Origin of the sequence: Sinorhizobium glycinis (assembly GCF_001651865.1) — a bacterium.
GTDB lineage: Bacteria > Pseudomonadota > Alphaproteobacteria > Rhizobiales > Rhizobiaceae > Sinorhizobium > Sinorhizobium glycinis.
This window is the reverse complement of the sequence record NZ_LPUX01000068.1, coordinates 1-112,091: the sequence shown is the minus strand read 5'-3', so window position 1 is coordinate 112,091 and position 112,091 is coordinate 1. Positions and strand designations below refer to the sequence as shown.

The following is a 112,091-nucleotide window of genomic DNA, read 5'->3' as shown; positions in this document are numbered from 1 at the left end:
TGCCGCACCGGATTCGTCGATGACGTCGATGGCCTTGTCCGGCAGCTTGCGGTCATTGATGTAGCGGGCCGAAAGCTCGACGGCCGCCCTGATCGCCTCGTTCGAATATTTGAGGTGGTGATACTCCTCGAAATAAGGCTTCAGACCCCGCATGATCTCGATTGCGTCGGCAACCGTCGGCTCGTTGACGTCGATCTTTTGAAAGCGGCGGACAAGTGCCCGGTCCTTCTCGAAGAACTGACGATATTCCTTGTAGGTGGTCGAACCGATGCAGCGGATCGAGCCTGAGGAGAGCGCCGGCTTCAGGAGGTTGGATGCATCCATCGCACCACCCGATGTCGCGCCCGCGCCGATCACCGTATGGATCTCGTCGATGAAGAGGACGGCACCGGAAAACTCCTCTAGCTCCTTGACGACCTGCTTCAGACGCTCTTCGAAGTCGCCGCGGTACCGCGTGCCGGCGAGCAGCGTTCCCATGTCGAGCGCAAAGATCGTAGCGTCCTGAAGCGCCTCCGGCACCTGCTTCTCGACGATGCGTTTGGCAAGGCCCTCGGCGATCGCCGTCTTGCCGACGCCGGGGTCACCGACATAGAGCGGGTTGTTCTTGGATCTGCGGCAAAGGACCTGGATGGTCCGGTTCACCTCGGCGTGCCGGCCGATCAGCGGATCGATCTTTCCGGATTTGGCCTTTTCGTTCAGGTTGACACAGTAAGCCGTCAGCGCATCCTGCTGCTTCTTCGGACCCGCCTCCTCGCTCTCGCGCGGTGACTTCTGTTCCGACTCCTGGTCCTCTGCGCCACGCACCGGCCGCGATTCCGAACTGCCAGGGCGCTTGCCGATGCCGTGCGAGATGAAGTTCACCGCATCGTAGCGCGTCATTTCCTGTTCCTGCAGGAAATAGGCCGCATGGCTCTCGCGCTCGGCGAAAATCGCGACGAGCACATTTGCTCCCGTCACCTCTTCGCGGCCGGAGGATTGCACATGGATGACCGCACGCTGGATCACGCGCTGGAAGCCTGCGGTGGGTTTGGAGTCTTCATCATAGCCGGTGATCAGATTGGACAATTCGTTGTCGACATAATCCGTCACCGTCTTGCGGAGTGTTTCTAGATTTACATTGCATGCGCCCATCACGGCCGCCGCATCGGCATCATCGATCAATGCCAGCAGCAGGTGCTCGAGCGTCGCATATTCATGATGGCGCTCGTTGGCAAAAGTCAGTGCCTGATGCAGCGCCTTTTCGAGGCTGGGCGAAAAAGTTGGCACGTTAGTTCCTCATTTCTTTTCCATGACGCATTGCAGCGGATGCTGATGCTGCCTGGCGAAATCCATTACCTGCGTCACTTTGGTTTCGGCGACTTCGTAGGTAAAGACGCCGCATTCTCCAACGCCGTGGTTGTGGACATGAAGCATGATGACCGTCGCCTGTTCCCGGTCCTTCTGAAAGAAACGTTCCAGGATGTGGACGACGAATTCCATCGGCGTGTAGTCGTCATTCAAAAGCAGAACGCGGTACAAACTCGGCTTCTTGGTCTTCGGCTTGGTGCGTGTGATAACGGACGTGCCACGACTGGGGCCGCCTCCGTCTCCTTCGCTTCCCTGCTGCATCCGGACCGGCATGGCGATCATTCTGTTTCATTCCCTTGACAGGCGCAATCCATGAAGGTGGCTGCAGCCCGCTTGCCTTTATCTAATGGTTCGTTCTTGGATTTTAAGACCGAACCAACGCACTGCAATCATATTCGCACGGCCAAACACAAGATTGATCAAATTTCTTCGGCTGCTACGCTCGACATTGGGGCTATCCCCAAACTGTCGAAGCGGCTCGAGAGGCCGGATCGCGCGGAGCCTCCAAGCGGCTCCAGGGAAAACGCCCCAAAGAACAAGAAGGCCGGTCGCGGCAACCCGCGACCGGCCTTCTTGCGATGGGCAATGGCCTCTATCTTCAGGCGGCGGCAGCGGACTTCACGGCTGCAGTTGCCTTGGCGACCGGCGCCTCATAGGGCTTGTAGGCGTCCTTGGCGAGATCGGCATACATTTCACCGATCTTCGATGCTTCGGCGACAAAAGCTTCATAGCTCGACTTCAGATAGTTCGTCTGGAGTTCGAAGGCTGCCTCGAGGCTCTTGGCGCTGGACAGCTTTTCAATATGGGCGATGCCGTCTTCGAAGGACTTCTTCGAGTAGTCTGCCGCTTCGGTTGCAATGGCCTGGAAGCCCTTGGTCACCGCGGAGTAGCTCTTCACAGCCACGTCCAGTGCTTCCTTGCTCTTCTTGTTTGCATCGTCGAAGTTAAACATCAAGTTTCTCCTTGTGGGCGGTGGGCGAGCGTGAGTCTAGGTGCGCTGCACAAAAAGTCAAGTTCAGTGTGCAATGCAGTAAACCACAATTCTTGCAACGACTTGATGAAGCTCCGAGGGCTCGCGAGACGTTTTCTAATAAATATGACTTAATAAGAAAAAGCCGGCCCAATTGCCCAGGCCGGCACTACAGTAGTGGATGACTGCGCGCTCAGCTGTCGACCTCCACGCGTCATTCCAACTCAGAGATCCACGTCGAGGATCGCCATCGAGAAATTATAGGAAAGCTCGCCGTCTTCATCGTCGCGAAAAATGACGCCAAGGAATTCATCGCCGAGATACACCTCGGCGGATTCGTCCTTCCGCGGACGGGCCTTGACGACCATAGCGGGGTTCAAGGTGCGCTTGAAATAGGCCTCAAGCTTGCGGATTTCTTCGGGCTTCAAATCTATTCTCCGTAGCCGGTTGATTTGCGGCGCTTCTCGCATGCGGCGTTGCCAGGTGTAAACCCACTACGACGCCAGCACTCGGGAGGATGTTCGCGCATAGCGGTAACGCATTGGATCATCGCTGAGATTTTTCCGGCTCAACAGCGAAGCGGCTCCTCCGCGTCAGATATCGAAGCTCGCCAGGATCTGGTCCATCTGCCGCGAGGGCTCGGAGCACCCGGCCTCGCCAACGACCTTGGCGGGAACGCCGGCTACGGTCGTCTTCGGCGGAACCGCCTTCAGCACGACCGATCCGGCCGCCACCCGCGAGCAATGGCCGATATGGATATTGCCGAGGATCTTCGCTCCGGCGCCGATCAGCACGCCGTCGCCGATCTTCGGGTGTCGGTCGCTGCCCTCCTTGCCCGTGCCGCCAAGCGTTACGCCGTGCAGGATCGATACATTGTCGCCGATAACCGCCGTTTCGCCAACGACAAGACCCGTCGCATGGTCGAGGAAAATCCCGCGCCCGACGCGCGCGGCCGGGTTGATGTCGGTCTGGAAGACGCTCGAGGAACGACTCTGGAGATAAAGCGCGAAATCCTTCCGCCCGCGGCTCCACAGCCAATGGGCAAGCCGGTGCGTCTGGATGGCGTGGAAGCCCTTGAAATAAAGCACGGGCTCGAGGAACCGCGTGCAGGCGGGGTCGCGGTCGTAGACGGCCTGGATGTCGACGCGCAGGATCGTGCTCCATTCCGGCCAATCCTCGAGCATCTCCAGGAAAGTCTGGTGGAGCAGATTCGCCTGAAGGTCGGGGTGGTCGAGCCGCTCGCAGATCCGGTAGATCACGCTCTCTTCCAGTGAATGCTGGTTGACCACAGTCGAATACAGGAAAGCAGCAAGCATCGGATCGCGCTCGGCGGCGAGGCGCGCCTCTTCACGCAGGCTGTCCCAGATGGGATCGATCGCCTTCAGCGGTTCCGTGGGGCGAAGTTCGGTCTTGGCGACCATGGTCGCGCTCCTTCCTGTCAACGTGGCCTGGTCAATCTGTAGCCTGCGCTGCCACATATATAGGGCATATCCAGATCGACATAAATGGGCTCGCAGAGTTTCGATCGGCTTCGCTTCGAGCCGGCTATGCTCGACCGACCTCGCCGAGAAACTCCAGGACCGCCTTCTTGAAAACGCGGTCACCGACCGCCAGCATATGGTCACGGCCCGGAATGTCCAGGGCCATCGCATGCGGCATCAGGGCGGCAAGCTCCTGTGCCGAACCCGCTACGTCATCCTTCGTGCCGACGCCGATCAGGACCGGCACATCGATGCGCGCGACATCCTCCGCCGAAAGCAGATCGCGCGAGGTCGATATGCAGGCCGCTAGCGCCTGGCGGTCGCTCTTCGTCTGGTCGGCAAAGGCGCGGAACATGCGGCCGCGTTCATGCGTCACATCTTCGAGCGATGGCGCAAGCAGCGCGTCGGCGATCGGGTCCCAGTCCCCCACCCCGGTCACCATGCCTATTCCCAGGCCACCGAACACCAGCGAGCGGACGCGATGCGGGTGATGCAATGCCAGAAATGCGGAGACGCGCGCTCCCATCGAATAGCCCATGACATGCGCCTCGCCGACCCCAAGATGGACGAGGAGCGCGGCCGCGTCGCCGGCCATCTGGTGCGGGTGGTACAACGACGGATCATAAGGCTTGCTGCTCGCCCCGTGACCGCGGTTGTCGAGCGCGACAACCCGATAGCCGGCGTCGCCGAGCGTCTTCAGCCAGCCGGGGTAGACCCAGTTGACGTTGGCGCTTGAAGCGAACCCGTGAATGAGCAGGACAGTATCTCCCGACGGGTCGCCCGCATCGAAGAATGCGATTTCCAGGCCGTCATGCGTGAAGCGCGAATATGGCGGAGGGTTCAAATCCATTACTTTTCCAGACTTCGATCTGCTTTCGCGGCAAACTAGGGGGTAACGGAATGGTCGAAAACCCCCGCCGGCTCAAAAACCACAAGCGCGTCGTGATTGCCGCTACACATTTGTGCCGAAGCTCACTATGGTGCCGGCAAAATCGACACCAGACTTGCATTCATCGGAGTACGACATGGCCGGCCACAGCATCCCCCATTTCCAGAATGACGGCGGGCACCGGGTCATCGAGATCGGGGTCAAGGAATTCATGTGCACCGGCGCATCCGTTCCCTTCGATCACCCCCATATCTTCATCGACATGGGCGACGACAACGAGAAGGTCTGCTCCTATTGCTCGACGCTCTATCGCTACAATTCGAGCCTGAAGGCGACTGAAACAATCCCGCCGGGCTGTCTCTTCGAGACCAAGGCTGCCTGACCTCCCTGCCTCCGCCGGCGCGACGTCGATGCAAGACTCTGTTCCGGTCGCGATCGTCGGCGCCGGCATCGCCGGCCTGACAACGGCCCTGTGCCTGGCACGGCAAGGCCTTGCTACGGATATCTTCGAGAACGCGGACGCGCTGAACGAAGTGGGCGCGGGTCTGCAGTTGTCGCCGAACGCCTCGCGCATCCTGATCGAACTCGGCCTGCTCCCTGCCCTTGAGGACGTGTGGAGCCAGCCGGACTCGATCGCGCTCGTCGACGGGCGCACGCTGCGACCGCTGGCGGAGGTGCCGGCCGGTGCGAATGCGCGCAGCCGCTGGGCGGCCCCCTATGGGGTCCTGCACCGCGCCAGTCTGCAGAAAATACTTCTGGACGCCGTCCAGTCGGAGCCATGCTGCCGCCTTCATTTGGGAAGGCGCGTCGAAGGTGACCCGGTGGCTTCGGTTGCCGCAGCGACGGGACGCCGCCCGACGGTGGTCGTCGGCGCCGACGGCATCTGGTCGCAGGTAAGAGCCGCCATTCCCGGCGCGGGCGCCGTCCGGTTTTCCGGCAATATCGCCTGGCGGCTGTTGCTGCCGCGTGCCGAAGCATCCGCCTGCCTGTCGCCAAATCGCGTCACGGCCTTCCTCGGGCCGGAAGCGCACCTCGTCGCCTACCCGCTTCGTGAAACCGACGGCTTCAATCTAGTCGCGATCATTGGCGGCAAGCCGACCGAGACAGCCTGGATAGGTCAGGATTCGGAGGAGCGACGACGGGAATTCGTCGCCGCTTTCGAAGACTGGCATCGCGACTTGCGTTCGATGATCGAAAACGCCGCGGCGGCCACCTATTGGCCCTTGTGCGTCGTCGATGACGGGGCCTGGCACAATTGGCGCGACATTGTCCTCATCGGGGATGCCGCCCATGCGATGACGCCCTTTGCTGCCCAAGGTGCCGCAATGGCGATCGAGGATGCCAGCGAGCTCGCGCGTTGCCTTGCGGCATTCCCCGACGCTCCGGCCGCGTTTGCGCGCTACGAGCACGCGCGAAGGGCACGAATCGCGCGGGTCCGCAAACGCGCCGCTTTCAATCGATTCGCCTATCACGCTCGCGGCCCTGTTCGCACCGCGCGAAACATTGTCCTCGCATTGAAGGGGCCCGAGGCGCTCGCGGCCGACCTCGACTGGCTTTATGGATACGGCGCTTTCGGACACAAGAGGGGCTGAGCGCAGGCAGAAAATCCTAGCCGCCTGCGCCCCAACCTCATCGCTCAGACCGCATTGGCCGCCGCCAGACCTGCTTCAACGTCGCGGCGCAGGTCGGCGACATCTTCAAGACCGATCTGCAATCGAATGACGGGACCTTCTGATGGAGCCTTGGCGACCCTGCGATCGGAAAGGTTCGCATGAAGCGCGAGGCTCTCGAAGCCGCCCCAGGAATAGCCGAGGCCGAAGAACGAGAGCGCATCGAGGAAGGCATGCGCCTTCGCCTTGCCTGTTTCGGGTTCAGCCTTCAGGACAAATGAGAAGATGCCGCTCGCCCCGCCAAAGTCGCGCTTCCAGAGCTCGTGTCCAGGGAAGCTCGGCAGCGCCGGATGCAGCACACGCGCGACCTCTTCGCGGCTTTCGAGCCAACGGGCAATCGCCATCGCGCTTTCCTGGTGGCGTTCGAGGCGAATACCCATGGTCCGAAGGCCGCGCAGTATCTGGTAGCTGTCGTCCGGCGAGACGCAGACACCGAGCGTCACCATCGCCTCGGTCAGAGCCGGCCAATGCGCCGCGTTGGCCGAAACGGTTCCGAGCAGCACGTCCGAATGCCCGGACGGGTATTTCGTCGCCGCGTGGATGGAGACGTCGACGCCGTGGTCGAGGGGGCGGAAGTAGAGTGGCGTTGCCCAGGTGTTGTCCATTGTGACGACGCAGCCGTGGCGGTGGGCAGTATCTGCAATCGCCCGGATATCCTGCATCTCGAATGTGTTCGAGCCGGGCGCCTCGGTGTGTACCAGCCGCGTGTTCGGCCTGATCAGGCTTTCAATGGCTGCACCGATCATCGGATCGTAATATTCGATCGTGACGCCAAGTCGGCTAAGCATCGTGTCGCAGAAATGCCGGGTCGGGTAATAGACCGAATCGACGATCAGGGCGTGATCGCCCGAGGAGAGATAGGCAAGGAAGGGCACCGTGACCGCAGCCAGCCCCGAAGGGACGAGGATCGTGCCGGCCGCTCCCTCGAGCTCGTTGATTGCGTCGCAGAGCGCATCGGTCGTCGGCGTGCCGCGCGTGCCGTAGGTGTATTTCTGCGCCCGCGTCTCCATGGTCCTCGCGTTCGGAAAAAGCACGGTGGAGGCGCGGACCACCGGCGGGTTGACGAATCCATGGAAGTCGGAAGGCTTGTTGCCGGTGTGCGCGAGGCGGGTGTTGATCCCGATCTCTCCTGGCGCGCTCTTTTTCTCTGCCATTGAATGAATCCGCGGTTGAAAAACTCGATGCGAACTCATCGGACGCGGCAGAGGTGGGGTCAAGGGGAAATTCGACACCGAGGTACTGATCCCTCCAAAACGCGCAAACTGGCAGTTTTTTGTTCAGGATCGGCCAATTTCCAGCAAAATCTGCATAAACTTCTGGCGAGTTTTCAGTTTTTCACATGGAAAATCAGAAAATCGGCAACATCTCTTGACCCTCATGGATTTTGAGCATGAGATAGATTGCACTCATGCCAGGAGGGTGGCTGAGGCTGCACGCGCCGACAGAACGCACGGTGCAGACGGGAACTTACAACAACCGAAAAGGTTCAAAAAAATGGCAAGAAGAATTCTGACAGCTCTTTTTGGCGCTGCTGTCATGGGGATTGGCGCACACGCGGCATCGGCCGCGACCCTTGACGACGTGAAGGCCAAGGGCTTTGTCCAGTGCGGCGTGAACACCGGCCTCGCCGGTTTCGCAGCCCCTGACGCTTCCGGCAACTGGAGCGGTTTCGACGTCGACTATTGCAAGGCGATCGCTGCAGCAGTTTTCGGCGATGCCACGAAAGTGAAGTACACGCCGACCTCCGCGAAGGAGCGCTTCCCGGCGCTGCAGTCCGGCGAGGTCGACGTCCTCGCCCGCAACACGACCTGGACCATCAACCGCGACACGGCCCTCGGCTTCAACTTCCGCCCAGTCAATTACTATGACGGCCAGGGCTTCATGGTCCGCAAGGGCCTCAACGTGAAGTCCGCGCTCGAACTCTCCGGCGCAGCCGTCTGCGTCCAGACCGGCACCACGACCGAGCTGAACCTCGCCGACTACTTCAAGACCAACAACCTGCAGTACAATCCGGTCGTCTTCGAGAAGCTCGAGGAAGTGAACGCCGCTTATGACGCAGGCCGTTGCGACGTCTACACCACCGACCAGTCCGGCCTCTATTCGCTGCGCCTCACCCTCTCGAAGCCGGATGACCACATGATCCTCCCGGAGATCATCTCCAAGGAGCCGCTCGGTCCCGCCGTCCGCCAGGGTGACGACCAGTGGTACGACATCGTCAGCTGGGTTCACTATGCCCTGATCCAGGCCGAGGAATTCGGCGTCACCCAGGCGAATGTCGAAGAGATGAAGAAGTCGCCGAACCCTGACGTTCAGCGCTTCCTCGGCGTCGAAGCCGACAGCAAGATCGGCACGGACCTCGGGCTGACCAACGAGTGGGCGGTCAACATCATCAAGGCCGTCGGCAACTATGGCGAAGTCTTCGACCGCAACATCGGTGCCGGCAGCCCGCTGAAGATCGAGCGCGGCCTGAACGCACTGTGGAACAAGGGCGGCATCCAGTACGCTCCGCCGGTTCGCTGATCCGTTTGACTCTGCCGGAGGAGCGGGATTCCGCTCCTCCGTTTCAACAATAAGAACGCCCATAAGGGCGGATTGGGGAAAGAGGCATTGTATGGCCATTGGCGTCACGAACGCGCCTGAGAGAAGCAAATCCTCGGGGTCGATCATCAACGATCCTCAGGTGCGCGGCATATTCTACCAGGCAATCACCATCATCATTCTCGCGGTTCTCATCTATTGGATCGTCGACAACACCACCGAGAACCTGAGGCGCGCGAACATCGCATCGGGATACGATTTCCTGAGAAGCCGCGCCGGTTTCGACGTCGGACAGTCGCTGATTTCGTTCACCAGCGATTCCACCTACGGCCGCGCTTTGGTGGTCGGCTTCCTCAACACATTGCTTGTTGCCATCACCGGCATCATCACGGCGACTGTCATCGGATTCATCGTCGGTATCGGACGTCTCTCGCACAACTGGATCATTGCCAAGCTGTCGCTCGCCTATGTCGAGGTATTCCGCAACATCCCGCCGTTGCTCGTTATCTTCTTCTGGTACAGCGGCGTTCTGGCGATCCTGCCGCAGGCACGTGATGCCCTTGCCCTGCCCCTCGATATTTACGTGAGCAATCGCGGCGTCGCCTTTCCCAGCCCCATTCCGGGAGAGGGTGCGCAGTACACGCTCCTCGCCTTCCTGATTGCCGTCGCTGCGAGTTTCTTCGTCGCCCGTTATGCGCGCCAGAAGCAGATGGCGACCGGCCAACGCTTTCCCGTCCTGTGGACCGTGCTCGGGCTGATCATCGGCCTGCCGCTCGTGACATTTTTGGTAACAGGCGCACCGCTCACCTTCGACGTGCCCGTCGCCGGCAAATTCAATCTGACCGGCGGCTCGGTGGTCGGACCGGAATTCATGTCGCTCTTCCTGGCCTTGTCCTTCTATACGGCTGCGTTCATCGCCGAGATCGTCCGGGCTGGTATTCGCGGCGTTTCGAAGGGACAAACCGAAGCGGCCCATGCACTTGGCATCCGCCCCCGGCTGACGACGCGGCTGGTGATCGTCCCGCAGGCGATGCGAATCATCATCCCGCCGCTGACCAGCCAATATCTCAACCTCACCAAGAACTCGTCGCTGGCCGTCGCCGTCGGCTATGCGGACCTGGTCGCCGTTGGCGGCACGATCCTCAACCAGACCGGTCAGTCGATCGAAGTGGTGAGCATCTGGCTCATCGTCTATCTCAGCCTGAGCCTCGCGACCTCGCTGTTCATGAACTGGTACAACGCTCGAATGGCGCTGGTGGAGAGGTGAGATCATGAGCACGAATCAAGCAGCTTTTGTCCGCTCCGCCATAATCGAAGCCTCGCCTGCCCCGGCACTGGAAAGCGGCGTTATCTCCTGGTTGCGGAAGAATCTTTTCGCCACGCCGAAGGATACTGCCCTGACGATTATCAGCCTGCTCATCCTGGCCTGGCTGGTGCCGCCGGCGATCCAGTGGCTCTTCATCGATGCCGCCTGGACGGGTGGCGGTCGCGGCGTCTGCGCCACGATCTCACAGGGCGGTTCCCAGCCGGAAGGCTGGAGCGGCGCCTGCTGGGCCTTCGTCAACGCGAAATTCGACCAGTTCGTCTATGGCCGCTATCCGCTCGAAGAACGGTGGCGTCCGGCGATTGTCGGCATCCTGTTCGTCTTGTTCCTGGTGCCGATGCTGATCCCCAAGGTTCCGTACAAGGGCCTGAACGCGATTCTCTTGTTTATCGCGCTGCCGATCATCGCCACCATCCTGCTTCCCGGCGGCTGGTTCGGCATCATCTATGTCGAGACGGCGCTCTGGGGCGGCCTCATGGTCACCTTGGCCCTGTCCTTCGTCGGCATTGCGGTTTCGTTGCCGCTGGGCATTCTGCTGGCGCTCGGCCGGCGGTCCGACATGCCGGTGATCAAGATGCTCTGCACGGTCTTCATCGAGATGGTGCGTGGAGTTCCGCTGATCACAGTGCTGTTCATGGCCAGCGTCATGCTGCCGCTGTTCCTGCCGCAGGGCGTGACTTTCGACAAATTCCTGCGTGCGCTCATCGGCGTGTCGCTGTTCGCTTCCGCCTATATGGCAGAAGTGGTGCGCGGCGGCCTGCAGGCTATTCCGAAGGGACAGTATGAGGGCGCCGATTCGCTGGGTCTCAGCTATTGGCAGAAGATGGGCCTCATCGTCCTGCCGCAGGCGCTGAAGCTGGTGATCCCGGGGATCGTCAACACCTTCATCGGCCTGTTCAAGGACACGTCGCTCGTTTCGATCATCGGCATGTTCGACCTGCTCGGCATCGTCCGCCTGAACTTCACCGACACGAACTGGGCGACCGCGGTAACGCCGCTGACCGGCCTGATCTTCGCGGGCTTCGTATTCTGGCTTTTCTGCTTCGGCATGTCGCGCTATTCAGGCTTCATGGAACGCCTGCTCGACAAGAGCCAACGATAAAAAGGGGAAACATATGGCAAACGCTGCCACTGCATCGAAAATGGCCGTCTCGACAACGGATGTCGCCATCGAAATCACCAACATGAACAAGTGGTATGGTGACTTCCACGTGTTGCGCGATATCAATCTCCGGGTCATGCGCGGCGAGCGCATCGTCATTGCCGGCCCGTCCGGCTCCGGCAAGTCGACAATGATCCGCTGCATCAACCGCCTCGAGGAGCACCAGAAGGGCAAGATCGTCGTCGATGGCATCGAGCTCACCAACGACCTGAAGAAGATCGACGAAGTGCGCCGCGAGGTCGGCATGGTGTTCCAGCACTTCAACCTCTTCCCGCATCTGACGATTCTCGAAAACTGCACGCTCGCGCCGATCTGGGTGCGCAAGATGCCGAAGAAGGAAGCGGAGGAAATCGCCATGCATTTCCTCAAGCGCGTCAAGATCCCCGAGCAGGCGCTGAAATATCCGGGCCAGCTCTCCGGCGGTCAGCAGCAGCGCGTCGCTATCGCCCGCTCGCTGTGCATGCGGCCGAAGATCCTGCTCTTCGACGAGCCGACCTCGGCCCTCGACCCGGAAATGGTCAAGGAAGTGCTCGACACCATGGTCTCCCTCGCCGAAGAAGGCATGACGATGCTCTGCGTCACTCACGAGATGGGTTTTGCGCGCCAGGTCGCCAACCGCGTCATCTTCATGGACCAGGGCCAGATCGTCGAACAGAACTCGCCGGCCGAGTTCTTCGACAATCCGCAGCACGAGCGCACCAAACTGTTCCTGAGCCAGATACTGCACTGATCTCGGAGCGTAGTTTCCAACGCAAACGGCCCGCCTGAACAGGCGGGCCGTTTTCAGTTCAGAGACCGTGATTTAATTGCCCCTCACCCCAACCCTCTCGACGCCGGGGGAGACGGGACCTGGGTCGCGCCACGAGTCCCTTCTCCCCATCAAAATGGGGAGAAGGTGGCGGCAGCCGGATGAGGCGCCGCCGCTGGTACAATATCCAGCTTAGAAAGCCGGCAGCGCCGGACGCTTGGCAAGTGCCGCTTCGATAATTCCTTCGACCCGCTGACGTTCGGCACCGGCGAGCGGCAGCCGCGGCGCACGGACCCGATCATTGGAATCGATCGCGAAGACCTCGGCGAGCTTGATGTTCTGGACGAGATTGGTGGAGACGTCGAGATCGAGCAGCGGACGGAACCAGCGGTATATCGCCCTCGCCTCTTCGAGGCGCCCCGCCTGGACCAGCTTCCAGATCGCAACCGTCTCCTTCGGGAAGGCAACGACGAGGCCGGCGACCCAGCCATGGGCGCCCATCAGCAGGCTTTCGAGCGCCAGATTGTCGACGCCGGTGAAGCAGTCGAAACGCTCGCCGAAGCGGGTCAGAACGTCGGTGACGCGACGGATATCGTCGGTCGATTCCTTCATCGCGACGACAAGCTCATTCTTGGCCAGTTCGTCGAACATCGAGAGCGTGACATCAACGCCGTAGGCGACCGGGTTGTTATAAACCATGATCGGCAGCCCGCCCGCGGCAGCGACCGCCTGAACGTGGGCGAGCGTCTCGGCGGGGGCCGATTTATAGGGCACGCCCGGCAGAACCATAAGGCCGTCGGCGCCGGCCTTGGCGGCCGCCCTTGCCGCCGCTTCGCCGCGGCGCGTGGCACTTTCGCATATGGTCATCAGCACCGGCTTGCCGCCGGCGACCGACTTGGCGATCTTGAGGATGTCGATCTTTTCTTCCGCCTCCAGCGTCATGTTCTCGCCGAGCGAGCCGCAGACGATCATCCCATCGACATCCGCCTCGAACTGCAGCGCGAAGCAGCGCTCCATCTCGGCCTTGTCGAGGTCGCCCTCAGTCGTGAATTTCGTCGTTACTGCCGGAAATACGCCGCGCCACATGGCAAGCCTCCTTTGTGTGATATATCAGCTTACTTGCCACGATTTCGGAACTGTGTCAATCTCTGATATATCACAAGCACAAGGACGTTCATGTCATCTCAATCCCAGGCCCACCTCGCCTATCTGGCGCTCGAACGCCTTATCGTCACCTTGAAGCTGAAGCCGGGAACGCTCGTCACCGAACGGCAGCTCTTGGAACTCGCCAACCATGGCCGCACGCCGGTCCGGGAGGCGATCCAGAAACTCGCCTGGCAGGGCCTGATCGAGGTTCGCCCGCGGGTCGGCCTTGAGATCAGCCGCATCCGACCGGACGACCGGATTCATGTGATGCAGACGCGCCAACAGCTTGAACCGTTGGCGGCAGCCCTTGTGGCGGAGCATGCGACCGCCGAGACCCGTCAGGTGATAAGCGACTGCAGGCAACAGATGGCCGACTGTGCCGGGCGTAGCGACCTTGAGGGCTTTCTGATAGCCGACAAGGTGTTCGACGAGGTGATGGAAGAGGCTTGTCCGAACCGGTTTCTGACGGCGGCGCTGGCACCGCTGCAGACCCATGCGCGTCGCATCTGGTTCGCGTCCGCCTCGCCGGAGAAGATGAAAGGATCGGTGGAGCGCCACGTGAAGGTGATGCGCGCGATCGAGACGGCCGACGCTGCCGGCGCTGCCGCCTCCATGTCTCAGCTGATGGATTATCTCGCCGACGGCTAATGCATGTCGGCCAAAAGTGCGTAGCGGTTTTGCATAAGAACAATGTCCTAAAGCGCGCCGCGTGAATACGTTTAATGCGACGCGCTTTGGGCCGCTTTGCCGCGGCGCGCCGACCAAACGAAAAGAGGCGCATCACCCGATGCACCTCCCGTTCCGATCAGATTGGCTTCGTCAGCCGACGAATGCGCGCTCGATGACGAATTCGGCCGGCTTGTTGTTGGCCCCCTCGGTCAGACCCGCTGCCTCGAGGATCTCCTTGGTGTCCTTGAGCATGGCCGTCGAGCCGCAGATCATGCCGCGGTCGATCGCCGGGTCGAGCGGCGGCAGGCCAAGGTCGGCGAAGAACTTGCCGTTCGTCATCAGATCGGTGATCCGGCCCTTGAAGGGATAGTCTTCGCGCGTCACCGTCGCATAGTGGCGCAGCTTGTCGCCGACGATTTCGTTCAGGAACTCGTGATTGCGGATTTCATCCACGAGATCGAAGCCGTATTTCAGTTCCGCCACGTCGCGGCAGGTATGGGTGAGGATGACCTCCTCGAACTTCTCGTAGGTCTCCGGATCGCGCATCAGGCTCGCAAAGGGAGCAATGCCCGTGCCGGTCGAGAACATGTAGAGCCTACGGCCGGGCACCAGCGCGTCGAGCACCAGCGTGCCCGTCGGCTTCTTGCGCATCAGCACCTGGTCACCCGGCTTGATCGTCTGCAGATGCGAGGTCAGCGGACCGTCCGGCACCTTGATCGAGAAGAATTCCAGTTCCTCGTCCCAGGCGGGGCTTGCGATCGAATAGGCACGATAGACCGGCTTGTCGCCGACCATCAGGCCGATCATCGCGAACTCGCCGGAGCGGAAGCGAAACTCCTGCGGGCGCGTCATGCGAAAGCGGAAGAGCCGGTCCGTATAGTGTTCGACGCTCGTGACCGTTTCGGCGAAGACACCCGCCGGTGCCTGTACCGCGAACTCTTCCTTTTTTGCCGGCGCATTCATCGTGGCTTCAGTCCTGTAATGGTGAGGCTTTTTATCAACTACGAGCGGATATTCCAAGCCTTGGCAGATTGAAAGGAATTCCCTTCCAAATATAGGCGCTTTCGAGCATTTCGGCTTGCTTCACACTGTCGCGGCCTCGTTTTTTTTACGAGACCCGTCGCCAGCTGTAGGATTTGGCGTCGGTCGACGGTTTTGCCGTCGGCTGATAATGGTTGGCGATGCCCGGCAGGCGCGCTTCCGAGAGCCTCTTGATTGCCGTCGCATTCGTCACCGCGAAACTGTCGATGCCACACCGCAGCATCAGCGGGATCTGGTCGATCAGCACGTCACCGACGGCGCGGACCTCGCCTTGAAAGCCCAGCCGGCTGCGCAGCAGCGAAGCGTGGCTGAAGGCGCGCCCGTCATTGAAGGCGGGGAAGGCCAGCGCCACCAGGGCGATCTGGCCGAGATGCGGCGCCAGGCGTGTCACATCGTCCGCAGGAGCGATCAGGACACCCAGGCCCAAGGCTCCAGTCGCCGCCTGTTCCAGGAAGGCGTCGAGGCCGAGGATCGCTTTCTCGTTCGAGCCGGCCTTGGTCTCTTCGGTTTCGACGACCCACGGGTCGTCGTTCACGAAGCCGCTCTCATTCCAGATTTTCGTCATCTTCTCAAATCCTTGTGCCGCTTCGTTCACGCGGCTTCCTGGGCGCCGCCACCGTAAAGCGCATCCTTGAAAGGCTGCGGCCCGACGCGGCGATAGGCTTCGAGGAAGGTCTCCGACTTGTCGCGGCGCAGGCCAAGATAAGTGTCGACGATCGTCTCCACCGCGTCCGTTACCTTCTCCGGCTCGAAGCCACGGCCGATGATCTCGCCGATCGAGGTGTTCTCGTCGCCGGAGCCGCCGAGCGTGATCTGATAGAGCTCGGCGCCCTTCTTCTCCACGCCCAGGAGGCCGATATGGCCGACATGGTGGTGACCGCAGGCATTGATGCAGCCCGAGATCTTGATCTTCAGCTCGCCGATTTCGGCCTGCCGCTCGAACGAGCCGAAGCGGTTGGAAATCTCCTGCGCCACGGGGATCGAGCGCGCGTTGGCAAGCGCGCAGTAGTCGAGCCCGGGACAGGCGATGATATCCGTGATGAGGCCCGCATTGGCGGTCGCGAGGCCCGCGGCAACCAGCGCACGGTAGACCGGTTCCAGGTCTGCCAGCGCCACATGCGGCAGGATCAGGTTCTGTTCGTGGCTGACGCGGATCTCGTCGAAGGCATATTCCTCGGCGATATCGGCCACGACGTCCATCTGGCTGTCGGTCGCGTCGCCCGGAATTCCGCCGATCGGCTTCAGCGAGATCGTCACCATGCCATAGTCCGGATGCTTGTGCGGCTGGACGTTCTGGTGGACCCACTGAGCGAATCCGTCATCGGCCTTCTTCCAGCGGGCCAGATTGCCCCAGCCTTCCGCACGGTTCGGCAGCGCCGGCGGCGCGAAATAGGAGGCGATCGCCTGGATGTCGGCGTCGGGCAGCTTCAGTTCGGTATCCTTGAGGCTGGCGAATTCGACCTCGACCTGACGGGCCAGTTCCTCCGCGCCGGTCTCGTGCACGAGGATCTTGATGCGCGCCTTGTACTTGTTGTCGCGTCGGCCATGGAGGTTGTAAACGCGCATGATCGCCGTCGTGTAGGAAAGCAGATCCTCTTCCGGCAGGAAGTCGCGGATCTTCTTGGCGATCATCGGCGTGCGGCCCTGTCCACCGCCGACATAGACCGCAAAGCCGAGCTTGCCGTTGTCGTCCTTCTTCAGATGCAGGCCGATGTCATGCACCTGGATGGCGGCGCGGTCGCGCTCGGCGCCGGTGACGGCGATCTTGAACTTGCGCGGCAGGAACGAGAACTCCGGATGGACGCTCGACCATTGCCGCAGGATCTCCGCATAGGGGCGCGGATCGGCGACCTCGTCCGCCGCCGCACCGGCGAAATGGTCCGCCGTGACGTTGCGTATGCAGTTGCCGGAGGTCTGCAGCGCGTGCATTTCGACGCTTGCCAGATCCTTCAGGATGTCCGGCGTGTCGGAAAGGCGCGGCCAGTTGTACTGGATGTTCTGCCGCGTGGTGAAATGACCATAGCCGCGGTCGTATTTACGGGCGATATGGGCGAGCATGCGCATCTGGCGGCTCGACAGTGTGCCGTAGGGAATGGCGACGCGGAGCATGTAGGCGTGAAGCTGCAGGTAGACGCCGTTCATCAGGCGCAGCGGCTTGAAGGCATCCTCGGCCAGTTCACCGGACAGTCGCCGCTGGACCTGGTCGCGGAACTGCTCGACGCGTGCGGATACGAAGGCGTGATCGAATTCGTCGTAACGGTACATGGAAGCTCAGGTCCTCAGGCAGCAAAGTTCTTGGGGCCGGCAAGCCCGTGATATCCGGGGGCATAGGCGATCGACGGGCCTTCCGCGCGGATCCGCTCACGCATGCGAAGCGGCCGGAGTATGCCGTCTACTTCTTCCACGTCAACGACATTGACATCGACGACCTTGTTGTCGGCGAAAGCGGCTTTGCCGGTTGCCTCGAGGGCGGCGACGGCCTCCGCATGACGGGCGATGAAGGCCTCCTGCAGCGACTCCACCCAGTTGCCGGAGGCGTCGAGCCAGACGGAAATGCCATCCGCCAAGCGATTTGCCGTCAAAACCTTGCTCACCATCACGTCATCCTCAGTTCAAAATCTGTTCGGCGCGTTTCGCGCCGGAAGTCTCGCCTGCATCGGCATTATGGCGCCGGGCGGCAGCGAGCGGCTCCGACCGATCAAAATTTGCGCCGGCGACCGCGTCGCCGATAATCACCATGACCGGGCCGTCGAGCTCCGTCCGGTTCTCGAGATCCGGCAGTTCACGAAGGATGCCGTGCAGCAAGCGCCGCTCGGCGCGGCTGGCATTCTCGATGACGGCCACGGTCGTCTCTGCCGGCAGTCCGGCCTGCATCAGCCGGCTCGCGACCGAAGCGGCCACCGTGCGCCCCATATAAACAGCGATCGTCGCGCCGGAAACGGCAAGCCGCGCCCAGTCGGGAAGTACGTCGCCGGCGAGATCGTGACCGGTCGTGAAGACCAGCGACGATGCGACGCCGCGCAGCGTCAGCGGCAGTTCGAAATCCGCCGCGGCGGCAAAGGCCGAGGTGATGCCGGGGACGATCTCGTAGGTCACGCCGGCCTCGCGCAGGGCGGCCATCTCCTCGCCGGCGCGGCCGAAGATCAGCGGATCGCCGGATTTCAACCGCACGACGCGCTTGCCTTCCTTGGCGAGCTTCACCAGCAGATGGTTGATCTCGTCCTGCGACTTGGTGTGGCATCCCTTGCGCTTGCCGACCGAAAGCCGCTCGGCATCGCGGCGGCCCATGTCGACGATCGCCTGCGGCACCAGCGCGTCATAGACGATGGCGTCCGCTTCCATCATCACCCGCTGCGCCCTCAGCGTCAGCAGATCCTCGGCACCCGGACCGGCACCGACCAGCCAGACATGCCCGGAAACGCGGTCGGCCGCATCCAGCAGCCGGGAGGCCACGCGACGGGCGGAAGCGAGATCGCCGAGCGCGACATGATCGGCCACCGGCCCCGAAAAGAAGCGCCGCCAGAAGATGCGGCGCGCCACGCCGCGTGGAATAAGCCGATCCACGGCCTCGCGGTAACTCGCGGCCAACGACGCGACTATGCCGAGCGAGGGCGACAGCAACTGGTCAATCTGCGCGCGGATCATTTGCGCCAGAACGGGCCCCGCTCCTTCCGTGCCGATCGCAACGGCGACCGGTGCGCGGTTGACGAGCGCCGGCGTCAGAAAATCGCAATAGTCCGGCTGGTCGACGGCGTTCGCAGGGATCTTGCGCTCGCGGGCTGCAGTGACGATCACCCGGTCGGCAGCCGCATCGCCGGTCGCCGCAAAGACCAGTACGGCGCCTTCGACCTGGTGATCGGCAAAGGGTTCGCGAACCGTCTCGATATTCTTTTCCTTCAGGAAAGCCTCGAACGCCGGCTCCGGCTGATCCGCATAGGCGAGGATGCGCGCTTCGGTGTTCAGCAGCAGCCGCACCTTGGCGAAGGCCTCGTCCCCATTGCCGAACACCGCCACGCTCTTCTGCGCGACGCGAAAGAAAGCCGGGAAAACGGACAGTTGCTGCGACATATCGAGGGGGCGGCTCCTTCTACAGGCTGCGGCGAATATCCCTCATAGCGCCCGACAATTGAAGAAACAGAAATTTCTATGGCTTTCAGGCCACGTATTGTTTTGCTCGACAGCCAAACTTTTTGAGCAAATATCTCCGGAGGAAGAGCGCAGACCCTGGGCGCCGGCCATTGCGCCAGCCGCCGAACCTCCGTTAAATGCCCGGCAGAAACGGGCGGGAGAGTGCGACATGAGGCAAGCCGAACTGGCAGAACGCCTGCTGACGGTCATCGAGAAGAACATATTGCCCCTAACGGAAAAGGGCGTGGCGGCCGGCAACAAGGTGTTCGGTGCGGCGATCCTGCGCAAGTCCGATCTCTCGCTGGTGTTGGCCGAGACGAACAACGAGACTAAGAACCCGCTGTGGCATGGTGAGGTGCACACGCTGAAGCGCTTCTACGAGATGGCGGAGAAGCCCGACACGCGCGACTTGGTCTTCCTGTCGACCCATGAGCCCTGCTCCATGTGCCTCTCCGCGATTACCTGGGCCGGCTTCGACAATTTCTACTACTTCTTCAGCCATGAGGATTCACGAGACAGTTTCTCGATCCCGCACGACCTGAAGATCCTCAAGGAGGTCTTCCGCCTTGAGCCCGGCGGCTATGCCCGGGAAAATGCGTTCTGGAAATCGGCGTCAATCGCAGCGCTCATGCAGGATGCGGATCCGGAAACGCGGACGCGGCTTGCGGCCCAGGACGCCCGCATCCGCGGATACTACGACCGCCTGTCGGAAGCCTATCAGGCGGGCAAGGACAACAACGCCATACCGCTGAATTGAACCGATGGAACCTTCTCGCGATATTCAACGCCTCATCGATATCATGGCCGCGCTTCGCGACCCGAAGACCGGCTGTCCCTGGGATATCGTCCAGACCTTCGAGACGATCAAGCCCTACACGATCGAAGAAGCCTACGAGGTCGCCGACGCGATCGAGCGCCATGACATGGACGATCTCTGCGACGAGCTCGGCGATCTGCTGCTTCAGGTGGTTTATCACGCGCAGATGGCGGAAGAGGCTGGCGAATTCTCCTTCGGTGATGTCGTCGAAGCCGTCACCCGCAAGATGATCCGCCGCCATCCGCATGTCTTTGCCCGCTCCGACGCCGACACGCCCGAGGCGGTCAAGCTGCAATGGGACGAGATCAAGCAGGCCGAGAAAGCCGACCGGCACGCGCGCCGCATCCGGCGCGGTCTGCCTCAGGAGGAGCACTCCGGCCATCTGGGTTCAGTGCAGCGCAGCTTTCCCGCCCTGGTCGAAGCTTTAAAGCTTCAGGAGCGCGCCGCGAAGGTTGGCTTCGACTGGTCGGAGCCCGCACCGATCCTCGACAAGGTCGAGGAGGAAATCGGCGAATTGCGGCAGGCGCTGAAAGAGGGCGACCGGCGGAAGGTCGCCGACGAACTCGGCGACCTGATCTTCGCGCTCGTCAATGTCGGCCGCCATATCGGCAGCGACCCCGAAATGGCGCTGCGCGGCACCAACACCAAATTCCGGCGCCGGTTCAGCCATATCGAACAGGAACTCAATGCGGGCGGCGAGACGCTGGATGCGGCATCGCTGGAGCGCATGGAAGAACTATGGCAGGCGGCAAAGGCGATCGAAAGGCAGTTGACGTAGCGGCATGCCGTTAGGCGATGCTCCCCACCAACTGTCATCCTCGGGCTTGACCCGAGGATCCATGCACAAGTCCTACCAAGCGTTCCTGCAGTCCGGAGTCATATTCTCGATGACCTCGATTTCGCCATTGCCGCGCACCATCGTCTGAGCGACTTCTCGTGTTGAATGTCAGTACCGAACTGCAGATGCTCTTGTGACTGGATCCTCGGGTCAAGCCCGAGGATGACGGAGTGTGGGAAGAGCCGTCACCCCAAGCAAACGGCGCTGTCGACTGTGGAGAGGATTGGCATCGTTGCTCTCACCAATCCTCTGCAACTGGTTTCGGCCCATTGCCGAGCCGCCTCTCGAGTTCGACGGTTTCGCTCTCCGTCAGACGCAGGTCGAGACTGACACGGCCGTCTTCGAGGTCTTCGCGCCCATCGACGATCGCATGTTCGTAGACCCAGGGCAGCAATTGCAACTGATCCAGGCCGAGCACGATGGTGCACTCGGTCATGACGCCAGACAGGCGCTGGCCGATCTCGGCGAGCAGCTCGTCCACGCCTTCGCCGGTGATCGCCGAAACGGCGACGGTGTTGTCGGCGCTCGCCGCCTTCTTCACCAGCGCCTCGCGCACCTCCGGATCGAGCCTGTCGATCTTGTTCCAGACCTCGGCGATGCGCTCGGAGCCTTCCTTCTCGTCGATTCCGAGGTCGGCAAGAATGCGCAGCACGTCGCTCGCCTGCGCCTGATTGTCCGGGTCGGAGAGATCGCGTACATGCAGAATGAGGTCAGCCTCGAGCACCTCCTCCAGCGTCGCGCGGAAGGCCGCGACGAGATGCGTCGGCAGGTCGGAGATGAAGCCGACGGTGTCGGACAGGATGACCATTCGGCCATGCGGCAATTTCAAGCGCCGGAGCGTCGGATCGAGCGTGGCGAAGAGCATGTCCTCGGCCAGGACGCCGGCGCCAGTCATACGGTTGAAGAGCGTCGATTTGCCGGCGTTGGTGTAGCCGACGAGCGCGACGATCGGATGCGGCACCTTCTTGCGCTTCGAACGATGCAGCTGGCGCGTCCGCCGCACCTGTTCCAGCTCACGCTCCAGCCGAACGATCCTTTCCTGCAGAAGGCGGCGGTCCGCTTCGATCTGCGTCTCGCCCGGGCCGCCCATGAAGCCCGCGCCGCCGCGCTGGCGCTCAAGGTGAGTCCAGCTTCGAACCAGCCGGCCCTTCTGATAGTTGAGGTGCGCGAGATCGACCTGAAGCGTGCCCTCCTTGGTGGAGGCGCGCCGGCCGAAAATCTCGAGAATGAGGCCGGTGCGGTCGATGACCTTGGCGTTCCACTCCTTCTCGAGATTGCGCTGCTGCACCGGCGTCAGCGGATGATCGACGATGACCAGGCCCGCATCCTTCTCGTTCAGGATGTGGCCGATCTCCTCGATCTTGCCGCTGCCGAGCAAGGTGCCGGGCTTTGGCTGCGCGACGGGGACGACCGTGCCATGTACGACGTCAAGATCGATCGCGAGCGCAAGGCCGGTCGCCTCTTCCAGCCGGCTTTCGTCGGTGCGCGCGCTCGCGGCCGTCAACTCAGCAGCCGGCTTGCCCGTTCTCTTCAAGACCGGCACGACAACGACCGCGCGCATGTCATCGCGGCGCTTCTCAAGCTCCGGAATGATCGACGACGGCGATTTCGAATTGCGTTTGGTAATGGTCCTCAGGTCCCGTCAGGATGCGGCTTCCTCATTCTCGAACATCTGCAGAGGCTGGCCCGGCATGATGGTCGAGATGGCGTGCTTGTAGACGAGCTGAGAATGGCCGTCACGGCGCAACAGGACACAGAAATTGTCAAAAGATGTCACAACACCCGTCAGTTTCACGCCATTGATAAGGAAAATGGTCAATGAAATCTTTTGCTTGCGAACCGTATTAAGAAAGAGATCCTGCAAGTTCTGAGAACGTTCCGCCATCGCGCCGCTTCTTTCTTATTTGCCGGCTTTGGCGCCGGTGCATTTTGTCAAATTTGCGATCCGAAGTGTCACAGAAGCTTCCCCCCGACACCTCTTCAAGTTTGGTATCAAATCGGCGTCTTTTCCGCAACGTCGAAAAAGGCTTCACGAATATTCTGTGCTATGCTTCCTGGATGGCCGTTGCCGATCGTCTTTCCATCGATCGAAACGACCGGAAAACAGATGCTGGTCGCAGCCGTGATGAACACTTCCCGCGCGGCCATCATTTCGTCGACGGAAAAGGCCCTCTCCTCGATCTTCAAGCCGAGTGGCTTCGCCACATCCATCAGTGTCGTGCGCGTGATGCCGCGCAGGATGCCGTGCTCGGCCGGGCGGGTGCGCAACGTTCCCTCACCATCGACGATCCAGACATTCGTCGCCGCCCCTTCTTTGACCATGCGGTCCGCATCGACGAAGATCGCCTCTTGCGCGCCGAGCTCCTTCGCCTTTTGACGGGCGAGAACGTTTGGAAGCAGGCCCACCGACTTGATATCGACCCGGTCCCAACGGTTCTCCAGCACCGTAATCGCCGAGATGCCTTCGGCATTCTTCCTGGCGATCCCTGCCGCATCCGTGCGCTTGGCTGTCACGACGACAGAGGGCGGCGTGCCCTCAGCCGGGAACACGTGATCGCGCCGTGCAACCCCGCGCGTCACCTGAAGATAGAAGAGCCCGTTGCGGACCCGGTTCCGCCGCAGCACCTCGCGAATGACGTGGATCAGCGCGGCCCGGCTCATCGGCCAGTCCATTCTGAGTTCCGTTAGCGATCGGTCGAGGCGATCGAGATGGCGCCGAAGATCGACGATGAAGCCATGCCGGACCTCGCAAACCTCGTAGACGCCATCGGCGAACTGGTAGCCGCGATCTTCCACATGGACCGCGGCTTCGGAATGGCGCACATAGGCACCGTTGACGTAGGCAATTCTCGGCATCGGATTGGCGGCCCTCTGGATGCTTTTGCTGCAGCGGAGAACCGCCTCTCATACGTCCGGATCAGACACCCAGCGACTTCAGCTTGCGATGGAGTGCGGAACGTTCCATGCCGACGAATTCCGCCGTACGCGAGATGTTTCCGCCGAAGCGGTTGATCTGTGCAATCAGATAGTCCCGCTCGAACATTTCGCGGGCCTCGCGCAGCGGCAGCGTCATGATGTGCTGGTCGCCCTTGGCGGAAATCTTCGGCAGCGTGTCGCCCACCTCGTTCGGCAGCATATCGGCACTGATCGGCGTATCCGGCCCGTCGCTGCGGGCGAGGATCATCAGGCGTTCGATGTTGTTGCGCAACTGCCGGATATTGCCCGGCCAATCATGCGCCTGGAGCACGGCGAGCGCATCCTCGCCGATCTTGCGCGGCCGGATGCCGGCATGTTCGCTTACCTGACGCATGAACATGTCGACGAGGAACGGAATGTCTTCCCGCCGCTCGGCCAGCGCCGGAACGCGCACCGGGATCACAGCAAGCCGGTGATACAGGTCCTCCCGGAAGAGGCCCTCCGCGATCATGTTTTCGAGGTTGTAGGCGGTCGAGGAAATGATGCGGACGTCCACCTTGACCCGCTTCGAACCGCCGACCCGCTCGAACTGCTGATCGACGAGCACCCGCAGGATCTTGTTCTGCGTCTCGCGCGGCATTTCGCCGACCTCGTCGAGATAGAGGATGCCGCCGTGGGCCTCCTCCAGCGCGCCCGTGCGACGCGGCTGGCCTGCCGTGCCCTCGGTGCCGAACAGCGCAATCTCCATGCGGTCCGGCGTGATGGCGGCCGCATTCAAGGCAACGAAAGGACCGGTGGAACGCGTCGACTTGCGATGGATCATGCGCGCCACCAGCTCCTTGCCGGAGCCGGACGGTCCCTGGATCATGATGCGGCTGTTGGTCGGGGCGACCTTCTCGATCGTCTGACGCAGCTGCGAGACCGCGACCGAAGTGCCGATGAGCTCGACCGGATCGCCCGACCTCTTCTTCAACTCCGTCACCTCGCGCTTGAGCTTGGAGTTCTCGAGCGCCCGCTCGGCAATCAGGATAAGCCGGTCGGCCTTGAACGGCTTCTCGATGAAATCGTAAGCACCCCGCTTGATCGCGGAAACGGCAGTCTCGATGTTGCCGTGGCCGGAGATCATCACCACCGGCAGATCGGGGTGACGGCTCTTGATCTCGTCGAGCAGCGCCAGGCCGTCCAGTCGGCTGCCCTGCATCCAGATGTCCAGGAAGACGAGCCGCGGCACCCGATCGTTGATCGCCGCAAGCGCGCTGTCGCTGTCGAACGCCGTCCGCGTCTCATGACCCTCGTCCGACAGGATGCCCGAGACGATCTCGCGGATATCTTCCTCATCGTCCACAACCAGAATATCAGCCGCCATTGGTATTACCCTTGTCCTTCACAGTCTCGTCGCCCCCGGTTTCGCCGGCGGGCGGCAGGATCACGCGGATCATCGCCCCGACACCGCCGTCGAAATCCGCCGGTGCGTCGTGCAATTCCAATTGTCCGCCATGGTCCTCAATGATCTTCTTGACGATAGCGAGACCCAGCCCCGTGCCCTTCTCGCGCATCGTCATGTATGGCTCCAGAATCCGGTGCCGGTTTTCGGTGGGCAGCCCCTTGCCGTTGTCGATCACATCGACCACGAAGCGGCCGGTCACATCGTCGCGACGGCACCGAACCAAGATCGTCGGCGCACCACGCGCCGCCTCGGCGGGTACCGCCTCGATCGCCTCCACCGCATTCTTGACGATATTGCCAAACGCCTGGCCGAGCATGCGGCCGTCGAACTGCCCCTCGAGCGCCTCGTCGCCGAAATCGCGAATGAAGGTGATGTGGCTGTTGCCCATTTCGCGCAGGAAGACGGCGTCCTTGAGGATCGTGCGCAGGTCGGATTTTTCTTTCGTCGGTTTCGGCATTCGCGCAAAGGCCGAGAACTCGTCGACCATCCGGCCGATGTCTTCCACCTGGCGCACGATCGTATCGGTGCACTGGTCGAACACGGCCTTGTCCTCCTGGTCGATCTGCCTGCCGTAGCGCCGTTTCAGGCGCTCGGCCGAAAGCTGGATCGGCGTCAGCGGGTTTTTGATCTCGTGCGCGATGCGCCGGGCGACGTCCGCCCAGGCGGTCGAACGCTGGGCAATGACCAGATCGGTGATGTCGTCGATGGTGATCACGTAGGAGCCGTGCGAACCCTCGCCCTCCTCCCGGGTCACCTGGACGTTCAGGGTGCGCTCGGTTCCGCCGCGCATGATGTTGATCTGCTTGCGGTAGTCGTTGCGATAGCGGCTTTCCGCCTCGACCAGCACTTCCTCGATCTCCGGCGCCACGTCGCGAAGACTCGCGCCGAGCAGTCCCGGAGTCGATTTCCGCAGGAATTCCTCCGATGAGGGATTTGCGATCGTGATGCGACGGTCCCGCCCGACGCCGATCACGGCCGCCGTGACGCCGGAAAGCACCGCTTCGATGAAGCGGCGTCGCTGATCGACCTCGTCCTTGGCCACGAGGATCTGGTCCTGCTGTGTCCGGATTTCGCTGACCATCTTGTTGAAGGTGCGCGACAGGTTGCCGACGTCGCCATCGACGGCGCGCACCGGCACGACGACGTCGAGATTGCCGGAGGCGACGCTGTCTGCCGCGCCGATCAGTTGCCGGATCGGGCGGACGATGCGGTCCGCAACAGCGATAGCGGTCCAGATCGCAGCCAGGAGCACGATCAGCGCGAAGCCGATGTAGAGGACGCCAAAGGCGATCTGCAACGACGTGCGCCCCGCCTCGAGCGCCTTGTACTCGGCGGTGTTCTCCTCCATCAGGCGCATGGAGCGCATGACTTCGGGATCAACATTTCTGAGCGTATAGAGGTAGATGCCCGGAAAGTTCTCAAGTGGAACGACAGCTCCCACGAGGTTGGTGACGCCCGGGGGGATCAGCGTCGGCTGGCCGGCGACCGTGCTTTTCAACGCGTCCTGCGGGATGGCTGGCAAGGGTCGCTCGGTCGAGATGTTGGCCTGGAGGATGGCACTGCCGTCGGCGCGAACGAGGAAGGCGCCGAGCATGCCGCGTCCCCTCGCCTGGCGCGTCATCAGTTCGGTGAAGCCGGTGCGGTCGAGGGCGTAGAGCTGCCGGTTGCGCTCCAGGTCGTTGGCCATCGAGACCGTCTGCCCCTGCAGATAGCTGGCATTCTCCAGCACATAGGCCTGGGCAACATTCAGCGAGGAGCGAACGATCGCCTGGGTACGCAGCGAGAACCAGCGATCAAGGCCGACATCGAGGGTGATGCTGGCAAAAATCGCGACGAGGATGGCCGGCGTGATCGCGACGATCGAGAACAGCGCGACGATGCGCACATGCAGCCGCGCCGCCGCCCTTCCCTTGCTGCGGGCGCGAAGCAGCCTGATAATCTCGCGGGCGATCAGATAGATCAGCCCGACGACGAAGACGCCGTTGATGCCGGCGCAGGCAATGACGATGTTCCGCTCCGGCCGGACCGGTGTGAGGCCGAGAAGGACGAGCAGCGACAGGGTGGCGCAGACCAGCGCGCCGGTGGCCAGCATCAGGCCCGGGAACGCGAAGGAGGCCCGCCGATCCTGGGCAGCCGCAACACCCTCCTCCGTGCCCAATGGCAAGGCCATCCCATCCACCATGAAAAAAGCTTCCCCCAAAACCGGCGCCCCCGAAGACACCGGCACCCGCCTGCAATTCCCGACCAAGGTGTTGAACGTGCCTCGGCCCCGGACGGGCGCCGGCATGCGCCGCTTCACACGAGCCGCCATTGCCCAGGTGCAGAGCGAATCGACACCCTTCAGCCCTTCAAGCAACGTATTGTGGCGAAAATGCAACGGTGTTGCAAAGCAGTCAAGCGGTGCGTGAGCTCCGATAGACCGAGACGCCCAGCTCCCGGATCTTCTTGCGCAGCGTATTGCGATTGAGCCCGAGGAGATCGGCGGCCTTGATCTGGTTGCCGCGCGTCGCAGTCAGGGCGGCGAGGATCAACGGATATTCCATTTCCGCAAGCACGCGGTCGTAAAGGCCCGTCGGCGGCAACGCCTCGCCGAAGCTTGCGAAATACTGCCGCATGTTCTCCTCGACCGCCTGGGAGATCGACATCGAGCCCGGACGCGCCGCGGCCTTGTCGATCGGGCTGTCCGGCACCTCGGACCGCAGCTCGTTTTCGATGATCTCGCGGGTGATCACGTCCTGTGGATAAAGTGCGGTCAGGCGCCGCACGAGGTTTTCGAGCTCGCGAACATTGCCGGGCCACGGATGCGCCTTCATCAGTTCCAGCGCCTCCTGGTCGAAGCGCTTGACGTCGAGCCCCTCCTTTTCGGCCTGCTGGACGAAATGCCGAACGAGATCGGGAATATCCTCGGCGCGGTCCCGGAGCGGCGGCAGGCGCAGCGGCACGACGTTCAGGCGATAATAGAGGTCCTCGCGGAAAAGGCCCTGATTGATCGACTGTTTCAGGTCCTTGTTCGTCGCGGCGACGATGCGCACGTCGGAGCGGATCGGCGTGCGCCCACCGACGGTCGTGTATTCGCCCTGCTGCAGGACGCGCAGGAGCCGCGTCTGCGCATCCATCGGCATGTCGCCGATTTCGTCGAGGAAGAGCGTTCCGCCTTCGGCCTGTTCGAAGCGGCCGGTGGAGCGCGTCTGGGCGCCGGTGAACGCCCCCTTCTCGTGACCGAACAATTCCGATTCGATGAGATCGCGCGGGATCGCCGCCATGTTGATCGCGACAAACGGGCCGTTTCTGCGCTTGCCGTAGTCGTGCAGGGCGCGCGCGACTAGTTCCTTGCCGGTTCCCGACTCGCCGGTGATCATCAGCGTCAGGTCGGTCTGCATCAACCGGGCGAGCACGCGATAGATTTCCTGCATGGCGGCGGAGCGGCCGACGAGCGGCATGCCGTCCTGCGAGTCGTCGTCCAGCTTCGACGGGCGGCGTTTTGGCTCGGCAAGCGCCCGGCCGATGATGCCGATCAGCTCGGTCAGATCGAAGGGTTTCGGGAGATAGTCATAAGCGCCCTTCTCCGAAGCCTTGATGGCGGTCATGAAGGTGTTCTGCGCGCTCATCACCAGCACCGGCAGGTCGGGTCGCGCCTTCTTGATCCGCGGCAGCAGGTCGAAGGCATTCTCATCCGGCATCACCACATCGGTGACGACCAGGTCGCCATCGCCGGCGGCGATCCAGCGCCAGAGCGTCGCCGCATTGGATGTGATGCGCACATCGTATCCGGCACGACTCAAGGCCTGGTTGAGCACGGTGCGAATGGCTGCGTCGTCATCCGCGACGAGGATCGTGGCGCCGGTCATGCATTGGTTCCTTTTGTCATCGGAGTTGCGTCGTCCACCGCGCGCCCCTTGGAGGCCGGCATCAGAACGCGAAAGGTCGTGCGGCTGTGTTGGCTGTCGCATTCGACGATGCCGCCATGGCCGCCTATGATCTTGGCCACCAGCGCCAGCCCGAGACCGGAGCCGTTCGTCTTCGTCGTGATGAACGGGTCGAAGAGATGCGGCAGCAGGTCGGACGGCACGCCCGGTCCATTGTCGTGAACACAAAATTCGAGCGGCAGCGAGATCTTTTCGCGGGTTCCCGCCACCGAAAGACGAATGCCCGGCCGATAGGCGGTCGTCAGCATGATCTCGCCTTCGGGACGATCGCCGATCGCCTCGGCGGCGTTCTTGACCAGATTGAGGAACACCTGCACGAGCTGGTCGCGGTTGGCATAGACCGGCGGGAGCGACGGGTCGTAGTTTTCGGAGATCTTGATGCTGCGGGCAAAGCCCGCCTTGGCGATCGCCTTCACGTGGTCGAGGACCGAATGGATATTCAGCGGCACGCGATCGACCGGCCGCTCGTCCGAAAACACCTCCATGCGATCGACGAGGGAGACTATGCGGTCGGTCTCGTCGCAGATCAGCCGCGTGAGCGCCCGGTCTTCGTCATTGACCGACGTCTCAAGCAGCTGCGCCGCGCCCCTGATGCCGGATAGCGGATTCTTGATCTCGTGGGCGAGCATTGAGGCAAGCCCGGTCACCGAGCGCGCGGCAGCCCGATGGGTGAGCTGCCGATCGATCTTGTCGGCCATCGAGCGTTCCTGAAAGACGATCACCACGGATCCCGGCTGAGAGAGCACCGGCGCCACGTAAAGGTCGACGAGCTTGTCGGCACCAAGGCGCGGCGAGCTCAGATCGACGCGGTATTCATTGACAGGTGCGCGCCGCTCGCGCACCTGCTCGATGAGCGTCAGGAGCGGGCTGCCAAAGGGAATGAAGGCGCTGATATCGTGACGGGCGAGATGGTTGGCGCTGGCCCCGAAGAAGGACTCCGCTTCCCAATTGGCGAAAGCGACATGGCCGTTCTCGTCGACGAGGATGACGGGGTTCTGTATGGCGTTCAGCACCGCCATCGAGAGGTCGTTCGCGGCTTCTGCCGGCTCCGGAACCATCGCCTTTTCGGTCATGCCGCCATCTCCCTCCTCACCGGTTCCAGGCCGGAGCGAGCAATCGCAGCCGCGACCCGATCGCTCACCAGTTTCACATCCTTGGACGTCAGGATCTCCGCCTTTTCCGCGGCAGCGAGGTCCGGCGCGAATCGCTCAAGATACCAGCCGACATGCTTGCGGGCATGGCGAAGACCGATCTCCGACCCGTAAAAGTCGAGCATCATCGCGTAGTGTTCGACGAATATCGCCCCGATCCCGGCTGCGTCCGGTCGGCTTACGGCACTGGCCAGCACGCCCGCATGCCAGGGCCGCCCCTGGCATGAGCGGCCTACCATGACGGCGTCGGCGCCGGAGCGGCGCAGGATCTCCATGGCGTCGTCGATCGTGTCGACGTCGCCATTGGCGATCAGCGGGATGGAGATCTCGTCGCGAACGGCCCGAATCGCATCCCAATCTGCCTTGCCGCTATAGAATTGCATGCGCGTGCGGCCGTGAATGGTGATCGCCCGGACGCCCGCCGCCTCGGCCTGCCGCGCGATCAGCGGCGCATTGATCGAATTCTCGTCCCAGCCGAGCCGCATCTTCAGCGTTACCGGTACCCGGACGGCCTTGACCGTTGCCTCGATCAGCGACAGGGCATGATCGGGATCGCGCATCAGCGCCGAGCCGGAATAGCCGCCGGTGACCTTCTTTGCCGGGCAGCCCATATTGATATCGATGATGTCGGCGCCGTTGGCTTCGACGATCCTGGCCGCCTCGGCCATCCAGTGCGGCTCGCGGCCGGCGAGTTGGACGATGTGGGGATCAATCCCGGAGTTCTTCAGCCGGGCCCAGGATTCCGCCGCGTTGCAGACCAGTTCGCGGCTTGCGACCATTTCGGTCACGACGAACCCTGCACCGAAGCGCCAGGCGAGCATGCGGAAAGGCAAGTCGGTAACGCCGGACATCGGCGCGAGCGCCACCCGATTGCGGATTTCAACATTCCCGATCCGGAGCGACGATGACAGGGCCGATGGTGGCAAATGCATATCTTTCAGGCACATGTAAGTCTTGCACTATTTTTAGCCATAGTTCTTCGGCTTGCCAAGCGATTTCCACGCGCCCGACAAAATTCCTTGAAGCGCCTCGACGCACAGTTTTGGGCGACACGCATGGATGGCTGGCAATGGCGGAATCTTCGCGGTACATGACGGCGAAGATTGGCGAATTGCGGGAACCCATACAGAAGATGCAGCCGGAAGAACAGTTCTCCTGTGGCGTCGTCGTCGTTGCAGCCGGCCGCGGCGAGCGCGCCGGTCAATCGGCGGAGGGGCCGAAGCAGTACCGCACGATCGGCGATCGCCCCGTTATCGCGCACACACTTGACGTTTTCGCGACATGGGCGAACACAGGACCGGTCGTGGTCGTCATCCATCCCGACGACGAACAGCTTCTCGCCGCGGCCCTCAAGCGCATGTCCCGCCCGGTCGCTGTATCGGTCGTTCACGGTGGCGCGACGCGGCAGCTCTCGGTGCTTGCCGGCCTCGAAGCGCTCGCCAAGACCGGCGTCCGATACGCGATGATCCAGGACGCCGTGCGCCCGTTCGTAGACCATGCCCTGCTCGACCGTTGCCGTGCGGCGCTCGACGGCGGAGCCGACGCGGTGCTTCCCGCAACCGCCGTCGCCGACACGCTGAAACGGGCGACCGGCGGCCGCGTCGAGGAAACGGTGCCGCGAACCGGCCTCTACGCAGCCCAAACGCCGCAATGCTTCCGTCTCGAAGCAATCCTCGCCGCCCACCGCGCTGCAAGCGCCAGCGGCCGAAGCGACTTTACCGACGACGCATCCATTGCCGAATGGGCCGGCATCCCGGTCGTCCTCGTCGAAGGCTCGCCGGACAACGTCAAGCTCACTCTTCAGAGGGATATATCGATGGCCGATGAGAGGCTGACCCGTCACGCAATCCCGGACGTGCGCACCGGCAACGGCTATGATGTGCACCAGCTCGTCGAGGGCGATGGCGTCACGCTTTGCGGCGTGTTCATACCGCATGACCGTAAGCTTTCCGGCCATTCCGATGCGGATGTCGCCTTGCATGCCTTGACCGACGCGCTGCTCGCCACCTGCGGCGCCGGCGACATCGGCGACCACTTCCCGCCTTCGGATCCGCAGTGGAAGGGGGCAGCCTCGCGGATTTTCCTCGAGCATGCGGCGCGGATCGTGCGCGAGCATGGCGGCACGATCACCAATGCGGATATCTCGCTGATCGCGGAAGCCCCGAAGGTCGGTCCGCACCGCCAGCAGATGCGCGAAAATCTTGCCGCCATGCTCGACATCGCGCTCGACCGCTGCTCGGTCAAGGCGACGACCAACGAAAAGCTCGGCTTCGTCGGTCGCCGGGAAGGCATCGCGGCAATCGCCACGGCAACGGTCGTCTATACGCCAGGGACCGAAGCCTGATGTGGCCGGCCGACATCGAAGCGACGGCGCGGGCCATCATTGCCGATTTCACCGCGCGCGGGCTGAAGGTCGCCACCGCCGAATCCTGCACCGGCGGCCTGATCGCCGCTGCATTGACAGAGATTGCCGGCTCGTCCTCCGTCGTCGACCGCGGCTTCGTCACCTATTCCAACGAGGCGAAAATCGAAATGCTCGGCGTTGAAGCCGCGACGCTCGCGGCCCATGGCGCTGTGTCGCGCGAGACGGCTGCGGAAATGGCGAAGGGCGCCCTCGCCCGCTCCGGTGCCGATCTCGCGATTGCGGTCACGGGCATTGCGGGGCCAAGCGGCGGCTCGGCCGAGAAGCCGGTCGGGCTTGTCCATCTCGCTGCGGCGGGGCGGCGAGGAAAGTTCGTTCATCGTGAGATGCGCTATGGCGATATCGGCCGGGATGCGGTGCGGCTGGCAACGGTGAGAACGGCCCTCGGTCTCCTCGGCGAAATCTCTCAGGAGCCGTAGATCACGTCGGCGCGTTTCTCGAAGGCCTCCGAAAACATGCGGAAGGCGCGGTCGAACATCGAGCCCATCAGGGCGCCCAGTATGCGGCTCTTGAACTCGTATTCGATGTAGAAATGGACGATCGACTGGCTGTCGTTCATGGGCTCGAACCGCCAGACATTGTCGAGGTACTTGAACGGTCCCTCGATATAGTTGACCTCGATCAGCCGCTCCGCCCTCTTCAAAAGGACCTGTGTCGTGAACGTCTCGCGGATCGCCTTGTAACCCACCGTCATGTCGGCAAGCAGCAGCACCTTGCCGTCGCGTTCCTTGCGCGAGCGCACGCTCAGCGCCTCGCAAAGCGGCAGAAATTCCGGATAGCGCTCGACATCGGCAACGAGGTTGAACATCTCTTCGGCCGAATGCTTGACGACGTGGTTGGTTTCGAAATGCGGCATAATTTGGAGTTAAGGCCGCGGCGCGAGAAGATCAAGGAGGAGGCGCATCTGTGCCTTCGAATTTGATATGGCTGGGTCCGACGAGTGGCTCGTCCCCTGCTTTGCCGTACATCCTGTACGATACTCGGCGCTCGCTGTGCCCCGACGAAAATCTGCCCCGGCCGTTCTAGCCCTTGAAACGTGCCGCCTCCTCGGACCCGCGCGTCGCATCTCCCGCGCTGTAGGAGTGTGCGCCGGCACCCGCTAGCTTACCGCCTGCGACAATCAGATATTCCTCGCGGATCGGCCGGCCTTCGAACCAGCATTCCAGAATCTCTCGCGTACCGGCAGCATAGCGAGCCTGGGCGGATAGCGACGAACCCGAAATATGCGGGGTCATGCCGTGGTTGGGCATCGACCTCCAGGGATGGTCCTTGGGCGGCGGCTGCGGGAACCATACATCGCCGGCATACCCGGCGAGTTGGCCGCTCTCGAGAGCCCGCGCAATGGCATCGCGATTGCAGATCTTGCCGCGCGCCGTGTTCACCAGATAGGCGCCGCGCTTCATCTTGGCGATCATTGTCTCATCGAAGAGATTTTCCGTCTCCGGATGGAGCGGCGCGTTGATCGTGACGACATCGCAGACGGGCACCATGTCTGCAGCCGTCCGGTGGAACGTAACGCCGAGTTCCTTCTCGACCGTGTCGGGGAGCCGGTGGCGGTCGGTGTAGTGCAGCTTCACATCGAATGGCTTCAGCCGGCGCAACACCGCGCTGCCGATTCGCCCGGCGCCAACCGTGCCGATCTCCATCCCCTCGATGTCATAGGAGCGTGCGACGCAGTCGGCGATATTCCAGCCGCCTTTCACGACCCACTGGTAGGAGGGAATATAGTTCCGCACCAGGCTGAGGATCATCATGACGACATGTTCGGACACGCTGATCGAGTTGCAGTAGGTCACCTCGGCGACGGTCATGCCGCGGTCCATCGCTGCCTGAAGATCGACATGGTCGGAGCCAATCCCCGCGGTGATCGCGAGTTTCAGCTTGCTCGCCTTGGCGATCCGCTCGGCGGTCAGGTAAGCCGGCCAGAAGGGTTGCGAGATCACGATTTCGGCGTCGACGAGTTCCCGTTCGAAGACGCTGTCTGGACCATCCTTGTCCGAGGTCACCACCAGGCTATGCCCCTGCCCTTCGAGAAACGTCCTCAAGCCAAGCTCGCCGGAGACGCTCCCCAGGAGCATGCCCGGCTGAAAATCAATGGCCTTCGGTGTTGGAAGCGCCTGGCCGCCGGGGTAGCGCGCAAGCTTCGGCAGCCCGTCCCGTGCATAGGCTGTGGGATATCCCTCGACCGGATCGTCGTAGAGGACGCAAACGACCTTTGCCATTTCCATCTCCCTTCACTGGAAGCGAAGAGGAAGGCCGGTGCCTTGAAAGCCGGTCAATGCGGACGAACAGCAGGTGATACGCTTGTTGAATTATCTGTTGCCAGCAGGGTCGCCCCGGCGCTCCTACATTCGCAATTTTGTACGATTCTCAAAAAGATGGAGGGGCCGGACACGGTTTCAAGTAGCGCAAATGTCGCATGCGAACCGACATTCGAAGCGCTACAGCAACCGCTGCCCGGTTGATCATTGCGCGGCGGCTTGCGCCAACGCAATACGCTTCGCCGAATGCACACGGAACGCCCATTTGGCGTGTCCACCCCCGGAGCCGCGCCGCCGGCTATGGCTAGCGGACTATTCCGCCGCCGCCAGCTTCTTCTCCCGCGCCGCCCTTAGCCGCGCGAAGTCGTCGCCGGCATGGTGCGACGAGCGTGTCAGCGGGCTCGACGCGACCATCAGGAAGCCCTTGGTGTAGGCGACGGTCTCGTAGGACTTGAACTCCTCGGGTGTGACGAACGTCTCGACCTTGTGGTGCTTGCGGGTCGGCTGCAGGTACTGGCCGATCGTCAGGAAGTCGACGTCGGCGGTGCGCAGGTCGTCCATCAGCTGCAGCACCTCGTTCCGCTCCTCGCCGAGGCCCACCATGATGCCCGACTTGGTGAACATCGTCGGATCGAGTTCCTTCACCCGCTGCAGGAGGCGGATCGAATGGAAATAGCGCGCGCCCGGGCGCACGGTCAGATAGTTCGATGGAACGGTTTCGAGATTGTGGTTGAAGACGTCCGGCTTGGCGGCGACGACGCGCTCCAGAGCGCCGGGCTTTCTCAGGAAGTCCGGCGTCAGGATTTCTATCGTTGTCATAGGCGAGGCCTCGCGGATCGCGAAGATCACCTTCTCGAAATGCTCCGCGCCGCCGTCATCCAGGTCGTCGCGGTCGACGGAGGTGATGACGACGTGGCTCAAGCCCATCTGCTTGACCGCCTTGGCGACATTGGCCGGCTCTTCGAGGTCGAGGGCGTTCGGCTTGCCGGTCGAGACGTTGCAGAAGGCACAGGCGCGCGTACAGATCTCGCCCATGATCATGAAGGTGGCATGCTTCTTGTCCCAACATTCGCCGATATTGGGGCAGCCGGCCTCTTCGCAGACGGTGACGAGCTTGTTGCTCTTCACGATCGAGCGGGTCTCCATATAGCCCTTCGAAGTCGGCGCCTTTACCCGGATCCAGTCCGGCTTGCGCAGCACTTCCGTATCCGGCCGGTGCGCCTTTTCCGGGTGGCGAACGCGTTGAGCCCGATCCGAGACTGCATCGAAAACCGTTACCATCTGTCTTCCTTCATCGCATCGAGCAAGCGGCTGGGGGCCGTTTGGATCTCGATCTATATAAACAGCCGGACATGAAAAGTCAGGCCACCATTTGCATGGCAGCCCGACCGCAATCGGATGGCGGATGTACTTCTATCCTCGGACGGCGCGCCCCGCTGCGATCAGCAGGCAGGCGCCAATGAAACCGATCACCAGATAGGCAACCCAACCCGTATAGGCCATACCGAAGGCCGCCAGGATGAAGTTCAGCACAAGGGCGCCGATGATGCCGAGCACTATGTTGGCGATCAGCCCCATCTGGCTGTTCATGAATTTTTCCGCGAGCCAGCCGGCGAGCCCGCCGATGATGATTGCGGCCAGAAGGCCTACTCCGTTCAAGGTCATGACAACCTCCCCGCATTGATGACACCCTGCAAGCAATGCGTGAGGAGATTGAAAGTTCCAGGATGCGCGTCATCAGGCGTTCAGCACCTTGCCGTAGGCGTCGAGCACGCTTTCCTTCATCATTTCCGAGAGTGTCGGGTGCGGGAAGATCGTGTGCATCAGCTCTTCCTCGGTCGTCTCCAGGTTCATGGCGACGACGAAGCCCTGAATCAGTTCGGTCACCTCCGCACCGACCATGTGAGCACCGAGCAGTTCGCCGGTCTTCTTGTCGAAGATCGTCTTGATCAGGCCCTGGTCTTCGCCGAGCGCGATTGCCTTGCCGTTCGCACCGAAGCTGTAGCGTCCGACACGAATGTCGCGGCCGAGTTCCTTGGCCCTCGCCTCGGTGAGGCCGACGGAGGCAACCTGCGGGTCGCAATAGGTGCAGCCCGGGACCTTGCTTTTGTCAAGCGCATGAACGCCCGGGACGCCAGCGATCTTCTCAATGCAGATGACGCCCTCATGCTCGGCCTTGTGCGCCAGCATCGGCGGGCCGGCGACGTCGCCGATCGCATAGATGCCGGGGACGTTCGTCCTGCCATAACCGTCCGTGACGATGCAGCCCCGGCTGGTCTCTATGCGCAGCGCCTCGAGGCCGAGGTTCTCGATATTGCCCTGGACGCCGATGGCGGAGATCAGCCGATCCGCCTTGATCTGCGTCACCTTGCCGTCCTTCGTCTCGACATGGGCGGTCACGTCGTTGGCGCCCTTGTCCACCTTCGTCACCTTCGCATCGGTGAAGATCTTCATGCCGCGCTTTTCGAGCTGCTTGCGGGCAAAGGCGGAGATCTCCGCATCCTCCACCGGCATGACCTGCGGCAGGAGTTCCACGACCGTGACGTCGACGCCCATGGAGCGGTAGAAGCTCGCGAATTCGATGCCGATCGCACCGGAGCCCATGACGACCATCGACTTCGGCATTTCCTCGGGCTTCATCGCCTCGAAATAGGTCCAGATCAGCTTGCCGTCCGGCTCGATGCCGGGCAGCGCCCGCGGCCGCGCGCCGGTCGCGATGATGATGTGCTTGGCCGTGTAGGTGCCCTCGCCCTTGACGCCCTTCGGAACCGGATTCTGCGGCTGGACGGCGGGCTTCGACGGCGCGCCGACAACAATCTCGCCGGGCTTCGTCAGCTTGGCCTCGCCCCAGATCACGTCGATCTTGTTCTTCTTCATGAGAAAGGCGACACCGCCGTTGAGCCGCGCCGATACGCCGCGCGAGCGGGCGACGACGTCCTTGACGTTGGCGGTCATCTTGCCTTCGAGCGTCAGGCCGTAGTTCTTGGCGTGATTGGCGTGGTCGAGGATCTCGGCGGAGCGCAACAGCGCCTTCGTCGGGATGCAGCCCCAGTTAAGGCAGATGCCGCCCAGATGCTCGCGCTCGACGATCGCCGTCTTCAAGCCCAGTTGCGCCGAGCGGATGGCGGTGACATAGCCGCCCGGGCCCGAACCGATAACGATGACGTCGTAATTCTCAGCCATGTGTTTCCTACCTTTGTTTCAAGCGAGCTTGCGGGTGAAGAGCACCCAATCGTGTTTCCTGCTGTCTTCGAAAAGCGGCACGGCTCTAGCGCGCGCCACCTCTTCGAAGCCCTTCACCCTGTAGAGCGACTGCGCCTTGTCGTTGTGGCTCTCGGTGATCAGGCTCACCGGCGCCTTGCCGGCGCGGGAAAATTCGTTCTCGAGCAGGGCGCGGCCAATCCCCTTGCCGCGATGCGCCGTGTAGACGCCAAGGCTGTCGATAAACCAGTGGCCGACCACCTGCTTCTGCAGCGCAAGCAGGGGCGCAAGCACCGGATGCTTCGGCTCAATCTCACTGATCGACGTGTCGATAGCGTAGGAGATGGCAACCCCGACGATCTCGTCTCCGAGGACCGCAACGACCGCGTCCCTCCACGTTCCCAGGCCACTATCCTGACGCATCCGGTTCCGGCCGTGTTCGAAAGCGGTTTCCGCCGATTTGCTCAAGACGCCGCCGTACCACAGCCAGGAGGCAAAGCCGTGCGAGGCGATATCGACGAGGATCGCCAGTTCCGCCGCCTCGCTTCGCATTGCCGGTCTCAAGGTCGCGCCAGCCGCCATCGTCAAAGCCCGAGCATCATCCGGACGACCGGCTCCACGCCCCGGCCGATCGCTCGGGTATTCTCGGCGTCGAGATGAACCCCGTCGAGCGGCGTCGTCCGGGCGACCGAGCCGGCGTCGAAGAAGCCGCAGTCGAGCTCGTCGGCGAGATCGCGATAGAGCGAAGCCAGCATTGCCGACTGCTCGACGCCGCCGGCAAACATGGCGGAGAAGGCGCCGTTGGCGGTTTCGCAAAGCGGCGGCGGCGAGATGACGAGGATATCCGGCCCCTCCTCGGTCTCCACGGGCCAGTCATGCCGCCGGACCAGACGAACGAGACGCTCGATGCCCTTGACGGCGCCGAAGGCCGTGCCGTGGATTATCGGCTTCATGTCGTTCGAGCCGAGCATGAAGATGATGAGGTCGAGCGGCGCATGGCTGTGCAGCACGGTCGGCAGGACACGCGCGCCATTGCGGTCGCAATCGGCGAGGTGGTCGTCATAAGCCGTGGTGCGGCCGTTCAGCCCCTCGGCGATGACGTTCACACTGGAACCGAGCGCTTTCTGAAGCAAGGTCGGCCAGCGATCTTCGAGCGCGTGGCGACCCGGGCCCTCCGCGTCATAGCCCCAGGTCAGACTGTCACCGTAGCAAAGGACTGTCTTCATCTGCCTACTCGCATTTGATGCATGTCGCCCTAAAGTGTGCAGCGGTTTTGGGGCAACGACATGCACAAGACGTCAGGAAAGGACGGACCGGCAGGATGCCGGTCCGGATCGCATCACACCAGCATGCCCATCGGGTTTTCGATGTAGCGCTTGAAGGCGCCAAGCAGTTCGGCGCCGAGCGCGCCATCGACGCAGCGATGGTCGGTCGAGAGCGTTACGGTCATCATGTTGGCGATGACCATCTCCTTGTTCTTGACGATGACGCGCTCCTCGCCGGCACCGACCGCGAGGATCGTGGCATGCGGCGGGTTGACGACGGCGGCAAAGTCCTTGACGCCCATCATGCCCATGTTGGAAACCGCGGTGGTGCCGCCCTGGTATTCCTCCGGCTTCAGCTTGCGCTCCTTGGCGCGCTTGCCGAGATCCTTCATCTCGTTGGAGATGGCGGACAGGCTCTTCAACTCCGCCTGGCGGACGATCGGCGTGATCAGGCCGCCCGGGATCGACACGGCAACGCCGACATCGGCGTGCTTGTGCTTGACCATGTTGCTGTCGGTCCAGGAGACGTTTGCGTCCGGGACGTCACGCAGCGCCAGCGCCAGCGCCTTGATCACCATGTCGTTGACCGAGAGCTTGTAGACCGGCTTGCCGTCCTTCTCGGGCGCAGCCGTATTGAGCTGGGCACGCAGCGCCAGCAGCGCATCGAGCTGGCAATCGACGGAGACGTAGAAGTGCGGGATCGTCTGCTTCGATTCCTGCAGCCGCTTGGCAATCGTCTTGCGCATGCCGTCATGCGGGACGAGCTCGTAGGAGCCCGGCTCGAAGAGCTTGAGAACGGCGTCCTCTGACATGCCCTTGGCAAGCGGTGCAGCGGCCGGTGCTTGAGCGGCAGCCGGTGCTGCGGCCGGCTTGGCGGCGCCGCCCGACACGGCAGTCTCCACATCCTTCTTGACGACGCGACCATAGGGGCCGGAACCGGCAATTGCGGAGAGGTCGATGCCTGCTTCCTTGGCAAGACGCCGCGCCAACGGCGACGAGAAGACGCGCTTTGCGTCACCAGCGGCCGGTGCCGGCGCTGCCGATGCGACCGGCGCAGCTGGGGCTGCGGCCGGCGCAGGTGCTGCGGCAGGCGCTGCCGGAGCAGGTGCTTCCGCTTTCGCAGCCGGTTCCGGCGCCGCAGCGCCATTACCCTTGGCGGCCGTTGTGACGTCCTCGCCGTCAGCGGCCAAGACCGCGATCAACGCATTGACCTTGACGCCTTCGGTGCCGGCCGGAACGACGATCCTGGCGACGGTGCCTTCATCGACGGCTTCGACTTCCATCGTCGCCTTGTCGGTCTCGATCTCGGCGATGACGTCGCCGGACTTGACCTTGTCGCCTTCCTTGACAAGCCACTTGGCGAGGTTGCCTTCTTCCATCGTCGGCGAGAGGGCAGGCATAGTGATGTTGATTGGCATCGAACGTCCCTCTCTTACTTGTAGCAGACGGCTTTCACCGCATCGACAACCTCGGCGACGCTCGGCAGGGCGAGCTTTTCAAGATTGGCCGCATAGGGCATCGGCACGTCCTTGCCGGCGACCGTCAGGATCGGCGCATCGAGATAGTCGAAGGCCTGCTGCATGACGCGGGTGGCGATCTCGGTTCCGACCGAGGACTGCGGGTAGCCTTCCTCGACGGTGACAAGGCGACCGGTCTTCTTGACGGATTCGATGACGGTCGGCAGGTCCATCGGGCGGATGGTGCGAAGGTCGATGATTTCGACATCGATGCCCTTTGCCTCGAGCTCGGCCGCGGCCTTGACCGCATAGGTCATGCCGATGCCGAAGGAGACGATCGTCGCGTCCTTGCCGACGCGATGAATGCGGGCCTTGCCGATCGGCAGTACGAAATCGTCGAGCTTCGGCACTGCGAAGGACTGGCCGTAGAGAATTTCGTTTTCGAGGAAAATCACCGGATTCGGATCGCGGATGGCGGCCTTCAGCAGGCCCTTGGCGTCCGCTGCCGTGTAAGGCATCACGACCTTCAGGCCAGGAATGTGGCTGTACCAGGCGGCATAGCACTGCGAGTGCTGGGCGGCGACACGAGCCGCCGCACCGCTCGGGCCGCGGAAGACGATCGGCGCGCCCATCTGGCCGCCGGACATGTAAAGCGTCTTGGCGGCCGAGTTGATGATATGGTCGATCGCCTGCATGGCGAAGTTGAAGGTCATGAACTCGACGATCGGGCGCAGGCCGGTCATCGCCGCACCGACGCCGATGCCGGCAAAGCCATGCTCGGTGATCGGCGTGTCGACCACCCGGCGCGGGCCGAATTCCTGAAGCAACCCTTGGGTGATCTTGTAGGCGCCCTGGTATTCGGCGACCTCCTCGCCCATGACGAAGACGTCGTCATTGGCGCGCATCTCTTCGGCCATCGCGTCGCGCAGCGCTTCGCGAACCGTGATCGTGACCATTTCGGTCCCGGCCGGGATCGCCGGATCGGACGGAACTTCCGCCTTCGGCTGGGCCGCGACAGGGGCCGGGGCCGGTGCAGCCGCTGGAGCCTCAACCGCTGCCGGCTTCGGCGCTTCCGCCTTGGCGGTGGCGATATCACCGGCGGCATCGCCGTCCTGGAGCAGCACGGCAATCGGCGTATTGACCTTGACGCCTTCGGTGCCGGCGGCAATCAGCAGCTTGCCGATCGTGCCCTCGTCGACGGCTTCGACTTCCATCGTCGCCTTGTCGGTCTCGATCTCGGCGATGACGTCACCGGAGGCCACCTTGTCGCCCTCGTTCTTCAGCCACTTGGAGAGCGTGCCTTCCTCCATCGTCGGGGAAAGGGCAGGCATGAGAATTTCTACTGGCATATTCGTCCCTCCCCGGATCAAAGCAGGATGTCGGTGTAGAGCTCGGATACATCCGGCTCCGGATCAGACTGGGCAAAATCGGCGCTGTCCGCAACGATATCGCGAACGTCCTTGTCGACCTGCTTCAGTTCGTCCTCGCTCGCCCAGCCCTTTTCCATCAGGCGGGCCTTCACCTGCTCGATCGGATCATGCTCCGAGCGCATCTTCTGCACTTCATCCTTCGAGCGATACTTCGCCGGGTCGGACATCGAGTGGCCACGGTAGCGGTAGGTCAACATTTCGAGGATGATCGGGCCCTTGCCGGAGCGGCAATGTTCGACGGCCTCGTCGGCTGCCGCCTTGACGGCGCGAACATCCATGCCGTCGACCTGATAGCCCGGAATGCCGAAGGAGGCGCCGCGCTGCGAGAAATCGGTCTGCGCCGAGGCGCGCGACACCGAGGTGCCCATCGCGTAACGGTTGTTTTCGACAATGTAGATCACCGGCAGTTTCCACAGAGCTGCCATGTTGAAGCTCTCGTAGACCTGGCCCTGGTTGGCGGCGCCGTCACCGAAATAGGCGAGGCTGACATTGTCGTTGCCGCGATACCTGTTGGCAAAGGCGAGGCCGGTGCCGAGCGATACCTGCGCGCCGACGATGCCATGGCCGCCGTAGAAATGCTTCTCCTTGGAGAACATGTGCATCGAGCCGCCCTTCCCCTTGGAAAGGCCGCCGCGGCGACCGGTGAGTTCGGCCATCACGCCCCGGGCGCTCATGCCGCAGGCCAGCATATGGCCGTGATCGCGATAACCGGTGATGACCTGATCGCCCTCTTTCAGCGCCAGCTGCATGCCGACGACGACAGCTTCCTGGCCGATATATAGATGACAGAAGCCGCCAATGAAGCCCATGCCGTAGAGCTGGCCGGCCTTCTCCTCGAAACGCCGGATCAGCAGCATCTCGCGGTAGGCCTTCAGTTCATCTTCCTTGGAGAATTCGGCGATCGTGCCGCCGGTGAAGTCCTTCTTGGCCGGCTTGGCAGCGGTCTTGCGGCTGGAGACGGACGCGGTTTTTCGCGGAGCCATTCATTCCTCCCAATGGTTAGCCTTTGGTGGGCTACCATAGGGAAAGAAGAGCGCCTCAGCAATGCCATATTTGCATGGCTATCATTCGGCGTAACGCCATGATTTCGAAGCGATATTCTTGATTAACTGAATTTCAGTTAATTCGACGCGCGATGAAAAATGACGATCTCATCGCTGCGCGACATGTTGAGCGCGAGGCGAGCCTTCTCATCCAGCATGTCTCTTTCCAACGAACCGTCACTCATCAGCTGAACCTCCTTTTCCAGGATTTGCCGCCTCTGAGTGAGGTCGTCCAGCCGTGCCTGCCGCTCGGCGATCTGGCGGTCAAACTCCTCCGTCGCCCTCAAGCCGTAACCGCCATGGATCGAATGATAGCCGAAGTATGAAAGAAAGGCGACCGCGATCACCGGCACTACCAGCCGCCCGAGTCTCCGCTTCTTGTGATGCCGTGTCCACATCGTCAATGCCCTGCTACGCAATACCAAGGCAGACTAGCGTCGATTGATTAACCGACCGTTGACCATGAATGGCAAGGAAAAGTGAAAACCCGCCAGCCGTGGGGCGGGCGGGTTGGATCGTCGGTTTGCGATGTGCCGCATGGCTGGCGGAGAAATTGCCCCTCACCCTAGCCCTCTGCCGCAGGCGGGGAGAGGGGACGTGGGCGGCGCGGCATATCCCTTCTCCCGCAAGCGGGGAGAAGGTCGCGGCAGCGGGATGAGGGGCCGCGCGGTAGCCAGACGTCTTTTGCTTAGCCGCGCAGGATGGAACGACCCGCATAGGCCGCCTGAAGACCGAGCTGCTCCTCGATGCGGATCAGCTGGTTGTACTTGGCAAGCCGGTCGGAACGGGCCAGCGAGCCGGTCTTGATCTGGCCGCAATTGGTGGCAACCGCGAGATCGGCAATCGTCGAATCCTCGGTCTCGCCGGAACGGTGCGACATGACGGCGGTGTAGCGCGCCTTGTGCGCCGTCTCGACGGCGTCGAGCGTCTCGGACAGCGAACCGATCTGGTTGACCTTGACGAGGATCGAGTTGGCAACGCCCATCTTGATGCCGTCGCGCAGCCGTGCCGAGTTGGTGACGAACAGGTCGTCTCCGACGAGCTGGCACTTGTTGCCGATGAGGTCGGTCAGCGCCTTCCAGCCGTCCCAGTCGTCTTCGGCCATGCCGTCTTCGATCGAGATGATCGGGTACTTGGCGGCAAGCTCGGCGAGGTACTCGGCCATTGCGCCCGGCTCGAGCGTACGGCCTTCGCCTTCGAGGACGTATTTGCCGTCCTTGAAGAATTCCGTCGAGGCGCAGTCGAGTGCGACGTACATGTCTTCGCCCGGCTTGTAGCCGGCCTTCTCGATCGACTTCATGATGAAGTCGAGCGCCGCCGGCGCCGAGGCAAGACCCGGTGCGAAGCCGCCTTCGTCGCCGACATTGGTGTTGTGGCCTTCGGCGGCAAGCTGCTTCTTCAGCGTGTGGAAGACTTCCGAGCCCATGCGGACGGCGTCCTTCAGCGTCTCGGCGCCAACCGGCATGATCATGAATTCCTGGAAGTCGATCGGGTTGTCGGCATGCGCGCCGCCATTGATGATGTTCATCATCGGCACCGGCAGGAGATGCGCGTTCGGGCCGCCGACATAGCGGTAGAGCGGCAGGCCGGCAGCTTCCGCGGCGGCCTTGGCGACGGCGAGCGACACGCCGAGAATGGCGTTGGCGCCGAGGCGCGACTTGTTCGACGTGCCGTCGAGCTCGATCATGGTCTTGTCGATCTGGATCTGGTTCTCGGCATCGAGACCGCCGATCGCTTCGAAGATCTCGCCGTTGACCGCGTCGACGGCGCGCTCGACGCCCTTGCCGAGATAGCGGGTCCCGCCGTCACGCAGTTCGACCGCCTCATGCGCACCGGTGGAAGCGCCCGAGGGAACTGCGGCGCGGCCGAAACTGCCGTCTTCGAGATGGACATCGACCTCGACGGTCGGATTGCCGCGGCTGTCGAGGATCTCGCGGCCGATGATGTCGATGATTGCAGTCATGATCTCTTCCCTGCTTGTGGACGATGATGATGGTGGGCCTGTCTTAATTCATGGCCCTGAAATTACAATGGCGCGCGGCGCCGGAAGGATGGAGGACCATCGCCCGTCATGAAAATTTCACGCGGGCGACACCGGTCCATACACTCAAGCCTTGGCGATCGCGTCGAAGGCAAGCAGCTTTTCGAGAAGCCGCGGCATGTCCTTGAGCGGCACCATGTTCGGACCGTCGGAGGGGGCGTTGTCCGGATCCTCGTGCGTCTCGATGAAGACGCCGGCGACCCCCACCGCAACGGCCGCCCGCGCCAGCGTCTCGACGAACTCGCGCTGACCGCCCGAGGAACCACCCTGCCCGCCCGGCTGCTGCACCGAATGGGTCGCGTCGAAGACCACGGGCGCTCCGAGCGCCGCCATGATCGGCAGCGAGCGCATGTCGGAAACCAGCGTGTTATAGCCGAAGGACGCGCCGCGCTCACAGAGAAGGACGTTCGGATTGCCGCTCATCGTGAACTTGGCAAGCACGTTCTTCATGTCCCAGGGCGCGAGGAACTGGCCCTTCTTGACGTTGATCGCGCGCCCGGTCTTTGCGGCGGCAACCAGCAGGTCCGTCTGGCGCGACAGGAAGGCCGGGATTTGCAGGATATCGACGGTCTCGGCGACCTCTGCGCACTGTTCTTCCGTGTGGATGTCAGTCAGCACCGGAAAGCCGAATTCGCGCTTGAGATCGGCAAAGATCTCCATCGCCTTTTCAAGGCCGATGCCGCGCTTGCCGGAAAGCGAGGTGCGGTTCGCCTTGTCGAATGAGGATTTGTAGACGAGGCCGAGGCCGAGCGACTTGCACAATTCGGTAAGCTCGCCGGCAATCACGAAGGCATGTTCGCGGCTTTCCATCTGGCAGGGGCCGGCGATCAGGGTCAGCCGCTCCTTCTGCGAGAACACCACCTGGCCGGCACCCTCGCCGACGACGACCCTTGCATTGGTTTCCATTCGTCACACTCCAAACGCGAAGATCACCCCCTGCCCCGGCGCTTCCGGGACAATGAGGCGTCCGCCCATTTCTGCAAATTCGATATCGTTCTGCGCGAACAGCGCCCGCGTCGCCTCGAGATCGGCGACGCGGAACACCACGGCACGGCCGCGCAAGCCACGCTCCGTAGCGCTGACCGACCGGCCGTAGAAGGCCTGGATGCCTGCGGGGTTCAACACCGACAGCTTGGCGCTGCCGGCCCGGATGTCCATGCCGAAGGAATGAGCCGAGACTTCGCGCTCGTCGACGGCCTCCTGCAGCAGATACTGGAAGTCCGTCGGATTGGGCTCCGAGAGAACCACTTCGGCGATACCGATCACACCATTCTCGTGATTGGTGAGCGCGCTGCCGACCGGCAATGCGCGGATCCGCTGGCAAGTGAACAGGAAGAAGTCCGGCGCCCGCAGGTCGGCTGCAAAGGCCAGCCTGAACGAGCCGAGCCCTTCGCGTCCGTCCGGCAGACGCATGGGCCGGGAGAATTCCAGCATCTCGCCGCCAGAGATGCCGCAGGACCGGTAGCGGATGTGATCGGTGGCCGCATCCGGCGTGCCGAGCACGATTGCCGACAGGCCTTCGGGGCCCTGCCGAAAACGGAACGCATGATCACGCGCGACAAAGGCATTGCCGGCAAGGGCAGCAGCCTCGCAATCCTCGCGGGAGGCAATGGCGAGCGGCTCCAGATAGGTATCGTCCGAAAAGAAGGCGCAGGCGTTTTCAGTGCCGAAGGGATGGCGCGCATCCTCGGCGATGGTGAAGCCGAGATCGCCCAGGCGCCGCCTTGCCCGCGCGAGATCGGCCACCGGCAGCACGAGATGGTCGAGCGGGCGGGCGGTGCGCGTTGGCAGGTTCATGGTGGTTTCCCTGATGACCGGTTTGCCGCTGTTTGCAACTTTTGACCGACGATTGCAAGCGCGGCGGTCGTAGGGCGGCGATCAACGCTGATGAGTATCACTCAAGCGGTTGGCGAGCAGACAGGGAGCGTGCGTCTTGCCAATCTCCCCCCTTGTGGCCCCTTGTGGGGGAGATCGGCAAGGCTCACGCTCCCGCCTACTCTCGCCGCCGCATCAGAAGACCGCGGCGCAGCTGAGTGGTAACGGACCCGCGCCGTCTCCCCGACTACACCAGCCGCGACTGTTCCAGCGCCGCTTCAACGAAGCTTGCGAACAAGGGGTGCGGCTCAAGCGGCCGCGACTTCAGTTCCGGATGGTACTGAACGCCGATGAACCAGGGATGGTCGTTGTATTCCACCGTCTCCGGCAGCACACCGTCCGGCGACATGCCGGAGAACACCAGGCCGCAGGACTCCAGCCGATCCTTGTAGTCGACATTGACTTCGTAACGGTGGCGATGGCGCTCGGAGATGTCGGTCGACCCGTAGATCTCGGCAATCTTGGTGGTCGGCTTGAGGGCTGCACGATAGGCGCCGAGGCGCATGGTGCCGCCGAGATCGCCAGAGGCGGAGCGCTTCTCGAGCTCGTTGCCCTTGACCCACTCTGTCATCAGGCCGACGACCGGCTCCTTGGTGGGGCCGAACTCGGTCGAGGATGCCTTCTCGATGCCGGCGAGGTTGCGGGCGGCTTCAACGACTGCCATCTGCATGCCGAAGCAGATGCCGAAATAGGGCACCTTACGTTCGCGGGCAAAGCGCGCTGCGTTGATCTTGCCTTCCGATCCGCGCTCGCCGAAGCCGCCGGGAACGAGAATGCCGTGGACCTTCTCGAGATAGGGCGCCGGGTCTTCCTTCTCGAAGACCTCCGATTCGATCCACTCGAGCTTGACCTTGACGCGGTTGGCGATGCCGCCGTGATAGAGCGCCTCGATCAGCGACTTATAGGCGTCCTTGAGGCCGGTATACTTGCCGACGATCGCGATCGTGACCTCGCCCTCGGGCGTCCGGATCCGGTGCGCCACATTCTCCCAGGCTTCCATGCGCGGCTTCGGTGCCGGCTCGATGCCGAAGGCGGCGAGCACCTCGTTGTCGAGGCCTTCCTTGTGATAGGCGATCGGCACATCGTAGATCGATGCCACGTCGAGCGCCTGGATAACCGCGGACTGCCGGACATTGCAGAAGAGCGACAGCTTGCGGCGCTCCGCTTCCGGAATTTCGCGGTCGGCGCGCACGAGCAGAATGTCGGGATGGATGCCGAGCGCCTGCAGTTCCTTGACCGAATGCTGGGTCGGTTTAGTCTTCAGTTCGCCCGCCGCCGGAATATAGGGCATCAGCGTCAGGTGGACATAAACGGCGGTGCCGCGCGGCAGGTCGTTGCCGAGCTGGCGGATCGCCTCCATGAAGGGCATCGCCTCGATATCGCCGACGGTGCCGCCGATCTCGCAGATGACGAAATCATAGTCGTCATTGCCGTCGGTGACGAAGTTCTTGATTTCGTTGGTGACGTGCGGGATCACCTGAACCGTCGCGCCGAGATAGTCGCCGCGCCGCTCCTTGTCGATGATGTTCTTGTAGATCCGGCCCGTGGTGATGTTGTCGGTCTTCGTCGCCGACCGGCCGGTGAAGCGTTCGTAGTGGCCGAGATCGAGGTCGGTTTCCGCCCCGTCGTCGGTGACGAACACCTCGCCATGCTGCGTCGGGCTCATGGTGCCCGGATCGACGTTGAGGTAGGGGTCGAGCTTGCGCAGCCTCACGCGGTAGCCACGCGCCTGCAGCAGCGCTCCAAGAGCGGCCGCAGCGATGCCTTTTCCGAGGGAGGAGACCACGCCGCCAGTGATGAATACATATCGCGCCATGGGAGTCACCGGATACCTTTTCACAAACGATTCCGCCACCGAAAAAATTCGTCTTCCCGAATTTTTCCGTTTCGCGTCGCGGCAGATTTCACACAAAACAAAACCGGCGGATGAAACATCCGCCGGCGGGTTCTTCGGAACTTCGGCCTTACTGGCCGCTCGGAACTTGCGATCCGGTATTGCCGTTGGCACCCGGGGCCGGAGCTGCCGGGGCGGGAGCCGCGGGCGCAGCACCTGCCGGCACCTGGGGAGCAGCCGCACCGCCAGCCGGAGCAGCGTTGTCGGCACCGTTTCCGGCCGCCGGCGCCTGCGGGTTGCCACCAGCCGGCGCCGTCTGGCCGCCACCGAGCGAATCCAGCACGCCGCCGCTCGAGCTGGTGCCCGGAATACGCTCGAGAATGTCGGTGGCCTGCGGCTCGTAACGCGCCAGGATACCCATCGCGAGTGCCAGGGCGAAGAACAGGAAGGCGAGAACCGCCGTCGTGCGGGTCAGGGCATTGGCCGTGCCGCGGGCGGACATGAAGCCCGAACCGCCGCCGATGCCGAGACCGCCACCTTCTGAACGCTGAATGAGAACGACGCCGATCAGGGCGACGACGACCATGAGATAGATGACGAGGAGTACGGTCTGCATCAGCTTCCAGTCCTGCCCTCTGCGGGGCATTCGAATCGAACGATCGCGGCCACAGAGCGGACCGCGCGCAAATTTCGCGCCTCTTTATACCAAGCAGACGGCCATTCCAAGCCCCCGCCAGCCCCACGCGGCGATCACGCAGTCAATTCTTCATAGGCCCTGTAGATGGCGAGGAAGTCTTCCGCTTTCAAGCTGGCGCCGCCGATCAGTGCGCCGTCCACGTTGGCGACGCCCATCAATTCCTTCGCATTGGAAGGCTTGACGGAGCCGCCGTAGAGGATGCGCATCTTGCCGCCCTCGGCACCTAAGCGCGAGACAAGTTCCGCGCGCATGAAGGCATGCGCCTCCTCCACGTCTCCCACGGTCGGAGTCAGGCCCGTGCCGATCGCCCAGACCGGCTCATAGGCGATGACGGTGCTCTCAGCCGTCGCGCCATCCGGCAGGCTTTCGGCGAGCTGGCGCTTCAGGACGTCGAGCGTCTTGCCGCTCTTGCGCTCTTCTTCGGTCTCACCGATGCAGACGATGGCGACGAGCCCGGCCGCATGCACGGCTTCAGTCTTTGCCCTTACCAGCGCATCGGTCTCGGCATGATCGGTGCGGCGTTCGGAATGGCCGACGATGACATGGGTGCCGAAGCAATCGGCGATCATCTCGGCGGAAATATCGCCGGTGTGGGCGCCCGACTGCTTCTGATGGCAGTTCTGAGCGCCGATCATCAGCGGGCTGTCGTCGCAAAGCGCCGTTGCAACATAAAGCAGCGTCGCCGGCGGGCAGATCAGCGTCTCGACCTTGGCGGACAGTTCACCCTTGACGCCCTCGGCCATTGCCTTGATCTGGTCCAGCGATCCACGCGTACCATTCATCTTCCAGTTGCCGGCAACAAGCGGGCGGATATCGGGCGTCATGAAACTTCCTCCGGGATCAGGGCCTCTCGGGCAAGCGGCCTAGCAAATCGGTCGGGCAAATGAAAGCACCCGCACGCAGATTCCGGGCGCCAACGTTCCGAATAAAACCGCGGTTTGGGGCGTCTCACGTCAACGGAAAGACCAGTTGGTCCAGTCACCCAATGCTGCGCAATGGCGAGAATGGCTTCGGAACGATAACGATCGTGCTGCACTGGACGATCGCGCTGCTGATCCTCGGCCTGATGCTGATCGGATTTGTCATGCGGCGCATCGAGATCGATCCTGCTCTGCAGTTTTCGCTCTATCAGTGGCACAAGTCGCTCGGCTTCACCGCATTGGGGCTCGCGGCCCTGAGAGCGATCTGGTGGCTGGCAGACCGAACCCCGCGGCCCGTGCCAGGCCTCCGCCCATTCGAAAATTTCGCGGCGCGCGAAACGCACGGCATATTGATCATCCTTGGACTTATCACGCCGCTGGCCGGCTGGGCCGTCGCCTCCGCCTCGACGTTGAACATGCCGAGCTTCTACTTCAACATCATCGTCATACCGCATCTGCCGTTGTCGCAATCCGAGAGCTCGGAAGCATTCTGGGCCATCACGCACGCGTTTCTCGCCTATGTCATGCTTGCCCTTGTGGCCATACACGCGGCAGCGGCGCTCTACCATCATTTCGTCCGAGGCGATGAAGTGCTGATCCGCATGCTGCGCTCCCGCCTGGGCTCGAGCGATGTGGGGGCGGTCGATGGTCGAGAAGCCGATAATGCCGCTGCTGGAAGGAAATGATCCATGATTGGTCGTCGCAACCTCGCCCTGACGGCACTCTCCGCATTGATGACTATTGCTCTACCGGCGCGCGCACAGGCGCCGTCGCTTGCGGATGCGGCCGGCAGCTACAGTATCTCCAGTTCCTCGCGCATCCATTTCACTGTTGGGCAGACGGGCGGCGGCGGCGGCATCGCCGGCAACTTCGCAAAGTTTTCCGGAAAGTTCCGAATAGATGGCGGCAATGTCGCGCACTCGTCGGTGGAGTTCACGCTCTTTCCGGATAGTGTCAGGGCGAGAGAGCGCCGCATCGAGAATTTTCTGCGTTCCAGCGCGGTCTTCGACACAGCCAACTTTCGGACGGTGACCTTCCGTTCGACCAGCGTGACACAGACCGGGCCCGATCGGGCAACCGTCGAGGGTGCGATGACTGCGCGCGGCAAGACACGCAAGGAACGCTTTGCCGTCACCCTGACCGATTGGGACAGGCGTTCGATCTCCTTCACCATCCGCGGCAGCATCCGCCGCGCACCCTATGGCATGGACGTCGGCACGCCCATTTATTCCAACGTGGTCGAGTTCGACATGGACATCAAAGGACTGAGGCGCTGAAGCGCTCAAGTCGTGAGAGCGAGCGCGGTGCGTCTCCAGAACTCCGAAACCATGGCCGGATCGCGCAATACTTCCAGTTTTCGCCACGACGGGAAGGACGCCTCGAAGACATCGCGGCTCATGCGGAAGTCCTTGCTCGGGTTCACCGCACCGCCGACTTCGACGACGATGCGGTCGAGAGCCTCGAACAATTTAACGGTTGCTTCGCCTTGATTGGCGAAGTCCAAAGTCAGGGAAAAGCCCGGCCGGGGGAAGGACAGAAGTCCCCGCCCCGGAGCGTCTCCGAAACGGTGCAGGGCCGTCAGGAAGGACGCGTGGCCATGTTTTCGCGCGGTCTCCATGAGCCGGACCGTGGTCTCCTTGGCATTCTCGGCCGGATAGACGCTTTGGTGCTGACAAGGGCCCTGGCGTCCGTAGAGCCGGTGCCAGGCACCGAGCCGGTCGAGCGGATGGAAGTGGGACGTCCATTTCTCCGTCGAAACGGTTTCCTGCGGCGCTTCCCTGCGAAAGCGGTACTCGTTGAATGCCTTCAGCGTGAGGGAATTCAACGTGCTGAGCGGCAAAGACCACGGCAATGAGAGCTTCAGTCCCTTAGGAATATCCGGATATTCGCAGGATGCATCGGCGTGATCGGCGGCAAAGAGTATCCCCCTGCCCGCCCGCCGGCCGGTCGCGAGCTGATCGATCCAGGCGACGGAATATTCGTGCTCTTCGCCAACGCGATCGACGAGCGCGAAATACTCGTCGATATTTTCGAAGCGAATCGCGTGCTGTTGGACGTGCGGCGACGGAACTTTCATCAGCCGCAGTTCGACATCGAGGATCAATCCGGTCAGGCCCATGCCGCCGATCGTGGCGGCGAAGAGCTCGGCGTTCTCCCTGGCAGAGCAGATCAAGCGTTCGCCGTTCGAGCGCAGCAGCGTCAGGCGTCGGACGTGACTGCCGAAGGAGCCGCGGGCAGGATGATTCCTGCCGTGGACGTCATTGGCGACGGCGCCGCCGACCGTGACGAAGCCCGTGCTCGGCGTTACCGGCAGGAAGAAGCGATGCGGTATCGCCCTGAGGAGAAGGTCGACGAGCGTGGCGCCGGCTTCGCAGCGGATCACTCCGGTCCCCGGATCGAAGGCCAGGATGCGGCCGTGTCTCGCGCTGTCGATCAGCGTGCCGCGATCATTGCGGCAGACGTCGCCATAACTCAGGCCATTGCCAAAGGGCAGGTACGCCTTGGGCGCGACCGTCCCGAGCCGATCCTCATAGTCGTCCGGCGAGATGGCGCCTTGGGGCCGCTTCTCCATCCACCACCGGCTTTCGAACTTGTCGATGCTCATTCCAGGTTCCAACGACGACCGCGAGAGCTCAGCGATCAAGAATCCAGTTCAACGCATCCCGCCAGTCGGTCATGCGCACCGGCGTTCCGTGCGAGCCGGTCTCGAACAGCACGAGGCGAGCGGGATAGTTCTTGTTCTTCAGGGAGCGATAGAGCGCAACCTGTGCTTCGGCCGGATAAACGCTGTCACGGCTGCCATGGCTGAAGAGCATCGGCAGCCTTGCCTTGTAAGCGGCGCTCTTGCGAAACTCCGGATCCGCGACCCCGCCCATCACCATCATGCCGCTGAGCATCGCGGTCGCCTTCTGATCGCGCGAGACGCCCCAACAGATGAAGCTGCCCATGGAGGCGCAGGACAGCACCACCGGCCGGCTCGCGGATCGCTCCGCGGCAAAGCGGATCAGCGCCGCGACATCAGCCACGCCTGCCGCATCGAAGGAGCGCACGCTCGGCGCATAGTAAGTGCCGCCATTGCCGACCGCCAGGTTCTTGAGGCGGTTGAAATTACCGCCGAAGGAAAAGTCGTTGGCTCCGAGGCGTCGGTCACCGCCGCGTCCATGGATGAAGATCACCGTGAAGGCAGCGCCGCGGCCGGGACCGACGCGCGTGACGTCGAGAGAACGGCCGCCAAGGTCCAGCGTCTCGTTTACCTGCCTACTCTTTACGCCAAGCGACACATAGCTCCGCTTGACGCGTCGCTCCGGTATCTGGTCGCGCCCGTTGATGTCCCTGAGTTCCTGATAGTCGACGACACGGAAATCGCCGCCATCCTCCTCCCGCAGGACTCCGGGGTAGCCGAACAAGGCATCCTTGTAGGGCTGCAACGGCTCGGCTTCTGCCGAAGCGACAACGCTTGAAAAAAGCACCGGGGCTAGCAGGCACCGGACTGCGAAAACAATTGTGGACATAGACACCCGATGGGCTCCCTCGTTCGGCATATGCCTTGCCATCGGCACCATCACTACGCAACACTGAGGCCGCAAATTCGCCTTTTGTTCGCGCTTTCGGCAAGACTCTGGCAGAATTCGGGTGATTCGCGCCGCAAGGGATAGCGACGGCGACGCGGTCTTGCTATGCCCTCGCCGATACAGACGACAGGAATGATCTAACCTCTTCATGGACGACAGCAGCGATCTCTTTTCCGCCATGCCTTTGCAGCCGAAGCCGGCCGACGCCGCCGTGCCGCGCAAGCCGGCGCCTGCCGCCGGCAACGATGCAGCGCGCCCCGCGCCCCGCAACAGCGACGGCAGCGATTACGACGCTTCTGCCATCGAGGTCCTTGAGGGACTGGAACCGGTGCGCCGCCGCCCCGGCATGTATATCGGCGGAACGGACGAGAAGGCGCTGCACCACCTCTTCGCCGAGGTGATCGACAACTCGATGGACGAGGCCGTCGCCGGCCACGCCAACTTCATCGATGTGAACCTCGACGCCGAAGGCTTCCTGACGGTGACCGACAACGGACGTGGCATTCCGGTCGAAAACCATCCGAAGTTCCCCAACAAGTCGACCCTCGAAGTGGTGATGACGGTGCTGCATGCCGGCGGCAAGTTCGACGGCAAGGCCTACGAGACCTCGGGCGGCCTGCATGGCGTCGGCGTTTCCGTCGTCAACGCGCTGTCGGACTCGCTCGAGGTCGAAGTGGCGCGCAACCGCAAGCTCTACCGCCAGCGCTTCTCTCGCGGCATTCCGCAGGGTGGGCTCGAAGAACTTGGCGAGGTGCATAACCGCCGCGGCACGAAGGTCCGCTTCCATCCGGACCCGCAGATCTTTGGCCCGCATGCCCGTTTCGAGCCGGCGCGGCTCTTCCGCATGGCCCGCTCCAAGGCCTATCTCTTCGGCGGCGTCGAAATCCGCTGGTCCTGCGACCCGTCGCTATTGCCGGAAGGTTCGGAGACGCCGGAAAAGGCCGTGTTCCATTTCCCAGGCGGTCTCAAGGATTATCTGGCCGCGACGCTCGGCAAGGAATTCACCGTCACCCGCGAGATCTTCGCCGGCAAATCGGAAAAGGCCGGTGGACACGGCTCGCTCGAATGGGCGGTGACCTGGTATGGCGGCGACCAGCAGGTTCACTCCTATTGCAATACGATCCCGACGCCGGAAGGCGGCACGCACGAGGCGGGGCTGCGCATCGCGCTGACCAAGGGCCTGAAGAACTACGCCGAGCTCACGCAGAACAAACGCGCCGCAATCGTCACCACCGACGACGTGATGATCTCGGCGGCCGGCATGCTCTCGGTTTTCATCCGCGAGCCGGAATTCGTCGGCCAGACGAAGGACAAGCTGGCCACCGTCGAGGCGCAGCGCATTGTCGAAAACGCGCTTCGCGATCCGTTCGACCACTACCTTGCCGACAATCCGACCGAGGCCGCAAAACTTCTCGACTGGGTGATCGAGCGTGCCGAAGAGCGCGTCCGCCGGCGCAAGGAAAAGGAAGTCAATCGCAAGACCGCGGTGCGCAAGCTGCGCCTGCCCGGCAAGCTCGCCGACTGCGCGCAGAACACCGCGGAAGGCGCTGAACTCTTCATCGTCGAGGGCGACTCGGCAGGCGGCTCGGCCAAGCAGGCGCGCAACCGCGCCAACCAGGCGATACTGCCCTTGCGCGGCAAGATCCTCAACGTCGCCAGTGCCGGCCGCGAAAAACTTGGCGCCAACCAGCAGATCACCGACCTCGTCCAGGCGCTCGGCTGCGGCACGCGGTCGAAGTATCGCGAGGAGGATCTTCGCTACGAGCGCGTCATCATCATGACCGACGCGGACGTCGACGGCGCCCACATCGCGTCGCTCTTGATCACCTTCTTCTATCAGGAGATGCCGGAACTCATTCGTGGCGGCCATCTCTATCTCGCCGTGCCGCCGCTTTACCGGTTGAGCCAGGGCTCCAAGACTCTCTATGCCCGCGACGACGCGCATCGCGAAGAACTGATGCGCACCGAATTCAACGGCCGCGGCAAGGTCGAGATCGGCCGGTTCAAGGGCCTCGGCGAGATGTTGCCGGCTCAGCTCAAGGAAACGACCATGGATCCGGCCAACCGGACCCTGCTCAAGGTAGAGGTCGACGACGTCGATTTCGAGGGCACGCGCGAGGCCGTCGACAACCTGATGGGGACGAAAGCCGACGCCCGCTTCCGCTTCATCCAGGAACGCGCGGTGTTCGCCGACAATCTGGATATTTGAGGCGGTTTCCCTGTCAACGGCGAGACTCGTGATTGCCCCTCACCCTAGCCCTCTCCCCGCAAGCGGGGAGAGGGGACCGGGAGCCTGCGGCATCGTCCCTCCTCTCCGTCAAAACGGGGAGAAGGTCGCGGCAGCGGGATGAGGGGCAAAAAACGTCCCCTCCCGCTCAAGCCGCCGCCTGCCCCAATGTCTTCTCCATGAACAGGCTCAGCGGATCGGGCAGATAGCTACCGAAGGGCGTGCGCTCGATATAGCCGGACGACTTGTAGAGGCCGATCGCTTCCGGCTGGTATATGCCGGTCTCGAGGCGGACCGCGGCCAGGCCCAATCTTTCTGCCTTGGCTTCGAGCGCAGCAAGAAGCCGTTTGCCGACTTTCAGTCCCCTCGCCCGCGAATCGACGAACATCCGCTTGATCTCCGCCGTGCCGTCGCCGGCGTCGACAAGCGCGCAGCAGCCGACGATCTCGCCATGGTTTCGCGCCACGAAGAAGGACACCCCCGGCCTCTCCAGAGTCGAGACATCGACCAGATGGTTGCTTTCGGCCGGATAAAGCGATGCCGCATAGGCATCGGAGAGTTCGAGCAGGCGGAGGATGGCCGGCTGGCGCGGCGGTTCCTCGGCAATAATGATGACGGTCATCCCAAAGCCTCAACGCAAATCATGTCGTCCCGTGCGATCGACCGGATGGAAACTAACCTGAGTGACGAACGGCGCCAATACGTCAAACGGCGCAGAATATTGCAATCAACCCGAGTGACGAAGCGAAACAAATTGTTTTGCGGGACGGCAATTCTGCCCTACTTCGGAAAGAATCGAAGCTCCATAAGGTTGGGACAACAGACCTCTAAACGGACCCAAGACATGAAAGCCGCCCTGATCGTCATGACAATTCTCGGTTGCGATGACAATGTCACGCAGTGCCACTACATCTCGACCGTGAACGGCGCCTGGCCGTCGATCGCCCAGTGCGACACCGAATCCCAAAGGGAACTCCCGAAGTTCTCCAACAGGAACTATCCGGTGGTCGTGGCGGTATGCGAAACATCGGGGTCGGACATGACGGCTTCTACAGAACCTGGGCAGACCCCCAAAGTCGCGCCGGAGGTCAACGCGGCGCCGCAGCAAGCGACAACGCTTCCCGCCAAGCAAGAGGAAAAGCCGGGCCTGCCGAAGCGCGCCCTGACATGGCTGAGCGGCGCGGTGCCTGACCGTCAGAAATTGCAGGCGATCGTCAGTGCCCCGGTGCATTACATGGAAGATGGCTATTCCTGGGTGGCCCGGCGGTTCGGCGACTGAGTTTTCGATCAGGCTGCCTGGCGCGAGGCGATGAAGGCATAGTTCCGCGCGACTTGCCGCTGTTCGGCAAAGCAAAGTCGCTCTACCAATTCGGTGACCGATGCCGACGTGGAGGCCGGCTTGCGGCGAAGCCTCTCCAGGAGAGCGGCAAGCGACGCGGGCGCGCCCTCGCCCGCCTGCGCCCGCCAATACAGAACGGCTTCTGCGAAGGCCTCGCTGACATCGGGCGCGAGGCCGGCACTCTCAAAAAGTGCGCGGGTCGAGTGGGCGCGCCCTCCGGAAAGTAGAGAGCGCACGCGCTTTTCGGACAGACCGGAAAGATCGACCATCGCCAGGGTGAAGAATTCAGTAGCACCGCTGCAGAGCGCGTTCATCAGGAAGGCGGGCGTTAAGCGGCCGGACTCGCGCAAATAAGCGACCATCCTGGGCATTTCGTTCGGGGACGCAGCTACCGTCATCGCAAGGGCCGTGGCGTCGCATGCCTCTCTCGTGACCCGCTCCATTCGAGCCGAGCCGATGACAGCCTGGACGAGCCCGGAAGCGGAGATCGCCGCACCAATCTTCTCGGCAAGCGAATGCCGCGCGTCGCTGGGCAGATCGGCGCGCGCCAACAGCCGGTCACGCACGGCCGCCTCGTGCCCGAGGCGGTGGGCGATCCTTCTGAGGGAGCCCTGCAAAAGCACGGCGCCGCCATTTTCGAGGAGAATGGTGACTTCCTCCTCGTCGCCGATCTCGGCGATCGCGGCGGCGACAGAGCAGGACACAGTGCCGCGCGCCGCGATCAGCGCACGCGTTTCCGCCGTGCCCCGCGCCGCGAGGTCGACGAGATCCGCATCGGTAAGCACCGGCGAACGGGCGATTGCTGCGAAGGCGATTTCGGGCTGGTCCTCTGCGAGCGCCCTGACGATCGCACGCGGCGCCGCCGGACAATCGGCCAGGGCTTCGACCAGCGCAAGGCGTACCTTTGGCGAAGGGTCGTCCAGCAGAAAGGTCATCGCCATTTCGGCGGCATGCCGATCAAGCCCGTTGATCTCTGCTTTGGCATAAGCTCGCCCAAGCGCATTTGCGGCGCGCGCACGATCACCGGTTCTCGCCGTTTCCACCCAGCGAAGAAATGCTTGTATGATCACCTATGCCCCACTAGACACCCGACAGCCCCAATGTCCGAATATTAGCGGTCAAAGGTTTAAGATTGGTTCACCATGTCCATTAACCGCTCACGAACGATGAAGCCTCTTCTCTATCTTGCAGCAGGCGAACAGCTTCCCGGGGAGACGGTGCTGCAGGCCATCCAGGGGATTGTTGCCGATGCGACGACGCCCCAAAAACGGCTCGGCGTGCGGCGGCCGGGCAAGCGGCAAGCAGCTTGCCTCTTTCTCGCGCGCGTCGCGCCCGCGGACACGATCGATGAAGAGGGTCTCTCAGCGCTCGTCGCCGATGTGGACGGCGTCGTGCTGACGGCGTGCCGGGGACCGGCCGATATCCAGAAGCTCGATGCCATGCTGAAGGTCGCCGAGGCTGTCGCAGGCATACCCCAGGGTCGAACGGCGCTGCTGGCGGAATACGCCACGGTTGCCGAAAGCGTGCTCTCGCCCCACTCGCTGGCATGCGTCTCCCCACGTCTTTCCGGATTGATATTCGACGCAGCGATTCTCGCAGAAGCATGCGGTTGCCGCCGTGTCACCGAGGGGGGCGATACGCCGGCCGTTATCCGCGCTGGGCGCGCCGCGGCCGTACTCAGGGCGCGCGAGGCCGGCATTGCAGCCTACGATATGCTGCCCGCCGATGCCGTCGACGAGGCGGCCGTGCGGCGGCTTTCGACAAATAGTCTCGATAACGGCTTCTCGGCCGTGGCCGTTGGCTTTCCGCAGCAGATCGACCTGCTCGCTGCAGCAGGCGCGCTGCCCGAAACTTAGCGAACCGGCCGCATCATCTCGAAAACATCGCCGCCATCGCAATAGTCCATATAGCCGAGACGGGCGAGCGGCCTAACGGTCGCCATGTCGAACCGGCCATCACGGATGGCCTCGTCGCGAATGTGGATGCCGACCACGGCTCCGAAGACGACATAGCTCTCGGAAACCACGCCATTGAGACCCTTGGGCCGGTATATGTCCGTCATGCGGCATTCGAGCGCTGCGAAAGCCTCGCCGACGAAAGGAGCCCTGACGAGCCTTCCCTCGACCGGCGTCAGTCCCGCGATTTCGAACTCGCTCTCTCCATGCGGTGCCGCGACCGAGGTCGCGTTGACGGCTTCGCTCAGATTGCGGCTCGCGAAGCTTGCGGTGAACTCCCCCGTGTCTTCGATGTTGCGTACGCTGTCCTTGTAACCGCTCGAAGAGAACATCACGAGCTTCGGCCGATCGCTGATCGCGTTGAAAAAGGAATAGGGCGCGAGATTCAGCGAACCGTCCGCCGCCCGTGTGCCGATCCAGCCGATCGGTCTCGGCGACACGATCGCTTTGAAGGGATCATGCGGCAGGCCGTGCCGATTCTCGGCCGTTTCGTAAAACATCAGGTGCCTTCTCTTTCGGGGTGTTTAGGCTCTCGGTGCAGCCAGGCTGAAGCTACCAGGCGCCCTCGCCGTCAAAGGTCTTAACAATGCGCTGCAGGCCCATGAAGGCATGCTGCACGTTGTCGACACGAATACCGTTGTCGTATTCGGTCGTACGCATACCGCCGTACACGCGTTCGCGCTTGCTCACATAAAACATGTCGACATCATCGGCGAACTGAAGCTGCATCAGGCTGCGTAAGCCTCGCATGATCGCATCGCGGTAGCGCGCCATGCGCTCCTGTTCCTTGTGCTCGACCGCGAGCCGATAGGCGTCGATCAGACCTTCGAGATAGACGCCGGTTGACGACGCATGTGGTGGACCGAACTTGGGACGCTTCGGATCATAGAAGCGACCATACGTGTCCGGATAATCTCCGTCGTTTTGCTGCATCGAGAGCAACCAGTCGTTCATCTCGAAAACGAATTCTCGCATCTCGGGATGATCCTCGAGCAAGAGCAGCTTTACGTAGGCCTGAGTGTGCCAGGGGATAAAGGCTGGATTTCTGTTCTTCTCATCGAGATGCCAGGCGCGGTAGTAGCGGAACGCGCGCTGAATGCGTTCAATGATCGCCTTGTCGCGGGTTTGCTCGTAAAGCGTCGCCCACAGAAGCTGGGTCTCACCGGAATAGAAGTTCTGATTGTCCGTGCTGTCGCGGTTGTCGTAGAACGTCTGGAAGGAGCCGTCGCCGCGCAACATGTATTCGGTGGTCTTGCGCAACGCCAGCTCATAGCTCTCGAACTCCTTTCGAAACGGAGCTTCGACTATTGCGAGTGCGGCAAGGGAGACCGCACCGAGGCGCACGTCCTTGTAGCGAATCAGGCCGTGCTCGCCGTTGAGCTCATAGAAGTGGTCGAGATTGTAGCGCAGGTTCTTGCGCGCGAGCTCGGCGATCCCGGCATCCCCCGTCTCCTTGCCGAGGCGCACCAGCGCGACCGTCGCCATGAACTGGCGGATCATGTTGTTGCCCTTGGCTTCCTCGCCCCGGCTCGGAAAGTAGCGATAGATCATGCGCCCGTCCGGCTGCACCTGCGAGATCAGCCACTTGGCCATAAGGTCCTTAAGCCTGCGTGCCGTCGACCGATTGACTGCGGACTGCGCAATCAGCTGATTGCCACGGAACATTGGAATGATCACTGGCTCCGGCTTCAGCCGCAGGAGAAATTGATAGGCATCGAACGTGCGGGCGACGGTATGATCGGAGTAGTCGCTCAAGGATATGTGATGCTCGTCGCGAAAGCGCTTTTCCACATTGTCGAAGCTGCGGTTGCCGGCCACCATCGCCGTGGGGCATACCATCACCTTCGCCTCGCCATTCTCGAGTACAATCCCTTTGATGCCTCGATGCACATTGCTGAGCACGGCACCGCCTTTGCGCACGAGCGCGCTCTCCTGCGAATGCGGCAGACATATTTCGATGGCATCGACCCGGCTCTCGAGCTTCGGGTTCTTTGCGGTTAGCTCGACAAGCGCCCGGATTAACGCGTCTCGCGCATCGCTTCCGGAATACCAGCCTCCGGCAAGGCGCTCGCCTCGCCTGCGCAACACCACCCAAGCACGCGGCAGAGGCACGGGATCGAGCCTGAGCAGCACGCCGGCTTCATCGACGAGACGTGCGACCTGGGCCGAGAGCCCCGTGCGCACCTTGGACTCGTCGATTGGACCGACGCGCCCGGATGGGCTCGCGAAAGAGACCGTCGCGGAACAAGCCAGCGAACCAAGCAAAACCTGCACAAGGCGAGAACGGCGTGTCATCATCTTGTCCGCGTCCGCAAGGATGACTCGCGCCGCTCGGGAATCTGCGGACCATATCGGTGTACGGCCGCGTGGCAGAACATCAGGCGTCTTCCCCCACCCAGGTGACGATTTCCGAAAGCTCCGGCCGCGGGCGCTCGGTCGGAGGCACCATTGCCGTGCCGATATGAACGAAACCGGCGATCCGCTCTCCCGGCTCGACGCCGAGAAGTGGATAGGCCCTTTCGTCATAGGCATACCATTCGGTAAGCCAGTTGGAGGCATAGCCGAGCGCATTGGCTGCCATCAGCAGGTTGAGGCAGACGGCGCCAGCCGACATCAACTGCTCCCATTCGGGAATCTTGAAATGCGGCGCGGCCCTGCTGACGACGGCAATGACGACAGGGGCGCGCGTCAGCCGAGTCTCCTCGACCTTGATAAGCTCTCCCGGCATATCCGGTCTCGCGGCCAGTGCCATTTTCTTCAATTCGGCGCTGATCCGGACCCTTTCCTCACCACGATAGACGATGAAGCGCCAGGGCGCCAGTTTGCCATGATCCGGCACACGGGAGGCAAGCCTCAGCATCTCCTCCACCTCGGCCTGGCCCGGGCCCGGCGACCCCATCTGGAACGCCGGAATCGACCTACGGGACGCGAGATAATCAACAAGCTTGATTTCGGTTTTCATATCGATCGAATTCCACTACCTTGCCGCCGGATCGACAGCCACGAAAATGCCATACCGGCGTCTCAAGTGGAGTCACCAAGTCAGGAAGTCAACTGTCCTCATGCGCATCCGCACTCGTATTTTGCTGAGAACCGCCGTGGCGATCACGCTCGCCGGTTCCAGTGCGGAGCGGGCGCTTGCGCAAGACGCGACCGAAGCCTTCAAGAGCTTTCCGTCGATTTCCGGCAGTCGGAAGATGCCGAAACTTACGAGCTTCAACCCGCTGGTCAGCGATCCCACGCAGAACGGCGAACTGAAGGATGTGAAGCTCGAGGCGCTTTTGACAACAGACGGCCACCCGGTCGAGTCAGGGCTGACCTGGCGCGTCTTCAGCCCCATTCCCGGTGGCGACGGAAAGCTTCCGCTGCTGGCCACCTCCGAAGGCGGCTCCACGGCCTTCAATCTCGTGCCCGGCGAATATTTCGTCAACGTTGCCTTCGGTCGCGCCGCAGCCACCCGCAAGATTCGCGTGCCCGAGCAAGGCGCCTTGGACAAACAGGTCCTTGTGCTCGATGCCGGCGGGGTGATGCTGAATGCCGTCTCTGGCAGCGATGTCCGCATTCCACCGAACGAGCTCAGCTTTTCGATCTTCTCCTCCGATGTGAAGGAAGACGGCGAGCGCGCCCTGATCGTCGCGGACGTGAAGCCCAACACTGTGATCCGGCTTGGCGCCGGCACCTATCACGTCGTCTCCGACTATGGCTCGGTCAATGCGGTGATCCGCGCCGACATCCAGGTGGAAGCCGGAAAGCTGACCGATGCAACGATCCAGCATCGTGCCGCGAAGCTGACATTGAAGCTCGTCTCGGAACCGGGGGGCGAGGCGATCGCCGACACCGCCTGGTCGATCCTGACCTCCTCGGGCGACGTCGTCAGCGAGAGCGTCGGCGCCTTTCCGACCCTGGTCCTTGCGGAAGGCAGCTATACGGCCGTGGCGCGCAACAAGGACAAGATCTATCAGCGCGACTTCGCCGTGAAGGCCGGCGTCAATACCGACGTGGAAGTCCTGCTGCACGGGAGTGACACGCCCGACGAGAGCGCGAACGCCAGCGCTCAGGACTGACGATACCGCGGCTGGCCCAACGCTGCGTCAGGCAATTACGCTACGGAAGCTGCTGCATGTTTCCTTCAGTCGGAGCCGAAGGAACATGCAGCATTTCAAAGTGCTACAGCGACCTTGTGCGCCCGAAAAGACGCACGGCGCTGTAGCCAACCGAGCGCAGCCTCAGGCGGCCCGGGCGCTCCCTTCCGCCTTGCGCGTGAGGTCAGGCGCCATCGCTTCGCTCGAGAGCGCAGCGACCGCCTCGTCCAGCGACATCGCCGTCTGCTCCTGGGAGCCGAGGCGCCGGATGTTGACCGAACGCTCCTCCGCCTCTCGCTTGCCGCAGACAACGATCACCGGAACCTTCGTCACCGAATGTTCGCGGACCTTGTAGTTGATCTTCTCGTTGCGGAAATCGGTCTCGACGGTAAGCCCGGCCTCACGCAGACGCGCCGCGACCTCGCGGCCGTAGTCGTCAGCGTCCGAGGTGATGGTTGCGACCACCACCTGCAGAGGCGAGATCCAGAGCGGCATATGGCCGGCATAGTTTTCGAGCAGGATGCCGAGGAACCGCTCCATCGAACCGCAGATGGCGCGATGGATCATCACCGGCTGGCGCTTCTCCGAATCCTTGTCGATGTAGAAGGCACCGAAGCGCTCCGGCAGGTTGAAATCGACCTGGGTCGTTCCACACTGCCATTCGCGGCCGATCGCGTCCTTCAGCGTGTATTCGAACTTCGGCCCGTAGAAAGCGCCCTCGCCCGGCAGGATGCCGGTCTTGATGCGGCCCTCGGATTGCGCCTCGATGGTCTTCAGCACATCCGTCATCACCGCTTCGGCGCGGTCCCAGAGGGCATCGGAGCCGACGCGCTTGTCCGGGCGGGTTGAAAGCTTGACGACGATTTCCCTGAAGCCGAAGTCCTCATAGACCGAGAGGATCAGATCGTTGATCTTCAAGCATTCGGCGGCCATCTGCTCGTCGGTGCAGAAGATGTGCGCGTCGTCCTGCGTGAAGCCGCGCACGCGCATCAGGCCATGCAGCGCGCCGGACGGCTCGTAGCGATGCACCGCTCCGAATTCGGCCATCCGCACAGGCAGGTCGCGGTAAGACTTCAGGCCGTGCTTGAAGATCTGGATGTGCCCGGGGCAGTTCATCGGTTTCAGCGCGAATACCCGGTCGTCATCCGTTTCGTCGCCGGCAACCGTGACCTTGAACATGTTGTCGCGGTACCAGCCCCAGTGACCGGAGGTTTCCCAGAGCGACTTATCGAGGACCTGGGGGGCGTTGACCTCCTGGTAGTCGACCTCGAGCCTGCGGCGCATATAGGCGACAAGGCCCTGGAACATGCGCCAACCCTTGCCGTGCCAGAAGACGACGCCCGGACCTTCCTCCTGGAAATGGAAGAGGTCCATCTCACGGCCGAGACGGCGATGGTCGCGCTTCTCGGCTTCGGCGAGCACGTGCAGGTACTGATCGAGCTCCTCCTGGGTATGCCAGGCAGTGCCGTAGATGCGGGTCAGCATCGGATTGTTGCTGTCGCCCCGCCAATAGGCGCCGGCCACCTTCATCAGCTTGAAGGCCGTGCCGATCTGGCCGGTCGAGGCCATGTGCGGGCCACGGCAGAGGTCGAACCAATCGCCCTGGTAGTAGATCTTCAGGTCCTGGCCTTCGGGAATCGCATCGACGAGCTCGACCTTGTAGCTCTCGCCTTTGGCGCCAAAGACCTCCTTCGCCTTGTCGCGCGACCAGATCTCCTTGGTGAAGGGTCTGTTGCGCGTAATGATCTCCTTCATCTTCTTCTCGATGACGGGCAGGTCATCGGGCGTGAAGGGCTCGTTCTTGGCGAAGTCGTAGTAGAAACCGTTGTCGATGACCGGACCGATGGTCACCTGCGTTCCCGGCCACAATTCCTGCACCGCCTCGGCCATCACATGGGCCGCGTCGTGGCGGATGAGCTCCAGCGCGCGCTTGTCCTCGCGCGTGACGATCTCGATCCTGCCGTCGGCTACCGGATCGGCAAGGTCGCGGAGCTCGCCGTCGAGCGCGATCGCGACAGCCTTCTTGGCGAGCGACTTCGAGATCGACTCGGCCACGTCGCGGCCCGTCGTGCCCGCGGCATATTCACGGACGGAACCATCAGGGAATGTAAGGGAAACGGAATGCGACATCATGATCTCCTATCCAGTCCCGCCAACGAATGCGGGTGGTATGGTTGCCGGGCGCGCCGGTGAATTGACGCGGGCCTGATAAAGGTTTTTGGCTGACGAGTAAAGGCGCGCCGGCTGCTCAACCGGCAAGCATCGCGCGCAAACCCTTGACCGTGTTCCAGTTGCGCAACGTCCCGGTGCCCAACCGTTTGGTCGTCAAAGCGCCGAGCAGTTTAGACCCGCTCGCCTTCCCACCAAAATCCGTCCAGAGATCGCCGCCGACGAGGGCGACGCGCTCGCCTGTGGTGCAGTAGCTCCGGAGACCATCGAGCACGTCCGGCCGAAGCGGCGAACGCATGACGCGGATGTGAACGCAGGCCGGGTCCTCCTCGCTTGCAACGAGGAACGGATTGCCGGCGGCAAGTTTCAGCCAGTCATCGGCACGCCGCGCGATGATGTCCACATGTCGCCCGAACGTCTCCAGGAATGCCTTTCGAGCACCTGTTCGATGGCTGCAACCGGCTGTTCCGGCGCCTCGAAGACGAGATTCCCGGTGGCGACAAGGGTGCGCGGAGAACGACAGCCGACCCGCTCCGCCATCTGCCTCAGATCGGCCATCACGACGCGCCGCCCCTCCCCGAGTACGATGCTGTAGAGCAGCGCGACGTAGCTTGCCATTTCCCCTCCGCTCGAGCTCACGCCCGCCAGAAATCGACGGCGCCCTGCGGCAAGCGCCTGAGTACGCGGTCGAGCCTCGCCTCATCGACGGCCCGCCGAAGCGCCGCGGCAACATCCGCAATGGCCGAATCCGGTGACACATTGTGGTTGCCGCGAAAGGCCTGGACCTCGCGAGTCATGGCAAGGCGGCCCGAGAAGGGCACCGTCGGCTCCTCAATATCCCAATCGGCGACAAAGATCGCCCTCAGCACCGGCGGCAGCACGTTGGCGAAAAGCAGCGCGTCGGAAATCTCGAGACGGCGCCGAAAGGTTCGAAGCACCGCCTCCGCCATCGTATAGGCCTGATTGGTCGTCTGCAGGCCGGCTGTGTCGCGAGCATCGAGTATGAAACGGTCAAAATCGGCGGAGGCCTGCCGATATTGCATCGGGTTCGTCATCACGCATCCTTTTGCCGACGCCGCCAATAGCGCCATGGCGCAAACCAGCGCTGGCGCGGCGCAAGCATCTCCGGCACCGGATCGAATCCATGGGTCCCACCGGGCCCGCAGCGCACGACGCGGAACAGCGTCAGCCATCCCCCGGCCCAGAGACCGTGCCGGGCCATCGCCTCATAGCCATATTCCGAACAGGTAGGGAGGTGCCGGCAGGAATTGCCGATGAAACTCGACAGCGTCAGCTGGTAGGCGCGGATGGCCGCCATGCCGAATAGCCGGCCGGGGGTCCTGCGGAACGGCCCGGACCAATTACGACCACGGCCCTCGACGACCCGCCGGTTACCTCCAAGAACCTGGTCGGACTGCGGCTTTCCGCACATCGTTCACACTGCTGTTGCGAGGCGCTTTGCCTCGATCTGGCCGATCGCATCGACGACCGCGTCGAAGGTCAGCATCGTCGAGGCATGGCGCGCCTTGTAGTCCCGCACGGGCAGCAGGAACCGCATGTCCTCGAAGCGGCCGGAAGGCCCCTCTCCGTCCGCCTTCAGCATGTCCAGCATGTCCTCACGCGCCTTGCGGATTTCCGCCGCATGCGCGCCGACGACATGGCGGGCCATGATCGAGGACGAGGCCTGGCCAAGGGCGCAGGCTTTCACGTCATGGGCGAAGTCGGTGATGAAATCCCCATCCATCTTCAGCCAGATCCGCACTTTCGACCCGCAGAGCTTCGAATGCGCCGCCGCTTCCGCATCAGCATCGGCGAGCATGCCGAGGCGGGGAATGTTGCCGGCGAATTCGAGAATCCTGCTATTATAAATGTCATCCATCATTTGACGCGATCCGGCTGATTTTTCGCGGTTTTGGGTGATCCGCGCATGATTTTCTCCGCTACAGGGGAAAAAAGCACGACGCGCTCCGTTGGGCCTCTTTCATCCATGTGGCACCATACTATATGCTATGTCGTGTTGGGGCGACAGTTCCGCAAGGGGATAAGTGCGTCGCCTGTTGTTTGGGAAACCGTGCCGGACGGTCCAGTGCACTGCTAAGCCAGGACCCGAAAGCCCCGGAGCCCGCCAACGGAACCCAAGCCTGCAGGGATAGGCGAATGGCCAATGGCGAGTTGTCCGAAAGATAAAACGTCAGCAATCCCGCATTGCTCAAAAGAGGCCATATGGACGCCATAGTAAAGAATTTCCCTGTGCTCGACGACACCAGCGGTCGGCCGACGCAGAAAGAAGCCGAGGAAGCCGTTCGCGTACTGTTGCGCTGGGCAGGCGAAGACCCCACCCGGGAGGGCCTGAAGGATACGCCGGCGCGTGTCGTCAAATCCTATCGGGAAATTTTCGGCGGCTACGACCTCATTGCCGAGGACGTGCTTGGCCGGACCTTCGAGGAAGTCTCCGGCTACGACGATATCGTGCTCGAGAAGGACATTCCGTTCTACTCGCATTGCGAACACCACATGGTTCCGATCATCGGCAAGGCGCATGTCGCCTATCTGCCGAACGGCCGTGTCCTCGGCCTGTCCAAGATCGCCCGCGTCGTCGACATCTATGCGCGCCGCCTGCAGACGCAGGAATCGATGACCGCGCAGATCGCCAGGGCCATCGACGAGACGCTCGCCCCGCGCGGCGTCGCCGTGATGATCGAGGCCGAGCATCTGTGCATGGCGATGCGCGGCGTCAAGAAGCAGGGCTCGACGACGCTGACGACCACCCTTACCGGTGCGTTCAAGACCGACCCGGCCGAGCAGGCTCGTTTCATGACCATGCTGAGGGGCTTCAAGTAAGCTCCATCTACAGCGCCGCGCGTCTTATCAAACGCGCAAAGGTCGCTGCACTTTGAATTGCTGCATGTTTCAGATCGGCTACGATTTAAGGAGACATGCGGTAGGAGCTTTCGCGATGACGCTCATTTTTGCTGCGCCCTCGAATGACAAGGGCGAGCTCGAGACAGGATCGGCCTTTACGCCCCGTTTCGACGAGAAGGGTCTGGTCACGGCCGTCGTGACAGACGCCCGCGATGGCGAATTGCTGATGGTCGCGCATATGAATGCCGAAGCATTGGCACTGACAATCGAAACCGGCATCGCCCACTATTACAGCCGCTCGCGCAACAGCCTGTGGAAGAAGGGCGAAAGTTCCGGCAACGTGCAGACCGTCCAGGAAATCAGGACCGATTGTGACCAGGACGCCATCTGGCTGAAAGTTACCGTGGCCGGCCACGACGCCACCTGCCACACGGGACGCCGTTCCTGCTTCTACCGCACGGTGGGGATCGAGAACGGTCAGGCGGCGGTTACGATTACGGACGACCGCAGACATTTCGATCCGGCCCATATCTACGCCGAAAAATAGGCCTAGCCCGCAGCATCTGGATTTTCTTGGCGCATCGGCGTGTTATATTCATTCTTTAGAAACTAAACGGGCGCTTAATCATTAATCGTAATATCGGTTCCTGCGGTAACAGCAGCGTGCCGAGATGTGTTGCAGCATGTATCCAATGTTTACTGGGCCAGCCGCATTGGCGACAGGTTCGGTGGTAATCTCAAATCCTGGTGCCAGTCTTTCAGCATTAATGTGGACAAGGCCGGCACCACGCCGGCTTGGCAGGGTCTCCTACAAGACGAGCGCTTAATCGGTTCGGCGGTGTTGGAGGTGCCGGATGTTGAACTGGACGTTTACGCGCAACAACCAGATAGCCGACCTGTCCGGCCCCAATGGCACATCGCTGACGACCACCCCCCCGGAACCAGTCCCACTTCCTCAGAAGCCGAAGATCGCCATAGCACTTGGCGGCGGCGCGGCGCGCGGCTGGGCGCATATCGGCGTGTTGAGGGCGCTCGACGAAGAGGGTATCGAGGTCGGCATGATCGCCGGCACGTCGATCGGCGCGCTGGTCGGCGGCTGCTATCTCGCCGGCAAGCTCGACGAGCTGGAGGCCTTCGCCCGGTCCCTCACCGTGCGCCGAATCGCCAGCCTGCTCGATTTCGCGATCGGCGGCGGCGGCCTGTTCGGCGGACTGCGGCTCACCAAGCGCATGCAGGAGCACCTTGAACATATCAGCATCGAGGAACTCGACCGTCCCTTCATCGCGGTTGCCACAGAAGTTCACAGCGGCCACGAGGTGTGGTTGGAGAAGGGATCGCTGATCACCTCCATTCGCGCGTCATACGCGCTGCCGGGGATTTTCGAGCCGATCCATGCAAATGGCCGCCTCCTCATCGACGGCGCGCTCGTCAATCCGGTTCCCGTGTCGGTTTGCCGGGCTTACGAGCAGCAGCTCGTCATTGCCGTCAATCTCAACTACGACCTCTATGGCCGTTCCGCCGTCGTCAAGCATAGCGCCGGCATGGAAGCCCCCGATGCTCCCGCCAGGGCAGGCGGTGCCTATGCGGCGCGCCTCGGCATGACGAGCGTCATGGTACAGGCCTTCAACATCATCCAGGACCGTATCTCGCGCGCTCGTCTGGCCGGCGACCCGCCGGATCTGGCACTCCATCCCAAGCTCAACGACATCGGCCTATCGGAGTTTCACCGCGCCGGCGAAGCAATCGAACGGGGCTACCTGGAAGCGAAGGCAAAGCTCGCCGAGATCAAGCGAATGCAGGAAGCGCTCATCCGATAGCCGATGCGGCGCGGCGTTCTGCGAAATTGGAGAGGCTGTCTCGGGCCAATTTCGCGCGTCTGGACGACGCGCGACGGAGGTGGGGGCGCCGCCTTGGCCTCTATCCGGCAATATACGCTTTGATCTCTTCGGTCTCGCGCTCGATGGCGCGAATATGATACTTCACGACGTCGCCAATCGACACGATGCCGGCGAGGCGGCCTTCGCTTTCGACCGGGAGATGACGCGCGCGGAATTTGCTCATCGTTTCCATCAGGTTCTGCACTGTCATTTCCTCGCCGCAGCAATAGACCTTCTGCCACATGACCGAGGAAACCGGCTTTTCGAGACAGCTGGCGCCATATTTGGAGATGGAGGCGACGACGTCGCGTTCGGTGAGAATTCCGACGATATGATCATCCGCATCGACGACAACCACCGCGCCGATGTGATTGTCGTGGAGAAATGTTGCCGCTTGCTGAACCGTCACATCAGGCGCAACGGTTACGACGTTGCGGCCCTTTTCATTGAGAATTGCTTTAACTGACATGCACACATCTCCCGTTGCGACACCACCGGGCTCGCGGGAAGGGCTCCCGGCCAGTCGACTGCTGCGCTCGCCTCTTGGGCTAGGTCGCCATGGCTTGCGCGCAGTCGGCCGCAGGGAACCTATACCCGAACTAGACTTCGTGTCCCTCCACGCGAAGCATCGATACCCGGCCTTTCAGCGGCCGCTTCACGTTGGATGATCGGCGGCCGTGGTGAATGGTGCGACAGTAACCCAATGAAATCAAGCCTTCGCGCAGCCGCCTTCAGCCTCTGCTGCGGAACACCCCATCACGATAGTCCTGATGTTGAAACAATCCATCATCGCCCGGGCGACGTCCAACAGCCTGGAGCCTTTCATGGCTAAATGAAAACATTCTGCCGAGCAGGTTTTCGACAGGGCAGAGGCGATCGCCGAGTGTCGTACATAGACGTACGGCCGAGGCGATCGCCTCTGATCCTGGCGGAAAGATGCCCGGCCCTTCGGGTTGGCTGAAGCGGGCGGCCTGTTTGCTCGGCTGGCTTCGCCGTAGCTTTAGCTACGCCGCGCGCCAGCCGAGCAAACATTCCGCTCCGCTTGAGCCAACAGAATTGTTTCCATTTAACCAGGAAAGGCTCTAATCCCGCGGATCGAACAGGCCGAACAGGAAGAAACCGAAGACGAAACCGCCGATATGCGCCTCCCAGGCGACACTTCCCGCCCCTCCCAACGAGAACAGGCCGAGTCCCACGAGGAAATTGGTCAGAAACCATATCCCGGTGAAGATCAGCACGGAGCGGTTTGCGAGCGTCTCCATCAGCCAAAGCCGCCGATTGAGATGGGCGAATTGGCGGCTGATGCGCCCGCTCGGTGAGAAGACAAAGCGCGCCGCGGCCCCCATGAAGCCTGAGACGACCCCGGAAGCACCGATCACGACGGCCATCTCGCCCCAATGGAAGACGACGTGCAGGGCGACGGCCGCCGTTGCCGACAGGCACCAGAAGACGGCGAGCCGCGGAACGCCGATGCGCCGCACCACCGGCGCGCCAAACGCGACCATCCAGAAGATGTTGAAGATCAGATGCTCCCAACTGCCGTGGAGAAAGGAATAGGTTACGGGAGTCCAGAGCCAGACGAGACCCTGCTCACCGAGCGGGATCGTGTAGCGCGCCGGCAGGAACGCAAAGTTCAGGATGACTTCCTGATCCAGCGTCTCGGGCAGAACATAGGTTCTGATTGCGTGGATCGCGACCAGGAACAGGAGGACGGAGGTCAGGCCTCTCGGAAGATTGAAGGCCGGTTCCCGGCTGCGGGCTGCCGTACCGTCGCCATCGACCGGTGTCGCCGGCTGATCCTGTTCCATCGCTCACTTCCTGCTCACGCGCCGCTCGTGGTCGCGCCTCTGCCGTCCGGACAGAGGCCGACGACGGCGCGCAAAGGGATAAGCAAACAAAAAAAGGCCGTCCAGCAAAAACTGAACGGCCGTCGAGCCCAAAATCCGGTGCTCCAGTCGATGTGCCGAAGGCAACCCTCCGTGAAGTGATACCGACGGAATGCCAGCCAGCACCCTCGCGGGCAAGCGAAACCGATCGTTAACCTTAATTCCGGCGTGGCACGGAAATCGCTCCGTATTACCCAGAACCGAGCGAGAGAGCGTCACCTGTGCCAGTCCGGCACAGCCGCCCCGCTTAACATGGGAGTAATCGCCCACATGCGCAGCAGAACAACAATGGAGCTGTTCCAATATTGGAATGCCGTCCGCGGCGATCGCGACCTCCCCCGCCGGGATGAAATCGATCCGGCGCATATCCGTTCGCTGCTGCCGGACCTGTTCATTCTGCAAAGGCAGACAAACGGCGGCATCGGCTTTCGTCTAGCAGGCACCCGGGTGTGCGCGCTTTTCGGTCGTGAGTTGCGCGACCGGCAATTCGCCGACCTCTGGCTGGCCTCGGATGCGGACGGGATCGCCCGGACTGCCGATCAGGTGATGACGCAATTGACGCCCGTGCTCTTATACGCGAGCGGTGCCGCGGAATCCGGTGAGGAGCTCGACGTCGAGCTGCTGCTTGCGCCGCTCGCATCGCCCGACGGCACCAACGACCGGTTGCTCGGGGCGCTCTCTGCCCTCTCCCACCCGGCATGGCTGCACATGACACCGCTCATGCGTCTTGTCGCAACCGGCCTCAGCCTTCCCGATGCTTCCCGAAATTCACCACTCGACCGATCCTATGAAATTTCCACAGGGGCGAAAGTCGGCGTTGCAGGGGGTCGCGGACGCGACAATCGCAGGGTGCCGCATCTACGCATCCTCGAAGGCGGGAAAAGCGGCTGACAGGGGAATGGATCCGGACTTCTGACGAACCTTCTATTAACCGGCGAGACCTATACTTTCGCGTGCAAGCATATGTCGATCGCAGAGTGACCATGTTCTCGTTCCAGCACGCACAAAACAGCGGCCCGAGGCCACACCAGGAGAACGCCTTTCAGCGCGTTTCGGTCAATCTCTCGGGACGGCTGATGCTTGCCAATCGCGACGAATATGACTGCACCGCAGTCGACATGTCGCCGGGAGACGTCCTTTTTGCGTCGGCCGCCCGCCCGCGCGCCGGCGAGCGCATCATCGCCTATATCGATCATGTCGGCCGGCTGGAAGGCACCGTCTCGAGACTCGCCGAGGATGCATTCGTCATCCAGCTGAACGCCACCGAGCGCAAACGCGAGAAGCTCGCCGCGCAACTCACCTGGATCGCCAACAAGCACGAACTCGGCCTGCCGGAGGATCGGCGCCACGACCGGCTTGCGCCGCGCAAGACCGTCACGGAGCTCACGGTCGACACCGGCGAGAAATATGTCTGCCGCATCATCGACCTTTCTCTCTCCGGTGCGGCGCTCGACATCGACATTCGTCCGGCCGTAGGGACGGCCGTCAAACTCGGCAACGGCATGAAGGGCAGGGTCGTGCGCCACTTCCAGGAGGGCGTTGCGATTGAGTTTTCCGGGATCCAGGCGCGCGAGGCGCTGACCGAGTTCCTCTAAGTCGGAAACGTACCGACCCACGCCGCCCGCTGAAGCGACGCCGGGCTTCTGGGCCACTTTCCGACGAGCCATTGCCGCGCCTTGTCCGAGCGCCCCTTGCTGGCGACTACTGCATGTTTCCGCAGCGCTGTAGTCGCTTGCCCCTGGCCGTTGCACCCCACTCTCTTGAACCAACGCCGACGCCCCTAACCTGAGCGCGGAAATATTCTTCGGTAAATCAACGGTTACCAAAAATCAGCCACTGATTAACTTTTCCGCGAGCGATTCCCTATCCCCTGCCCGGACGGCAGCGGCGATGCATTATCTCACCCATCTCGGGCAAGGCTGTCATGCCCAGGAAATATGATATTTTTCAATCACATACTACACAGTCGTGGTCGATATCAGGCCTCGTTCGCTAAAATTTGAGACAAGTTTTATTCTTATTATCGTCAATTTCTATTCTAGTTTTATTCTTATGCTATTCTCATTTGTACTTGTTTTTACCTCGCATCTTCGCTGGCGATAAAAAGCTTTGTGCCATTGTCGAACCATAACGGGGAGACAAACATGCACAAGACAATCGCCAAGACGATCGCCGCCGCGGCGTTGATGGCAGGCCTCCTGGCAGGCCCTGCCCTAGCCCTTCCGGCAAACATGACCGTTGGCGGCTCGACGAACCCGCCGGTCGGCCACTACGAGTTCTGCAAGAGCCATTCATCCGAATGCTCGTTAACGGGTCCCGACCGCGGCCCGACCGTATTGACGCGCGAAGGATGGAAGAAGATTCTCGAGGTCAATTACGAGGTCAACCAGGCCGTCACCCCGATGACCGACATGGAAATCCATGGCGTGGAAGAAGAGTGGTCCTATCCGGACGTGATCGGGGATTGCGAGGACTATGTCCTCTTGAAGCGCCGCAAGTTGATCGAAAGCGGCTTCTCCCCCGCGGATCTTCTGATCACCGTCGTCCTGCAGCCGAACGGCGACGGCCATGCCGTGCTGACGGTGCGCACCGATCGCGGCGATTTCATCCTCGACAACATGCGCAGCAAGGTCCTGCTGTGGTCGGAGACCGAATACACCTTCCTGAAGCGCCAATCCTCGGAAAATGCCGGGCGCTGGGTGAAGCTGCAGGACGGCCGTGCCGTTGCCGTCGGCACGGTCCGCACCGAGTAAGCGCGCCGCCAGCGGCGCTGATCTCATACCCTCCGGGCTTCGGTCAGTCCCTTGTCCCCGTCCAGACCAAGCCCTCGGGCCGGTTCCGTTTGTCCCCGGAACCGGCCCTTATTTCTTGGCGCGAGACGCGGACGCTGCACTTCATCGAATATTAACCATACTCAGCGAGCGTCGGGCAGCGACCTCCGCCGGAATCGACGTCAAAGTACAGTGCGGATGAGCGTGCCACCTTCCATCTGCCACGCCATCGCAACGGACGGCGCCTTTCGTGAACAAGCCCCTGAGCCCCGACCCGGAACTTGCCCCCCTTCTTTCGCCGCGCTTCGTCTACAGGATCTCCGCGATCGTCGGCCTGCTGGCGGCGCTCGTGATGGGCATTTCCCTGTCCGGGCGGTGGCTGGGCGAAAACCTGGCGCGCGCCGGGCACACATCGAGCAACGAGAACTTCGATATTTTCATCGGACAGGACCATCTGCGCCTGCCGGCCAACGTCATTCGTTTCGAGAGCCAGCGCGCCACGGGTATCGTCGAGCGGGTCGATCTCTATCTCACATGGCCGGCACGCGAGGGCTACAGCGACGAGACGCGCCACCTGTTCAATGATGTCGATCGGCCGGAAAAGCTGATCTTCGTACAGATCGCACAAAGTACCATGTCGCGCGACATGTCGGGGAGGCTCGAGCCGATCTATCGCCACGTTCTGGAGGCCACCCCGCAAGCCGGCCCGGCCGGACTGACCAGATATGACGCCAAGCCGAGTTCCAGCTATTCCGGTGAGGTCTTTTTCACCGCTCCTCGACCTGGACGCCCACCCTATGTCGTGCGCTGCCTCCTGCCCGAGAGCCCCGCAACGTCGACAAGCGCCGATTGCCAGCGGGACTTTCGTACGGGAAGGGATCTCAGCGTTCTCTACCGTTTCTCGGCAAAGTTGCTGCCGGAATGGCAGGCAATCGATGCCTCGATGGAAAGATTTCTTCGAGGCCGGCTCGTGCCGTGATTTTGTCAAAGAGTCGTGGTGGACGCTGCCTGCTCGCCGATGAGGCCAGCGGGTGCCATACCCGAACAGACAAGCTCCCCGGAAACCAATCGTTCATCATAAACCGATTGGTAACGCTATCCCGATATTGTCTCGGGAACGGTCGCATCCGGAGACGGCGTCCCGGACGACACCCATGACATAAGAATGAAGAGCAACGCAGTGTCCCGATCCGTTTTTTTTGATCTCGCGAAACGTCCGCTCGGCGGCTTTGCAAAGCTGGTAGGACGGCTTGTCCTCGCTGGCGTCGTCGCCAGCATGGCCCTCTCGGTGCCGGCATTTGCCAATCCGAAATATGCCGGGATCGTCGTCGATGCGAAGACCGGCAAGGTGCTTTACGGCGAGGATGCGGACCAGCTGCGCTATCCGGCCTCACTGACCAAGATGATGACGCTGTATCTGACCTTCGAGGCGCTCGAAGCCGGCCGGATCAGCAAATCCACACCGGTTCCCTTCTCCAAGAAGGCGGCGGCGGAGCCGCCGTCGAAGCTCGGTGTCCGCGCCGGCAAATCGATCACCGTCGAACAGGCGATCCTTTCGCTCGTCACGCGCTCGGCCAACGACGCGTCGACGGCGCTGGGTGAACTGCTCGGAGGATCCGAACAGCGCTTCGCCCGCATGATGACGAACAAGGCGCGCGCCCTCGGCATGACGCGCACGACCTATCGCAACGCCAACGGCCTGCCGAACACCGAGCAGAAGACGACGGCGCGCGATCAGGCCCGGCTCGGTCTCGCCCTGCGGCAGCATTTCCCGCAATATTACGATTATTTCTCGACCCGCAGCTTCCGGTTCGGCAAGCAGACGATCGGCAACCACAACCGCCTCCTCGGCAATGTACGAGGCGTCGACGGCATCAAGACCGGCTATACGCGCGCTTCGGGTTTCAACCTGGTAACCTCCGCTCAACTCGACGGCCGCAGTATCGTCGCCGTCGTGCTGGGCGGGACGTCCGGCGGTGCCCGCGACGCGCAGATGCGCAAGCTGGTCGCCAAGTACATGCCGGCCGCCTCCCGTCGCGGCAGTGGCAACCTGATCGCCGAAGCACCGGCAACTCCGGTCGAAACCGTCGCGGAAACGGCCGTCGCCGAGGTCGAGGCGCAAACCGTCGCTGCAGCCGCGTCTGGCGCGTCGCAAGCTTCGGACCTGCCGAATACCGGCCCGGTACCGGATTTCCGATACAGTGGAGAAAGCGCCGGCAGCGTCGAGATGGCCTATGCGGCCGCAAAACCCGCCTCCGACAACCCGGTCCTTGCTGCCAAGGTGGCGCCGAACACGCTCGACGCCCAAAACGCCAAACTCGGCCGACAGGCAGCTGTCTCTGCCGAGGTCGATACGCAGATCACCAATTCGGTCGCGAAGGCTGAAGCATCGGCTGGCACCGAGGCAAGGCAGGAAGCGGAGATTCAGCCGCAGGGCTGGGTCATCCAGATCGGCGCAACGGCCGACAAGGCCCAGGCCATGACCCTCCTCGGCAATGCCAAGGAAAAAGGCGGCAAGGTGCTGCGCGACGCAACGCCGTTCACGGTGGCTTTCGGCGACGGTGCGGCGCAGGTCTACCGGGCGCGCTTCGGCGGGTTCGACGATCAGAACAAGGCGGTCAACGCCTGCAAAGTCTTGAAGAAGAAGGGATTCGCCTGCTGGGCCAGCCAGCAGTGACAGCCACGGCCGGATGCTGTTTTCCGGCCGTCCTCCTCGGAAATAGTACAGCGTAACGAGGTTTGTCATGGCAGTGAACGAGAATGTCCCCGGCATCACTGCGATGCCGGGAAAAAAGGAAAAGGCCTCGCGCATCGGCCTGCATCCGCTCCACGAGGCGGCCATGCGCATAGCAGATGTCGGACTCAACCGCTCCAAAGCGAAGACGCGGGATCTGGTGGCCCTGCTGCTGACGCATGGCGCCCGCGCCTGGCGTTCGACCCAACCGCGTGCGGGCATACACCTGCACGTCACGGCAGCCGGTCGCCAGCATCCCTTGAGAATTCGGATCGGCTGACAAGCGGTCAGCGCTTTGATTGTGGCGCGTGCCTGCTACAAGAGGCCTAGTTCCGCCAGCTCACGCCGCAGTTCGAGCGGCATTTCACCGCTATCGGACGAGAGCGACGCGAGATCGCGCGGCGTCTCCTTTTGCTCCAGATACCGCCAGCCTTGGAAAGCGCGGCGCGGCTGAAGTTCGGTTTCGACCACTTGCGGCCCGAGGATAAGATTGCATCGGCCGATGCCCTCGTTATCGGTGAAGGTCTCGACGCCGATCAGCGGCTGGCGTGCCTGCACGTAACCCTTGATCACCCAGTACAGCGAACCGCCGGCCAGAAGGTCTTCCGTACGTTTCGGAACCATCCGGGTCGTGTGAAAGGAATGCGGCTCCTGCCCCGCAGCGACAGCCGCCAGCGCCTTGCGTGAAACCCATTCGCGCAAGTCTTCGACGGATTCAGCGCCGACGCAGAGCTTTATAAGATGCAAAGCCATGGCATTGCTTGAACACCCGTCCCCCGGTCGCGGTCAAGCGGATTGAGCGGATTCGTCCACAAAAGCCGCCTCGGCCTCAGCACTCCACGACATTGACCGCAAGACCGCCGGTGGAGGTTTCCTTGTACTTCTCGTTCATGTCGACCCCGGTCTGCCGCATCGTCTCGATGCAGGCATCGAGCGGCACGAAATGCTTGCCGTCACCCTTGAGCGCAAGCGACGCAGCGGTGACCGCTTTCACGGCGCCGAGCGCATTGCGCTCGATGCAAGGCACCTGCACGAGGCCCGCGACCGGATCGCAGGTCATGCCGAGGTGGTGCTCCAGCGCGATCTCGGCCGCGTTCTCGACCTGTTCCGGCGTGCCGCCCATCACCGCCGCGAGACCCGCCGCCGCCATTGCGGAAGCCGAGCCGACCTCGCCTTGACAGCCGACCTCCGCACCGGAGATCGAGGCGTTGTGCTTGATGATGCCGCCGACCGCGGCGGCGGTCAGAAGGTAGTCGCGAATACCCTCCTGATCGGCGTCCTCATGGAAATGCAGGTAATAGCGGATGGTCGCCGGCACAACGCCGGCCGCGCCATTCGTCGGCGAGGTCACCACCCGGCCGCCGGCGGCATTCTCTTCATTGACGGCCATCGCATAGACGCTCAGCCAATCGTTGGCGAGCAGCGGATTGGTCTTGTTGGAACGCCATTCCTCCTGCAATTTGTCGTGGATCGCGCGCGCCCTCCGGCGGACCTTCAGCCCGCCCGGCATGATCCCGTCCTGACTGAGGCCCCGATCGATGCAGGCGTTCATCGCCGACCAGATGCGATCGAGACCGGCGTCGAGCTCTTCCCTCGACATCGAACATTCCTCATTCGCCCGTTTCATTTGGGCGATCGTCAGTCCGGACCGTGCCGCCATGTCGAGCATCTGTTGGGCGGTGGAGAAGGGATAAGGAACCTTGACGCCGGCAGGCTTGTTCTTGGTCGCCCGCATTGCTTCGAGCTCCGTGTCGGTAACGACGAAACCGCCGCCGATCGAATAGTAGACCCGCTTCAGCAGCAGCCGGCCATCGCGGTCGAAGGCGGAAAAGGACATGCCGTTGGCGTGGCCCGGCAGCGGGACTTTCTTGTCGAAGACGAGGTCGGTCCTCGGCTGGAAAGCATAGGCGGGATGTCCGGGTGGGGTGATGCGGCCCGTCCGCTCCACCTCGTCGATGACGGCATCCATCCGGTCCGGATCGACCAGATCAGGCCGTTCGCCCATCAGCCCCAGGATCACCGCCCTGCCCGTCCCGTGGCCGATGCCCGTATGGGCCAAAGAACCGTGCAGGCTGACCTTGATGGCCTCGACGGCGGCGTGCGACGGCCGCGGCCATTCGTCCGACAGGATCAGATCGAGGAACCGGTTCGCCGCCGACATCGGGCCCATGGTGTGCGAGCTCGAAGGACCGATACCGATCTTGAAAACGTCAAAGACGGAAAGAAACATGGATTTTGCCTGCCCCAGCTGACAAGGCTCCCGCGCCTGCGCGGACCAAAGCCCCGTCGAAGATGTACAAACCGACCGCGAATCCTTTCGGAGGCGGGTCCGTTCATCCTTTTATAGGGTGAAAACCTATGCGATCCTATGCCGATCGATCAGGCGACCGACCGACATCCGATCTTGTTCGTGCGACATCGTGAACCCGAGTGCCTCGCCGCAACCAGTCGGTCGGGCGTGGCGACCTTGCATTTTCGAACGGCCGTGCCAAAAGACGTGCATGACAATCGAAGATTACATCGCGCTCTGCATCTTCATCCTGCTGTGGGGAAGCTTCAATTGGGCGACTGACGGAAGGCGCAATTTCAAGCGCGTCAGCCTGACGCGCCTGATGAACGAGAACAGGGCGAGGTGGATTCGCAATTCCCTCAACCGCGACCTGAAGATGATCGACACGCAGATCATCGCCGGCCTGCAGGCCGGCACCGCCTTTTTCGCGTCGACGACAATATTCGCGCTTGGCGGCTGCTTTGCGCTGCTCGGGGCGACCGAACAGGTGCAGATGATCTTCAACGACCTGCCGCAGATTTTTCGCGGCGGACGGGCCGGATTCGAGCTGAAGGTCGGCGGGCTTACCTGCCTTTTCGGTTACTCCTTCTTCAAGTTCGGCTGGTCCTATCGACTGTTCAACTACTGTTCCATCCTGATGGGCGGTATTCCGATGACGGCCGACATGACGCGCGACCGCCAGACCGCCGAACGGGCCGCCGAGAGAGCCATCAGAATGAACATCCTCGCCGCCAAGCATTTCAATGCCGGGCTGAGGGCGATCTTCCTGTCGATCGGCTATCTCGGCTGGTTCATCAGCCCTTATGTCTTCATCGTGCTGACCAGTTTCGTGATTTTCGTGCTGACGCGCAGACAGTTCTTCTCCGAAGCACGCGATGCACTGATCGCAGACGTGCAATAAATCATGTAACTCTCGTAGGCTGTTGATCACCAGCACAGAGGCGTTTGGTGCCGCGCATCAGCCTTCTTTTCAACATAATCGCGGCGCGACTGCGAAATGCCGCGCGCACTCCCTTTCTACCCGACGGAACGGCAAGACCATGCCCGACACTTCTGCGACGACGATCGACGAAACGCCGGCTCAGCGGCCGAGTGTGGCGAGGTCCGGCCGAATTGATCTCCTCGACGCGCTGCGCGGTCTCGCCCTGGTCGCCATGGCGATCTATCACTTCACCTGGGATCTCGAGTTCTTCGGCTACGTTGCGGCTGGCACGGCTGGCACCGGCGGCTGGAGGCTCTTCGCGAGGCTGATCGCCAGCAGTTTCCTGTTTCTCGCCGGCTACAGCCTGGTGCTCGGCCACAGCCCGAAATTCCGCGCGCGCCCATTCCTCCTGCGTTTCGCCAGGATCGCCGGTGCGGCGGCGCTCATCAGCATCGCCACCTGGTTCGCCTTTCCCCAATCCTTCATCTTTTTCGGCATTCTCCATGCGATCGCGGCGGCAAGCCTCGTCGGCGTCCTCTTCCTGCGGCTCCCGGCGCCCGTTTCCTTCCTGGCCGCCGCCGCAGCGTTTGCCGCGCCTCTCTATCTGCGCTCGGCCTTTTTCGACACGCCGGCACTCTGGTGGGTCGGTCTCTCCGAAAATATCCCACGTTCCAACGATTACGTACCGATGCTGCCGTGGCTGGCGCCGTTTCTCCTCGGCCTCGGCACGGCAAAGCTGCTTCACCCGATGCTCGCAGCCCGGTGGCGATCCGCGCAACGCGATGAAGGGTTTCGCAAGCTGTGGATCAGGCCGCTCGCCTTCGGCGGGCGTCACAGTCTGGCCATATACCTCTTACACCAGCCGCTGCTCATCGGGTTCGTCTATGCCTTTTCCCTCGTCGTTCCCGCTCCCGTGCCGGATCCGGCGCAGGCCTATCGCCTGAACTGCGAACAAGCCTGCAGCAGCCAAGAAGCGGCTATCTCGTGCAGCGCCTTTTGCGGCTGCACGCTCGACCGGCTGAAAGAACAGAACCTGTTCGAGGATTTAAACCAGGGGAAGATTGACTTGAGGACGGATGAACGCATTGCGCGAATCGCCACTCAATGCACAATGGAAGCACAGTCGGGGGACTAGGACATGAACGCCTATCGTGCCAAGCCGCTGAATTTTCCATGGCCTCCGCTCCTTTATGGCGCGGCGGCCCTGGCGGCCTTGGCGCTGGACCGCGTTTTTCCCATCCCCGTCGCCCACGGGCACGGTTGGGTACCGTGGCTTGCAGGCTGCTCCTTGGTCCTTCTGGCGGTCTCACTCGGTCTCTGGGCCGTCAAGACACTGCTCGACCGCCACACGACGGTGCTTCCCCACCGTTGCGCAACCTGCCTCGTCACCGCCGGTCCGTTCCGCTTCACCCGCAACCCGATCTATCTCGGCTATACCGTCGCGATGGTCGGCTTGGGCCTGATCACCCTCAATCCCTGGTTTTTCGTCATGGGGATCGTTGCCGTCGCCCTGACGACGCTGATTGCCGTCCGCAACGAGGAGCGACACCTGCTCTCGCGCTTCGGCTTCGAATTCGAACGTTACTGCCGCCACACGACGCGTTGGATCTGAACGGCGGCAACTAAAAAAGGCGGCGCGCGGCCACCTTTTCGACGTGCGGCAGATTATTGCGGTTACGTCCCGACGCCGATCTCGGCCAGGCGTGTCAGGCATGCTTCCTCGACATTGTCGAGCTCGGCAAGCGTATCCTCGATATCCTTGCGCTTCTGCCGCAAGTCCTCGCGCTTCTCCTCGACGCGTTTCATCAGGAGCTGCAATTGGCCCATCTCGCCCGGTGGATCCTTGTAGACCTGAATGATCTCGCGGATTTCCGCGATCGTGAAACCGATTCGCCGGCCGCGCAGGATCTCCTTGATCAGATGCCGATCGGCCGGTCGAAACAGGCGCGTGCGTCCGCGGCGCTCCGGATGGATGAGACCTTCATCCTCGTAGAAGCGCAGCGTTCGGGTCGAGATACCGAATTCCCGCGTCAATTCCGTGATGCTATAATACTTGTTCACGCCCGCCATTCCATCCAATCACAGGCTCAATATCTTTGACTTTGACGTAAAAGTCAAACACGCTCCCTTCATGTGACATGAAACCACCAAGTGGCGATGCCGAGGAAGCTGAAGAAGCCGGTGATATCCGTGACCGCCGTCACGAAGACCGCGGAGGAGACTGCCGGGTCGGCGCCGGACTTGTCCAGCAGAAGCGGGATGAGGATACCGGCCAACGCGGCAGCCATCATGTTGATCAACATGGCCGTTGCGATGATGCCGCCGATATGGACGTCTTGAAACCAGAGGCCCGCCACAAGGCCGATGAAGCTGCCGAAGATCATGCCGTTCAAGAGACCCACGCCCGCCTCGCGGCGGATAATGCGCGGTGCATTGTGGATATCGAGGCCGCGCGTCGCGAGCGCTCGCACCGTTACCGTCATCGTCTGCGAGCCGGCATTGCCGCCCATGCCGGCGACGATCGGCATGAGGATCGCCAGCGCGACGATCTGCTGGATCGTCGCATCGAAGAGGCCAATGACCGAAGCGGATATGCAGGCCGTCATGGAGTTGACGAACAGCCAGGGAACGCGTGAGCGGGACGCCTCGGCGACCGAGTCCGACAGTTCCTCGTCGCCGACACCGCTCAGGCGCAGCAGATCCTCCTCGGCCTCCTCCTGTATGACGTCGACGACGTCGTCGATCGTCAGAACCCCGACCAGCCGGCCGTTGTCGTCTACAACGGCCGCCGACAGGAGGTCGTACTGCTCGAAAAGCTGGGCCGCCTCCTCCTGGTCCATCTCCGCCGGGATCGCGTGACTGGTGTCACGCATGATCGCATCGATCTTCACCGAGCGCTTGGTGCGCAGCACCCGATCCAGGTCGACCGTGCCGAGCAGTTTGAAGGTAGGGTCGATCACAAAGATCTGCGTGAAGCTGTCGGGAAGATCCTCGTCCTCGCGCATGTAGTCGATCGTTTGACCAACCGTCCAGAACGGCGGCACCGCCACGAACTCGGTCTGCATGCGCCGGCCGGCGGTGCTTTCCGGGTAATCGAGCGAACGGCGCAGCCGAACGCGCTCGGTGAAGGGCAGCTTGGCGAGGATCTCCTCCTGATCCTCCTGATCGAGATCCTCGAGAATATAGACCGCATCGTCGGAATCCATCTCGCCGATCGCCTCGGCGATCTGCTCGTTCGGCAGGTGCTCGACGATATCGAGGCGGATCGCCTCGTCGACCTCGGTCAGCGCCGCGAGGTCGAACTCCTTTCCGAGCAGCGAGACAAGCGCCAGACGCTGCTCGGGCTGGATCGCCTCGAGCAGGTCGCCCAGTTCGGACGCGTGAAGGCCGGCGACGTGCTTGCGGAGATAAATCGTGTCGCGATCCGCGATCGCGGCACCGACATGCATCAGGAAATCCGAACGTACCGAGCCGTCATCGGCATAGATGTCCGAACCTTCAAAGGCAGCGATTTCTTCGGAACCGCGATCGTCGTCGCCTGTACCGCTCATGGACGCGCCCTCCAAAAAATTGCCGCCTGAACCCGCGCAAAAACAGCCCATAGCCCTGCTAGCGCAAAGCTCGGTCGAGGTCCACACGTCGACGCCGGCCCGCGGACCTTTTCTCCAAGCTGTTGCAAATGCACATGAAAAAAGTGAAAGGAGTAAGGCCTGCCGGCCCCGCCCGAAAGCGACAAGACGGGCACTTACGCTACTGCGCGTTTGCTTAAATCGCAGCCGATTTGAGGAGCAGCGTTGCAAACGCTATAGCGAGCTTGCGTCTGAAAAGATGCACGGCGCAGCAAGAGAGTATCCGCATGGCTATCCGACCAATCATCCGGTTCCCAAACCCGACGCTCGGCATGAGCGCCAAAACGGTCAGTCGATTCGACGAGGACCTTCGTAGCCTCGTCGACGATCTCACGGAGACGATGCGTGCGGCTCCCGGCATTGGCATCACCGCGCCGCATATCGGCGTCCTGCAACGGGTGACGGTGATCGAGTTGGACCGGCAGGCAGGCCCGCAGTGCTTTGTCAATCCGCAGATCGTCTGGCAGTCGGAAGCAACGGCGCGCCACAGCGAGGGCAGCATCTCGATGCCCGGCATTTCCGAAGAGGTGGAGCGGCCGGACAGCGTTCGTGTCCGTTACCAGACGGTTTCCGGCGAGACGCTCGAGGAAGAGGCAAGTGGATTGATGGCCGTCTGCCTTCAGCACGAGATCGACCAGCTCGACGGCATCTTCTGGATCCGTCGACTGTCGAGGCTGAAGCGTGAACGGGCGGTGAAGCGGTTCGAAAAGCTGGCCTGACACCTTACTGGCGCGCCAAGGTTACGCTGCGGCTTCCGGTTCACTACAGCGCCGCGCGCCCTTTCAGACGCGCAAAGCAAGCTGTAGCTCTTTGAAATACTGCATGTTTTTATCCTGAAATCGGTTCCGATTCTAGGAAACATGCAGTAGGGTCGCGGCACTCCCGGAGAGCCCGTAGCGACCGGCGAATCGGACATTAGAGCCGAACACGGCGATCCCGGAATGAAACCGAAGGACATGCGATGAAGCAATTGCGTCTCACCCTCCTCTGCGTCATAGCGCTCGCGGGATGCACCGCCACACCCGATATCGAGCCGCTTCCCGGAAGCCTCACCTATGGAGAAACGGCCTCGTCCCGCAAAACGCAGGCCGCGCCGGGCACGAAGATCCAGAACCGGTTCCTGCACCAGGGCAGAACTGTCTACGAGACCTACGAGGTTCAGCCCGATCACACCTACAAGCTCATTCGCCGCAGCATGGTCGATTCCTTGGGCGACTAAGGCGCGCCGCATTCCACTGTACACGACGGCAGCCTCGTGGGCTTCTCGGGCGGTACGGCTGGGCCCTTCCTCCGTCCTCATCCCTGTGCTCGACACAGGAATCCAGCCAGCCCAAGTCCTTGGGCTGAAAAGTCTCTTTCGCGCCGCGAACGCGGCGCTGCAGGATCCCTGTGACAAGCACAGGGATGAGGGCAAAAAGCATCCGCCAAGCCCAATTACGCTACTGTCGCCTACTGTGGCCGCATTCACGCGGCGCGCTTTAGCTCTTTGTTTTCGTGCATGTCGTTATCCCAAAACCGCTGCACGCTTTTTGGACGACAGGCATCAGCACTCCCCGGAACATTGCGATGCCGGGCCCGTTCTCCAAGGAGAAACCTAAGGAGACGATGCCATGGCCAAATACCTCGATGAACGCGGCGATCCGGAAACCGCGACGCATGACGCCGAAAGAGAGAGTTTTTCGGCTGTGGAGGCGAAGCAGGGCCGCAGCGGCACGGCGATACTGGCCGTACTCCTCGGCGGGCTCCTTTTTGCCTTCGTCGTTTGGGGCGCGGTCGAAATTTGGGGGGAAAGCGTAGACAGCGATCAAACGACGCAAACGGAGCAGATGCAGCCCGCCCCGTCGACTGAACAAACGGGCAGCATCAATCAAGATCAGTCCACGCCGGCTATACCCGCGCCGACCGACCGGGATCCGACCGCGCAAAGCGGAACCGGCGGAGAAATGCAGCAAGTTTCGCCCGACGGTACGGAGAAGTGACCGCCCCCTCGGTCGCAATGATTTCACCCCGAAGTCATCGCGATTCCTTTGCACTGGCCCGCGCCTTGCGTGCGGGCTGACTATTCCTCTATATCCGCCGTCGAGCACTCATAGAGTGTTTCGCCCGTTTCGGCTTCAACTCCGGCGAGGCTGACTTCATAGCCCCACAGATGGCGAACGTGCCGAAGCGTGGCGTCGCGGCTGGCCTCCTCGAGTAGAATGCCATTCTTGACATTGTGCTGCAGCCGCAGATGGCGATCGCCCAACAGGTCGACATCCATGACCTGTATGTCGGGCTGGTTCGCGCCGATGTCGTAGCTGCGTGCAAGCGCCGCGCGGATGGCCTCATAGCCGCGCTCGTTGTGGATCGAGGCGACCTCGCAATATTTCTCGTCCGCCTCATCCGACAACAGGAACAGCCTGAATTTGCGGATCAGCGATGGGCTCAAATACTGCAGGATGAAGGACTCGTCGCGGTGGTTCGCCCAGGCGTCGAGCAACGTCTCGCGCCAGTTGCCGCTGCCGGCGATCTCGGGGAACCAGTCGCGGTCTTCGGCCGTCGGATCGACGCAGATCCGCTCGATGTCCTGCATCATGGCAAAGCCGAGCGCATAAGGGTTGATCCCCGGAAAGCGCGGATCGTCGAAAGACGGCTGGAAGACGACGTTGGTATGGCTCTGGAGAACCTCCAGCATCGCGCCTTCGGTTATTCTCCCCTGATCAAAGAGATTGTTCATGATGGAGTAGTGAACGAAAGTCGCGCATCCCTCGTTCATCACCTTGGTCTGCCGCTGTGGATAGAAGTATTGAGCGATGACACGGACGATCCTCAGGATTTCCCGTTGCCAGGGCTCGAGGATCAAGCTGGTCTTCTCCAGGAAATAGAGAAGATTCTCCTCCGGCAGGTTGAGGGCCTTCTTGCGCTCCGACACATCGCGTTCGACGGCGTCCGGGTCGCTGCTCTCGCTCGTCGTCGGAAGCGTCCGCCAAAGGTCGCTAAAGGTCTGCTCCTCGTATTCCAGTCTTTCGCGCGTCCGCTCCCGCTCCTTTTCCGACGACAGCCTCGGAGGCCGCCGGTAGCGGAAGACGCCCTGATCCATGAGGGCGTGGGCGGAATCGAGAACGGCTTCCACGGCCGTGGTCCCGTAACGCTCCTCGCATTTGATGATGTATTTCTTGGCAAACTCCATGTAGCTCAGGATGGCGCTGGCATCGGTCCATTGCCGGAACAAATAATTGTTCTTGAAGAAATGATTGTGTCCAAAAGCCGCGTGCGCCGTCACCAGGGCCTGCATGGCCATGGTGTTTTCCTCCATCAGATAGGTGATGCAGGGATTGGAGTTGATGACCAGCTCGTAGGCGAGACCCCGCCGGCCTCTGCGATAAAGATGGTCCTCGAAAACGAAGCGCTTGCCGAAGGACCAGTGCTGGTACATCAGCGGCATGCCGACCGAGGAATAAGCGTCGAGCATCTGCTCGGAGGAGATGATCTCGAGCTGGTTGGGATAGACGTCGAGCCCGAGATCCTCGAGCGCGACGGTCTCGATCGCATCATAGGCACGCGCGAGCGTCTCGAAATTCCAGTCGGAGCCCTCAAACAGGAGGTTTGAAGCCGCACCTTTTCTTTGCATCCGGGTCGCCTCTCACTTACGCACTTGCACTGCCGGCTGTTTGCCGAAGAGTTTCCGGAAGACGGGATAGATGTCGGCCGGTTTGGCGATCCGGGTCATCTGGAAATTCGGCCACTCGCCATCCACGGTCCGATAGGCACGCCAGAGCGAGGTTCCATTGTCGGTCGTGCCGAAAATCTCCGTCTCGCGCTCGTCGATGATCTCGACATAGGCGTAATATTGGCAGAGCCGCATCAGTTCATCGTGCAGCAGCGACGCGCAACGCTCCGAGTCGCCGGAGATGTTCTCGCCATCCGAAGCCTGGGCGGCATATATATTCCATTCGCGCGCCGGGTAACGCTCGCGAATGACGCGGAGCATCTCTTCGAGCGCCGTCGAGACGATCGTCCCGCCGCTCTGCTTGCTGTAGAAGAAGGTGTTCTCGTCCACCTCGCCTGCCTCGTCCGTATGGCGAATGAAGACGATGTCGATCCTGTCGTAGCGCCGCTTCAGAAAGAGGTGCAGCAGCACGAAGAAGCGCTTCGCAAGGTCCTTCTCGCGTTCGCCCATGGAAGCGGAAACATCCATCAGGCAGAACATCACGGCGCTGGCATTCGGCAGCGGCTGCGGTTCGAAGCGATTGAAGCGGATGTCGACCGGATCGACATAGGGGATGCGCCGGCGCCGCCGCTCCAGCTTTTCCAGCGTCTGGCGCAGTTCCTCGAGGCGCTGCTGGTGCTTCGCGCCGGCCTTCGGCCCCGCCTCCAGCCTGGCGATCTCCTCGGCGATGGCTTCCAGTTCCTTTCGCGCCGGCCGATGCAGGGCGATCCGGCGGCCGTAGCTGTTGCGCATCGTGCGGCCGACATTGATGTTCGTGGGGGAGCCGGTCGCGGCAAAGCCGGCGCGGCGCCGCTTGAAGGCGACGGATTCCTTGAGGTTGAGCTTGACCATATCGGGAAGCTCGAGGTCCTCGAAGAAGAGATCGAGCACCTCCTCGCGCGAGAGGACGAACTGGAACTCGTCCTCGCTCTGTCCGGTTCCGGCACCCGCGCCCGTGGCACCCGCGCCGGAACCCCTTTTGGGGAGACGATCCCCCGCCGCGAACTCGCGATTGCCGGGCAGGACGTACTGCCTTTCTCCGGTGTCGCCGGCCGGTTGGAAGGTGGGTTCGCCGACGCCGCGGGCGGGCATCGATACGTTGTGTTCGGCGTCGACGTCGGCGATCTTTCCCGACTTGACCTGTTCCTTGATGGCCCGCTTCAGTTCCTCGCGCGCGCGCTTCAGGAAGCGCTGCCTGTTACCGAGACTCTTGTCCTTCGGGTTGAGGCGGCGGTCGATAAAGTTCGGCATGTGCTGCCCCTCGCAAACCGCACCCTTAACCTGCCTTGTTCACGCGCATGTACCAGTCGACCAATCGGCGCACCTGCCGTTCGGTGTAGCCGCGCTCCTTCATGCGCTGGACGAATTCGGCATGTTGCTTCTCGGTCGCGCTGTCCTTCTTGGAACCGAAGCTGATCACCGGCAGGAGGTCCTCGACCTGACCGAACATGCGCTTTTCGATGACTTCCCTGAGCTTTTCGTAGCTCGTCCAGGACGGGTTGCGGCCGTGGTTCTTGGCGCGGGCCCTCAGCGTGAACTTGACGACTTCGTTGCGGAAGTCCTTCGGGTTGGCAATACCCGCCGGCTTCTCGATCTGCGACAGCTCGCTGTCGAGGATCTTGCGGTTGAGGATCTGACCCGTGTCGGGATCCTTGAAGTCCTGGTCCTCGAGCCAGGCATCGGCATAGGCGATGTAGCGGTCGAAGAGGTTCTGGCCGTATTCGCTGTAGGATTCCAGATAGGCTTTCTGGATCTCGTGGCCGATGAATTCGGCATAGCGGCTGGCGAGTTCCGACTTGATGAAGTCGAGATAGGCCGCTTCCGTTTCCTTCGCAAACTGCTCGCGCTTGATGGCCTGTTCCATGATGTACATCAGGTGAACGGGATCGGCTGCGACCTCCTTCGTATCGTAGTTGAAGGTCTCCGACAGGACCTTGAAGGCAAAGCGCGTGCTGACACCCGTCATACCTTCATCGACGCCGGCGGCGTCCCGATATTCCTGAACCGAGCGCGCCTTCGGATCGACATCCTTGAGGTTTTCGCCGTCATAGACGCGCATCTTCGTGTAGAGTGACGAGTTTTCGTGCGGGACGAGCCGGGTGGAGACCGTAAAGCGGCTCAGGATCTCCAGCACCTCCGGCGCGCAAGGATTGTTGAAGAGCTCGCTCTCGCGGAGAAGCTTCTCGTAGATCATCTTCTCTTCGGTGACGCGCAGGCAATAGGGAACCTTGACCACGAGGATGCGGTCGAGGAACGCCTCGTTGTTGCGATTGTTCTTGAACTGGAGCCATTCCGATTCGTTCGAGTGCGCCAGGATCGTGCCCTGGTACGGGAAGGCACCGAAGTTTTCCGTACCGTTGTAGCTGCCCTCCTGGGTCGCCGTCAGGAGCGGGTGCAGGACCTTGATCGGCGCCTTGAACATCTCCACGAATTCGAGCAGCCCCTGCGACGTACGGTTCAGGCCGCCGCTATAGGAATAGGCGTCCGGGTCCGCCTGGCTGTAGTTCTCGAGCTGGCGAATGTCGACCTTGCCGACGAGCGAGGAGACGTCCTGGTTGTTTTCGTCTCCAGGTTCCGTCTTGGCGATGGCGACCTGACGCAGGCGCGACGGCGTCAGCTTGACGACGCTGAACTTCGATATGTCACCGCCCACCTCATCGAGCCGCTTGGCCGCCCAGGGCGAAATCAGGCCGGTAAGCCTTCGCCTTGCGATTCCGTATTTGTCCTCCAGCAGATCGGCCATGCGCTCGGGGTGAAACAGGCCCAATGGAGATTCGAAGACCGGGCTGATCTTGCCGTCGACCATCAGCGTATAGATCGGCCGCTGCTCCATGAGCTTCTTCAACCGCTCCGCAAGCGACGACTTGCCGCCGCCGACCGGACCCAGGAGGTAGAGAATCTGCTTGCGCTCTTCGAGACCCTGAGCAGCGTAGCGGAAGTAACCGACGATCCGCTCGATCGTGTCTTCCATGCCGAAGAAATCGGAGAAGGCCGGATAGATCTTGATGGTTCGGTTGGCGAAGATTCGGCCGAGACGCTCGTCAGCGCTGGTGTCGACGAGGACCGGTTCTCCAATGGCATCCACCATCCGCTCCTGTGCGGTGGCGTACATACTCTTGTCGTCGCGACATGCGAGGAGATATTCCTGAAGACTTATCTCTTCTTGCGCTGCACTCGTATAGATCTCCGAAAAGAGGTCGAAGACGTCAGATTCACTCCTTTGCATCGTGCTCTCCCGCGGCAAGCCGCTTGGTTGAACCGGGATAGCTGCCAGACGGCTATTGCTTCAAGTGAACGGTTTGCTGACTTCAAAGTTCCTTCTTAACCGGCACTGTAAACGGATGCCGAAGCAGCAGCTCACGACGACATCCGCACATCAGTTCGGGACCGATCGATCGGCGCCCAATCCAAGGATTGAGAACGCCATTCCGCAAGACTCGTCGCTCTGTCACCCCGTCATGCCGGCGCTTCTCGCGAATCCGTCATGACAATAGGAGCATAACCAAAACCCGGCGTTTCGCCGACTTTTTTTTTAGGATTCCACGAATTTAGCGGTAAACAATGTTGTGTAGGAACGGTGACATCGTGAGTAGCCTAGCCGGGCGCTTGCTAACGAATTCGGGAGGAAACCGACGCCCGTATGCACGAGAGCGAGCTGCGGTCGCTGACGGCCGAGGTCATCGGGCAGTCCATGCGCGGACGCCTGAAGGCATAAAAAACCCCGTCCAACCATCTGGTTACGGGCGCTTGTTTATCTTTTGATGGTGCGGTCGAGACGCACAAAAGGTGCGCCCTACGCGCACCAGAAAACCGGGGTTGCAAGAGCGCAATCAAGGACCGCTTTTGATGGAACGAACAACCGACCGGCTGGTTCCTAAGGCATCCGGTTGAGCGGAGGATCGTCATGAAAGAGCACGACAGCCATTCGATGCCGCACGATGACACGACACAGCAGCATTACCTGATGTTCGCCGTCAACGTGGTGCTCAGCCTTGTCGTCATGTACCTGGTGATGTTCTCGATGATCGACGGCTGGGCCGATTTCCGCAACAATCTCAACACGCTCTACATGGCACTGGCGATGGTCGCTCCGATGGGCGTCATCATGCTGGCCACAATGGGAGGGATGTACAGGAACAAGGGCCTGAACTTGGCCCTTTATTTCGTCCTGGCTGCCCTCTTCGTCGTGGCACTTGCGGGAACCCGCATGCAGGCCAGGATCGACGACGATCAGTTCATCGCCTCGATGATCCCGCACCACTCGGGAGCAATTCTGATGTGTCGCGAAGCAAATCTCATGGACGAGGAACTGGTCAATCTCTGCAAAAAGATTTCTGAGGGGCAACGCAAGGAGATCGAGCAGATGGATTCGATTAAAGCAAGGTTGGATAGCTCCGGCTGACGGCAGTGCAGGACACGATTGGGCCTAAACGTCTTCGCCACTCCTGACAAGCTTTCGAGATTTTCTCGCTTGACCTTACCATCGTTGGAACCATTACACCCATATTCAGTATCGAATCGACGGCGCGGCCGGTTCGCTGCGGTGCCACATAATAGACGCGAATCTCGTATCTATACGAACTGACAATTGACAACTTCGGGACCGATGTTAGTCCTCGGGGCATGGGTATGTTTCGAATCACATTGCAGAAAATGCTGATTCTCATGCGCTTGGTGATCGTCGTGTCACTGGCGGGATACTCGTTGCCGACCGCTTCCGCCGCCATGCATGGCGTGAAATTTCCCAGTCTGACCAACATGATGCCGTTGATGGCGACCATCACGAGGTCGTCGGTAGCGGTCATGCCCATGGCGATCACGACCAGTTCTCCCCTGAAGACACGCAAAAGCTGGTGAAGACGGAGTGCTGCAAGGGCTTCTGCGCCAGCATGGCCATCGTCACCGACGCTGAGACGGTTGGTGGGCCGCGTGTCGCGTCCATCCGCGAATTCGTCGACGATGCCCATGCAAACGGCGAACTTCCACCGCTGCATCGCCCACCGAATATCTGAATAGGACTCACCCGCTTGCGGGTCGAATCCGTGCGTCTGTGAGCGTGATTCGCTCGCCAGCGCCGCTGCAATTCCTATTCGGATATAACCATGAGACCTTTGTTTTACGTGGTCGCATTGCCGCTGTTTGCCAGCGGATGCACCACCACCTTGCCTCCCGATGTCATTGCTTCGGGCGACCTCGCCGCCTCTGAGGTCAAAGTCCGCCCGCTTAGGTATACGAGCCCGGTCTCGGGCTACACCCATCGTGTTCCGGTCGATCCCAAGCCGTGGCGAAACCAGAATGACGCGCAGGCTCCGGAAGGAGACGCGTCATGATGAACGCCAGGATCAGACTTGCCGCGACGCTTGCTCTGCCGCTGTTGCTCGGCGGCTGCGTCTCGGCCACCGAATATGCGGCGAAGAACGCCGGGTTCTCCTCCGTAGAGGCGAAGACCGCCGAGGCCACGGGCAAGACAACCGTCTGGGTTCAGAACCAGCAGCAGGCCCGCGTCGTCTCAGACCGGGTGAAAACGCTGATGGCGAAGAAGACGCTCGATGTCGAGACGGCGGTGCAGGTCGCGCTTCTCAACAACAAGGGGCTGGAGGCAGCCTATGCCGACCTCGGGGATTCGTCCGCCGACGCCTGGCAGGCGAGCATGCTGGTCAATCCGACCGTCGCCATCGGCTTCAACGGCATCGGAGCGCCGGGGATCGAGGCCTTCAGGTCCATCGAGGGCGTAATCGCCGCCAACATCCTGGCGCTCGCCACGCGCGAGCGGAACGTCGCCATCGCCAACGCCCGGTTCCGGCAGGCGCAATTGAGCGCGGCACTGCGGACGCTGCAACTCGCCGCCGACACGCGTCGTGCCTGGATCAATGCCGTCGCCGCCTGGGAAACGGTCGGCCAGCTCAACCAGGCGCAGGCAGCGGCCGATGCCGCCTCCGAACTTGCTGAGAAGCTCGGCGAATCCGGAGCGATGACGAAAGGCTCTCAGGCCCGCGAGCACGTCTTCTACGCCGAGTTGGCCGGGCAGTCCGCAAAGGCGCGACTAGAGGCCCGGCTCGCCAAGGAGGAACTGACGCGGCTGATGGGACTCTGGGGCTCGGACATCGACTACCAGGTTCCGAACCGACTGCCCTCGCTGCCAAAGGGCCTGATGAAGCGCGACCTGATCGAGGCGGAAGCGCTGCAGCGCCGCATCGACCTGCAGATGGCGAAGCTCGATCTCGATGCGACCGCCAAGTCCTACAAGCTGACCGAAGCGACCCGCTACGTCACCGACCTGGAACTGCTGACCGGTTTCGAGACCGAACGGGAGAAGGAGGACGGCGACGTCGAGACCGAGACGACCGGGATTGCGGAACTGGAGTTCGTCATCCCGATCTTCGACAGCGGCAAGGCGCGCATGCGCAAGGCGGAACTCGCCTACATGCGCTCGGCGAACCTGCTGGCGGAGAAGGCCGTCAACGTCCGCTCCGAGGCCCGCTCCGCCTATCAGGCCTACCGCGCCAACTACGACATCGCCCGGCACTACCGCAACAACGTCGTGCCGCTGCGCACCAAGATCGAGGAGGAGTCCCTCCTCACCTACAACGCGATGATCACCAACACCTTCGAACTGCTCGCCGACAGCCGCGACAAGGTCAATTCGATCCTGCTCGCGGTCAACGCGAAGCGCGACTTCTGGCTGGCCGAGGCGAACCTCGCTCCTGCGATCTATGGGGGCGGCGCGGGCGCGGCCTCCGGCGAGACGGAAGTCGCGGCGGCCACTGAGAGCGGCGGCGTTGGTCATTGAGAAAGGAACAGACAATGTTCAACAGAAGACAGTTGCTCGGCGCGAGCGCCGCACTGGTGTCGACCGCCGCCTGGGCGAAGACCTCCAACATGGGCCTGCCGGAGGCGGCGGTGATGGAAACGGCGGAGACACAGCCGCCGCTCAAGCCGACTTCCGGCCCCGACTACAATCCCGTCGTCACGCTCAACGGCTGGACCCTGCCCTACCGGATGAACAACGGCGTCAAGGAGTTCCACCTCGTCGCCGAGCCGGTCGAGCGCGAGATGGCCGAGGGCATGACCGCCTATCTCTGGGGCTATAACGGTCAGTCGCCGGGCCCGACCATCGAGGCGGTCGAAGGCGACCGGGTGCGCGTCTTCGTCACCAACAAGCTGCCGGAGCACACGACGATCCACTGGCACGGCATGATCCTGCCATCCGGCATGGACGGTGTCGGCGGCCTGACGCAGCCGCATATCCCGGTCGGCAAGACCTTTGTCTACGAATTCGATCTCGTGAAGTCCGGCACCTTCATGTACCACCCGCATTCCGACGAAATGGTGCAGATGGCGATGGGGATGATGGGCTTCTTCGTTGTCCATCCCAAGGACCCGAAGTTCATGCCAGTGGACCGCGATTTCGTCTTCCTGCTCAACGCCTATGACATCGATCCCGGCTCCTATGTGCCGAAGGTCATGGAGATGACCGACTTCAACATGTGGTGCTGGAACAGCCGCGTGTTCCCGGACATCAGCCCGCTCGTCGTCTCCAAAAATGACCGGGTCCGCGTCCGGGTCGGCAACCTGACCATGACCAACCACCCGATCCACATGCACGGCTACGACTTCGAGGTCACCTGTACCGACGGCGGCTGGGTGCGCCCGGAGGCGCGATGGCCGGAAGTGAGTATCGATATTCCTGTCGGCGCGATGCGGGCCTACGAGTTCGACGCCAAGTACCTCGGCGACTGGGCGATCCATTGCCACAAGTCGCACCATACGATGAACGCCATGGGGCACGACATCCCGACTTTCATCGGCGTCGACAAGAAGAAGGTCGCCGAAAAGATCAGGAAGCTCCAGCCGGAATACATGCCGATGGGCACCAAAGGCATGGCCGACATGGGCGAGATGGAGATGGAAATCCCCGAAAACACCATCCCGATGATGACCGGCTGGGGCCCGCACGGCCCCATCGAGATGGGCGGAATGTTTTCGGTCGTCAAGGTGCGCGAGGGCATCTCGGCCGGCGATTACGCCGACCCCGGCTGGTACGAGAACCCGCCCGGAACCCAGGCCTGGGAGTGGACGGGCGAGCTTCCCGATTGGACCAAAGCCAAGGACGCAAAGACCCAGATCACCCCGAAACATGAAAATCACGGCTGATCCCGCATGCTGATCTTCAACCAACCAAAGGACCACACAATGAAAGCTCAAATCTTCGGACTTCTGGTGACGGCGCTCGCCACACCCGCTCTCGCAGGCGGCAATCACGCAGGCGGCCACGGCGAGGCCATGGCGGTCGGCGAACCCGGCAAGAAAGCCAAGGCCACCCAGACGATCCGCGTCACCATGAAGGAGACGGGCGACGGCAAGATGATCTTCACGCCGTCGACCTTCAAGGTCCGAAAGGACCAGACCATCGTCTTCGCGATCAGGAACGCCGGCGAACTCGAGCACGAGTTCGTGCTCGATCAGGAAGACAAGATCACCGAGCACAAGGCGGTGATGGAGAAGTTCCCGGAGATGGAGCACGACGACCCGAACGCCATCCGACTCGCCGCAGGCGAATCCGGCGAGATCATCTGGAAGTTCACCAATGGCGGCACGTTCAAGATCGCCTGCCTGGTGCCCGGCCACTACGACGCCGGTATGCATGGCGATGTCACGGTCGCCGGAAAGTAATCACTGCAAAGGAGAACGACATGAAAACCCTTATCAAGATGACTCTCGCGGCTGCATTTGCCCTCGGCACCGCCTACGGCGCGCTCGCCGCCGAATTCACCAAAGGCAGCGTCAAGAAGGTCGACGCCAAGGCGAAGAAGGTTACGCTCATCCATGAGGAGCTGAAGTCGCTCGAAATGCCCGCAATGACCATGGTGTTCCGCGTCCAGGACGACGCGATCCTGGAGAAGCTGAAGGAAGGCGCGAACATCGAGTTCGTGGCCGAGCGCGTCAATGGAAAGTTGACTGTGACTGAGGTCAAGTAATCCATCCAACAGGACGCGGGCGTCACTCGCTCCGCGTTAAGCAGGCGCGTGTCGATTGCGGCGAAGACAGAGCGGCGGCGACGATTTCCTCCGCCAGCAGCGCGATGCCTAATGTCGGTGTTGAGCCGGCGTTCTCATCGCATCGGATGCAAGGAGACGCGAAGAGCGAGCAGGCGGTCACATTACTCGGCGTCAGTTCAACTCGATACGCTCTCCCGTTGCCGCCGAGCGTTTTACCGCATCGATTACCCTCAAGGTTTCGAGCCCCTCACGCCCGCTGACAAGCGGCGGTTCGTCTCCGCGGATCACCTTGCAGAATTGCCTGATCTGCAGAACGAGCGGGTCCTCGTCGTCGACCTCGATACGCGTTTGGTCAAATGGTTCCCACCAACTCCGTTTACCAGGATTGCGCCAGACCTCGAGCGACGGAACAGCCAGCGACCCGTGCGTTCCTCCGATCATGTAACAGGATTGCTCGGTTTTGGGGTAAGCCGGATTCTCTCCGCTTGTCATCTCCCAGCTCCACGGTGCGACCACCGCGTCCGATACTGTCGCAGTTCCCAACACTCCATTCTTGAACTCGATCAGGATCACAGCCGTTTCCTCAACTGCGTTGCGGCGCACCGCGTTGGACTCGCGTGCCTGAACCGCAGCCACATCGCCCAAAAGGTAGCGCAGATTATCGACATCGTGGATGAGATTGAGGAAAACCGGCCCCGCACCGCGCTCACGACGCCACGAAATGTCGAAGTAGTCGTCAGGCTTGAATAGCCAGAACATCGCGTTGACAACAAGAACGCGGCCGAGCTTCCCGCTTTCGATGATTTCCTTTACCTTCTGCATCATCGGATTGTGCCGGCGGTGATGGCCGGTCAATAGAGGAACACCTTTTGCCTCAGCCGCTGCGATCAGCTTTTCCCCGGATATAATGTCGTCGGCGATAGGCTTCTCGATGAGTGCGGGAACGCCGGCTTCAACGGCTTCCAACCCGTTCTGGACGTGAGCCGGGTTGGGAGTAGCCACGATGATCCCGTCAGGTCGGTCTGCGGCAATCATGTCCGCGAAGTTTGGAAACCACTTCACGCCGGCTTCCTTGGCAATGGTCTCGCCAACCGGCGCGGGATCGACCACGGCACTGAGTTGCGCCGAGGGCTCGGCCAGGACGTGCTGAATATGGCGCTTACCGATGAGGCCTGCCCCAACTACGGCCAGATTAACCCGTTGGGTCATGGTCACCTCAGCCCTTGCCAGCCGCCTTGATCATCGTCGCCGCGCGCCGGATGCCAAGCTGGTATCCTTCTGTTCCAAGACCGCAGATCACACCGTCCGCACGGTGCGAAACGAACGAATGGTGTCGGAAGCTTTCGCGCTTGTGCACATTGGAGATGTGGATTTCGATCACAGGCCCTTCAAATGTGTTCAGAGCGTCAAGGATGGCGAGTGAGGTGTGGGTGAAGGCCGCCGGATTGATGACGATGCCCGCACCGTCCTCGCGCGCCTCATGTATCCAATCGATGATCTCGTGTTCCCGGTTGCTCTGATGAAAGCGGATTTCATGGCCGAGTTCGGCTGCCAGCTTGCGGCAGTCCGCCTCCACGTCTGCGAGCGTTTCATGCCCGTAGATATGCGGCTGGCGTTTGCCAAGCAGATTGAGGTTTGGTCCATTGAGAACGTAGATCAGGCTCATAGCATAGTGTCCTTGTTGAGCACGTCGTCCTGGTCAGACGGACGCGATTGCTTGAACAGCAAAATCGGGGTCCGACTCGTAGAGATCTGCGCGCAAGCCGAGCCTTCCCGCTTCGAGAGCAGGCGCGGCGATCGTCCGCGCGGCGTCGATAACGGCAGTGAGAAGCTTCTGCTTGGTCTCTGCGGTACGACCCGGTGCCATCCGCACGATGATTTGGATGAAATGATTATCGACATGCTCATCGCCCACGCAGGAGTATGTCGCCTCCCGCGCAAGCGTGCGCACGGCGGAAGGTTTCACAAGACCGCCATCGCGAACGCAGCGATGCACGGTCAGCGTCAGCCGGTCCATGGCTACATGCTCGCCTGCGCCCCGACTATAATCGATGATGATATGCGGCATTTGGGATCTCCCCATCAAGCCGACAGGCGGCATAGGTCCGTAAAGTGAAGGGACATGCGCTCTGCGTCCGGTGCTATCCCGGTGAACAATTCGAAAGCTGCTGCTGCCTGGTAGACGGTCATGCCGCCGCCACGAAGGGTCCGGCAACCTTTTCTTTCGGCGAGGGCAAGGAGCTCTGTGACGAGCGGCATATAGACGATGTCGGCGACCCAATGCCGTGGCAGGAGCCATTCCGGGTCGATCGGCAAACCAGGATGGCTCTTCATACCCGTCGGCGTCGCGTGGATGAGGCCGTCCGCGGAGCGCAGGGCGCTGCCGACATCCGTCGTGGCACGCGCACAACCCCTTGAGAACCGATCGTTCAACTGCCCAGCCAAGGTTTCTGCCCGTTTCGAATCCTGGTCAAAGATCGATAATGTCTCAATACCGAGCTTGATTGCGGCATGCGCCACGGCGACACCGGCGCCGCCGGCGCCAAGCAGGACGGCATGCGACTTCGCGACGTCCGGAAGGCCGCGCTGGAAATTCTCGTAGAAACCGTACCAATCGGTGTTGTGGCCGATCCTCTCGCCGTCACGAAAGACCACGGTGTTGACCGCACCGAGCATCTCCGCGTCCTCGGAAAGGCGATTGAGGTGGGCGATCACCGTCTGCTTGCACGGATGTGTAATGTTGCTCCCGGCAAAACCCCGTCGCTCCTGCTCGTCTAGGAGGTCCGGCAGCGCCGAGGCGGGAAGGCCTCGGTCGGTGAAGTCGAGAAGCTCGTAACGGTAATCGAGGCCCTGATGTCTAGCCTCCGTTTCGTGGAGCGCCGGGGACTTTGACATTTGGATGTCGGCCCCGATCAGTCCCACGAGGAATTTCTTGTCATGCATTGGAATCGCTTTCGGACGTCAGTGGTGGGCCAGGATTTCGCCGAGGAAGGTTTTCGTGCGTTGGTGCTTGGGAGACTTGAAGAAGACCTCCGGTTCGGCCTCTTCGACGATTTCTCCGGAAGCCATGAAGATGACGCGATCAGCGACCTGACGGGCAAAGCCCATTTCGTGCGTGACACAGATCATCGTCATGCCGTCACGGGCGAGCCCGATCATGGTGTCGAGCACCTCCTTCACCATTTCAGGGTCGAGGGCAGACGTCGGTTCGTCGAAGAGCATGACCTTCGGCTCCATGCAGAGCGCGCGAGCGATGGCAACGCGTTGTTGTTGCCCGCCGGATAGCTGTGCCGGATACTTTTCCGCCTGGTCAAGGATTCGCACCCGCTCGAGATATTTTCGAGCCAGTCGCTCTGCGTCAGTGTGGCTTGTGCCTCGAACACGCATCGGGGCGAGTGTACAGTTCTGAAGTACGGTCATGTGGGGGAAGAGATTGAAGCTCTGGAAGACCATTCCCACTTCGCGACGTATCGCATCGATGGATTTGGTGCTTCCGTCCAGTACCTGACCCTCGACGACGATCTTGCCGTCCTCGATCGTTTCGAGGGCATTGATGCAGCGGATTAACGTTGATTTCCCGGAGCCTGACGGCCCGCAGAGGACGATTTTTTCGCCTTTGCGGACCGACAGACTGATGGATTTCAAGGCATGGAAAGCGCCGTACCACTTCTGCACGTCCTCAAGGGAAATCAGCGTCGGTTGATCTTTTGCGGAATTGAGCACGGAACCCTCCATTTGGGCTTTAGAGCATGATCCGACCGGAGTGAAACGAGGATCGATAAGATCATGCGTCAGAAAGAAAGCGTTAGAGCGCCGATCTGATCCAGTCAGATCGACACGCGCTCTAATTGACGGTGAACGGAATGTTCGGAATGGATTCCGGGAACTGCGGCAGATCGATCGCCATCCACTTCTTCGTGATGGCGGCAAGCTCACCATTGGTCTTGATCTTGTCGATGAAGGCGTTGGCGGCTTCGTTCCAGTCCTTCTCGCCGAGCCGGGTCCCGAAGCCGTTGTACGTCGTCAGAAAGTTAATCTTGCGCTCATAGGTGCCGGCACTCGCCGCATCCACACGCTGACCATAGAACTGATTGCCGCCTACCGCCTTTACCTGTCCGGAGATCAGAGCCTGGATGGTTGCAGCGTCGTCATCAAAGCGGCGAACCGTTGCGGTGGATCCGACGGCGTCCGTTACTGCCTTATCCTGCGAACTGGACTTCGGAACGCCGATCTCCCATCCCGCAACGTCTTCAGGCTTCGCAACCGTGTCGGACTTCGCGGCATAAAGCGAAATCGTGTTGGCGGCGTAGGGCTTGCTGTATTGAATTGATTTCGCGCGTTCTTCCGTCATCGCCATCGTTGCGAACAGGATGTCGACCTTGCCGGTGGTAAGCGCCGGAATTCGGTTGGCGACGGCGAGCGGCTGGAATTGAACCTTCACGCCCAATTCCTTGGCAAAAAGGTTGGCGACGTCAGCGTCGAAGCCGTCCTGAACGCCGCTTGTGTTGACGAACCCCCATGGCGCATTGTCGCCCTGGATGCCGACCACAAGCGTGCCCTTTGCCTTGATTTCCTCCACACTTGCCGCAGAGGCGGCGGCAGCGCCAATGGTTGCGAAGGCAACGGTTGCCAGTGCAAGTCCGAGAAAATTCCTACGATTGTTATGCATGCTTGTTCTCCTCCTCAAGAGTTTTGCTTCGAGCGAAGCGGTTAGCGGACAGCTTTCGCCATCCGTTTTTCGAGGCCACTTCCGGCATGGGAGAGCGGCCAGCAAATGATGAAGTAGATTGCGCCGACGATCCCGAAGACGAGCAGCGGACGATAGGTCTGGTTTGAAATGATCTGGCCGGCGCGAGTGAGTTCAATGAAGCCGACGATTGCTGCCAGCGACGTGCCCTTGATGAGCTGGACAAGGAAGCCGATCGTGGCCGGCATCGAGATTTTCAGGGCCTGCGGCAGGATGACGTCTTTCATCCGCGAGACATAATGCAGACCGAGGGCGTTGGCGGCTTCCGTCTGGCCCTTCGGCACAGCCTCGATGGAGCCGCGCCAGATCTCGCCCAGGAAAGCACTGGCATGGAGCGTGAAGGCGATTGCGACCGCGATCCACGCGTTGACCTCGATGCCCAACAGCGCAACGCCGTAATAGACAACAAAGAGCTGCATCAGAAGGGGCGTGCCCTGGAAGACGCCGATATATCCTGCGGTGATCCTCCGGGCGACTTTCGTCTTCGAGGTGCGCAGCAGCGCGATCAGGATACCGAATATCCCCCCACCGATGAACCCTACGATCGCGAGCAGCACGGTCCACTTCAAACCCTGCATCAAAAAGAAGAATTCATTTTCGCCGATGGGACCCATGGCTGCCTCCTATCGCGTCGGGTAGTTGAAGTAGTGGCGAGAAATGAGGGCAAAGAGGCCCATCATCAGCGTCGAGATAACCAGGTAGATAGCGGTGACGGTGAAATAGACTTCGAAGCTGCGGAAGGTGTCGGACTCAATGCGCTGAGCGGCCGAGGTCAGTTCGTAGGCGGCGATTGACGTGCAGACAGACGTTGTCAGTGTCAGCATGATGAACTGGCTTGTGAGCGAGGGATAAATCGCCCGCAGCGCCGGCTTGAGCACGATGAGCCGGAAGACGTCCGCCTTGTGCAGACCAAGTGCGAAACCTGCCTCGATCTGGCCGCGCGACACGCTCTCGACCCCGCCTCGGATGATCTCGATTGCGTAGGCCCCGCCATTGATGCCGAGGGCCATGATCGCCGTGACGGTCGGATTGAGGCGTATGCCCATGAGAGGAAGGGCAAAATATATGAAGAAGATCTGCACGAGGAATGGCGTATTACGCACGACCTCGACGAAGACGATCACGGGAGTGCGCGTGATCTCGCTCTTGGAAGTCCTTGCAACAACGCCCACGATTCCGATGACGAGTGCGAGGAGCATCCCAGCCAACGCAAGGCCGAGCGTTCCAAGCGAACCCCATAGCAATTCCGGGGCGCGGTCGAGGACCGCACCGAAATCAAACCCATAAGTCATGTAAGACTTCCTCCCTCCGACTGGCCTACGCCGCGCCGGCGCCAGATCACTGATCCGGTTTCAAAATCCCCAGTGCGCTGTCATGCAGATGTTTTAGATGTGCCTCCGGGTCCACCGGCCCGACGAGTGGCACTTCAACCGAGATAGCAGCGCCGTATTCGGTTGCCGCGCAGAGGTCCTTCAATGGCAATTCGCCTTCTCCAGGAGCGAGCCTGCCGCTTCTCGCCTCGGCGATCATTGCGTCCGATGTTTTGGGAGCAGGCCCGCGGACGTCGCAAAGCTGGACGTGTTTTACCTTCCCTGCATTTGCACGAAGCTCGTCGATCGAGGCGCCGTTTCGGAAGAAGTGAATCCCGTCAACGAGGGCACCGGCGTTCTCTGCTCCACAGGCTTTCACGACCGCTACGCTGTCGCGAAAGGTCCTTACCGTCCGCCAGCCCATGTTTTCGATGTCGACCGACATTCCATATCGCGCCGCGAGGGCGCAAAACTCAGAAAAGTTTGTGGCAAGACGGCCGCCGTCTCGATCATCGCCGCAAACACTCAGCCGGCGCGCCCCTATGTTCGCAGCGGCTGCCACGGTCGCCTCATGGGAGGCCGCAACGAAGCTCTCGTCGATCACGAAGAACTCGATATCGAACACCTTGATGCCTTCGCCATCGGCAACTGTCTGGAACTCCTGGGCACTCCGGCTGCCCACCGGCAACTCGTAAAAAGGGGCCCCGGGAAAGGCGGGGTGCAGACGCAGACCGATCGACGCAAAACCCGCCCGAGCAGCCATCACGGCGAATTCCTTTGGCGGCAGCGCGATGGATGAAAAATGCGCCACGCCCAGCTGAAGCCCCGGTCTTGGCGTCGCGACGGTCATCACAAGATCCCCTTTGTCGCGAGGTGTTTGCGCAGATTGGTTCCCGTGCGGTGGATATGCTGACGCAACATATCGCACGCATAGTCCAGATCCCGCGCGACGGCTCCCTGAGCAATCTCACTGTGCTCCTGGCTGACGTTGCGGTCCCCCGACGTGCGGGTCAAAAACACCCGGCGATAACGGTCGTTGAGATTGAGAAGCAGCCTGCAGAAATGGAGCAGGATCGGCTTCCCGCATCCAGAGATGAGTGTCAGATGAAATTCGCGGTGGAGCTCTTCCCAGCGCTCCAGTGTCTCCGGCCGAGCCGCGTCGCGCTCGGTGCGGTTAAGGCGATGCAGCGCGCGCATGACGTTGCCCTCCCACTCCACATCGCCGAGCCGCATGGACTCGCGAAGCGCAAAGACTTCAAACTCTTCGCGCAGGGTGGTGATCTCTTCCAGGTTGGCCAATGAAATTGACGAAACGCGGTAGCCGCGATTGTCCTCGAACTCCACCAGACCGTCCGATATCAGCCGCGCCAACCCTTCACGCAGCGGACTGAGGCTTACGTTGAACGTCTTGCGCGCCTTGTCGAGATTGATCTTGCTGCCGGCCTGAAGCTCGCCGGAAATGATCGCCTCACGAAGACGGGATGCAAGCTGGCTCCCGATTGTGTTCTTGCCGTCATCGAGAAAGCCAGAAGACGATGGGGCATCTTCTGTCGTCGGAGCAAATGCGCCGTCGTCATCCGGTACCATTGTTCCTCCCAAGGCTCTCCCCGAACTAATTGTCGATGATCGATACAATAAACGATTATTCGTGTCAACTTGAGGGCGCTGGAATCTGCACAAAGTTAAGCCTCAGCTTCCTCTTCGCCAACAATACGCAATTTATTCAAAGCGTTTCGTGCCGTCCTCCTGTTTTTTTGGGTTATTGGCGCCGCGAGAATGTACGGCGGCCTTGACAGATAATCGATTATTTTGATAGTCGGGGAAATCGGGAGGTAACCCACATGGTGGTCAAAACGGAAAGCGATCTGACGCCAGCCGTCCTCGCTGTGATGAATCGCACTGAAGACCCCCGCCTGCGAGAAATCCTCGTCGCGACGGTCAAGCATCTTCATGCTTTCGTGCGCGAGGTTCGACTGACGGAGGTCGAGTTTCGGGAGGCGACAGCCGTGCTGAATGAGATCGGGAAGCTGCATACTGATCACCACAACGAGTTTGTGCTGATGGCCGGTTCTCTTGGCGTGTCTTCACTTGTCTGCCTGCTGAACAACGGCGACAGAGGACAGACTGAGACCTCCCAGTCGCTGTTGGGCCCATTCTGGCGCCTCAACTCTCCGCGAGTCGAAAATGGCGGGTCGATCATCCGATCCGAGACGCCGGGCACTCCCTTGTTCGTGCATGCCAAGGTCGTTGACCGCGACGGTAAGCCAATTGCCGGCGCCGAAGTGGATGTGTGGCATGCATCTCCCGTCGGTCTTTACGAAAACCAGGACCCGGACCAGGCCGAGATGAACTTGCGCGGCAAATTCATGACCGACGAGCAAGGTCGGTTCTGGTTCAGGACAGTCAAGATGGTCGGGTATCCCATACCGGTCGATGGCGTGGTCGGACGCCTGCTCAAAGCCCAGGGACGCCATCCGTACCGACCGGCGCACCTGCATGCACTGATCTTCAAGCACGGATACAAGACGCTGATTTCCCAGGTCTTCGACCCCAGCGACCCGAACATCGACTCGGATGTTCAGTTCGGTGTCACGGCAGCGCTGACCGGCGACTTCATTCGCCATGAGGAGCCCCATCCGTCCGAAACGGATATTCCTGGTCCGTGGTTCTCGCTCGACTACACCTATGTCATGGAGCCCGGCGAAGCCGTTTTGCCGCGTCCCCCGATCAAATAAATCACGATCAGCAGGGCAAACGATATGATCACCGAAGAAGAACGCCGGGCCGCGGCAGACGCGCTGCTCAAAGCTGAAATCGAGCGCAAGCCGATCATACAGCCCAGCGAGACCTACCCGAACCTCGAACTTGAGGACGCTTACCGGATTCAGGCTTTGTGGGCAGAGGCGAGGGTAGCCAAGGGCGCACGGATCGTCGGGCATAAGATCGGCCTGACGTCACGCGCAATGCAGATGGCTTCGAAGATGACGGAGCCGGACTACGGCTGCATTCTTGACGATGCGCTTTACAACGACGGAGCGCAGATCAAGGCTGACTTGTTTATCAAGCCGCGCCTCGAGGTCGAGCTGGCCTTTGTTATGGGTGAGGATCTCGTCGGGCCCGGCACCAGGATCTATGATGTCATGCGTGCGACCGAGTTCGTTGTCCCGGCCCTCGAGATTATCGACTACCGGACCGAAGTCCCTCGAGCGATCACCGACACCATTGCGGACAACGCAGCTTTCGGCGCCCTCGTCGTTGGCGGCCGTATAATTCGCCCGATGGACATTGATATCCGTTGGGTCGGAGCGACTCTCTCCAAGAACGGCATCATCGAGGAGTCGGGCGTGTCGGCGGCGATCATGGGACATCCGGCAGCCGGCATCGCGTGGCTGGTCAACAAACTTCATGCTGTGGGCGGTGGCCTGAAGAAGGGACAAATAGTCCTGGCCGGCTCCTTCACGCGTCCTGTCGATATCGCTAAAGGTGATGTCATTCAGGCCGACTATGGCCCTGTTGGCTCCATCGGCGTGTCGTTTGTGTGAGGTGCTAAATGGAACATCCTGTCAACCGCTTCAAGCAGAAGCTTCTTTCTGGTCAAAGTCAGATCGGCCTGTGGTGTGGCTTGCCGGGAAACTACGCCGCGGAAATCGTCGCGCCTTCAGGTTTCGATTGGCTCCTGTTCGACACGGAACATTCTCCGGGTGACGTTCTGACCGTCCTGCCACAATTGCAAGCGGTCGCACCATACGACGTTTCCCCAGTCGTCCGTCCGGCCATCAACGACCCCGTTCTTATCAAGCGTTTCCTGGATATTGGCGTTCAGACACTGCTCATTCCCTACATTCAGAACGCGGAAGAGGCGAAAGCCGCAGTCGCGGCGGTGCGATACCCTCCGGATGGAATTCGTGGTGTTTCTGCCCTGACGCGCGCAACTCGTTTCGGCCGAGTTGCGAACTATGCGCAAAATGCGGAACGGGAAATTTGCCTGTTGCTGCAAGTTGAGACGCGGGAAGCACTCGGCAACCTCGAGTCGATTGCGTCGGTGGAGGGAGTGGATGGGGTATTCGTAGGACCGGCAGACCTGGCAGCGAGTTTCGGACACAGGGGCCAACCGAGCCACCCGGAGGTGGTCGATGCAATTGTCGACGCGATTGAACGCCTGAAAGCGTTGGGCAAGCCTGCGGGCATTCTTACCCCGGATGAGAAGTTCGCGGCACGGTGCATCTCGCTGGGAACACTATTTACTGCCGTTGGTGTCGATGTCGCCGTTCTGGCACGGGGATCGGAAGCACTAGCGGCACGATTTGCTTCGCAGGGAGCGTGACCGCGATGCCGGAACGTGATGAACTCCTCACTGAAATCGCACCGACGGGAGTCATCAGAGCGGCGGTCAACATGTCGAATGCCGCACTTGTCCAACTCGATCCAGTGACAGGCTCTCTAACAGGGCCGAGCGCGCAGATCGCGATCGCACTTGCGGCAGAACTCGACTGCGGTTTGTCGCTGGTTCGATACGGATCGGCCGCTGATATTCTCGCGGCTGCCGAAGGCAACGAGTGGGACGTTGCATTCATTGCTTCCGATCCGTCACGTGCCGGCAGGTTCTCCTTCTCGCCCCCGTATACCACGGTGACCGCCAGCTTTCTGGTGTCAGACAGTAGCCCGCTGGGCAGAGTCGAGCATGTCGACGCCGAAGGGGTGCGCATCGCCGCCGCCAGAACCGCTGCGTATACAAAGCAGCTTGAGCGACAGATTAGAAATGCAATCCTCCTCCATACCGAAAGTCCCGTCTCCGCCCTGGACATGCTTGTATCCTCCCAGTGCGATGCGGCTGCGGGCTTGACCGAGTCCCTGTCACGTTTCTGCGAAGAGAATCCAGGTTTCCGCGTTATTGAGGGGACATTCTCGAAAGTGCCTCAGGCGATCGCTGTGCATCGGAGGTGCGTCTACGCTTCAACCTTCCTGTCGGACTTCATCCAGCAGCATTGCAGTGCGGATAAGCCGGGCAACTGAAGCAGTTGGCGGGACATGCGAGGGAGCCGGGTCGAGGGGACGCGACACGTTAACCTTTCCTGGACAATCGCTACTCTCGCAACCGCTGTCAGCTTGTCAAACAAGGACCCGATCAAGTGTCTAATATCAGACCGATCGGCGTCTGGCTCTGGAGGCAGCGCGGCGGATGGAGACTCGTAATCTGGCGGCGGGGTTCCGCCGGGGGCAAAGGAAGCACTCCTTGAAAGAAAGGAGGAACATTTTGACGAAGGCTCAAGAAGTGGCCGTTTCGCGCTCTTTTCGCACCTGCGGGGAATCTTGTGGAGACGAGGCCAAAGTTGCGTGCGTACTGGGCCACAAGATGTGGCCCAAGGCGGGCCCGCAAAGTTGTCAACAATCGAAAAAAACAAGTAAAATCAGCGCCGAATAGTCGGCTTGGTGCGGTCGAGAAGACTCGAACTTCCACGGGTTGCCCCACAGCGACCTCAACGCTGCGCGTCTACCAATTCCGCCACGACCGCATCGTGGTAGGTGCCGATTGCGTCGGCGGGGCTGCATGTAGCAAAAGGATTCGGGGTGCACAAGGGTATGACGACAGAAATTTGATGGGAAATGGAACTATTTCCACGCCCCCTCGCCGAAGCGCTGGAAACGCTGGACTCTGACCGCGCGCGGGCCCATGTACAGGCCGGAAAATTCATCAATGCAGGCTTCCCATGCAACGTGAGAACCTCAGCCAGACCATGTTTGCGCCGCCGGAATCGCCACCGGTGCGCTGGCGCATCGCCCCTTCCCTCGTCGATTATCCACAGGCCGTCGAAACGATGGAGCGGGAGGCCGCCGCCATTGCGGACGGCACCGCCGACGAACTGGTCTGGCTGGTCGAGCACCCGCCCCTCTACACGGCCGGCACGAGCGCGAATGAAACCGACCTGGTTATGCCCGGACGTTTCCCGGTGTTTGCGACCGGTCGCGGCGGCGAATACACCTATCACGGCCCCGGACAGCGGGTCGTCTACGTGATGCTCGATCTGAAGCGGCGCCGTCAGGACGTTCGCGGTTTCGTCGCCGCCCTCGAAAGCGTCGTCATCGCGACGCTCGATTCGATGAACATCAAGGGCGAGCGCCGGGAAGACCGCGTCGGCGTCTGGGTGCGCCGGCCGGAAAGGCCGCCGCTCGTCGACGGATCCATGGCCGAGGACAAGATCGCCGCCATCGGCATCCGGCTCCGGAAATGGGTGAGCTTCCACGGCTTCTCGCTGAACGTCGATCCGGATCTCGACCATTTCGCCGGCATCGTGCCCTGCGGCATTCGGGACTATGGCGTCACCAGCCTTGTCGATCTGGGCCTGCCGGTGATGATGTCCGATGTGGATATACGGATCAGGGAAGCGTTCGAAACGGTTTTCGGCGCGACGCGCACCGACGACTGCATGTTTCCTTAAATCGTAGCCGGTTAGGGTAAGAACATGCAGCGATTCCAGGTGCAGCAGCGTCCTTTGTGCGTCTGGAAAGTCGCACGGCGCTGCGGGGGCGTGAATAACTGGAACCCGCTTAATCCGGGCTCCGCTTGCCTCTCTCACGCCAGATGATGAAAAGCCCGGAGCCGACGATGATCATAATGCCGAACCATCTCGAAGGCGTCGGAAAATCGCCGAAGACCAGATAGCCGAGTGCCGTCGCCGAGACGATCTCGAAATAGTGGAACGGCGCCAACAACGACAGCGACGCCAGGCGGAATGCCTTCACGACAAGGAGATGGCCGTAACCCGAAATCGTCCCCAAGGCGATCACGAGTATCCAGCCCAGAGTCGATCCCGGCAGCGATGGCTGGAAATCGACCGCGCCAAACCCGTTGCCGACTGCGATGACGGCCATCATGAAGAGTGTACCGCCGACGCCGGCAACCGTCTGCATGGCGAGCGGCGAATCGGCGCTGCCCACCGCGCGGTTGAGGAAGAGATAACAGGCGAACAGAAAAGCGCAGGCCATCGGCAGCAGCGCCGTCAAACCGAAGATGGCGAAGCTCGGCTGAATGACGATCATCGCGCCGCCGAATCCAACGGCGATAGCAGTCCACCGGCGCCAGCCGACTTTTTCTCGCAGGATCAGTGCCGAAAGGCACGTCAGGATGAAGGGCTCGACGAAATAGATGGCAAACGCATCGGCGAGCGGCATGTATTTCACGGAAACGAAGAACAACAGGGCGGCCGCGGCAAGCAGCACGCCGCGCAGCAGGTTCGGCCAAAGCCGCTTCGGATAGATCGCCCGCAATCCGCCGGCTGTCAGGAGCAGCGGAACGACCGAGACGAGCTGAAAGAAGAAGCGGTAAAAGGTCACCTGCCCGGGCGACATGCCTTCATGGACCGCCATATATTTCGCGATGGCATCCATGCAGGGCAGGATGAGCATGGCGAACAGCATGATCGTTACACCTTGCATCACTGCACTGCGGGGGGCCACGGCCGTTTGTGCGAATCCGTTCACGGGCGATTTCCAATCCGATGCTGAAGTTCGGTCCTGAACCTAACTCTTTTCATCGCGGTTTCAACGCCGGGCTGAGCACATTGGCAACAAAGCGAGCGAGCCGCATTTGGCCGTGTTTATGACGCTTCGGAGTGCTCCGCCTGCGAGGCAATGCCTATAAGCTCGGCTCACCTTCGCCCCGCCGGCGAAGCCAAGACATTGCGGCACCGCGCGGGCCGTCGAGGATGTCAGGTGAAGAGGAGAGCGAACCATGCGCCTATCCACCGAAACCGTGATCGCACGACTGCGTCAGACAGGAGACGGCGACACGCTGGGCGGTCGTATCTGGAGAGCGCGCGACGCGGCAAAGCTTTCGATCAAGGAACTGGCGATCAGGGTCGGAGTGCGCAGCGAGACCATATCCGCCTGGGAACGTGACCGGGCCGAGCCTCGCACAAACCGGCTCTTCATGCTCGCCAGCGTGCTTGGCGTCACGCCAGCCTGGCTGATTGCCGGAATCGGCCGCGCCCCCGACGAGAACCCTGCCCCCTCCCATGCCGCGCTTCGCGAGCAACTCGAGCTCGTCAAAAGCCTCCACGAGCAAACCGGAGAAGCCATCGCCGCGCTCGAGAGCGAGCTTGAACGGGTCGAGGAGAATATCCGATAAGTCATGCATTTTCAGCTTACGCGCGTCGCATGTCGTTGTATGGACGATTGCAGCGCGATTGTCGAACAGTTGCGATTTTTCGAGGGAGAAGAAAGATGGATGTACGTGCCGCCGTAGCCGTTCAGGCCGGCAAGCCTTTGGAGGTGATGACCGTTCAGCTCGAGGGCCCCAGGGCCGGCGAGGTGCTGGTCGAGGTCAAGGCCACCGGCATCTGCCATACCGACGACTTCACGCTTTCCGGCGCCGACCCGGA

At 61.7% G+C, this 112,091-nt stretch carries 113 protein-coding genes, 1 tRNA gene and 3 pseudogenes (1 of these 117 running past the window's edge); 46 read left to right on the top strand and 71 right to left on the bottom strand.

Translation table 11 applies throughout. The annotated features are described in order from the left end of the window. The 6 genes from clpA to AU381_RS26960 form a co-directional block, all read right to left on the bottom strand. Nucleotides 1-1,266 carry the 5' portion of an ATP-dependent Clp protease ATP-binding subunit ClpA gene (gene clpA, locus AU381_RS26985; RefSeq protein ID WP_064244666.1) on the bottom strand. Its footprint begins 1,227 nt before the window's first position, so the window shows 1,266 of its 2,493 coding nt (coding positions 1-1,266); it begins with the start codon at nt 1,264-1,266; the stop codon falls past the left edge of the window. A gap of 9 nt (nt 1,267-1,275) precedes the next feature. Then, complete coding sequence (gene clpS / locus AU381_RS26980; RefSeq protein WP_064244665.1) at nt 1,276-1,629, bottom strand: ATP-dependent Clp protease adapter ClpS; 354 nt, start codon at nt 1,627-1,629, stop codon at nt 1,276-1,278. Between the two features lie 316 nt (nt 1,630-1,945). Further along, a complete protein-coding gene (locus AU381_RS26975; RefSeq protein WP_064244664.1) occupies nt 1,946-2,299 on the bottom strand; it encodes a phasin family protein in 354 nt (117 codons plus the stop codon). A gap of 242 nt (nt 2,300-2,541) precedes the next feature. Continuing rightward, nucleotides 2,542-2,745, bottom strand: coding sequence for a DUF3126 family protein (locus AU381_RS26970; RefSeq protein ID WP_014764223.1), 204 nt, complete (start codon nt 2,743-2,745; stop codon nt 2,542-2,544). A gap of 165 nt (nt 2,746-2,910) precedes the next feature. After that, a complete protein-coding gene (cysE, locus tag AU381_RS26965; protein WP_064244663.1) occupies nt 2,911-3,738 on the bottom strand; it encodes a serine O-acetyltransferase in 828 nt (275 codons plus the stop codon). Nucleotides 3,739-3,862: 124 nt separating this feature from the next. Further along, nucleotides 3,863-4,648 carry an alpha/beta fold hydrolase gene (locus AU381_RS26960; protein ID WP_064244662.1) on the bottom strand — a complete coding sequence of 262 codons (786 nt, stop codon included), beginning with the start codon at nt 4,646-4,648 and terminating at the stop codon, nt 3,863-3,865. 175 nt (nt 4,649-4,823) lie between these two features. Here AU381_RS26960 and AU381_RS26955 point away from each other — a divergent pair, with 175 nt between their 5' ends. Further along, nucleotides 4,824-5,069, top strand: a complete 246-nt coding sequence (locus tag AU381_RS26955) for a zinc-finger domain-containing protein (protein WP_014764220.1) — start codon at nt 4,824-4,826, stop codon at nt 5,067-5,069. A gap of 28 nt (nt 5,070-5,097) precedes the next feature. Beyond that, on the top strand, nt 5,098-6,279 hold the full coding sequence (locus AU381_RS26950; protein ID WP_064244661.1) for an FAD-dependent monooxygenase: 1,182 nt from the start codon (nt 5,098-5,100) through the stop codon (nt 6,277-6,279). A gap of 44 nt (nt 6,280-6,323) precedes the next feature. On the opposite strand, the gene AU381_RS26945 is transcribed toward AU381_RS26950, so the two are convergent. Continuing rightward, nucleotides 6,324-7,511: a cystathionine beta-lyase gene (locus AU381_RS26945; RefSeq protein ID WP_064244660.1), complete on the bottom strand. Its 1,188-nt coding sequence runs from the start codon at nt 7,509-7,511 to the stop codon at nt 6,324-6,326. Between the two features lie 340 nt (nt 7,512-7,851). Here AU381_RS26945 and AU381_RS26940 point away from each other — a divergent pair, with 340 nt between their 5' ends. The 4 genes from AU381_RS26940 to AU381_RS26925 all read left to right on the top strand — a co-directional run bounded on the left by AU381_RS26940 (nt 7,852) and on the right by AU381_RS26925 (nt 12,111). Then, on the top strand, nt 7,852-8,877 hold the full coding sequence (locus tag AU381_RS26940; RefSeq protein WP_064244659.1) for an amino acid ABC transporter substrate-binding protein: 1,026 nt from the start codon (nt 7,852-7,854) through the stop codon (nt 8,875-8,877). Nucleotides 8,878-8,968: 91 nt separating this feature from the next. Then, nucleotides 8,969-10,162, top strand: coding sequence for an amino acid ABC transporter permease (locus AU381_RS26935; RefSeq protein WP_064244658.1), 1,194 nt, complete (start codon nt 8,969-8,971; stop codon nt 10,160-10,162). A 4-nt stretch (nt 10,163-10,166) separates the two neighbouring features. Further along, entirely contained in the window at nt 10,167-11,321 is a 1,155-nt protein-coding gene (locus AU381_RS26930; RefSeq protein WP_064244657.1) for an amino acid ABC transporter permease, read from the top strand. A gap of 13 nt (nt 11,322-11,334) precedes the next feature. Further along, nucleotides 11,335-12,111 carry an amino acid ABC transporter ATP-binding protein gene (locus tag AU381_RS26925; RefSeq protein WP_064244656.1) on the top strand — a complete coding sequence of 259 codons (777 nt, stop codon included), beginning with the start codon at nt 11,335-11,337 and terminating at the stop codon, nt 12,109-12,111. 210 nt (nt 12,112-12,321) lie between these two features. On the opposite strand, the gene AU381_RS26920 is transcribed toward AU381_RS26925, so the two are convergent. Further along, a complete protein-coding gene (locus tag AU381_RS26920; RefSeq protein ID WP_064244655.1) occupies nt 12,322-13,215 on the bottom strand; it encodes a dihydrodipicolinate synthase family protein in 894 nt (297 codons plus the stop codon). A gap of 90 nt (nt 13,216-13,305) precedes the next feature. Between AU381_RS26920 and AU381_RS26915 the strand changes: the two genes are divergently transcribed. Then, a complete protein-coding gene (locus tag AU381_RS26915) occupies nt 13,306-13,923 on the top strand; it encodes a GntR family transcriptional regulator (protein ID WP_064244654.1) in 618 nt (205 codons plus the stop codon). 171 nt (nt 13,924-14,094) lie between these two features. Here AU381_RS26915 and AU381_RS26910 read toward each other — a convergent pair whose 3' ends face one another. The 5 genes from AU381_RS26910 to cysG form a co-directional block, all read right to left on the bottom strand. Continuing rightward, nucleotides 14,095-14,907, bottom strand: a complete 813-nt coding sequence (locus AU381_RS26910; protein WP_064244653.1) for a ferredoxin--NADP reductase — start codon at nt 14,905-14,907, stop codon at nt 14,095-14,097. Nucleotides 14,908-15,052: 145 nt separating this feature from the next. After that, complete coding sequence (locus AU381_RS26905; protein WP_064244790.1) at nt 15,053-15,550, bottom strand: DUF934 domain-containing protein; 498 nt, start codon at nt 15,548-15,550, stop codon at nt 15,053-15,055. Nucleotides 15,551-15,576: 26 nt separating this feature from the next. Beyond that, complete coding sequence (locus AU381_RS26900; protein ID WP_064244652.1) at nt 15,577-17,250, bottom strand: nitrite/sulfite reductase; 1,674 nt, start codon at nt 17,248-17,250, stop codon at nt 15,577-15,579. Between the two features lie 14 nt (nt 17,251-17,264). After that, nucleotides 17,265-17,582, bottom strand: coding sequence for a DUF2849 domain-containing protein (locus AU381_RS26895; protein ID WP_064244651.1), 318 nt, complete (start codon nt 17,580-17,582; stop codon nt 17,265-17,267). A gap of 10 nt (nt 17,583-17,592) precedes the next feature. Beyond that, nucleotides 17,593-19,053, bottom strand: a complete 1,461-nt coding sequence (cysG, locus tag AU381_RS26890; protein WP_064244650.1) for a siroheme synthase CysG — start codon at nt 19,051-19,053, stop codon at nt 17,593-17,595. Nucleotides 19,054-19,282: 229 nt separating this feature from the next. Here cysG and AU381_RS26885 point away from each other — a divergent pair, with 229 nt between their 5' ends. Together AU381_RS26885 and mazG are read left to right on the top strand one after the other, a co-directional pair. After that, entirely contained in the window at nt 19,283-19,870 is a 588-nt protein-coding gene (locus AU381_RS26885; RefSeq protein ID WP_064244649.1) for a deaminase, read from the top strand. Nucleotides 19,871-19,874: 4 nt separating this feature from the next. Continuing rightward, on the top strand, nt 19,875-20,708 hold the full coding sequence (gene mazG, locus AU381_RS26880) for a nucleoside triphosphate pyrophosphohydrolase (RefSeq protein ID WP_064244648.1): 834 nt from the start codon (nt 19,875-19,877) through the stop codon (nt 20,706-20,708). A 298-nt stretch (nt 20,709-21,006) separates the two neighbouring features. On the opposite strand, the gene hflX is transcribed toward mazG, so the two are convergent. From hflX to dusB, 8 genes are all read right to left on the bottom strand, one after another. Continuing rightward, nucleotides 21,007-22,329, bottom strand: a complete 1,323-nt coding sequence (gene hflX / locus AU381_RS26875) for a GTPase HflX (RefSeq protein ID WP_064244647.1) — start codon at nt 22,327-22,329, stop codon at nt 21,007-21,009. Nucleotides 22,330-22,410: 81 nt separating this feature from the next. Beyond that, on the bottom strand, nt 22,411-22,653 hold the full coding sequence (gene hfq / locus AU381_RS26870; protein ID WP_003535434.1) for an RNA chaperone Hfq: 243 nt from the start codon (nt 22,651-22,653) through the stop codon (nt 22,411-22,413). A gap of 107 nt (nt 22,654-22,760) precedes the next feature. Then, nucleotides 22,761-23,624: a D-amino-acid transaminase gene (locus AU381_RS26865; RefSeq protein ID WP_064244646.1), complete on the bottom strand. Its 864-nt coding sequence runs from the start codon at nt 23,622-23,624 to the stop codon at nt 22,761-22,763. Nucleotides 23,625-23,685: 61 nt separating this feature from the next. Next, entirely contained in the window at nt 23,686-25,050 is a 1,365-nt protein-coding gene (gene ntrX, locus AU381_RS26860; RefSeq protein ID WP_064244645.1) for a two-component system response regulator NtrX, read from the bottom strand. Next, nucleotides 25,040-27,358, bottom strand: coding sequence for a sensor histidine kinase NtrY-like (locus AU381_RS26855; protein ID WP_244520158.1), 2,319 nt, complete (start codon nt 27,356-27,358; stop codon nt 25,040-25,042). The genes ntrX and AU381_RS26855 overlap by 11 nt, the downstream gene beginning before the upstream one ends. A 166-nt stretch (nt 27,359-27,524) precedes the next feature. Next, nucleotides 27,525-28,979 (bottom strand): nitrogen regulation protein NR(I), encoded by a 1,455-nt coding sequence (gene ntrC / locus AU381_RS26850; RefSeq protein ID WP_012707855.1) that lies wholly within the window; start codon nt 28,977-28,979, stop codon nt 27,525-27,527. Next, on the bottom strand, nt 28,976-30,130 hold the full coding sequence (locus AU381_RS26845; RefSeq protein WP_064244643.1) for a two-component system sensor histidine kinase NtrB: 1,155 nt from the start codon (nt 30,128-30,130) through the stop codon (nt 28,976-28,978). Before AU381_RS26845 ends, ntrC begins: the two co-directional genes overlap by 4 nt. Continuing rightward, complete coding sequence (gene dusB / locus AU381_RS26840; RefSeq protein ID WP_064244642.1) at nt 30,127-31,155, bottom strand: tRNA dihydrouridine synthase DusB; 1,029 nt, start codon at nt 31,153-31,155, stop codon at nt 30,127-30,129. Before dusB ends, AU381_RS26845 begins: the two co-directional genes overlap by 4 nt. A gap of 185 nt (nt 31,156-31,340) precedes the next feature. Here dusB and AU381_RS26835 point away from each other — a divergent pair, with 185 nt between their 5' ends. Together AU381_RS26835 and AU381_RS26830 are read left to right on the top strand one after the other, a co-directional pair. Beyond that, nucleotides 31,341-32,552, top strand: coding sequence for a bifunctional 2-C-methyl-D-erythritol 4-phosphate cytidylyltransferase/2-C-methyl-D-erythritol 2,4-cyclodiphosphate synthase (locus AU381_RS26835; RefSeq protein ID WP_156528685.1), 1,212 nt, complete (start codon nt 31,341-31,343; stop codon nt 32,550-32,552). Then, nucleotides 32,552-33,049, top strand: a complete 498-nt coding sequence (locus tag AU381_RS26830) for a CinA family protein (RefSeq protein WP_064244641.1) — start codon at nt 32,552-32,554, stop codon at nt 33,047-33,049. The genes AU381_RS26835 and AU381_RS26830 overlap by 1 nt, the downstream gene beginning before the upstream one ends. Here AU381_RS26830 and AU381_RS26825 read toward each other — a convergent pair. From AU381_RS26825 to tpiA, 17 genes are all read right to left on the bottom strand, one after another. Continuing rightward, nucleotides 33,037-33,486, bottom strand: coding sequence for a type II toxin-antitoxin system RatA family toxin (locus AU381_RS26825; RefSeq protein WP_064244640.1), 450 nt, complete (start codon nt 33,484-33,486; stop codon nt 33,037-33,039). The genes AU381_RS26830 and AU381_RS26825 overlap by 13 nt on opposite strands. Nucleotides 33,487-33,652: 166 nt before the next feature. Beyond that, a complete protein-coding gene (locus AU381_RS26820) occupies nt 33,653-34,852 on the bottom strand; it encodes an NAD-dependent formate dehydrogenase (protein WP_064244639.1) in 1,200 nt (399 codons plus the stop codon). Nucleotides 34,853-35,203: 351 nt separating this feature from the next. After that, nucleotides 35,204-36,172 (bottom strand): lipoyl synthase, encoded by a 969-nt coding sequence (gene lipA / locus AU381_RS26815; RefSeq protein WP_064244638.1) that lies wholly within the window; start codon nt 36,170-36,172, stop codon nt 35,204-35,206. A gap of 132 nt (nt 36,173-36,304) precedes the next feature. Further along, the gene (locus tag AU381_RS26810; RefSeq protein ID WP_064244637.1) at nt 36,305-36,556 is read right to left on the bottom strand and encodes a GlsB/YeaQ/YmgE family stress response membrane protein; all 252 of its coding nucleotides are present in this window, start codon (nt 36,554-36,556) and stop codon (nt 36,305-36,307) included. A gap of 72 nt (nt 36,557-36,628) precedes the next feature. Next, entirely contained in the window at nt 36,629-38,074 is a 1,446-nt protein-coding gene (lpdA, locus tag AU381_RS26805) for a dihydrolipoyl dehydrogenase (protein WP_064244636.1), read from the bottom strand. Nucleotides 38,075-38,092: 18 nt separating this feature from the next. Further along, entirely contained in the window at nt 38,093-38,674 is a 582-nt protein-coding gene (locus AU381_RS26800; protein WP_064244635.1) for a GNAT family N-acetyltransferase, read from the bottom strand. 2 nt (nt 38,675-38,676) lie between these two features. Next, nucleotides 38,677-39,318, bottom strand: coding sequence for an SGNH/GDSL hydrolase family protein (locus tag AU381_RS26795; RefSeq protein ID WP_064244634.1), 642 nt, complete (start codon nt 39,316-39,318; stop codon nt 38,677-38,679). 113 nt (nt 39,319-39,431) lie between these two features. Continuing rightward, on the bottom strand, nt 39,432-40,775 hold the full coding sequence (locus AU381_RS26790; RefSeq protein ID WP_064244633.1) for a pyruvate dehydrogenase complex dihydrolipoamide acetyltransferase: 1,344 nt from the start codon (nt 40,773-40,775) through the stop codon (nt 39,432-39,434). A 14-nt stretch (nt 40,776-40,789) separates the two neighbouring features. Beyond that, nucleotides 40,790-42,163, bottom strand: coding sequence for a pyruvate dehydrogenase complex E1 component subunit beta (locus tag AU381_RS26785; protein WP_064244632.1), 1,374 nt, complete (start codon nt 42,161-42,163; stop codon nt 40,790-40,792). A gap of 17 nt (nt 42,164-42,180) precedes the next feature. Further along, nucleotides 42,181-43,227, bottom strand: a complete 1,047-nt coding sequence (pdhA, locus tag AU381_RS26780) for a pyruvate dehydrogenase (acetyl-transferring) E1 component subunit alpha (protein ID WP_064244631.1) — start codon at nt 43,225-43,227, stop codon at nt 42,181-42,183. A gap of 137 nt (nt 43,228-43,364) precedes the next feature. Beyond that, on the bottom strand, nt 43,365-43,685 hold the full coding sequence (locus AU381_RS26775; protein ID WP_064244630.1) for an FtsB family cell division protein: 321 nt from the start codon (nt 43,683-43,685) through the stop codon (nt 43,365-43,367). A 290-nt stretch (nt 43,686-43,975) separates the two neighbouring features. Beyond that, entirely contained in the window at nt 43,976-45,250 is a 1,275-nt protein-coding gene (gene eno, locus AU381_RS26770; protein ID WP_037423149.1) for a phosphopyruvate hydratase, read from the bottom strand. A 144-nt stretch (nt 45,251-45,394) separates the two neighbouring features. Next, on the bottom strand, nt 45,395-46,234 hold the full coding sequence (gene kdsA, locus AU381_RS26765; RefSeq protein ID WP_064244629.1) for a 3-deoxy-8-phosphooctulonate synthase: 840 nt from the start codon (nt 46,232-46,234) through the stop codon (nt 45,395-45,397). Nucleotides 46,235-46,237: 3 nt separating this feature from the next. Continuing rightward, nucleotides 46,238-47,125 carry a VOC family protein gene (locus AU381_RS26760; protein ID WP_064244628.1) on the bottom strand — a complete coding sequence of 296 codons (888 nt, stop codon included), beginning with the start codon at nt 47,123-47,125 and terminating at the stop codon, nt 46,238-46,240. 265 nt (nt 47,126-47,390) lie between these two features. Then, nucleotides 47,391-49,028: a CTP synthase gene (locus AU381_RS26755; RefSeq protein WP_162273474.1), complete on the bottom strand. Its 1,638-nt coding sequence runs from the start codon at nt 49,026-49,028 to the stop codon at nt 47,391-47,393. A 139-nt stretch (nt 49,029-49,167) separates the two neighbouring features. Further along, nucleotides 49,168-49,653, bottom strand: a complete 486-nt coding sequence (gene secG, locus AU381_RS26750) for a preprotein translocase subunit SecG (RefSeq protein WP_064244626.1) — start codon at nt 49,651-49,653, stop codon at nt 49,168-49,170. A 134-nt stretch (nt 49,654-49,787) separates the two neighbouring features. Next, nucleotides 49,788-50,558 carry a triose-phosphate isomerase gene (tpiA, locus tag AU381_RS26745; protein WP_064244625.1) on the bottom strand — a complete coding sequence of 257 codons (771 nt, stop codon included), beginning with the start codon at nt 50,556-50,558 and terminating at the stop codon, nt 49,788-49,790. 161 nt (nt 50,559-50,719) lie between these two features. On the opposite strand from tpiA, the gene AU381_RS26740 reads away from it, so the two are divergent. Together AU381_RS26740 and AU381_RS26735 are read left to right on the top strand one after the other, a co-directional pair. Continuing rightward, nucleotides 50,720-51,340 carry a cytochrome b gene (locus tag AU381_RS26740; protein ID WP_064244624.1) on the top strand — a complete coding sequence of 207 codons (621 nt, stop codon included), beginning with the start codon at nt 50,720-50,722 and terminating at the stop codon, nt 51,338-51,340. Nucleotides 51,341-51,343: 3 nt separating this feature from the next. After that, on the top strand, nt 51,344-51,931 hold the full coding sequence (locus AU381_RS26735; protein ID WP_064244623.1) for a YceI family protein: 588 nt from the start codon (nt 51,344-51,346) through the stop codon (nt 51,929-51,931). A 5-nt stretch (nt 51,932-51,936) separates the two neighbouring features. On the opposite strand, the gene AU381_RS26730 is transcribed toward AU381_RS26735, so the two are convergent. Next, nucleotides 51,937-53,259, bottom strand: a complete 1,323-nt coding sequence (locus AU381_RS26730) for an FAD-binding oxidoreductase (protein WP_064244622.1) — start codon at nt 53,257-53,259, stop codon at nt 51,937-51,939. 28 nt (nt 53,260-53,287) lie between these two features. After that, nucleotides 53,288-54,208, bottom strand: a complete 921-nt coding sequence (locus AU381_RS26725; protein ID WP_064244788.1) for an alpha/beta hydrolase — start codon at nt 54,206-54,208, stop codon at nt 53,288-53,290. A 166-nt stretch (nt 54,209-54,374) separates the two neighbouring features. On the opposite strand from AU381_RS26725, the gene parE reads away from it, so the two are divergent. After that, nucleotides 54,375-56,435, top strand: a complete 2,061-nt coding sequence (gene parE / locus AU381_RS26720) for a DNA topoisomerase IV subunit B (RefSeq protein ID WP_064244621.1) — start codon at nt 54,375-54,377, stop codon at nt 56,433-56,435. Between the two features lie 166 nt (nt 56,436-56,601). On the opposite strand, the gene AU381_RS26715 is transcribed toward parE, so the two are convergent. Then, complete coding sequence (locus tag AU381_RS26715; RefSeq protein ID WP_064244620.1) at nt 56,602-57,075, bottom strand: GNAT family N-acetyltransferase; 474 nt, start codon at nt 57,073-57,075, stop codon at nt 56,602-56,604. A gap of 222 nt (nt 57,076-57,297) precedes the next feature. Here AU381_RS26715 and AU381_RS26710 point away from each other — a divergent pair, with 222 nt between their 5' ends. Continuing rightward, entirely contained in the window at nt 57,298-57,732 is a 435-nt protein-coding gene (locus AU381_RS26710; RefSeq protein WP_064244619.1) for a hypothetical protein, read from the top strand. An 8-nt stretch (nt 57,733-57,740) separates the two neighbouring features. On the opposite strand, the gene AU381_RS26705 is transcribed toward AU381_RS26710, so the two are convergent. Next, nucleotides 57,741-58,862, bottom strand: coding sequence for a DUF2336 domain-containing protein (locus AU381_RS26705; protein WP_064244618.1), 1,122 nt, complete (start codon nt 58,860-58,862; stop codon nt 57,741-57,743). Between the two features lie 72 nt (nt 58,863-58,934). Here AU381_RS26705 and AU381_RS26700 point away from each other — a divergent pair, with 72 nt between their 5' ends. Beyond that, nucleotides 58,935-59,648: an aldolase/citrate lyase family protein gene (locus tag AU381_RS26700; protein ID WP_064244617.1), complete on the top strand. Its 714-nt coding sequence runs from the start codon at nt 58,935-58,937 to the stop codon at nt 59,646-59,648. Here the strand turns inward: AU381_RS26700 and AU381_RS26695 are convergent. The 3 genes from AU381_RS26695 to AU381_RS26685 all read right to left on the bottom strand — a co-directional run bounded on the left by AU381_RS26695 (nt 59,645) and on the right by AU381_RS26685 (nt 62,709). Further along, nucleotides 59,645-60,247 carry a flavin reductase family protein gene (locus tag AU381_RS26695; protein ID WP_064244616.1) on the bottom strand — a complete coding sequence of 201 codons (603 nt, stop codon included), beginning with the start codon at nt 60,245-60,247 and terminating at the stop codon, nt 59,645-59,647. The genes AU381_RS26700 and AU381_RS26695 overlap by 4 nt on opposite strands. Nucleotides 60,248-60,299: 52 nt before the next feature. Then, entirely contained in the window at nt 60,300-62,042 is a 1,743-nt protein-coding gene (locus tag AU381_RS26690; protein ID WP_156528679.1) for a hypothetical protein, read from the bottom strand. A gap of 82 nt (nt 62,043-62,124) precedes the next feature. Continuing rightward, nucleotides 62,125-62,709, bottom strand: a complete 585-nt coding sequence (locus AU381_RS26685) for a nitroreductase family protein (protein ID WP_064244614.1) — start codon at nt 62,707-62,709, stop codon at nt 62,125-62,127. 100 nt (nt 62,710-62,809) lie between these two features. On the opposite strand from AU381_RS26685, the gene AU381_RS26680 reads away from it, so the two are divergent. Further along, the gene (locus tag AU381_RS26680; protein WP_064244613.1) at nt 62,810-63,811 is read left to right on the top strand and encodes a hypothetical protein; all 1,002 of its coding nucleotides are present in this window, start codon (nt 62,810-62,812) and stop codon (nt 63,809-63,811) included. A 162-nt stretch (nt 63,812-63,973) separates the two neighbouring features. Here AU381_RS26680 and thrS read toward each other — a convergent pair whose 3' ends face one another. From thrS to AU381_RS26655, 5 genes and pseudogenes are all read right to left on the bottom strand, one after another. Then, nucleotides 63,974-65,959 (bottom strand): threonine--tRNA ligase, encoded by a 1,986-nt coding sequence (gene thrS, locus AU381_RS26675; protein WP_064244612.1) that lies wholly within the window; start codon nt 65,957-65,959, stop codon nt 63,974-63,976. Between the two features lie 118 nt (nt 65,960-66,077). Continuing rightward, nucleotides 66,078-66,616 (bottom strand): annotated as a pseudogene (locus tag AU381_RS26670) (DUF1697 domain-containing protein). Nucleotides 66,617-66,633: 17 nt separating this feature from the next. After that, on the bottom strand, nt 66,634-67,053 hold the full coding sequence (locus tag AU381_RS26665; protein ID WP_064244611.1) for a DUF2267 domain-containing protein: 420 nt from the start codon (nt 67,051-67,053) through the stop codon (nt 66,634-66,636). Next, a complete protein-coding gene (gene yidD / locus AU381_RS26660; RefSeq protein WP_064244610.1) occupies nt 67,053-67,430 on the bottom strand; it encodes a membrane protein insertion efficiency factor YidD in 378 nt (125 codons plus the stop codon). Before yidD ends, AU381_RS26665 begins: the two co-directional genes overlap by 1 nt. Before the next feature lie 3 nt (nt 67,431-67,433). Continuing rightward, a complete protein-coding gene (locus AU381_RS26655; RefSeq protein ID WP_082910385.1) occupies nt 67,434-67,880 on the bottom strand; it encodes an iron-sulfur cluster assembly scaffold protein in 447 nt (148 codons plus the stop codon). 341 nt (nt 67,881-68,221) lie between these two features. Between AU381_RS26655 and folE the strand changes: the two genes are divergently transcribed. The 3 genes from folE to AU381_RS26640 all read left to right on the top strand — a co-directional run bounded on the left by folE (nt 68,222) and on the right by AU381_RS26640 (nt 70,677). Continuing rightward, complete coding sequence (gene folE, locus AU381_RS26650; RefSeq protein ID WP_064244609.1) at nt 68,222-68,839, top strand: GTP cyclohydrolase I FolE; 618 nt, start codon at nt 68,222-68,224, stop codon at nt 68,837-68,839. Between the two features lie 115 nt (nt 68,840-68,954). Beyond that, nucleotides 68,955-69,407 carry a phosphoribosyl-AMP cyclohydrolase gene (gene hisI / locus AU381_RS26645; RefSeq protein ID WP_064244608.1) on the top strand — a complete coding sequence of 151 codons (453 nt, stop codon included), beginning with the start codon at nt 68,955-68,957 and terminating at the stop codon, nt 69,405-69,407. Nucleotides 69,408-69,714: 307 nt separating this feature from the next. Beyond that, nucleotides 69,715-70,677 (top strand): patatin-like phospholipase family protein, encoded by a 963-nt coding sequence (locus AU381_RS26640; RefSeq protein WP_064244607.1) that lies wholly within the window; start codon nt 69,715-69,717, stop codon nt 70,675-70,677. Between the two features lie 100 nt (nt 70,678-70,777). On the opposite strand, the gene AU381_RS26635 is transcribed toward AU381_RS26640, so the two are convergent. Both AU381_RS26635 and AU381_RS26630 read right to left on the bottom strand, forming a co-directional pair. Then, on the bottom strand, nt 70,778-71,206 hold the full coding sequence (locus AU381_RS26635; RefSeq protein WP_064244606.1) for a CBS domain-containing protein: 429 nt from the start codon (nt 71,204-71,206) through the stop codon (nt 70,778-70,780). 613 nt (nt 71,207-71,819) lie between these two features. Beyond that, on the bottom strand, nt 71,820-72,545 hold the full coding sequence (locus AU381_RS26630) for a rhomboid family intramembrane serine protease (protein WP_064244605.1): 726 nt from the start codon (nt 72,543-72,545) through the stop codon (nt 71,820-71,822). A gap of 348 nt (nt 72,546-72,893) precedes the next feature. Here AU381_RS26630 and AU381_RS26625 point away from each other — a divergent pair, with 348 nt between their 5' ends. The 6 genes from AU381_RS26625 to AU381_RS26600 all read left to right on the top strand — a co-directional run bounded on the left by AU381_RS26625 (nt 72,894) and on the right by AU381_RS26600 (nt 78,408). Then, a complete protein-coding gene (locus AU381_RS26625; protein WP_082910384.1) occupies nt 72,894-73,514 on the top strand; it encodes a PAS domain-containing protein in 621 nt (206 codons plus the stop codon). 92 nt (nt 73,515-73,606) lie between these two features. Beyond that, entirely contained in the window at nt 73,607-74,218 is a 612-nt protein-coding gene (locus AU381_RS26620) for a PilZ domain-containing protein (protein ID WP_064244603.1), read from the top strand. A 549-nt stretch (nt 74,219-74,767) separates the two neighbouring features. Next, nucleotides 74,768-75,376 carry a transglutaminase-like cysteine peptidase gene (locus AU381_RS26615; RefSeq protein WP_064244602.1) on the top strand — a complete coding sequence of 203 codons (609 nt, stop codon included), beginning with the start codon at nt 74,768-74,770 and terminating at the stop codon, nt 75,374-75,376. Nucleotides 75,377-75,644: 268 nt separating this feature from the next. After that, a complete protein-coding gene (locus AU381_RS26610) occupies nt 75,645-76,373 on the top strand; it encodes a hypothetical protein (RefSeq protein ID WP_064244601.1) in 729 nt (242 codons plus the stop codon). A gap of 180 nt (nt 76,374-76,553) precedes the next feature. Further along, entirely contained in the window at nt 76,554-78,071 is a 1,518-nt protein-coding gene (locus tag AU381_RS26605) for a D-alanyl-D-alanine carboxypeptidase (protein WP_064244600.1), read from the top strand. Between the two features lie 67 nt (nt 78,072-78,138). Continuing rightward, a complete protein-coding gene (locus tag AU381_RS26600) occupies nt 78,139-78,408 on the top strand; it encodes a hypothetical protein (RefSeq protein WP_064244599.1) in 270 nt (89 codons plus the stop codon). Between the two features lie 35 nt (nt 78,409-78,443). On the opposite strand, the gene AU381_RS26595 is transcribed toward AU381_RS26600, so the two are convergent. Together AU381_RS26595 and AU381_RS26590 are read right to left on the bottom strand one after the other, a co-directional pair. Beyond that, nucleotides 78,444-78,881, bottom strand: coding sequence for a DUF1489 family protein (locus AU381_RS26595; RefSeq protein ID WP_064244598.1), 438 nt, complete (start codon nt 78,879-78,881; stop codon nt 78,444-78,446). Nucleotides 78,882-78,957: 76 nt separating this feature from the next. Further along, complete coding sequence (locus AU381_RS26590) at nt 78,958-80,358, bottom strand: L-serine ammonia-lyase (protein WP_064244597.1); 1,401 nt, start codon at nt 80,356-80,358, stop codon at nt 78,958-78,960. Nucleotides 80,359-80,629: 271 nt separating this feature from the next. Here AU381_RS26590 and AU381_RS26585 point away from each other — a divergent pair, with 271 nt between their 5' ends. From AU381_RS26585 to AU381_RS26575, 3 genes are all read left to right on the top strand, one after another. Beyond that, the gene (locus tag AU381_RS26585) at nt 80,630-81,319 is read left to right on the top strand and encodes a DUF599 domain-containing protein (protein WP_064244596.1); all 690 of its coding nucleotides are present in this window, start codon (nt 80,630-80,632) and stop codon (nt 81,317-81,319) included. A gap of 139 nt (nt 81,320-81,458) precedes the next feature. Beyond that, entirely contained in the window at nt 81,459-82,475 is a 1,017-nt protein-coding gene (locus AU381_RS26580) for a heparan-alpha-glucosaminide N-acetyltransferase (protein WP_064244595.1), read from the top strand. Between the two features lie 3 nt (nt 82,476-82,478). Next, a complete protein-coding gene (locus AU381_RS26575; protein WP_064244594.1) occupies nt 82,479-82,952 on the top strand; it encodes a methyltransferase family protein in 474 nt (157 codons plus the stop codon). A gap of 62 nt (nt 82,953-83,014) precedes the next feature. Here the strand turns inward: AU381_RS26575 and AU381_RS26570 are convergent, their stop codons facing one another. Both AU381_RS26570 and mgtE read right to left on the bottom strand, forming a co-directional pair. Next, nucleotides 83,015-83,410, bottom strand: coding sequence for a MerR family transcriptional regulator (locus AU381_RS26570; RefSeq protein ID WP_064244593.1), 396 nt, complete (start codon nt 83,408-83,410; stop codon nt 83,015-83,017). A gap of 59 nt (nt 83,411-83,469) precedes the next feature. After that, complete coding sequence (mgtE, locus tag AU381_RS26565) at nt 83,470-84,891, bottom strand: magnesium transporter (RefSeq protein WP_064244592.1); 1,422 nt, start codon at nt 84,889-84,891, stop codon at nt 83,470-83,472. A 305-nt stretch (nt 84,892-85,196) separates the two neighbouring features. On the opposite strand from mgtE, the gene AU381_RS26560 reads away from it, so the two are divergent. The 3 genes from AU381_RS26560 to AU381_RS26550 all read left to right on the top strand — a co-directional run bounded on the left by AU381_RS26560 (nt 85,197) and on the right by AU381_RS26550 (nt 86,948). Beyond that, nucleotides 85,197-85,688, top strand: coding sequence for a peptide deformylase (locus AU381_RS26560; RefSeq protein ID WP_064244591.1), 492 nt, complete (start codon nt 85,197-85,199; stop codon nt 85,686-85,688). A gap of 242 nt (nt 85,689-85,930) precedes the next feature. After that, nucleotides 85,931-86,188 (top strand): hypothetical protein, encoded by a 258-nt coding sequence (locus tag AU381_RS26555; RefSeq protein WP_064244590.1) that lies wholly within the window; start codon nt 85,931-85,933, stop codon nt 86,186-86,188. Between the two features lie 391 nt (nt 86,189-86,579). Then, entirely contained in the window at nt 86,580-86,948 is a 369-nt protein-coding gene (locus tag AU381_RS26550; protein ID WP_064244589.1) for a hypothetical protein, read from the top strand. Nucleotides 86,949-87,028: 80 nt separating this feature from the next. Here AU381_RS26550 and AU381_RS26545 read toward each other — a convergent pair whose 3' ends face one another. Genes AU381_RS26545 through AU381_RS26535 form a run of 3 tightly spaced genes read right to left on the bottom strand, consistent with a single transcriptional unit; the run spans nt 87,029 to nt 91,883 of the window. Then, nucleotides 87,029-88,579, bottom strand: a complete 1,551-nt coding sequence (locus tag AU381_RS26545; RefSeq protein WP_064244588.1) for a SpoVR family protein — start codon at nt 88,577-88,579, stop codon at nt 87,029-87,031. Nucleotides 88,580-88,591: 12 nt separating this feature from the next. Then, on the bottom strand, nt 88,592-89,908 hold the full coding sequence (locus AU381_RS26540; protein WP_064244587.1) for a YeaH/YhbH family protein: 1,317 nt from the start codon (nt 89,906-89,908) through the stop codon (nt 88,592-88,594). Nucleotides 89,909-89,933: 25 nt separating this feature from the next. Beyond that, nucleotides 89,934-91,883, bottom strand: coding sequence for a PrkA family serine protein kinase (locus AU381_RS26535; protein WP_064244586.1), 1,950 nt, complete (start codon nt 91,881-91,883; stop codon nt 89,934-89,936). Nucleotides 91,884-92,561: 678 nt separating this feature from the next. Between AU381_RS26535 and AU381_RS26530 the strand changes: the two genes are divergently transcribed. The 7 genes and pseudogenes from AU381_RS26530 to AU381_RS26505 all read left to right on the top strand — a co-directional run bounded on the left by AU381_RS26530 (nt 92,562) and on the right by AU381_RS26505 (nt 97,635). Beyond that, nucleotides 92,562-93,059: a DUF305 domain-containing protein gene (locus AU381_RS26530; RefSeq protein ID WP_064244585.1), complete on the top strand. Its 498-nt coding sequence runs from the start codon at nt 92,562-92,564 to the stop codon at nt 93,057-93,059. A 221-nt stretch (nt 93,060-93,280) separates the two neighbouring features. Further along, nucleotides 93,281-93,669 (top strand): annotated as a pseudogene (locus AU381_RS30965) (hypothetical protein). 90 nt (nt 93,670-93,759) lie between these two features. Beyond that, the gene (locus AU381_RS29265) at nt 93,760-93,987 is read left to right on the top strand and encodes a hypothetical protein (RefSeq protein WP_082910383.1); all 228 of its coding nucleotides are present in this window, start codon (nt 93,760-93,762) and stop codon (nt 93,985-93,987) included. After that, on the top strand, nt 93,984-95,447 hold the full coding sequence (locus tag AU381_RS26520) for a TolC family protein (protein ID WP_064244584.1): 1,464 nt from the start codon (nt 93,984-93,986) through the stop codon (nt 95,445-95,447). Before AU381_RS29265 ends, AU381_RS26520 begins: the two co-directional genes overlap by 4 nt. Before the next feature lie 14 nt (nt 95,448-95,461). Further along, nucleotides 95,462-96,811, top strand: a complete 1,350-nt coding sequence (locus tag AU381_RS26515) for a multicopper oxidase family protein (protein ID WP_064244583.1) — start codon at nt 95,462-95,464, stop codon at nt 96,809-96,811. Between the two features lie 39 nt (nt 96,812-96,850). Then, nucleotides 96,851-97,330 (top strand): cupredoxin domain-containing protein, encoded by a 480-nt coding sequence (locus tag AU381_RS26510; RefSeq protein ID WP_064244786.1) that lies wholly within the window; start codon nt 96,851-96,853, stop codon nt 97,328-97,330. Between the two features lie 20 nt (nt 97,331-97,350). Then, a complete protein-coding gene (locus tag AU381_RS26505) occupies nt 97,351-97,635 on the top strand; it encodes a copper-binding protein (RefSeq protein ID WP_064244582.1) in 285 nt (94 codons plus the stop codon). Nucleotides 97,636-97,827: 192 nt separating this feature from the next. Here AU381_RS26505 and AU381_RS26500 read toward each other — a convergent pair whose 3' ends face one another. From AU381_RS26500 to AU381_RS26455, 10 genes are all read right to left on the bottom strand, one after another. After that, the gene (locus AU381_RS26500; RefSeq protein ID WP_064244785.1) at nt 97,828-98,865 is read right to left on the bottom strand and encodes a Gfo/Idh/MocA family protein; all 1,038 of its coding nucleotides are present in this window, start codon (nt 98,863-98,865) and stop codon (nt 97,828-97,830) included. Between the two features lie 7 nt (nt 98,866-98,872). Further along, nucleotides 98,873-99,322, bottom strand: coding sequence for a type II 3-dehydroquinate dehydratase (gene aroQ / locus AU381_RS26495; RefSeq protein ID WP_064244581.1), 450 nt, complete (start codon nt 99,320-99,322; stop codon nt 98,873-98,875). Nucleotides 99,323-99,355: 33 nt separating this feature from the next. Further along, nucleotides 99,356-99,724, bottom strand: coding sequence for a 5-carboxymethyl-2-hydroxymuconate Delta-isomerase (locus AU381_RS26490; RefSeq protein WP_064244580.1), 369 nt, complete (start codon nt 99,722-99,724; stop codon nt 99,356-99,358). 14 nt (nt 99,725-99,738) lie between these two features. Then, on the bottom strand, nt 99,739-100,599 hold the full coding sequence (locus AU381_RS26485) for a shikimate dehydrogenase (protein WP_064244579.1): 861 nt from the start codon (nt 100,597-100,599) through the stop codon (nt 99,739-99,741). An 18-nt stretch (nt 100,600-100,617) separates the two neighbouring features. After that, a complete protein-coding gene (locus AU381_RS26480; RefSeq protein WP_064244578.1) occupies nt 100,618-101,391 on the bottom strand; it encodes an amino acid ABC transporter ATP-binding protein in 774 nt (257 codons plus the stop codon). A gap of 109 nt (nt 101,392-101,500) precedes the next feature. Continuing rightward, the gene (locus AU381_RS26475) at nt 101,501-102,325 is read right to left on the bottom strand and encodes a transporter substrate-binding domain-containing protein (RefSeq protein ID WP_064244577.1); all 825 of its coding nucleotides are present in this window, start codon (nt 102,323-102,325) and stop codon (nt 101,501-101,503) included. Nucleotides 102,326-102,366: 41 nt separating this feature from the next. After that, nucleotides 102,367-103,017 carry an amino acid ABC transporter permease gene (locus AU381_RS26470; RefSeq protein ID WP_064244576.1) on the bottom strand — a complete coding sequence of 217 codons (651 nt, stop codon included), beginning with the start codon at nt 103,015-103,017 and terminating at the stop codon, nt 102,367-102,369. Between the two features lie 9 nt (nt 103,018-103,026). After that, on the bottom strand, nt 103,027-103,695 hold the full coding sequence (locus tag AU381_RS26465; protein WP_064244575.1) for an amino acid ABC transporter permease: 669 nt from the start codon (nt 103,693-103,695) through the stop codon (nt 103,027-103,029). 46 nt (nt 103,696-103,741) lie between these two features. Beyond that, complete coding sequence (locus AU381_RS26460) at nt 103,742-104,563, bottom strand: sugar phosphate isomerase/epimerase family protein (RefSeq protein ID WP_064244574.1); 822 nt, start codon at nt 104,561-104,563, stop codon at nt 103,742-103,744. After that, nucleotides 104,563-105,300 (bottom strand): GntR family transcriptional regulator, encoded by a 738-nt coding sequence (locus AU381_RS26455; RefSeq protein WP_034859584.1) that lies wholly within the window; start codon nt 105,298-105,300, stop codon nt 104,563-104,565. The genes AU381_RS26460 and AU381_RS26455 overlap by 1 nt, the downstream gene beginning before the upstream one ends. A gap of 254 nt (nt 105,301-105,554) precedes the next feature. On the opposite strand from AU381_RS26455, the gene AU381_RS26450 reads away from it, so the two are divergent. Genes AU381_RS26450 through AU381_RS26435 form a run of 4 tightly spaced genes read left to right on the top strand, consistent with a single transcriptional unit; the run spans nt 105,555 to nt 108,726 of the window. Beyond that, nucleotides 105,555-106,448 (top strand): intradiol ring-cleavage dioxygenase, encoded by an 894-nt coding sequence (locus AU381_RS26450; protein WP_064244573.1) that lies wholly within the window; start codon nt 105,555-105,557, stop codon nt 106,446-106,448. A 24-nt stretch (nt 106,449-106,472) separates the two neighbouring features. Next, a complete protein-coding gene (locus AU381_RS26445) occupies nt 106,473-107,255 on the top strand; it encodes a fumarylacetoacetate hydrolase family protein (protein WP_064244572.1) in 783 nt (260 codons plus the stop codon). Nucleotides 107,256-107,263: 8 nt separating this feature from the next. Continuing rightward, on the top strand, nt 107,264-108,037 hold the full coding sequence (gene hpaI / locus AU381_RS26440; protein ID WP_064244571.1) for a 4-hydroxy-2-oxoheptanedioate aldolase: 774 nt from the start codon (nt 107,264-107,266) through the stop codon (nt 108,035-108,037). A gap of 5 nt (nt 108,038-108,042) precedes the next feature. Continuing rightward, on the top strand, nt 108,043-108,726 hold the full coding sequence (locus tag AU381_RS26435) for a transporter substrate-binding domain-containing protein (RefSeq protein ID WP_064244784.1): 684 nt from the start codon (nt 108,043-108,045) through the stop codon (nt 108,724-108,726). 415 nt (nt 108,727-109,141) lie between these two features. Here AU381_RS26435 and AU381_RS26430 read toward each other — a convergent pair. Further along, nucleotides 109,142-109,226, bottom strand: a tRNA-Leu gene (locus AU381_RS26430). 195 nt (nt 109,227-109,421) lie between these two features. Here AU381_RS26430 and lipB point away from each other — a divergent pair. Next, nucleotides 109,422-110,150, top strand: a complete 729-nt coding sequence (lipB, locus tag AU381_RS26425) for a lipoyl(octanoyl) transferase LipB (RefSeq protein ID WP_064244570.1) — start codon at nt 109,422-109,424, stop codon at nt 110,148-110,150. Between the two features lie 109 nt (nt 110,151-110,259). Here the strand turns inward: lipB and AU381_RS26420 are convergent, their stop codons facing one another. Then, nucleotides 110,260-111,147 carry a DMT family transporter gene (locus AU381_RS26420; RefSeq protein ID WP_064244783.1) on the bottom strand — a complete coding sequence of 296 codons (888 nt, stop codon included), beginning with the start codon at nt 111,145-111,147 and terminating at the stop codon, nt 110,260-110,262. A gap of 295 nt (nt 111,148-111,442) precedes the next feature. Between AU381_RS26420 and AU381_RS26415 the strand changes: the two genes are divergently transcribed. Beyond that, nucleotides 111,443-111,838: a helix-turn-helix domain-containing protein gene (locus AU381_RS26415; protein ID WP_064244569.1), complete on the top strand. Its 396-nt coding sequence runs from the start codon at nt 111,443-111,445 to the stop codon at nt 111,836-111,838. 95 nt (nt 111,839-111,933) lie between these two features. Further along, nucleotides 111,934-112,091 (top strand): annotated as a pseudogene (locus AU381_RS29980) (S-(hydroxymethyl)glutathione dehydrogenase); the annotation flags it as partial.

Bases quoted from the DNA above. Each gene is read 5' to 3' on its own strand.
- AU381_RS26570 (WP_064244593.1), bottom strand. From the start codon at position 83,410: ATGGCGGGCGTGAACAAGTATTATAGCATCACGGAATTGACGCGGGAA.
- hpaI (WP_064244571.1), top strand. From the start codon at position 107,264: ATGGAACATCCTGTCAACCGCTTCAAGCAGAAGCTTCTTTCTGGTCAA.
- cysE (WP_064244663.1), bottom strand. From the start codon at position 3,738: ATGGTCGCCAAGACCGAACTTCGCCCCACGGAACCGCTGAAGGCGATC.
- lipA (WP_064244638.1), bottom strand. From the start codon at position 36,172: ATGGTAACGGTTTTCGATGCAGTCTCGGATCGGGCTCAACGCGTTCGC.
- AU381_RS26775 (WP_064244630.1), bottom strand. From the start codon at position 43,685: ATGTGGACACGGCATCACAAGAAGCGGAGACTCGGGCGGCTGGTAGTG.
- AU381_RS26560 (WP_064244591.1), top strand. From the start codon at position 85,197: ATGGCTATCCGACCAATCATCCGGTTCCCAAACCCGACGCTCGGCATG.
- AU381_RS26740 (WP_064244624.1), top strand. From the start codon at position 50,720: ATGCTGCGCAATGGCGAGAATGGCTTCGGAACGATAACGATCGTGCTG.
- AU381_RS26415 (WP_064244569.1), top strand. From the start codon at position 111,443: ATGCGCCTATCCACCGAAACCGTGATCGCACGACTGCGTCAGACAGGA.
- AU381_RS26535 (WP_064244586.1), bottom strand. From the start codon at position 91,883: ATGCAAAGGAGTGAATCTGACGTCTTCGACCTCTTTTCGGAGATCTAT.
- AU381_RS26640 (WP_064244607.1), top strand. From the start codon at position 69,715: ATGTTGAACTGGACGTTTACGCGCAACAACCAGATAGCCGACCTGTCC.
- AU381_RS26940 (WP_064244659.1), top strand. From the start codon at position 7,852: ATGGCAAGAAGAATTCTGACAGCTCTTTTTGGCGCTGCTGTCATGGGG.
- AU381_RS26925 (WP_064244656.1), top strand. From the start codon at position 11,335: ATGGCAAACGCTGCCACTGCATCGAAAATGGCCGTCTCGACAACGGAT.
- AU381_RS29265 (WP_082910383.1), top strand. From the start codon at position 93,760: ATGAGACCTTTGTTTTACGTGGTCGCATTGCCGCTGTTTGCCAGCGGA.
- AU381_RS26975 (WP_064244664.1), bottom strand. From the start codon at position 2,299: ATGTTTAACTTCGACGATGCAAACAAGAAGAGCAAGGAAGCACTGGAC.
- AU381_RS26685 (WP_064244614.1), bottom strand. From the start codon at position 62,709: ATGAAAACCGAAATCAAGCTTGTTGATTATCTCGCGTCCCGTAGGTCG.
- aroQ (WP_064244581.1), bottom strand. From the start codon at position 99,322: ATGAGCCTGATCTACGTTCTCAATGGACCAAACCTCAATCTGCTTGGC.
- lipB (WP_064244570.1), top strand. From the start codon at position 109,422: ATGCAACGTGAGAACCTCAGCCAGACCATGTTTGCGCCGCCGGAATCG.
- thrS (WP_064244612.1), bottom strand. From the start codon at position 65,959: ATGTCGCATTCCGTTTCCCTTACATTCCCTGATGGTTCCGTCCGTGAA.
- AU381_RS26515 (WP_064244583.1), top strand. From the start codon at position 95,462: ATGTTCAACAGAAGACAGTTGCTCGGCGCGAGCGCCGCACTGGTGTCG.
- AU381_RS26480 (WP_064244578.1), bottom strand. From the start codon at position 101,391: ATGGAGGGTTCCGTGCTCAATTCCGCAAAAGATCAACCGACGCTGATT.
- AU381_RS26510 (WP_064244786.1), top strand. From the start codon at position 96,851: ATGAAAGCTCAAATCTTCGGACTTCTGGTGACGGCGCTCGCCACACCC.
- AU381_RS26460 (WP_064244574.1), bottom strand. From the start codon at position 104,563: ATGACCGTCGCGACGCCAAGACCGGGGCTTCAGCTGGGCGTGGCGCAT.
- AU381_RS26910 (WP_064244653.1), bottom strand. From the start codon at position 14,907: ATGAATGCGCCGGCAAAAAAGGAAGAGTTCGCGGTACAGGCACCGGCG.
- AU381_RS26550 (WP_064244589.1), top strand. From the start codon at position 86,580: ATGGCCAAATACCTCGATGAACGCGGCGATCCGGAAACCGCGACGCAT.
- AU381_RS26785 (WP_064244632.1), bottom strand. From the start codon at position 42,163: ATGCCAGTAGAAATTCTCATGCCTGCCCTTTCCCCGACGATGGAGGAA.
- AU381_RS26665 (WP_064244611.1), bottom strand. From the start codon at position 67,053: ATGACGAACCCGATGCAATATCGGCAGGCCTCCGCCGATTTTGACCGT.
- AU381_RS26600 (WP_064244599.1), top strand. From the start codon at position 78,139: ATGGCAGTGAACGAGAATGTCCCCGGCATCACTGCGATGCCGGGAAAA.
- AU381_RS26500 (WP_064244785.1), bottom strand. From the start codon at position 98,865: ATGACCCAACGGGTTAATCTGGCCGTAGTTGGGGCAGGCCTCATCGGT.
- AU381_RS26830 (WP_064244641.1), top strand. From the start codon at position 32,552: ATGTGGCCGGCCGACATCGAAGCGACGGCGCGGGCCATCATTGCCGAT.
- AU381_RS26895 (WP_064244651.1), bottom strand. From the start codon at position 17,582: ATGGTGAGCAAGGTTTTGACGGCAAATCGCTTGGCGGATGGCATTTCC.
- cysG (WP_064244650.1), bottom strand. From the start codon at position 19,053: ATGTCGCAGCAACTGTCCGTTTTCCCGGCTTTCTTTCGCGTCGCGCAG.
- AU381_RS26695 (WP_064244616.1), bottom strand. From the start codon at position 60,247: ATGTTTTACGAAACGGCCGAGAATCGGCACGGCCTGCCGCATGATCCC.
- AU381_RS26595 (WP_064244598.1), bottom strand. From the start codon at position 78,881: ATGGCTTTGCATCTTATAAAGCTCTGCGTCGGCGCTGAATCCGTCGAA.
- yidD (WP_064244610.1), bottom strand. From the start codon at position 67,430: ATGTGCGGAAAGCCGCAGTCCGACCAGGTTCTTGGAGGTAACCGGCGG.
- AU381_RS26680 (WP_064244613.1), top strand. From the start codon at position 62,810: ATGCGCATCCGCACTCGTATTTTGCTGAGAACCGCCGTGGCGATCACG.
- AU381_RS26955 (WP_014764220.1), top strand. From the start codon at position 4,824: ATGGCCGGCCACAGCATCCCCCATTTCCAGAATGACGGCGGGCACCGG.
- AU381_RS26465 (WP_064244575.1), bottom strand. From the start codon at position 103,695: ATGACTTATGGGTTTGATTTCGGTGCGGTCCTCGACCGCGCCCCGGAA.
- AU381_RS26790 (WP_064244633.1), bottom strand. From the start codon at position 40,775: ATGCCAATCAACATCACTATGCCTGCCCTCTCGCCGACGATGGAAGAA.
- AU381_RS26800 (WP_064244635.1), bottom strand. From the start codon at position 38,674: ATGGCGGCTGGCGCGACCTTGAGACCGGCAATGCGAAGCGAGGCGGCG.
- AU381_RS26915 (WP_064244654.1), top strand. From the start codon at position 13,306: ATGTCATCTCAATCCCAGGCCCACCTCGCCTATCTGGCGCTCGAACGC.
- AU381_RS26545 (WP_064244588.1), bottom strand. From the start codon at position 88,579: ATGCAAAGAAAAGGTGCGGCTTCAAACCTCCTGTTTGAGGGCTCCGAC.
- AU381_RS26865 (WP_064244646.1), bottom strand. From the start codon at position 23,624: ATGCCGAGAATTGCCTACGTCAACGGTGCCTATGTGCGCCATTCCGAA.
- AU381_RS26625 (WP_082910384.1), top strand. From the start codon at position 72,894: ATGCGCAGCAGAACAACAATGGAGCTGTTCCAATATTGGAATGCCGTC.
- AU381_RS26475 (WP_064244577.1), bottom strand. From the start codon at position 102,325: ATGCATAACAATCGTAGGAATTTTCTCGGACTTGCACTGGCAACCGTT.
- AU381_RS26710 (WP_064244619.1), top strand. From the start codon at position 57,298: ATGAAAGCCGCCCTGATCGTCATGACAATTCTCGGTTGCGATGACAAT.
- AU381_RS26825 (WP_064244640.1), bottom strand. From the start codon at position 33,486: ATGCCGCATTTCGAAACCAACCACGTCGTCAAGCATTCGGCCGAAGAG.
- pdhA (WP_064244631.1), bottom strand. From the start codon at position 43,227: ATGGCTCCGCGAAAAACCGCGTCCGTCTCCAGCCGCAAGACCGCTGCC.
- AU381_RS26435 (WP_064244784.1), top strand. From the start codon at position 108,043: ATGCCGGAACGTGATGAACTCCTCACTGAAATCGCACCGACGGGAGTC.
- AU381_RS26960 (WP_064244662.1), bottom strand. From the start codon at position 4,648: ATGGATTTGAACCCTCCGCCATATTCGCGCTTCACGCATGACGGCCTG.
- AU381_RS26725 (WP_064244788.1), bottom strand. From the start codon at position 54,208: ATGGCAAGGCATATGCCGAACGAGGGAGCCCATCGGGTGTCTATGTCC.
- AU381_RS26490 (WP_064244580.1), bottom strand. From the start codon at position 99,724: ATGCCGCATATCATCATCGATTATAGTCGGGGCGCAGGCGAGCATGTA.
- AU381_RS26485 (WP_064244579.1), bottom strand. From the start codon at position 100,599: ATGCATGACAAGAAATTCCTCGTGGGACTGATCGGGGCCGACATCCAA.
- AU381_RS26580 (WP_064244595.1), top strand. From the start codon at position 81,459: ATGCCCGACACTTCTGCGACGACGATCGACGAAACGCCGGCTCAGCGG.
- tpiA (WP_064244625.1), bottom strand. From the start codon at position 50,558: ATGACGCCCGATATCCGCCCGCTTGTTGCCGGCAACTGGAAGATGAAT.
- AU381_RS26735 (WP_064244623.1), top strand. From the start codon at position 51,344: ATGATTGGTCGTCGCAACCTCGCCCTGACGGCACTCTCCGCATTGATG.
- AU381_RS26530 (WP_064244585.1), top strand. From the start codon at position 92,562: ATGAAAGAGCACGACAGCCATTCGATGCCGCACGATGACACGACACAG.
- AU381_RS26635 (WP_064244606.1), bottom strand. From the start codon at position 71,206: ATGTCAGTTAAAGCAATTCTCAATGAAAAGGGCCGCAACGTCGTAACC.
- AU381_RS26700 (WP_064244617.1), top strand. From the start codon at position 58,935: ATGTCCATTAACCGCTCACGAACGATGAAGCCTCTTCTCTATCTTGCA.
- hflX (WP_064244647.1), bottom strand. From the start codon at position 22,329: ATGCGCGCGGTCGTTGTCGTGCCGGTCTTGAAGAGAACGGGCAAGCCG.
- AU381_RS26445 (WP_064244572.1), top strand. From the start codon at position 106,473: ATGATCACCGAAGAAGAACGCCGGGCCGCGGCAGACGCGCTGCTCAAA.
- AU381_RS26930 (WP_064244657.1), top strand. From the start codon at position 10,167: ATGAGCACGAATCAAGCAGCTTTTGTCCGCTCCGCCATAATCGAAGCC.
- AU381_RS26900 (WP_064244652.1), bottom strand. From the start codon at position 17,250: ATGTACCGTTACGACGAATTCGATCACGCCTTCGTATCCGCACGCGTC.
- AU381_RS26935 (WP_064244658.1), top strand. From the start codon at position 8,969: ATGGCCATTGGCGTCACGAACGCGCCTGAGAGAAGCAAATCCTCGGGG.
- AU381_RS26470 (WP_064244576.1), bottom strand. From the start codon at position 103,017: ATGGGTCCCATCGGCGAAAATGAATTCTTCTTTTTGATGCAGGGTTTG.
- AU381_RS26520 (WP_064244584.1), top strand. From the start codon at position 93,984: ATGATGAACGCCAGGATCAGACTTGCCGCGACGCTTGCTCTGCCGCTG.
- AU381_RS26540 (WP_064244587.1), bottom strand. From the start codon at position 89,908: ATGCCGAACTTTATCGACCGCCGCCTCAACCCGAAGGACAAGAGTCTC.
- AU381_RS26690 (WP_156528679.1), bottom strand. From the start codon at position 62,042: ATGACACGCCGTTCTCGCCTTGTGCAGGTTTTGCTTGGTTCGCTGGCT.
- AU381_RS26575 (WP_064244594.1), top strand. From the start codon at position 82,479: ATGAACGCCTATCGTGCCAAGCCGCTGAATTTTCCATGGCCTCCGCTC.
- AU381_RS26505 (WP_064244582.1), top strand. From the start codon at position 97,351: ATGAAAACCCTTATCAAGATGACTCTCGCGGCTGCATTTGCCCTCGGC.
- AU381_RS26905 (WP_064244790.1), bottom strand. From the start codon at position 15,550: ATGACGAAAATCTGGAATGAGAGCGGCTTCGTGAACGACGACCCGTGG.
- AU381_RS26950 (WP_064244661.1), top strand. From the start codon at position 5,098: ATGCAAGACTCTGTTCCGGTCGCGATCGTCGGCGCCGGCATCGCCGGC.
- AU381_RS26630 (WP_064244605.1), bottom strand. From the start codon at position 72,545: ATGGAACAGGATCAGCCGGCGACACCGGTCGATGGCGACGGTACGGCA.
- AU381_RS26760 (WP_064244628.1), bottom strand. From the start codon at position 47,125: ATGAACCTGCCAACGCGCACCGCCCGCCCGCTCGACCATCTCGTGCTG.
- kdsA (WP_064244629.1), bottom strand. From the start codon at position 46,234: ATGGAAACCAATGCAAGGGTCGTCGTCGGCGAGGGTGCCGGCCAGGTG.
- AU381_RS26455 (WP_034859584.1), bottom strand. From the start codon at position 105,300: ATGGTACCGGATGACGACGGCGCATTTGCTCCGACGACAGAAGATGCC.
- ntrC (WP_012707855.1), bottom strand. From the start codon at position 28,979: ATGACCGGCGCCACGATCCTCGTCGCGGATGACGACGCAGCCATTCGC.
- AU381_RS26810 (WP_064244637.1), bottom strand. From the start codon at position 36,556: ATGACCTTGAACGGAGTAGGCCTTCTGGCCGCAATCATCATCGGCGGG.
- mazG (WP_064244648.1), top strand. From the start codon at position 19,875: ATGGAACCTTCTCGCGATATTCAACGCCTCATCGATATCATGGCCGCG.
- secG (WP_064244626.1), bottom strand. From the start codon at position 49,653: ATGCAGACCGTACTCCTCGTCATCTATCTCATGGTCGTCGTCGCCCTG.
- AU381_RS26920 (WP_064244655.1), bottom strand. From the start codon at position 13,215: ATGTGGCGCGGCGTATTTCCGGCAGTAACGACGAAATTCACGACTGAG.
- AU381_RS26655 (WP_082910385.1), bottom strand. From the start codon at position 67,880: ATGATGGATGACATTTATAATAGCAGGATTCTCGAATTCGCCGGCAAC.
- AU381_RS26420 (WP_064244783.1), bottom strand. From the start codon at position 111,147: ATGCAAGGTGTAACGATCATGCTGTTCGCCATGCTCATCCTGCCCTGC.
- AU381_RS26795 (WP_064244634.1), bottom strand. From the start codon at position 39,318: ATGAAGACAGTCCTTTGCTACGGTGACAGTCTGACCTGGGGCTATGAC.
- AU381_RS26730 (WP_064244622.1), bottom strand. From the start codon at position 53,259: ATGAGCATCGACAAGTTCGAAAGCCGGTGGTGGATGGAGAAGCGGCCC.
- eno (WP_037423149.1), bottom strand. From the start codon at position 45,250: ATGACTGCAATCATCGACATCATCGGCCGCGAGATCCTCGACAGCCGC.
- lpdA (WP_064244636.1), bottom strand. From the start codon at position 38,074: ATGGCTGAGAATTACGACGTCATCGTTATCGGTTCGGGCCCGGGCGGC.
- hfq (WP_003535434.1), bottom strand. From the start codon at position 22,653: ATGGCGGAACGTTCTCAGAACTTGCAGGATCTCTTTCTTAATACGGTT.
- folE (WP_064244609.1), top strand. From the start codon at position 68,222: ATGGACGCCATAGTAAAGAATTTCCCTGTGCTCGACGACACCAGCGGT.
- dusB (WP_064244642.1), bottom strand. From the start codon at position 31,155: ATGTGCCTGAAAGATATGCATTTGCCACCATCGGCCCTGTCATCGTCG.
- AU381_RS26615 (WP_064244602.1), top strand. From the start codon at position 74,768: ATGCACAAGACAATCGCCAAGACGATCGCCGCCGCGGCGTTGATGGCA.
- AU381_RS26945 (WP_064244660.1), bottom strand. From the start codon at position 7,511: ATGGCAGAGAAAAAGAGCGCGCCAGGAGAGATCGGGATCAACACCCGC.
- AU381_RS26590 (WP_064244597.1), bottom strand. From the start codon at position 80,358: ATGTTTCTTTCCGTCTTTGACGTTTTCAAGATCGGTATCGGTCCTTCG.
- AU381_RS26585 (WP_064244596.1), top strand. From the start codon at position 80,630: ATGACAATCGAAGATTACATCGCGCTCTGCATCTTCATCCTGCTGTGG.
- AU381_RS26820 (WP_064244639.1), bottom strand. From the start codon at position 34,852: ATGGCAAAGGTCGTTTGCGTCCTCTACGACGATCCGGTCGAGGGATAT.
- AU381_RS26845 (WP_064244643.1), bottom strand. From the start codon at position 30,130: ATGACCGAAAAGGCGATGGTTCCGGAGCCGGCAGAAGCCGCGAACGAC.
- AU381_RS26450 (WP_064244573.1), top strand. From the start codon at position 105,555: ATGGTGGTCAAAACGGAAAGCGATCTGACGCCAGCCGTCCTCGCTGTG.
- ntrX (WP_064244645.1), bottom strand. From the start codon at position 25,050: ATGGCGGCTGATATTCTGGTTGTGGACGATGAGGAAGATATCCGCGAG.
- AU381_RS26715 (WP_064244620.1), bottom strand. From the start codon at position 57,075: ATGACCGTCATCATTATTGCCGAGGAACCGCCGCGCCAGCCGGCCATC.
- mgtE (WP_064244592.1), bottom strand. From the start codon at position 84,891: ATGAGCGGTACAGGCGACGACGATCGCGGTTCCGAAGAAATCGCTGCC.
- AU381_RS26835 (WP_156528685.1), top strand. From the start codon at position 31,341: ATGCAGCCGGAAGAACAGTTCTCCTGTGGCGTCGTCGTCGTTGCAGCC.
- AU381_RS26555 (WP_064244590.1), top strand. From the start codon at position 85,931: ATGAAGCAATTGCGTCTCACCCTCCTCTGCGTCATAGCGCTCGCGGGA.
- AU381_RS26885 (WP_064244649.1), top strand. From the start codon at position 19,283: ATGAGGCAAGCCGAACTGGCAGAACGCCTGCTGACGGTCATCGAGAAG.
- clpS (WP_064244665.1), bottom strand. From the start codon at position 1,629: ATGATCGCCATGCCGGTCCGGATGCAGCAGGGAAGCGAAGGAGACGGA.
- parE (WP_064244621.1), top strand. From the start codon at position 54,375: ATGGACGACAGCAGCGATCTCTTTTCCGCCATGCCTTTGCAGCCGAAG.
- AU381_RS26620 (WP_064244603.1), top strand. From the start codon at position 73,607: ATGTTCTCGTTCCAGCACGCACAAAACAGCGGCCCGAGGCCACACCAG.
- hisI (WP_064244608.1), top strand. From the start codon at position 68,955: ATGACGCTCATTTTTGCTGCGCCCTCGAATGACAAGGGCGAGCTCGAG.